The sequence below is a fragment of the Nonomuraea sp. NPDC050663 genome (assembly GCF_044456985.1).
Taxonomy (GTDB): Bacteria; Actinomycetota; Actinomycetes; order Streptosporangiales; family Streptosporangiaceae; genus Nonomuraea.
On sequence record NZ_JBITGL010000003.1, the window covers coordinates 652,723 to 764,765 of the forward strand.

The window sequence follows — 112,043 nt, forward strand, 5'->3', positions numbered from 1 at the left end:
TGATGCCCTCGGGCGGCGGGGATCCGAGGCGTCGGCGTTCGCGGGCGATGGCCTTGACCATGTGCTCTCCTCCGCGCAATTACGGGCCTTAGGCGCTAGAAGGTAGTTCTAAAATCTTGTTCTAGTGGGGAGTGTCGTGCATCACACCGGATTCCGCCAGTATTCGACGGCGCCGTTTTAGATCTGGGATGACTCCGTGCGAAACGCCGCTTCCCGGTTACCGATCTGCGCCATACCGTCCAGGTATCCGCTGATCGTTTCCCTGAAGGGATGCAGGATGACGCACCCCCCAGCCCCTCGCACCAGCGCCTTACCCCCGGACACCGGCCTGGCCCGTGACGACTACGCCCTGGAGCGCGTCCCGGCCTCGGCCCGCTACGGCTGGCCCACCGTGGCGATCCAGCGCTTCGGCCTGCTGTCGGCACTCTCGCAGTTCCTGCTCGGCGCCACTCTCGGCATGGGCATGACCTTCTGGCAGGCGGTCCTGGCCGTCACCCTCGGCGCCGTGATCCTCGAGATCGTCGCCATCGCGATCGGCATCGCCGGCATGCGCGAGGGCCTGTCCACCAGTTTGCTGGCCCGCTGGACCGGATTCGGCACCTACGGCTCCGGCCTGGTCGGCCTGGTGCTCGCGGTGTGCCTGCTCGGCTGGTTCGGCGTGCAGAGCGCCGTGCTCGGCTCCGGGGTCGCGGCGCTGCTCGGCGGGCCCGCCTGGCTGTGGGCGATCATCGGCGGCCTTGCCATCACCGCCATCGTGGTGCCCGGCTTCGCCGGCATGGCCTGGACCGCGTGGATCACCGTCCCGGCCTTCCTCCTGCTCGCGGGCTGGGCGATCGTCGTCGAGCTCGGCAAGCACCCCCTCGGCGAGCTGGTCGCCTCGGCCCCCGCCGGCCCCGTGCTGAGCCTCGCCCAGGGCGCGACCCTGGTGGCGGGCGGGTTCATCGTGGGCGCTGTCATCTCGCCCGACATGTGCCGCTTCAACAAGAACGCCGCCGATGTGGTCAAGCAGACCGTCGTCGGCATCTCGCTCGGGGAGTACGTGCTCGCCCTGGTCGGAGTGCTGCTGGCGCACGCGCTGCGCACCGGCGACGTGGTGACCATCGTCACCACCACCTCCGGCGTGATCGGCACCGTCATCCTGATCGCGGCGACCCTCAAGACGAACGACTGGAACCTGTACGCCGCCGGGCTCGGCGTGACCAACGCCCTGCACACCGCCTTCGGCATGCGCGCCGGCCGCGCCGCCGTCACGGTGGTGCTCGGCGTCATCGGCACCGCGCTGGCCGCCCTGGGCATCGCCGACCACCTGATCGACTTCCTCATCCTGCTCGGCGTGGCCGTCCCTCCGATCGCCGGCATCATGGTGGCCGAATACTTCGTGGTCCGTACCTGGCGCGCCGACCTGGACGCCTCCCGCGAGCGCGGCGAACTTCCCGCCCGCACCCCCGGGCTGGTGCCCGCCGCGATCGTGGTCTGGGTGGCGGCCGCGCTGATCGGCCACTTCGTCACCTGGGGCATCCCCGCACTCAACGCGCTCCTGGCCGCGTTCGTGCTGTACGTCGCCGCAGGCAAGGCCGGGCTCACCGGCCGCGCCGACGCCTCCTGACCTCCTGTCCCACCGTCGTCCTCGCCGCCTGAGCTGTCTCCGCAGCCTGGCGGCGCCCGACCCGGCCATCCTCCGCGCAGCTTCCCCACCACGGACGCCGACCGCACCCGGCGTCTTTTCCACCACGGACGCCGGGTGCGGTCGGCGTCCCATGGCCCCACACCCGAAGGAGCACACAACCGTGCGCATAGGGATCGACGTGGGCGGCACCCACACCGACGCCGTCCTGCTCGACCAGGCCCTGACCGTCACCGCCGAGATCAAGACCGCGACCACCCGCGACGTCACCACCGGGATCGTCAACGCGCTCACCGGGCTGCTGGAGACCAGCGGCCTGCAGCGCGACCGGGTGACCGCCGTCATGATCGGCACGACTCACTTCACCAACGCGCTGGTCACCCGCCGGCGGCTGGCCCGCACCGGCGTGGTACGGCTGGCGTTACCCGCCACCGCCGCGACGCCGCCTGTCATCGACTGGCCGGCTGATCTCGTCTCGGCCATCCGGCCGAGCGTGCACCTGTGTCACGGCGGCCACGAGTTCGACGGCCGCCCCATCTCCCCGCTGCGGCCCGACGAGCTCAAGCGGGTGGCCGCCGACCTGGCCGCCCACGACATCTCCACGGTCGCGATCAGCTCGGTCTTCTCGCCCGTCACCGCCGAAGCGGAGCTGGAGGCGGCCGACATCCTGCTGGCCGAGCTGCCGCACCTGCGGGTGAGCCTGTCGCACCAGATCGGCCGCATCCGCATGCTGGAGCGGGAGAACGCCACCATCATCAACGCCTGCCTGCTGGATCTGGCCGACGAGATCGTCGACGCCTTCACCGGCGCGCTGCACGAGGTGGGCGTGCACGCGCCGCTGTTCCTGTCGCAGAACGACGGCACCCTGATGGACGCCGAATACACCCGCCGCTACCCCGTCCGTACCTTCGCCTCCGGCCCCACCAACAGCATGCGCGGGGCGGCGTTCCTGGCCGGGCTGAGCGACGCGGCCGTCGTCGACATCGGCGGCACCACCACCGACGTCGGCGTCCTGGCCGGCGGCTACCCCCGCCAAGCCGGCACCGACGTCGACATCGAGGGAGTGCGCACCAACTTCCGCATGCCCGACGTCGTCTCCGTCGGCCTGGGCGGCGGCAGCCGCGTGCAGACCGACCCGCTGCGCGTCGGCCCCGACTCGGTCGGCTACCGGCTCACCGGAGAGGCGCTGGTGTTCGGCGGCTCCACCCTGACCGCCACCGACCTCGCCGTGGCCGCCGGCCTGGCCGACATCGGCGATCCGTCCCTGGTCCGCCACCTTGGCCGCGACCTGGTCCGGCGCGGCACCACACTCATGGCCGAACGCGTCGCGCACCTGATCGACCGGATGCGCCTGTCCGCCGAACCGCTACCGGTGGTCGTGGTCGGCGGCGGCAGCATCCTGATGCCCTCCTCGCTGCCTGACGTCCCCGAGGTGCGCATCCCCAAGCACCACGGCGTCGCCAACGCCATCGGCGCCGCCATCGGCCAGATCGGCGGCGAGGTCGACCGGCTGTTCGTCACCAGCCCGCAGATGACCCGCGACGACGTGCTGGACCTGGCCCGCGCCGAGGCGACCGACCTGGCGATCTCGGCCGGCGCCGTCCCCGCCACCGTCCAGATCGTCCACGTGGACGAGATCCACGTGAACTACCTGCCCGGCAACGCCGTACGCGTCATCGCCCGCGCCGTCGGAGACCTGGACCTGGCACGCGCCCAGGCCGGAGAGGAGCCCGGCCAGTGGGCTACGAACTGACCCCGCCCGTTCCCGCCCTCGGCGCCGCTCAGGGCTCTACCCGCCGCACGCGCGGCAGGAAGGAGCTCTACTCATGGGCTACGACCTGACCACCCGGATGCTGCACGACCTCGCCGAGGGAGCCGCGGTGCTCGGCACCGGCGGCGGCGGAGACCCCTACATCGGCAGGTTGCTGGTCGAGCAGGAGATGGCCGCGGGCCGCGGCGTGCACATCATCGGCGCCGACGAACTGCCCGACGACGCGCTCGTACTGCCCTCCTCCATGATGGGCGCGCCGACGGTGTTCGTGGAGAAGCTGCCCTCGGGCGGCGGCAACATCGCCGCCTTCCGCGCCCTGGAGAAGCACCTCGGCCGTACGGCTTACGCAGTGATGCCGACCGAGTGCGGCGGGCTCAACAGCATGATCCCGCTCATGCTCGGCGCCCAGCTCGGGCTGCCCGTGGTCGACGCCGACGGCATGGGCCGCGCCTTCCCCGAACTGCAGATGCAGACCTTCGGCGTGCTGGGGGTGCCCGGCTCGCCGATGGCCATCGCCTCCGATCACGGCGACGTGTGCATCATCGACGCCGGCCGCGACAACAAACGCATGGAACAGCTGGCCCGCGTCCTGACCATCGAGATGGGCGGCGCCTCCTACATCAGCGACTACCCGATGGACACCGGCCAGGTGCGCGCCACCTCCGTGCACGGCACCCTCACCCTGTGCCGTCGCATCGGCGAGACGCTGCGCCGGGCCAGGGCCGAGCATGCCGACCCGTTCGACGCCCTGACCAGCATGCTCGCCTCCACCCTCTACAAGCTCGGAGCGGTGCTGTTCCAGGGCAAGGTGGTCGACGTCGAACGCCGCACCGTCGACGGGTTCGCCCGCGGCCGCGCCCGCCTGGAAGCCACCGGAGGCTCCCCCGGAAACCAGCTGGAGCTCACCTTCCAGAACGAGCACCTGGTGGCCCGCCTCGACGGCCGGGTCATCGCGATCGTCCCCGACCTCATCTGCACCCTGAGCACGGAGACCGGCGCGCCGGTCCCGACCGAGTCGCTTGCGTACGGCCAGCGACTGACCGTCTACGGCATCTCCACCCCGCCGATCATGCGCACCCCCGACGCGCTGGCTTGCTTCGGCCCCGCCGGATTCGGCCTCACCGAGACCTACACCCCGCTGGAGGACCTGCTGTCACACACCTGACCAGCACCACCCCCGGAGCCGATCCGCCGGGCCTTGCCATGCTCATCATTCGTGACCACGTCGACACCCCGCCGGGATCGGGCGGTGGGGAGCACCACCGTCGTCACCGGCATGCGACGACCCGTGCTCACCCACCGCCGACCAGCTGCCCGATGCCCGCGATGACGCGTCCGCCGGATCGGTGGTCTGCCGCTGGCGGGGCTGCTGGTGGTGGGCACTCTGCTGCACCTGTGCTGGGTCGCGCTGACGGCCCGTGCCATCCGCAGGCCGCCGCGCCGGGCCACGCCACGTCGGCCTGCCGTACCGGTCGGCAGATCGCTCATCGCACCGGCGCTCACCGAACGCCTGCTCCGCCGGCGCGGCGCCGGTCTCCTGGACGCGATGGCCGCCTCCCGCGATGCTGCCGTTCTGCGCTCGACCACACATGAGGCAGTGCACTAGCGCTGCTTCACAGGAGAAGATCCCCGAAAAACGCAATCAACGGTCGGACGTGCGAAAGCCGGACTCCACGAGGCCAACGACCGTCCGCGGGAGCGCAGCCGCGCACGACTCGCCTTGCCCAATCGTGGCGTCCCCTCGCTGCCCCCTTTACCCAAATGGCCTCAAAATGGAGGTGTCCCCCCGGATTCGTATCAGAGTCGCAGGGGGGACGCCACGACTCCGCATTGTGGATGTGAGCGTCTCCCAGAACAGTGAGAGGACGTCCACATGAACGGCTACCCTCTTCTCGACCTCTTCTGGACCATGTTCGTCTTCTTCATGTGGGTCCTCTGGTTCATGCTGCTCTTCCGCATCATCGGGGACCTCTTCCGTGACGACACCGTCAGCGGGTGGGGCAAGACCGGCTGGGTCATCCTCCTCATCCTGCTGCCCTTCATCGGCGTCCTCATCTACCTGATCGCGCGCGGCAAGGGCATGGGCGAGCGTGAGATGAACAGATTGCATGCCAACCAGCAGGCGTTCCGCACCTACGTCCGCGAGACCGCCGATTCGGGCACCGCCAGCGAGCTGGCGAAGCTCGCCGATCTGAAGCGGCAGGGCGACATCACCGGCGAGGAGTACGAGCAGGTCAAGGCCAAGATCCTCGCCGGGACCTGACGGTGTGCAGGACGTATGCGGCCGAAAGCCTGTCGGTCCGGCCGGTTCACCCGCTCATCGCGCGGGGTCCGAACGCCCGGCTCGGGGAGGCCACCACGAACGGCGACGGCTTCGGCCTCGGTGTCGGCCTTGGTGTCGGCGGGTACGGCGAGCGTCCGGAACCGGTCGTCTTCAACAGCGCCGAGCGGCGTCGAGCGATCAGCATCCGCGTGAGGTGGCACGGCAGGTGCACAGGCGCCTGCCGTACGCCCATGTCCGGGCCGCGACGAGGACCACGGCACCCCGCCGCCCGTGCAGACGACCGGTGACCACCGACGGCGAATCCACCCGGGTCTACCGATCCGCCGGAGCGGCGACGACGAGGCCACTGTGCTCCCTCACCGACATCGCCTGGGTGCGACGGCTCCGCCCGGATCTGGAGATCCTGCGGGAACTGAGGGCGGGGACCACTCAGCGAGGGGGGAACGAGAGCCCCGAGAGCTCCTCTGGGTGATCCGTGACAGCGCAGTCCAGCTCCATCGGTACTCCCCATCGGGGAGATGGCGAAAGCGGGGTTCGAGATGAGCTCAGCAACGAAGGCGATGAACGTACGGCAAGCGGCGTTCATCGGCGTGGGAGCCATGGTGGGAGCCGGGATCTTCGCCCTGCTGGGCGCGGCCGGAGAGGTGGCCGGGTCCGCCGTCTGGATCTCCTTTCTGCTCGCCGGAGCGATCGCCGCGCTTCAGGGTTACTCCTTCGCCAAACTTGGCGCGCGCTACCCCTCCGCGGGCGGCCTGCTGGAGTACGTGGCGAAGGGCATGGGCAACGGCCACATCACCGGAATCACCGCGTGGCTGATCTACGTGGCCAACGGCATCGTGACGGCCATGGTGGCGGTCTCGTTCGGGAACTACGCCAGCTCCGCGTTCGCGGGAGAGAGCAAAGGCTGGGCTACGGCCTTCGCGGCGCTGATCATCATCGTGATGACCCTCGTCAACATCGTCGGATCCCGGCTGGTGGTGAAGGCGCAGACCGTCATCGTCTACGTCGTCCTGGCGATCCTTGTCGTGTTCGCGGTGGTCACCATCGCCAGCGGGAGCTTCTCGCTGCTGGCGCCGTCGGGGTACCCGTCGGTGCGCGACATCGTCTCCAGCGTCGCGCTCACGTTCTTCGCCTTCCTGGGTTTCGGCATCATCACGTTCACCGCGAAGGACCTTCCGAACCCGTCCCGGCAGCTTCCGCGGGCGATGTTCCTGGCGTTGGGCGTCGCTACCGTGATCTACGTGGCGATCGCCATCGGCGTCTTCAGCACCCTGACCGTCGACGAGGTCATCGCCTCCGGCGGGACGGCCCTCGCTGTGGCCGCCGAACCGACGCTGGGCGCCGCGGGGTACTGGCTGATGACCGTGACGGCGCTGTTCTCCACCGCCGGCGCGACGAACGCCGGCCTGTATCCGGCGGTCGGCCTGTCCGAACGCCTGGCGGAGACCCAGCAGTTCCCGCCGGTCATGGCACGCAAGCTGGGCGGCCGCGCCTCGGTCGGGCTGCTGGTCGCAGCGGCCGTGTGCCTGGTTCTGGCGTTGTTCTTCAATTTGGACGCCATCGCCTCGATCGGCAGCGCCGTCGCCCTGCTGATCTTCACGTTCATCACGGTCGCCCACTTCCGGGTCCGGCACGAGACGGGCGCGAGCCCGCTGATCCTCAGTCTCGCGGTGGGATCGGCGGGCCTGGTCCTTCTCACCTTCATCTTCACCACACTCGTGCACGAGCCCGCCGCGATCGTGGCGATCATCGTCATCCTCATCATCAGCGTCGTCCTGGACTACGGCTGGAAGCGACGCCACCGCATCTGATCGGGGACCTATCACGTGCTGCGTCTCACGCAGGTACCGCAGCAAGTCGCGACATTGCGCCGCCACCAGCGCCACGGCGTCGGCCAGCAGGCCCGCGGACGCCGCTGAAACGTCAGCACTGAGGTGACGCGCACTTCCCGGGTTGCTACTTGTGAATAGTCACTTAATTGTGCTGAATAATAGTCATCGACTGTCAACCGCCTGGTGGGAGGGTCCATATTGCCACTTTCGGAATGCTGATCAGGGGAAAGCCGTCAGGGCGGCAGTGCTATTTAACTGCCAACGAAATGACCATCTTGGCGTGTGTCCTGACTGTTGCCCGCGTGAGCAGGGATTTCGCCAGGCGATAAAGACCTGCGTTGGTCACCGCGGCCGTGAGTGCGGACAAGCCCGGCGGGGGTGGACGGTTGTGAGTAACGCACTGACGGCCGATGCGAGCCGCTTGCCCGTCCTCGTTTCGAGGTGACCGATGAAGTGCGGGTACGACTGGCGTATTGGCGGGGAAATGTGTCGGCGTTCCATCGGGAGCTCGTCGAACAGGCCGCCGAAGCAGGCTGTAATGCGCCGAGTTCGCCCACGGTCTTACGGGCCGTACGGCGGGATCTGACCCGTGGAGCGCGGGCGGGCCTGCTCGGGGTCCACGACCTTCGCGCCGACGGCCCGACCGTGAGCCTGCAGATCGACTCGGCTCATCTGGACGACCTGCTCAAGCAGCTCGCCGCTGCCGGCGTGCGCAGCCTCAGCAGCCACTCGCCTCGCCGTACGAACTCCCGAAGGGTGGGTGCGAGGTCCGGCCGACCCGCTCGTGGTCGCCGACCAGCTCGGCGTGCCCGACATCGTCGCGGAAATCATGGCCCGCTACCGTAAGGCCCGCGAGCGCTACCGGACCTTCCTCAAGATCGTCGAGCACTCGAACCGACGCTCGACGCCGAGGACTACTCCATCCCGAAACAGGTCCTCGCGGCGCTCAGGCCTCCCGTTTGGGAAGAAAACCACGCGCACGCCCCTCCCAACCCTGCCACGTTTGAGTTCCGCCAGGGCACCCTCCCATAGAAGGCGTGAAAGTCGGCAGGCGGCTGATGCCAAGACGCCGGCGGGCCCTCAGATCTCTCTGCGGGCCCGCCGGCGAATAGACAGGCGTTTTGCCTGACGAGTCGAAGTCGGCAGGTCGCAAGTGATTTCGTCGGTGAGTTCGGGGACCAAAGCGATCGGCCCCTTTTGGCTCCACTTGGTGATCGACCGCCCATGATTTGAAGGCGAGTTTTGGTACCAGTCTGGTTGGCCGGGTTCGTGCTGGCGCGAGCAGCAGCAGGATTGTCGGACGGAAACGAATCTCCCCCTGAGCTGATCAACGGGTCCATGACTGCGATCTGCGGTGGCGCGCGGGGAGACGGTGCGTTCAAGACCGTTCACGTCCCCGCCGTACGAAGCGGGGGACAAGGTGGACGGGCCACACCTGCCCGATGTGACACGCCCCGGGTATGCCCGGGGTATGTTCCCGGGTCCGCGGCGCTATGTTTTGGTGCGCCCCCGTCGCGGTGCTGCGACTCTTTCCCTGCTGTTCCTCCCCAGAGAAAAGAGTCACCATGAAAAAGGCGCTGGCCCTGTCCGTCGCCGCCCTGGCGATGGGCACCATGCTATCTACCCCCGCGCAGGCGACCGCGCTCGACAAGACCCAGGCGCAGCGCCTGGCGATGGCGCTGACCCTCACGAAGAACACCAAGGCCAGCTACAACGCGTGGGCCCGGTTCAAAATCGACAGAAACACCGCTCAGGTCAAGGAGTACAAGTTCAACTGGAACACCGACGGCTGTTCGGTGCCCAAGGAGATCGGAAACTCTGAATACTGGAAGGGCGTCTTCAAGATTCCCTGCGATCGTCACGACTTCGGCTACCGCAACGTCAAGGCGCTGGTGAGCTCCAGCAAGTGGCGCAACACCTACAAGAAGCCCGTCGACGACGCGTTCCTCTTCGACATGGGGAACGTGTGTGTGAAGTTCTCCGGCACGAAGAAGGCGTCCTGCCGGGTGGCCGCGGCGGCCTTCTACGGCGCCGTCAGGGTAGCCACGTAGGAGGGCCACATGGCAGGCCGAGCTCCGTGGTGAGAAAGATCGAGGCCCCGACCCGCATCCAGGTGCCGGGCGGCAAGATCATCAACGAGCACACCGGCCAGGTGAACACCGGTGACAAGGCGATCTCCATCGCCCACATGATCGCACCGCGGTCTCGAGCAGCTTCTTCGTGATGTTCCTTCTATCGGGCGGGTTCTGGTGCCCGCAGAGAAGGAGCATGGATCAAGGGTTGAGTCAGGGCGACAGATCCCTCGGACACGGTGCGGTTCGGCCAGCAGCCGTGCGGACTATGGTCGTCGGCTGCTTGGTCGTGGAAAACCTAGCGTCCCACTAGCGCGCTCCGAGTGGTCTCATCAGGACATACCTCCGCTATACCGCGTCTCCGTATGGTCTCACCTCGACGGGAAACCAACGGAGGGAACCATATGAAGATCATGCGTAACGCGGTCGTCGTCGGGGCCATGGGGGCCGTGGCCATGATGGGCGCGCCTGCGTCGGCCTCGGCGTCCGCGCAGGCGGCGTCGGCGACCACGTCGGCAGACTCGGCCCTCGTCGCGACCTGTTCGAAGGGGTCCTACAAGCTGAAGGTGACCGTCACCTATGTCAACGGGTTGGGTGCGCACCGCTTCCGCAAGGTCTTCTGGACGGCCTCTGGCGGCCCCACCAACGTCAAGGTCAGCCTCGTCCAGGACCGGGGCGGCCTTCCGGACGTCTCGTTCACGTCGGTCGTGATCACCGGCAATACCGGCCACAAGGACATCCCGGCGACGCGGCCTATGGCGCATCGGGTCTTCGTGAAGCTGGATGGTAGGACGGGTGTCACGAGCTGCGCCGGGCAGAGCGGCGTCATCTGATCCGGACCGCTCGGCGCCCGCTGTCGCGAGAGACGGCGGACGCCGAGCGGTCAGGGCGAGGGGTGGGGGAGTTCGAGGCCGGCCGAGCTGGGGAAGTGGTCGGAGGCCTCGGTGCCGAAGAAGCAGCCCCCGCCAGCCCAGACAGCGTCATCGGCCGCCGCCCTGCAAATGCCCCTCGCTCGTGGCCCGTCCGGCAAGGGTGACTCCGGATGGTGGGCAGGCGCAGCATCTCGCAGGCCTGGTCCACGGCGGCGGCCTGTTCGGTCAGACCGCGATGACGGGGAACGGTCATGGTCAGGGCCTTCCGTCCTCACCGGAGGGCGAAGGGCTGCCTGCCGCGGGCCGGCGTAGCAGCTGGTCGTAGATGGCCACCGAGGGCAGCGGCCGGGTGTCAGGTGGCAGCGCGGACGTGCGGCGTTCGGTAACGACACCACCCCCGGTTTCTCCAGCCAGGCCAGCGCCCGCGAGCGTGCGGGCGGCGGCGAGCCGCGCTCGGAGTCGAGCTGGGCGACTTACGGGCCTCCAGAGCGACGGCGTCCGCGGTCCACGTGCCCACCCGCAGCGCCGCGGCGATCCACGGCCGCCACATGCTCGTAAGCCATGTGGCGGTGCGACAGCAGCACCTCGATCAGCGTGCGTGTGCCCTCGGCCTCGCCGTGCGCCCGGCGGGCAGCGGCCCACCACGCCTCGTGCTCACGGGTGAACTCGCCGAGCGGCGCGCCTGCTCCAACGCGGTGGAGCCGGGCGGGGCGCCGGGCTTCGTCAGCAGGATCTCCAGGTATGGTCCAGCTCCAGCCGCGAGCCGCCCTTGGCGATCAGTTCGGCCTTCCCCTTGTTGACGATCGGTGCCCCCTCGCTATGCGGAGCACCCCGATCGTCTCAGCAGCCGGACATTCGTGGTACCAAACACCGACACTATTTTCCGGCTCATATGGGTGGAGCCTCACCTGACCGATAGCTGGTACCCGCCCTCACCTACATAGTCATCGCAAGCGATGGGCGCCGACTTTCGGTGCCCGGGTGGCGGTGGCTTGGTCCCAAGCGCTCCAGCCGACTTCGGCGTTGGGCTGTGTCCTTGAGCTTGTCGTTTAAGTTTCGATCTTCGCTTTAGTGCAAGGCAGACTTCTGAGTGGTCGCTGAGGGTGATGTCTCAAGCTCGGCAGCGGGTTTGGTGCCCTTCTTGTGGTGCCCGGGTCGCGCGTAGGCCTCGCCGGTCGCCCTCGATAGCGAATCTACAGCGGCCGTGGCTACGTTGCTCCGGTGACCACTACCAAGATCAAGTCAGCTGCCGCTGTGGCCGCTGCGGCGCTCGGCGCCGCAGTGTTCGTGGCTCCGACCGTCCCCGCAGTGGCTGCCACCTACTACACGCTCAAGAACCTCGACTCCAAGCTCTGCCTCACAGGAGACACCAACGGCGGCGTCTTCACCACAGACTGCCGAGCCGGCAGGACAACGCAGCAATGGCAGCTGCTGACCGGCGCCACCAGCCGTGAGCGCCTTTATAAGAACCGCGGGACCGGGCTGTGCTTGTCAAACCCGACCGGCAACGGATCCGCCAGAGGTCGTTCCTGCGACAAGAGCGACTGGAAGCAGAACTGGGAAACCGGTGGGGCCGAATACCTCATGAGCTTCAAGAGTGACAGCCCGAACTACAAGTGGAGGCTGTACGACCAGCGAGGCACTAGCTTGGTGCCTGCGACGACTGGCTCGGTCAGTCCAAATACCGCAGCGCAGTGGAGGCGTCTCAACACTTGAGCCATGCCGTCCGGCGGGCCCCGCCAGAAGGCTGATGGACCTAGCGTTCGACACCCGAGCATCGGCGCGGGCACGGCGCCCAGGTGTTTGCCGGCGCACAGTTCGAACGCCGCCTGATCGATCGCCTCGCCCCCGGCCTGTCCCAGGCAGCACCGCCGACATCCCATACTGCCGTGTAGAAGGATCCCACCCTTGCTGGCCGCTCATCACCCTTCCCCGAGGTGGTCCTAACTCCGCCAGCCCCAATCGGACGCTGCCCGGGGGCGGCGGTTGTTGCGGCGCGAGCTTCCCCGGTCTCGCCCTCGGCAGCGCCCGACCGCCCTGCACCTTGGGATCGTGCCGCCGGGGTCTGCTCCGCCGACCGAGAGCTGGCGGGTCAGTCCATGCAGCGCGGCCCTGCGGCGCGTCGCAGGCGGTTGGCGAGGGCCAGCCTGAGTCCTTCTTCACCCGGCAGGCAAGCCATGATGAGGTCACACCCCCGCTCAACGAACTTGCGCATGAACACATGCAGGTTCTGCGCGTAGGCGGCCGGCCATCGAGTCGGAGACCGCACCACGGCGTGCGCTCGCACTGACGTCCCTGGAAGCGCAGGGTGCAGCAGCAGGACCTCCTGCGCCGGGAAGGGCGCCTCCTGGCCTGCGACGCCGTCTCGGGACGCCGTCCCCAGACGCCGGCGACCATGGTCGGCACGGCTTGCCGACCGACAACATCCACCCCCAGACGGGCACCTCCGGCTGGAACAGGTGGAGACGACGGTCATGTGCACCGCCGCCTGCCAGGCCCCTACGCCGCCTTGGAAAATGGGAGAAGCCCTGCCGGCCCTGCGCCAGTTCACGGAGCGGAGGACCGGATGGGGCCGCCAAGCCTTGCAACCCAGGACGTGACTCATCCCCTGGCGCCGGACGGACGGCAGACCGCGAACTCGCCGTGGCCCTGGAGATCATCGCCCAGCCGGATGACCTACACGGCACCATCACGACCTTCATCGACGCGGTGAGGACCAACGCGAAACGCTCCAGTCATACCTTCGTGTCGGCTGTAGCCGAACCTGCGGTACAAGCTCATCGAATCGCCGGCGGCGAAGAGGCCCACGAACGCCTTCGGCCCCGCTTGGACGGCGATCCATTCCTCCAGCCTCCTCAGCATCGCCGCGCCGATCCCGCACCGCTGATATGGCGGCATCACGGCAAGATCCTGCAGATAGAAGTAGATGGCTCCGTCGCCGACGAGCCTGCCGACGCCGATCACCTGACTGTCCACGACGGCCACGACTCCACGCAGCGACCCAGCCAGCGACGCAGCTACAGCGTCCCGGTCATATGCGTGCTCCCAGCCCACCGCGTCCGTGACGGTGAGGAACTCAGTCGGGGTCGGCATCCGGTCGATCAAACTCCAATTCACCATCGGGACAATAGCGTGCAGCGTGCACTTCGTCGTCACCGAAGTTCCCAGGTCAGCGAGGGCGGCCACCTGGGGAAACAGCAATCGACAGCCTGCGCAACGCCGTACGGTCGCGCTCGATGGCGTCCATCTCGGCGATGATGCAGCCCGCGCATGCGGCCCGCCACAGGCGGCGCCGCCGCTCACCGCGCGGTCACGCGGGAGCCCAGATAGATCTCCTCGATGCCGCGACTCGTGGCCCGCATGATGTCGGTTTACCGTGGTGTGGCTGGTCATGCTGGTTGACCAGGCCCAGGCTGTACACCTCGCCGGCGCCCGGGCGGAATCATCACCGCCTGGTCGTAGTAAAGAAACCATGCGAATCCGACGAACATGGCGCTCCTCACCTGCTCCTCGACGAGGCGCCGCGGTACTTCTCCCCGCGCTCGGCGATACTCGCCGTCGTGATCGAGGGGGTGAGAGGCTTCGGCCCCGTCGGGATGGCAGAAGGAGAACTCGATGTTCACGATCGGTTTGTCGCGAACCTCGTACTGCCCCAGGTACTCGGCACTGTTTCGCGGACCCGAGCGGTGGGCCTGTTCGTGCTGCACACCGGCATCGCCTGGAAGCACCTGCCTCAGGAGCTGGGCTACGGCTCGGGCATGACCTGCTGGCGGCGCCTGGCAGCGTGGAACAAGGCCGACGTCTGGCAGCGCCCGTACGAAAAGCTTCTCGATCGGCTCCGCGCCGCCGACATGCCCGACCTGTCCCGGGCCGCGGTGGACGCCTCGCAGATCAGGGCAATAAAAGGGGGCCGCAGACCGGCCCGTCCCCGGTCGATCGAGGACGGGCCGGCAGCAAGCACCATCTGATTACTGGCGCGGGCGGCCTCCCGCTTGCGGTCGACCTGACCGGCGCCCCCCGCAGGCGACGTGGCCCAGCTCCGCCCGCTGCTGGAGGCCATTCCGAAGAATCGCGGCAAGCGCGGTCGGCCTCGTCAACGCCCCGACGCTGTCATGGCCGATCGCGGCTACGACCACGACAAGTACCGCCGCATGGTCCGCGAGCTGCAGATCCGGCCGCTGATCGCCCGCCGCGGCACCGAACACGGCTCCGGCCTGGGCAAACAACGCTGGATCCTTCGCTCTGCTGCACGCGTTTCGTCGCCTGCGCATCCGCTGGGAGGCCCGCGCCGACATCCACGAAGCTTCCTGAAACTTGTCTGCGCACTCATCTGCTGGCGACGCCTGACGTCATTGCGTTAGGAGCTCTGCTACCGATGAGTGATCGTGACAAGGACGCCGAGATTCTCGCGCTACGCCACCAGGTCATGGTCTTGGAACGGCGACTCGGCACCGACGTGCGGGTGAGCTTCGCCCCCGAAGACCGCCTCTTCCTTGCGGCGCTCCTGATCTCACTGCCCCGAGCCGCCCTGCGTCGGCCGCGGCTTGTTGTCCGCCCAGCCACCGTCCTGCGCTGGACCTCGGGCACCGGACCACCTCATTCCGGTTCCTCATCCGTGACAGGGACGCCAAGTTCACCGCCGCCTTCGACGAGATCATCTCCAGCCAGGGCGTCACGGTGATGAGGACACCACCACGAACGCCCCGCGCCAACTGCTTCGCCGAACGCTGGATCCGAGCCTCCCGAACCAAATGCACCGACCGCATGCTGATCTACGACGAACGCCATCTTCGATCAATCCTGAACGAGTACACCGATCACTACAACAACCATCGACCGCGCCAGTCCCGTCAACAACGCCCACCCAATCAAGACGAGCACGTCGTGGTGCCGCTGGAAGGCCGGATTCCGTGCCGGAAGCTAACTCAGCCGTGCCATCAACGAGTACTGCCGTCCGCCTGACCACCCCGGAAGCGGTACAAGCTGGGTCAGTCCGGCATCGTGGCGACCAGGCCGCCATCGATGATGAGGTCCTGGCCGTTGATGTAGGCGGCCTCGGCGGAGCCGAGGAAGGCCACGGCATCGGCGATCTCTGCCGGCCGGCCGAAGCGGTGGGCCGGGACACGGGCGCGGCTGGCGGCGGCGACCTGCGGGGGGAGATCGGCCTCGGGGTACATCGGGGTGTCGATATAGCCGGGACTGATGGAGTTGACGCGGATGCCGCGCGGCGCCAGGTCGGCGGCCAGCGTACGGGCCAGGTTGTGTACCGCGGCCTTGGTGGCGGAGTAAAGGGAGAGGACGCTCCCGCCTCGATGAAGGGTCCAGGAGGCGTTGATGATCACATTCCCGCCTGGCGGCATCAGGGGGACGGCCCGCTGGATGGTGAAGAAGACGCCCTTGAAGTTGACAGCGACGGCCAGGTCGAAGTCCGCCTCGGTGATCTCGGCGCTTGGCTTGAAGACGCCCACCCCGGCGTTGGCGAAGACGACATCGAGGCTGCCGTAACGGCCACGGATCGTCTCCATCAGGACGTCCAGGGCGGTGAGGTCGGCGGTGTCGGCGGCGACTGCGAGGACGCGGTCGCCGCCCAACTCCTTGACAGCGGCGTCGAGCCGGCCCTGATCGCGGCCGGTGATGACCACCTGGGCACCCTCGTCGCTCAGCCGGCGCGCCGTCGCCAGGCCCATGCCGCTGGTGCCGCCTGTGATGAGTACGGTCTTGCCGGTGTACCGGGATGCGGTGGATTCGCTCATGACCCCGAGCTTGGGCCCGGACCGGCACGCGAGCCAGAGCGCAACGATCCTGGGTCTCCTACCACCAGGAACATGGCGAGTCAGGCCGCCTCGGCCATGGCCGCCAACTGCTCCATGCGCTCCAGGGTGCCCGTGCCCGGCACCGGATTGTGCAGGACCACCCGATGCCCGGGATGATCCGGGAGAGGCAGACTGCGGTACTCGAACACCAGCTCACCGCTACGGGGGTGGGTGAGAGTCTTGGTGCCGTGCACCGACTCGGTGACCTCGTGCCGGGCCCAGAGCTCGGCGAACTCGCGGCTGACCGTACTGAGATCAGCGGCGAGCCGGTCGAACTCCGGGTCGTTGGGGTGGCGGGCCGCGTCCGCGCGGAAGCGGGCCACGACATCCGGCGCCGCCTCCTCCCAATGGGAGTAGGCGGCGCGGTAGCGGGCGCTGGTGAAGAACGCCACCAGGCAGTTGTAGTCGCGCGCGCCGAGCCCGAACACCTCGCGGGCCACGCTGTTCACGGCCGCCAGCCCCCAGTGACGGTCCAGGATGTAGGCGGGGCGGGGCAGCCAGGCGTCCAGCAAGCGGTGGAGGTCCGCGTCGAGAGCCGTGCGCGGCGCGGGCTCGGCGGGCGGCGGGTTGAGCCCGGCCAGCCGGTAGAGATAGGCGCACTCGTCTGGGGAGAGCAGCAGAGTCTGGCTGATGGCGTCGAGCACCTGCGCCGACACCTTGATGTCCCTTCCCTGCTCCAGCCATGTGTACCAGGAAACCCCGACACCGGCGAGGACGGCCACCTCTTCTCGGCGCAGGCCGGGCGTCCGTCGGAGGCCGGCGTTGGGGAGGCCGACGTCGGCGGGGGTGAGCCGGGCCCGGCGGCCTCGGAGGAAGTCACGGAGCTGCTCTTGACGGTCCATGCCCCCAGCGTATTCAGGACCGCACGGAACCGGGCCGGGGACCGGACCGGTTCGAGCCGGTCACATCGAACTGGACCTGCGACCGCGGTCCGGCACAGGGATGCTGGAGATGGTGAACGGCAGGGATTGCGGGGGCAGCCCCTGGAGGAAGCGGTTGTACTGGGTGTTGACCACCAGCAGCCGCCCGTGTTCCGTGAGCGCGGCCTGGGCCGGGTGCAGCAGGCCGCCCGGCGGGATCAGGCTGTCGGTGATCTTGGCCCGGGTGAGGTCGCGGCTGAAGTCCACGACGGCGACGCGGGGTTCGCGGTTGCCCTCCGCGTAGAGGTTGCCTTGGGTGACGTAGACGCGGCGCCCGTCGTCGGAGACCAGCGCGTCGCCGCTGGGCAGCAGGTCCCCGCCGAGGTCCACCTCGGTGACCTTGCGGGTGTGGCGGTCGATGCGCCACAGCCGGCCGGTGTTGCTCTGCACCGTCAGCAGGTGGCGGTGGCCCACGGCGAGGATGCCGTTGAGGTTGTGCTGGCCGTAGCTCCACTCAATGGGTGAGTCCGTGAGTTCCAGCCAGGGCTCCATCGCCCACTGCCCACGCCGTTCGGTGATCCGGTAGATGACCGGGAGCATCGAGTCGGTGACAAAGGCCGAGCCGTCGTCGGCGATGGTGATCTCGTTGAGGAAGCCGCCGTCGCGGCCGGTGAGTTCGGCGAGCAGTTCACCGTTCTTGGGATCGTAGACGCGCACCACGCCGGTGGCGGCGCCGTTGACGTAGAGGCGGCCCACGAGGTCCATGGCCATCCCGGCGGTGACGGTACGGCCGTCGGTGCCGTCGGGGGACCAGACCTCGGCCGCCTCCTTGTTCACGTGCCCCCGGTAGAGGGTGCCGTCGGCGGCGCTGCCGGTGTAGTAGTGCCCGGTGCGCGGATCGTAGGCGAGGCCGACCGGGAAGGCGCGGTCCCCCGGGATGACGTAGTGGTCGAGGGGCTCCGGCGTGGGAGCGGCGGCCGGGGCCGTGCCGGGGATGCCGACAGTCAACGCGGCGGCCAGGCCAAGGAGCAGGGGAAGCATGCGAAGGCGCATGGCAAGTCAGTCCTTTTCGGGGAAGTGGGGGCGGATCTACGTATCCTCACCCACGTCTGATCACGTTGCCGACAGGTGCCGGTCCCAGGCCTCGGGATCCTGGGTCTGGGACACCCAGGAACGAGTGCGGGTGTCACACTGGCTTATTGGATCGGCAGGTCGGACGCCCGCTCTCAGGTGGAGGGCATGCGGCCGCGGATGCAGCGCTTGGTGCTGGAACGCCCCGGGATCGCGATCGGCGCCGAGCAAGTGCTTCACGGTTGATTCCTGACCGGCTCCAGCGTGCCCAGGAACCGGATCCCCGGCGGCGTTTCCGCAAACCGGTAGACTTCTGAATCTTCGTCGACGTTGGGAGCGCTCCCTTTGAGGCTGGAGATCAGGTGCCTGGGTCCCTGGGAGGTCGAGGTCGACGGCGTCCCTGTCGCGGTCGCCGGGCGGCGCAGGATCGGGGTGCTGGCCAGGCTCGCGCTCACCGGCGGCAAGGCCGTCTCGCAGGACCGGCTCGTCGCCGACGTGTGGGCGCACGGTTCCGCGGCGACCGCGTCCAAGCAGTTGCACATCGTGGTCTCCAAGCTCCGGGAGACCCTCAGCCCCCGGCTGATCGAGACCCTCCCCGGCGGGGGGTACCGGCTCGCGGTCGAACAGGTGGACGCGTGCGAATTCACCCGCCTGGCCGAGCGGGCGCGCGCGGCCCGCGCCGAGGGCGCGACGGCCTCCGCTGACGGGCTGTTCCGCCGGGCGCTTGGGCTGTGGCGAGGCGCAGCACTGACCGAGGTGGACACGCCCTGGGCGCGGCTCGAGGCCGACCGGCTGGAGCACGAGCGGCTGGCCGTCCTGGAGGACCACGCCGAGCTACGCCTGGCTGTCGGCGACGAGCGCGCCGTCGCCGACGAGCTGGCCGCGCATGTCCGCGCGCATCCGCACAGGGAGCGGCCCGCCGCGCAGCTCATGCTCGCGTTGTACCGCGACGGGCGGGCGCCCGAGGCGCTGGAGGTCTACCAGCGGCTGCGCCGGGCCATGGTCGAGGAGTTGGGCATCGAACCGGGCGCCGAGCTGCGCCGCGTGCACCAGGCCGTTCTCGTCAAGGACCCCGTGCTCGATCTGGCACCGTCGAGGCAGGTGGCGACAGGCATCAGCGCGCCTCCGGCCGAGTTGCCCGCCGACGTGCGATCCTTCACCGCGCGGGGCGCCGAGATCGAACGGCTGCGCGCCGAGCTGACGGACGGCGCCGCCGTCACCGTGCTCTCCGGACCCGGCGGCATCGGCAAGTCCGCGCTGGCCGTCCACGTCGCGCACGCGCTGGCGGGGCGCTTCAGCGACGGCGTCGTCTACGTCAACCTGCGCGGCTCCACCACCGGGCTGGCCCCGCTGGCACCACTCGAAGCGCTTCGCCACCTGCTGCGCTCGCTGGGGCTGGACGGCACAGCCGTGCCCGCGAACCTCGACGAGGCTGCGGCGCGCTACCGGTCGCTGACAGCGGCGAGCGACCTGTTGGTGCTACTCGACAACGCCCGCGATGTGCGCCAAGTGCGCCCGTTGATTCCCTCGGGACGCCGTTGCCGCGTGATGATCACCAGCCGCGATCTGCTCGCAACCCTCGACAATGCGCGCCACCTGCACGTCGGCGAGCTCGACGACGCCACCGCGATCACCCTCCTGACCAGGACCGTCGGACCGGGCCGGGTGGACGCCGAACCGGACGCGGCGCGGAAGCTGGTGCGCCACTGCGGCGGCTTCCCGCTCGCGCTACGCATCGTCGGCGCGCGCCTGGCGGCCCGCCCCGACTGGTCGCTGTCCGATCTGGCAGTACGGCTGGCTGACGCCACCCGGCGGCTGGACTTGCTGGAGTACGCCGATCTCGCGGTGCGTGCCAGCATCTCGGTCAGCCACCGTCAGTTGGGCGAGGAACCCGCCGGGCACGACGCGGCTCGGCTGCTTCCCCTCCTCGGCCTGCTCGACCTGGCCGAGCACACCCCGGCGACCACAGCTGCGCTGTCCGGCTGGTCCGAACACCGTGCAGAGATCGCGCTCGGCCAGTTGCTGGACGCCCACCTCCTCGAACCCACAGGACCCGGACGCTTCCAGTTCCACGACCTCGTCGGGCTGTACGCACGCGAGCAGGACGTCCCGTGCGGCGAAGCGACCGGAGCCGTCAGCCGCGTGCTGCACCACTACGCCGCCAGCTCGCGGCGGGCCTCCGAGCTGCTGCGAGGTGGCCGTGGCGTGACCGTGAAGGACTTCCATCCCGAGCAGCCAGGAGAGCCGATCGACACCGTGGAGGCGGCCAACGGCTGGCTCGACCGTGAACGGGACAACCTCCTGGCAGCAGTACGGCAGGCGGCGCGCACCGCGGACTCGGCCACGATGAGTCTCACGAACACCGTGCAATGGTTGTACGACCTCCGGGGCTGGTTCGCGGAGGTCGTCGAGGTGAGCGCGGAACCGCTGCGGCAAGCCAAGGAGACGGAGGACTGGCAGGGGGCGGCGTTCCTGCTGCAGGGGCTCGGTTTTGTGTACCAGCAGGCGGGACACTTCGAGCAGAGCGTGTCCCTCCTGCTGGAAAGTCTGGCCTGCTGGGACAAGGCCGGGCACCCGGAACGGAAGGCGGGGACCTTCAACGACCTCGGCATCACCTACACCCTGATCGGCCGCTACGACGACGCGCTCGACGCACTGGAGAACGCGCTCGACCTAGTCCAGCGAGCAGGACGCAGGGCGCCGGAGGCGTCCGTGCGCAACAACCTGGTGCACCTCCACTACCGCCAGGGATCGTGCGAGGAAGCCGTGGCCGAGGCGCGGCGCGCCCTGGAGATGACGAGGGAGCTGGACGACACCAGCAGCCTCGGCATCGCCCACGACACCCTCGCCGACGCTCTCCGCGCCCACGGCCTGCTTCAAGAGGCTGTTCCGGAGTTCCGTCGCGGGATCGAGCTCCAGCTCGAAAACGGCTACACCATGGGCGCCGCCGTATCCCGCTGGTGGCTCGGCCACACCCTGCACGACCTCGGACGGCACGAGCAGGCGCGGCGAGAGTGGCGTGAGTCGCTCGAGCTGCTGTGCGAGGCCCGCCTCCTCGCCCCCGTCGAGATGGCGGGCTATCTCGCGCAGCCGGTCCCGGACACGCCAGGCCCGATCAAGCACCAGCTGTGACGAGGCGAAATACTCGATAGCGGTGTAGAACTCGTAGGCCACGGCCTCGCAGCGGCCCTCTTCACGCTGATCGCCGACCTCCAGGGCGCACCTCTACGAGCTCGCCGCCCTCCGGCGGGCGGCCCGCACCTGGCTCAGGCCCGCCGGATGCTCAAGAAGTGCCGCGTGAGTCCGTAGCCGGTCCTACTCAGCGTCCTGTGCCTCGATCAGGTCGAGGTCGCGCACGCAGAAGCCGTGGTGCTCGAAGGTCTCGTTGAGCACCGTGCCGAGGCACTGCCGCACCGAGCGGCCCCGGGCGTACGGCGGCCAGACATCGTCGTCGGGCACCGGCGCTCGCCCGGCGAGCTGCTCAGCGGTGACCTTGTCGAGCCAGGCCTCGAGCTCGGCGGCCTGTGCGTCACGCACGCTCACGATCTCGTCTAGGGACGGATCGAGCGAGAGGTCAAGCCCGTGCGCTCCACGGTAGGGCTCGACGGTCGTCCCGATGCCCATAGGCGTGAACAGCTCCGTCGAGCCCAGGCAGCAGCGGCGGAACCACGAGTCGTGGACGAAGACCAGGTGGCGCATCGTCTGCACGGCCGACCACTCGTCGTTCACGCTGCGGCGCTCGATGCCGGGCATACGACGGATTCGCTCGATCGTGGCGGCCCAGCCGGCATGGAGCTGACGCGCTGCCTCGCGCAGATCGGCAGGGTCCTCGGAGCGGATCAGCGGCCGCACCGGATTACGCCGGTCGAGCTCTGCCTCGACGTACGCGGTGACCTCGACCCCGTTCACCACGAGGTTGGTGATAAGCCCGTCGATCACGGCGTCCTGCATGACGACGCCGATCAGGCGTGCCCCGGTCAGATCGCACTCGCGGAACTCTGCACCGTGCAGGTCCTCGTCGACATACCGCTTCATGTTCATGCTCCGCATGCTAGGGACGAGTACTGACAACCTGGCCGCCCTGACCCCGCGACATCCATCCCATGGTGCGGTCGGCTCTCCCGAACATTGATCATGGTTCCAGCCCTCAAGCGCGGTCAGAACTCACGAACGAAACCACCCGCGCCCGACCAATGGTTAGGACAGGGGTTCCGGTGCCGATGCCGACGTGGTTCAGGCTCCTGGCGGGCATCATGCACGAGAGCACCGACAATTTTGGGAGACGCGATGCCGGACAGCCCCGACGTGCCGTACGACGTCCTCGACCGCCTCCGCGCGCTGTGCCTCGCACTCCCCGGCGTCTACGAGGAACAGGCCTGGGTCGGCACGCGCTGGCTGGTCCGCAAGAAGACCTTCGCCCACGTCCTCGGTATCAGCAACGAGTACCCGCCCGCCCACACCCGCGACGCGCCGTTCGTCGGGGATGCCACCGTCCTGACCTTCCGCTCCAACGGTGCCGAGCTCGCCGCGCTCGTCGGCACCGGCCACCCGTTCTACAAACCGAGGTGGCACCCGCAAGTCGTGGGCATGGTGATCGAATCGGAGGCCGACTGGGACGAGATCGCCGAGCTGCTCATCGAGAGCTACTGCCTGCGGGCGCCGAAGAAGCTAGCGGCACAGGTTCCCCGGCCAGGTCCCGCAGTCGGCGGACCGGGCTGAACCACAGGCGTCAGCGAGCGTTGTGAGGGACATGTCGACGTACTTCCTCGCATGCGTGCTGGGTACGGCAAGACGCGACCAGGTGATCGACCTCAGCCGAACGCCGAGATCTCACGGACACGCTCTAGCGGGGGCACCGATATACGCCCCCTTGCACACGCAAAGACCCTGCCTATTGGGAACATCCGGTCAGCTAGAGTTCCGCGCCTGAGCCAGTCGGCCCTCAAGGACCGCTGCGGCTTGGATCCAGCCGAGGTCCTTCTGGTTGAAGCGTCCGTCGCAGAACCAGTCGCTGTCGGCCAGGGCCTGGTCCAGGGCGATCTGCCAGCTATTGATGTGGGCTTGGCGCAGGAGTTCCTCGCGTACCTGTGAGGCTCATTAATAGGATTTTGGGTCTGGCCTGCGGGCTCTTCGAGGGTTCAGTTGGCGATCTGGTACTCGTTGATGAGGCCCCGAGGATGGCCGTGCGGGTGGACGCTCGCGCGCCAAACCGCAGGTCACCTCACTGGCCGAGTTTCCGGCACCCAGAGGCTGCCGCTGTGAGAGGACGGTTTGCGAGTGCATGGTCGTGATGTCTGGCGGGGATCAGCGACGTCAGTGCGCCGATCGCCACGAGATCCGTTAGACGACCCGAACTGCCCTTTCTCCCGAGATGATCACCAGGTGACGCTACCGGCAAGATCGCTATCTAAACGGCATTGGAGGCCTGTCCGCCTAGCGACGTGGCACACATACCGAAAACATACCCATGCTTGCTTCACTGCTCGTATACGCTATTCGAGGAGTGATCATGAAAGCTCGACAGGCCTTCCGTAGTGCTACGGTCGTCGCGACCCTGGTCGGAGGCATGTTCTTCGCAGGAGTCGGTAGTGCGCACGCGGCCAGTAAACACTACGTAGGCACGTATAGCACTGAGGCCCAATGCAGGGCGCTGGGTAAGATTCAGAAGCTGAAGACGGGCTACCCGTGGACATGCGTGTTCTCATTCACGTCCGAGAAGTGGTCTCTGTACGTGTGGCGCTAAAGATTGGCCAGCCCCCTTTTCCGGCCAACAAAGAAGCCCTCTCTCATGATGGTCATCACCGCCGACGCCCCGCACACCCAAGGTGTGATGGGGCGTCGCTCCGCTCCCGATGATGAAACTGGCGGTGGGTGCGGGCCGTAGCGCGTTGGCGGTTCGCCGGACGGCGGGTAGCGATGGTTGAGATCGACGACCACGGTCGACCAGACCCCATCGTCGATCTCTACTTGCCACTCGGTGTAAGTCGCAGCGATTCTCCGCCCGTCCGGCGACCAGCCCAGACCGAAGCCGTCCCCTGTGCCGGTCTTCGCCCAGATCCTTCGGCGTCGGCCGTCGGCGAGGTCAATGAGCTCGATCACTGCCTGGACAGGAGGATCTCCGTCTTCGCTGTTCGGGTCATCGATGCTCATCACGGCAAGCAGATCTGATATCGGGCTCCGCAGTGGCCGGGTCAGGACGTGCCACAACAGTTCCATCTGGATTTCCACGCTGACGACCTCGATGCGATGGAGGAGTTGGCGCTGGAACTCGGAGCGGCCAAACCGGACCATCAGCCCGGCGACGGACGCTGGCGGGTACTCCTGGATCCGGCTGGCCACCCCTTCTGCCTGACGTCTTCCTGACATCACCGGCGTGACAGGCCGCCGGTCAGACGCCGTAGCGCTCAGGCTCGGTCGGGCGGTTCATCAGCCGCTGGCCTCCTCGGAGAGGGCATGGCGCGGATGTGCTGGTCACAGCCACTCGTTGATCGTCGCTACGAGGACGGTTGCCTCGTAGCGGACCGCTAGTTTGTCGTACCTCGTGGCCACAGCCCGATGCCTCTTGAGGCGGGTTGATGCCGCACTCGACCGCATGCCGAGCCTTGTAGTCCTGCGGGTTGAACTTCGGCGGACGGCCGCCGTGGGAGCCGCGTTTCTCGCTGCGGTGAGCGGTCAGCACGGCGGGGTGGCGGACGTGGGCGTTGTGCCAGCGTAGGCATGCAAAGCCCGGGCTTGGACGGTGTGGTTCGGATGGCCTTAGTTGGCCAAGGTGAACTGGCGCAATGGTCCGAAGTGCACCTCGATCGGGTTGGCCATAGAGGCCTAGGTCGGGGTGAAGAGCAGACTGACCTTCTTCTTCTGACCCAGGCAACGAATGCGACAGGTCTTATGCGCCGACACGCTGTCCAGGATGAGGTAGATCGGGGCGCCGACCGGACGAGCGGCCTGGATCGAGCTCAGGGCGGCCCAGGTGTGGTCAATGCTCTTGGCGGAAATCGAGCCGCCCGGAAAGTTTCCGGGCTACGCACCGTCGCTTGGGTCGGGCGGCTCGATTCCTACCCGCACCTTCTACATGGGGCCACAGTCCGATCCCAGGTAGATTCCTCGGCCCCGAGGCGCCCCGGCGCCGGCGTAGCGGAACGTCTTGTAGAGGTCTGAGCCGGAGATCGTGTAGGGCCCCTTGTCGGGCCAGTTGTTGATGTCCACGCAGAAGGTCTTTGATGTCGTGCAGGTGTTCTTCACTTCGACGTAGCGGCTGTTACTTTGCGTGAACCATCTCGCGACGGAAATCCCGCACGCGGCTGTGACATTGGTCGCCGATGAGACCTGGACAGTCGCCAGTGCGGGGGTGGTTCCGCCCATGAGGGCAGCGGCTGCGATGAGTCCCCCTGCCAAGGTGCCGATCTTACGTCTACGCAACGTGATTCCCCTTCTGAGACACCCAGTCCGTCCGACTGGGACGGGCCATGAACCTCACGCTAGGGATCGGCGGTATATAGCTGGTATGTCTGGGGTTGAGGGACCTGCGGACAGCCGTTGGCGGCACCCGCAAGTAACTTAACTGGACGTTCCGACAGAGCCCTCGGCCGGAGTGAGCGGGGGCTTCGGCCAGCCGGGCAGCGCGGTTCGGATGGCGGCACGGCTCACTCCATCTGCTTCACCGCGTGGGCGAGGGAGCGGTCAGGAGTCACCCGTCAGCGAGATGATCGCCGCCCACTCCTCAGTGAGCAGCAGCCGCTCGGTCCACACCGCCGCGTACCAGCCATTGGGTCGGAACTCCACCGCGTGGACGGAGCGGGTCGGGCCGAGCGTCTCGGCGATCAGCTCCAGCGCGTACTGAGCCAGGAACTCCGCCTCCGCACGTTCTGCGGCCTCGCCGATGTCGGACACGCCGTACTAGGAGCGTATCTGCGCCACGACCACCTGCGGGTCCTCGGGCGCCGCGACGGACTCGACCGTTCCCGCCCGTCCGTGCGCTCGGTAGAGGTCCCGGGCCAACTCGAACACCTCCCTGTCGCGCGGCACCGGCCCGTACAGCGCCAGCGATACCACGTGACGGGTGGGCATCGTCGCCTCCAGGGCATCGCTGACCCGTTCGATCTCACGGCCTAGCCCGGTCAGCACGTCTCCAAGGATTGCCCCACGCCATGCGCCCGACTGAAGCTTGGGTGTGTGCCTCCAGACTCCCAGGGGCTCGGCTGTTTGCCGCAACGGGGCCGGCATGAGCAGCAGATCCATCGCGGGCAGCAGGACCCGCGTGGCGGCGACCCGCAGGAGCGGGTTGGTCAGGCGGCGTTGCCACGTCAGTGCCGGGACTGCATCCTGGACGGCCTTCGGCGCGTAGCCCAGCAGGCGTTCCTGGTAGCGTGCCAGCGCCCGCGCCACCGACCCTCGCGACGGACCGGAGGCCAGGTCCTCAGCGAGGTGGACGGCGTCGATGATCGTGGCGAGGCGCCCGCTCCCGCGGTGGGAGGCATCGGGTGGATGGCACCCTCGAGCAGCGTCACCCGTTCGGCCTGCCAGGGGGCGAGGGCGGCGGGGAACCAGAATGGAAAGGCCGCCACAGCGGCGGCATCGGTCGCCTCGATCAGTCTGCCGTACAACGCCGACCAGCCCTCCAGCAGGTGATGCGCCTCCCGCAGCAGGCTGGGCGGGGACAGCGCCGAAGGGTCGATGGAGAACCGGCGCAGCTCCGCGGCCACCGACCACGCAGCGACGGTCCAGTCTGAAGCTTCTGGTGCGTTCAGCGATGGGAACGCGTGGGAGATGGAGCGACAGGAACAGGCCCACCCCGGGACGACCCGCGGGGCGACCGGTGAGTAGGGGTGTCAGACGCGAGCGTGTCCCGTCGGCGGCGGGGCGGTCGGCCAGCTCAACGCTCACGCCGTCGGGCTTGGCCTGGTAGCCGGTGACCGTGTGAGTCCACCGCACGAGGCCGGTGAGCTCACGGGTGAGGATCGGGCGTAGCGGGCCGCGCCCGATCCTCAGCAGGTCGCGGTGGTGGGCATCGGCAGCCGAAGCCGGGTCCGCCCGTGATGGTCCAGGATCGAGAACCGGGAGAAGGGCTCGAACCCGCGCCGTTGTCTCGCAGTGCTGCCAGCGTCGATGCGGGAAGCGCCCGCCCCACAACTGCCGGGCGAGCTGTCAGGGCGTCGGGTGGGAGGTGCAGGCAGTAGCCCACCGTGTGTTCCGGGCGGTGGTGACGTTCGAAGACGGCCGGCTGGATGCCGTGAGGGAGGAGGACGTTGGCCAGCGTCAGCCCGCCGATCCCGCCCCCCGGCGATTCCCACCCGCACGGTTCCCGTCTCCTAGCAAGATCACATCGTGAGGTTGGGCCGGAGGATCTGTGCCAGCGCGTCAGGGTCGCCGACGGTGATGGTCAGCCCCGGATGCCGCAGCAGACCGGTGGGCTCGCCACCGCGCACCGGCTGGTGGAAGGTGAGGCACAACCCACGCCGGGTGTTGGTGCCGAAGCTCAGCCCGCAGTCGGCGAGCGACAGATGCGGGCCGATGCCCCTGAGGGCGTGGTAGGGGCCGGTGACCTGGACAGAGCGCAGGTTGTCCAGGCCGGTCGCCACCTGCCACGGGCCGAACCGGACCTTCAGGCCCCGCTCGGTCACCAGCAGCACCTGCTCCGGCAGTGCGAGACACCACGGGCGTCCTGGGCCGCAGCCCTTCCCCGGACCTGCTCCGCCACGTTCCCGCACGACCCGTACCAGCCGCTCGAACCGGTTCATCCGCAGCCCAGTGAAGGTCTCCACCCACAAAGATCAGCTCGTAACACCCCACCCATATGCGAAAGATGCCCGCTCAACTACTTTCTGCAACAATCTTTTAAGGCTCTTGCAAATGTATTCCTTGCGACCCAACCGCTCGTGGACGGCGTTGCGCCCCACGGCGGCCAGGGGCAGCGCCGGCAGCCGCCGCTAGCCGGGACCGGTGTGCAGCGGAGAGAGTCTGCGCTGAGCTTGAAGCAGCCGGGCATAAGCACCGTCGCGGGCGGTGAGCGCTCCTGGGCTGCCGTACTCCACGATCCGTGCCTGATCCATCACCACCACCAGGTCGGTGGGCTCCAACCGAGGGATGCCGCGGTGACGGCGAGATAGGCATGAGCGAGCATGGCCAAGGTGATGTGCCGGTACCAGGCTTCGGCTGGGGACTCGATGGCTGCGTGGTCCGCAGCGGCGGCCAGGAATCGGTAGGCATAACGTGCATCGCATGCGTACACGGGTGTGCCCAGGGCACACCCGTGTACTCAAGGGTTACCCACGCCCCTGATAGAGCCTGGTCACATGATCGGCGCTGAGTTCGTAGGAGTACAGCCGGAAGTCGTCGATCAGCCCGTCGAAACGATCGTCACCCCAACTGGTGCCACCGATGTAGTTGGCCGTGGTGTTGCCGCCCACGCCCACTTCACCGATGGTGATCGTGAAGTCGTTACGGGTGGCCTGTAGTACGCCATTGAAGTAGATCTTCCCGGTGGACCCGTTCATGGTGAACACCACATGCGTCCACGCACCGAGCGGTAGATCTCGTCCCGAACCGAGCAGCAGCCGCTCCTGGGTGGCGACCCCCGGCTCCTTGAAGGTGGCGCCGAACCCGGTGGTGCCTCCGTTCGTAGCTGATTGGAGCAGGAAGAACGTGTCCGTGCTGCTGCCGATCTGAACCAGGGGCACCCAGTTGGGCAAGGTGTCCGGACGAGCCCAGAAGGACACCGTGAACTGGTTGGTCAAACCGGCCTCGATGTTGTCCGCCAGCCGGACCTGGTTGCTCGTGCTCGCCGCGCCACCTGGCAGGGAGAGCGCTCCGCCGTACTGGCCGGTTGGGCTCCACGACGTGGTTCCCTGCAACGTCGCCGCGCCGATCGTCGCCTTCGTTCCGGTGTTCGCGGCGGTGGTGCCCGACCCCTCGTCGAAGGTGTGGCGGATCGACACGCCTTGGCCGTACATCGCGGCGATGTCGGCGGTGGTCAGCGTGGATGTGTACAGGCGCACGTCGTCGATCAGTCCGTCGTAGGCCGCGTCCGGGTAGCCGTTGCGGCCCAGCCAGTTGTTGGTCGTCGGGCCGACTTCTGCCATGCCGACCGTGAAGTTCGTCCGGGTCGCGATCACTTCGCCGTTGAGGTACAGGGTGCCGATCGGACCTGTGCGGGTGAAGGCTATGTGGTTCCACTGGTTGGCGACCACGTCGCGCGTCGGAGCGGCGTAGACCCGCTCCTCGGGGCCGGTCTTGCCCTTGAAGGTGACGGCCAGCCCGGTGCTTCCGGAGGCCTGGGTCTGCATCTGGATCTGGTAGTAACTTCCCGCCGAACCCAGCCCGTCGCCGATGTGGAACAGACCTGTCCAGTTGTTCTTCGTGTCGGGGCGGACCCAGAGCGAGGTGGAGAAGTTGGCCGCGCCCAGGAGCAGGTTGTCAGGCAGGTCGACCGCGTTGGCGGTGGAGCCGCCGGGCAGGTTGACCGCCTTGCCGAGCACGCCGTTGGTGGACCAGCCGGTGGTCCCGGTCAGGACGGCCGGGCCGGCCGAGGAGAAAGTGCCGGTGTTGGCGGCGGCCGTGCCGGTGCCTTCCTCGAATTCGTACCGGATGGGGATGCCGGTCGTGGGCGGCGGCGGGTTGTCGCCCACGATCACCAGGTCGTCGATCATCGTGCCGGCGCCGGTCCCGGCGGCGGCCGCCAGGGTGAGCTGCTGCGAAGCGGATGCGGCGGTGAAGGTGCCGCTGTACGTGGCGTAAGCTGCGGTCGACGGCTGGGCCGTGGTGGAGGTGAGTGTCACGCTCAGCCCGCTGATCGACAAGGTCGCCGTCGCCGGGGCGGTGCCCGCCGACCGGGCGTCACGGGCGTGGCGCAGCGAGACCCGGTACGACGTCCCGGGGGTGAGATCGCTGATGGTGCGCTGGATGCTGCCCGACGTGCCCAGCGCGAGCTGGTAGCCGGTGAAGCCGAGACCACCTTGACCGGTCGCGTTGCCGCGCACCAGCTGGACCTGGCTCACGACGTTCCACGGCACCATCCGGGTGTTGCCGGCCGCGACGTCGACGGTGGCGGGCGGGTTGTTGGTACGCCACTCGGCGGGCAGCCGCGGGTACTCGAACTGGTCGACCACGCGCGGGTTCAGCTGCGTCATGACGACGGCGGGGTCGATCTGCAGGACCTTCGCCACCGACGGAGTGCCGGTGTTGTCCCAGAGGAACAACATGTACGAGCCGGGCGGCGCGTAGTTGCCGTTGAGCGGCGAGGTGATGTTCACCGTGCTGCCACTCTGGCTGAACGTCAGGTCCTGGAAGTTCTGGTCGTTGTTGAACCCGTGCGTCACCGAGCCGTTGCGGACCAGGGTCACGCGCGAGATGGTGCCGGTGGAGGTGACCTGGAAGGTCCCGTTGTAGCCGACCTTCTGCGGTGCGGCACTGATCACCGGGCGAGGGGCGTCGGCGTTGCCGTTGAACAGGTAGCCGGGGGAGTAGTACTCGACGTCGGTGTAGTTGCGCGGGCCGGGTGTGCCGCCGCCGCCGACCATCACACGGCCGTCGGGCAGCAGCAGAGCCGTGGAGTGGTAGAGCCGGGCGTGCTCGTGCGGCAGGACGACCTCGGTCCAGGCACCGGTGGCCGGGTCCCAGATCTCGGGGTTGGTGACGTAGCCGTCGTTGCCGTTGTTCACCCTGCTTCCGCCGGTGACCAGAACTCTGCCGTCGGGCAGGAGCGTGGAGGTCGCCCAGTGGCGCTGGTACTTCATCGGCTGCGTCGCGGTGATGACGGGGTTGGCGGTACCGCCGGTGATGTCGATGACGAAGCCGGCGCGAGCGCCGTCCGGGCCACCGCCGTTGCCCCACCAGCCGCCGCCGACCTGGAGGATCTTTCCGGGGCGGAACATCGTGGCGGTGGAGGTCGCGCCGACCGGGTTGCCGTTCGCGCCCTGGTTGGAGATGTTCGTGGGTAACGTGCCGCGGAGGGTCACCTGCCCGTTGCCCGCGGGGTTGAGCTCGTACATCTGTGTGCCGGTGAGGTTGAACAGGGTTCCGGTCGTGGGGGCGACGAACGCGCGCGGATACCACCAGCGGTTCTCGTCCGCGCCCGCGTGGTCGGCTCCGCCGTCGCCGTACGCGGCCGGGCTCCTGGCGCCGTCGAGCTTCTTCCAGCCCGAGCCCGCCATCGGCGTGTAGATCTCCGGGGTGAGAACACCGCGTCCGCCGGGCCCGCCGGTCAAGCTGCCGCCCTGAACGACGACGGACCCGTCGGGCATGGTGGTCCCGGTCGGGTACCACCGCGGGAAGTTCATGGGCGCCTTGTTCTGCAGCCCGTTGTTCGTGGAGTAGCCGGTGACGCCGACCGACCCGTCGTTGGGCGCGTTCCCGCCCATGCCGTCGTCGCCGCCGACAGTCATGGTGGAGTGATCGTGCGGGTTCTGCACCTGCATGGCGCAGAACAGGTCGGTGTAGGTGGTGTTCGGGAGGATGCCGCTGTTCACGTTCGACAAGGTTCGGGGCTGGGCGGGGTTCCAGACGTCGATCTCCATCTGTCCGCCCTGGGTGACCGTGTCGTTCCCGGTCCAGTCGTACGGCGTCGCGTCGGTCGACCAACCGCCCACGCTACCGAAGGACTGCACCCGGCCGTCCGAAGTCAACGACATGTTGATCGGGACCAGCGGCCACGGCGTGACTCCGCTCCAGGCTCCGGCCTGGTCCTTCACCGGCGGCGTGCAGTCGGCGGCCAGCAGCTTGGTGGCGTAGGCCAGACCGTTCTTCATCTGGGCGAGCATGTACGGCTCGGCGTAGGCAGTGCCCTCGTGGCCCATCGCGGTGTACCAGGAGCGACCGGAGTCGATCTGCTGGCACCAGGTGATCGGGTGTGAGGAACCCTGCCTGCCCATGCCGTACGAGGACTCGTCCGCTTGAATCAACGTGCGCACCGAGGGCGCCGGGTTCACGACCCAGTCGTACCACTCGTCGCTGCGGGTGATGCTGGCGGCCACGCCTTGCACCAGGGGGTGACCGGAGTTCGTCACGAACACCCGGCCCGGCCGGACCCCGGGATTCTCGGGGTGTCCTTCGGAGACCGCGCCGACCAGGCGGGCGTAGAACGGGTTGACGTCGTGCTCGCTCTGGCCGACCGACCAGCCGGTGTAGTGCAGGCCCATGAAGCCACCGCCCCCGCGGATGTAGGACTCCAGGGCGGCGCGTTGCGCGGTGTCGAAGAGCACACCGCCTGTCTGGGCGAAGACCACGGCGTCGCGGACGGCGAGGTTCGCGGTGGTGAAAGCCCCGGGGTCGTCGGTCTCCTGGATGTCCACCGGCTGGTTGTACTGCGCGCCGAGCTGGGTGGCCAGATCGCGTACGGCTTGCCGGGCCTGCACGTTGGAGGCGTGGAAGTTGGGTTTGTAGAACAGGAGGATCCGCAGCTGCCCGTCGGTGTCGGGGGCGGCGAAGGCCGGAGCCGGGACTGCCGTCAAACCCGCGACGACCAGCAGCAACGCAACCAGTCTCGCGATGGATCGAAGAGGAAAGGGGATTGACCTGCGGGGCACTTCCATACAGAGCTCCCATGAGGGTTCGGACAGACCCCCCGACGCCCAGAACGTATGACGGTGGTAAAAACACTGTCAAGAATGTGTTTCATATATATGAACCAAAGTGACAACAGGTTCGCATATGTGAACTCGAGTCGCACCGTGTGTAATCGTTAGTGCGCGGCCAGTCAGGTCGATCCATCCATGTGAACGTGGTTTAGTCTGGTATAAGAGCTCGACACCATGACAGACGGATGAGGAAGCCCTGTGGAAGCAGACAAGAAGGTCGACGGCAGCTTTCCCGGCCCTCTTGTCAAGTCCGCTGGGCGCGTTCTTGACATCCTGGACGACATCGCAGCCAACGGCCCCAGCACCCAGCTGCAGCTGGCCACCCGATTGGGCATCCCGAAGAGCAGCCTGCACTCGCTGTTGCGCACCATGTGCGCCAGTAACTGGCTAGATACGGACCAGACGGGCACCACCTACAGGCTCGGAGTGCACACGCTGACGGTCAGCTCGGCCTTCATCGACGGCGACCCCGTCCTCATGCGTGCAAGCACGATCCTGGACGAGATTTCGGCCGCCACCGAGGAAACGGTGCACCTGGGACGCCTGGACGGCACGGAGATCATCTACACCGCCAAACGTGAGTCGAAGTACCCGCTCCGCATGTTCTCGGCCATCGGCCGCAGACTCCCCGCCTACAGCACCGCACTGGGCCGGGCGATGCTCGCGGAGATGCCGGAGGAAGCCCGCGAGGCGTTCGTGCCCGAGCAGATCAAGGCGATCACCCCCCTCACGATCACTGACCGTGGCGACCTGCTGACGATCATCGACAAGGCCGCCCAGCTCGGCTACTCAGAGGAGAGCGAAGAGTCCTGTATGGGTGTGCGCTGCTTCGGCGTTGCGCTCCCCTTCTCCCACCGGCCGGTGGACGCGCTGAGCGTCTCAGTGCCGATCAGCCGGCTCAAGCGTGGCCGGGAGGACATCATCATCGAGACCCTGCTGAGCGTGAAGTCCCGCCTATCGGCCATGCGCAACAACAGCCCAGCGCGCTGACGACCGGGACCGGCTGCACTGCGCCTGACGCTTGTCTGGCCAGGTCATGGCCTTGTGAAGCTCTGCACGGCGTGGGCGGTCTCCACTCGTTCCGTGGAGGAAGACCGGTGCGGCAGGAAGGCCGTTCGTGCCTCTTCGTCTGGCCTATGACCGCAGCGCTACAGCCATTGCTGATGAGCGATCGGGACAAGGATGCCGAGATTCTCGCTCTGCGTCATCAGATCATGGTCTTGGAATGGCATTCGGTGCCGATGTGCAGGTGAGGTAAGGCGGTCGATGCTGCCTGGCTCTGCTGGATCTGCTGGTCACTATCGAGTTGCTGGGCAACGCCGAGACCGCCGCGGGCAAGGAGCGGGCAGGCAGGCAGCCCAACCTGGCCAGGCACTCGGCTACCTCGCCGCGGCCGCCAAGATGCTGCTGAAGGTGACCGAATTCGGCGAGGAGCTGCGCCTGGATCAGATGTAGGAGGCAATCGACGCCATGGTGCCGCAGCGGGATCTGCGCGCGGCGGTCGCCACGGTGACCGAGATGTCAGCGCCCGCGTCTCGCCGTCGGCATCGCCGTGGGCAGCCGCGCAACACGTCGGGAGTGGCTCAGCGACGCTGCGGCTACTCGTTGTCGGACGTGCTGACACCAGCCGGGCGGCCCGACGTGAGGACCGATGAGGCACTCGGGGTTCGTGTTGAGTAGGGGTTACTCACGCCCTGACTCCCATGCGCGATCACGATGGGACATCAAGACGGCTTGGGCGGGGAGTCACGGGATCAAGGTCCGTGCTCCGCCCACGTCTGATGGCGAGGGGCAAACGCTCCCGCGCTACGCAGGGGAGGGGTTGAAGCGGTACAGGTTCTCCATAGCAGTCTGCTGGCGTGGGGTTGGAGGCCCTGGACGAGGGCATCGATGTCGGCCTGTTCGAGATGGTGACGGTCGAGTACCCGGCGCAGGCCGATGTCCCTGGGGATGGTGAACCAGCTGGCGGAGGGCGGCGAGCTCGGGCATGGTCGCCTGCGGGAGCATGTGCCGGGGTCGGTGACGCAGTTCCGGAAGGTGTTCGCCGCGCTGGGGCCCGCCCTTGGAGCGTTGGAGGACCGTCGAGGGGTGCTGATCACGGCTGCCGGGCATGGCTTCCCCGTCGAGCTCTCCTGGCGTGGTCTTGTCGCAGCGGTGGAGTTGGAGCCAGTGGCCCTTCCGGCCCGCGCGCCTACTCCGTGCCTGAGCTGGGCGAGTAACACATTTCGCGGCGGCGGCCACTCACCGGTGTCAAGCAAGATCGAGGGGAGTCGCCGATGGAGATCGCGGAGATCAGGTCGATCGGGACGGATCCGGCGGCCTTCGCCGGGTTCTACCGGGCTCACGTGGAGGAGGTGACGCGGTTCGTGGCCCGGCGGGTGGCCGATCCGTACCTTGCCGCCGATCTGGCCGCCGAGGTCTTCCTGGCCGTCATCGAGGGAGCCGCGGCATATCGTGGCTCGTTCGGCGGGCCGCGCACCTGGCTGTTCGGCATCGCGCGGAACGTGGTCGCCGCCGAACTCCGCAGGGCCGTCCGGGCACGCCGGGGCGAGAGCCTGTTCGCCGGACGGCGGCTGCTGGAGCCGGACGACATCGACCGGATGTCGTCGAAGATCGACGCGGCCCGGGCCGTGCGGAGACTGCACGAATCCCTGCGGGCCCTGCCGGACGGCGAGCTGGCCGTACTGGAGCTGGTCGCCGTCGACGATCTCACGGTCGCCGAGGCCGCCGCGGCGCTCGGCATCCGCCCGGTCACCGCCCGGGTCCGGCTGCATCGTGCTCGCCGGGCATTGCGGCTCCCCTTGTCCGCGCAGGATATGGAGGTTTTGGCATGAGCACCTTCGAAACAAGGCTCGAAGAAAAGCTGATCCGTGTGGTGGAGGCCCGCGCCGCGGACGCCCCGCCTGTGCACCCGCGGCGTCGGCGTCGGCAAGCGATCCGGATCGGCGCCATCGCCGCGGTAGCGGCCGGCGTGATCACCGTGCCGACGCTGCTCAGCGGTGGTACGGCTCCGGCGTACGCCGTGGCAGAGAACGCCGACGGCAGCCTCACCATCACCGTGAACGAGATCAAGGACCCGGCCACCCTGGAGGCCAAGTTGCGCAGCCACGGCGTGCGCAGCAAGGTCACCATCGGTCAGAGATGCGGCACGCCCGACACGGCAGCGCATTTCCGCACCGAGCCACACCAGGACGGCCAGCGCTCGGGAATGGACAAGGAGACGGGGAACCTCGTCGAAGTCCACGACAGGAACTTCCGCGTCGACCCGATCGCGATCCCGGCCGGCGCCACGATCGCGATCGGATTCGCTCAGTTCGACTCGGACCGTGTCCCCTTCGCGGTGTCGATCGCGCTGGTCCCCGCGGCGCAGAAGCTGACCTGCGTGCCCTGGCCCTAGTGAGAGCGTGGCCTGGCCGGTTATCGGCAGCTCAGGACTGCTGTTCGAGTGCCTGGATCGGTTCGAAGGTGATCTCGTACGGGGTGGAACCGAGGATGGTTTGAGGCGCGGGGAGCGAAGGGCCATCAGGTCACTCAGTGGATCAGGCCGACCAGCGGGGGCCGTGCCGGTTGATACTCGGGTGATCAGCCTGGCCGCTCCCTGGCCTTCAGACTGGTGCGTCGGCGGAACCTGTGGCAGATCAGCCGGAATCTGGCCAGCTCTCAGATCCCTGCCCTGAGCCGTCCGCGGCTGTCGCCTCCTGACCGCCCTGCCATGTCGGTCGTGGCGATCAGCCGCTCGGCTACGACCGGTGCGCACCACCGGCCGCGAGGACGTGCCGTTCATGCTCCCCCTGGCCGATGGCGCCGAGCTCCACGCCAAGGCGGTCATCGACGCCACACGCTTGCCCTCGTAGGCGTCGCGGTCGGCTCCCAGCACGTCGGCGGGCGTGGTCGATCAGGTCAGCGGCTTCGACCTCGTCGTACGGGTGTCGCCCCAGACGAGCAGCCGGCCGGTCCCGCTGCTGACCTCGTAGACGGTGTGACCAGCGGTGTGACCAGGGGTCGGGAGGGCGACGGCGCGATCGTTGAGCGCGATCTGGCTGGTGATGGGGACGACCCGGTCGCGCAGCGGCGCGAGCCGGCCGGAGAAGACAGACGCGTCAGCCGCACCGATCCATACGCGCTCAAGTTCGGGGAGGCTGCGGGCGCCAGGTGCCGTCGAGACGAACTCCGGCGGCCGCCGCGATCCGGTCGCGGGAGGCGATCAGCCGGGACTGCAGCGCGGGCAGGCCCACGCCCACCAGGGCTCCGTCGCGCTTGACCACGCGGCCGGCGACCAGGACGGTGTCGACCAAGCCGGGGTGGCCGGCCGAGACGAGGCTGCCGACAGGGTCGGTGACCGGGAAGATGGTCGGGTCGTCGGTGCGCACGATGATGATGTCGGCGTCCTTGCCGGGGGTGATGCTGCCAGTGCGGGCGTCAAGGCCGCATGAGCGGGCGGCGTCGATGGTGGCGAAGGCCAGCAGGTCCCGCGCGCGCAGGCCGCCGTCCAAGCCGCGCTGGGCGGCAAAGGCGGCGCGCATCGCGGAGAACATGTCGCCGGCGACCGAGGGGACGACGTCGATGGACAGGGTCGGGCGCAGGCCTGCGGCCAGGGCGCGGCCGGTCATCGGCGCGCCGAAGCCCATTTTCAGCTCCACGTCCGGGCTGATCGAAATCGAACTGCCGGCGTCAGCGAGCATCTGCAGCTCGTCATCGCCGATGCCGTTGGCGTGCACGAACGTCGTTGTGTTCCGCAGCAGGCCGTGCTCGTGCAGCTCGGCGACCGGGCGCGTGGTGCCGTCGGAGACGATGTGCAGACTGGTGCGCAGGCCGAGCTCGTCGGCCAGCATCACCTCCCCTGCGACGATGTCCACGCTAGTGTCCTCGACCCCGCGCAGTCCCCAGGCCATGGTGAGCAGGCCGGAGCGGTCCGCAGTGGTGTCGGCCAGGGCGGCGTGCACGCGACGGATGTCATCGTCGACTGGGCGGTGATCGGCCCAGCCGGCGCCGAGGCAGAAGATCGAGCGGCCGGGCGCCTCGCGCAGGGCGGCGATGGCCGCGTCTTCGTGTTCGGGGCCCTGGGCTACGTGGTACCAGTCCAGCATCGTGGTGATGCCCGAGTGCAGAGCCTCCAGCCGGCCGAGCAGGGTGGCGACGTGAACGTCCTCGGGTGTGTAGTGGGGTTTGACGGTGCCGTGCATGGCCAGCGCCCACTCAGGGAAGGTCCAGTCGGCGCCGACGCCCCGGTAAGCGCTTTGCCAGCTGTGGCGGTGGTTGTCGACGAAGCCGGGCATGACGATCTGACCGCCGGCGTCGATCACCTCCGCGTCGGGAGCGTCTATGCGCTCGTCTACTTGGGTGATCACGCCCTCCTCGATGAGCACGTCACCGCGGGGCAGATCGCCGACCGCTGGGTCCATGCTGATCACGATGCCACCAGCAATTAGGCTCTTCATGGGACAGCTCCTTCACGTACACGTCAGCAGTTCATGATCATGGATGGTGTGGCCGGAACGCTGCCTAAGCGAGCACCGCATCGGCTGCGGCGATCAGGTCGGCGACCAGGTCGGCGGTGTCCTCGATGCCGATGGCCAGCCGGACCAGGCCCAGGGGTAGTGCTGCGGCGATCTGCTCCTGGCTGAGCATGCCGCGCCACATCGACGCCGGATGGACCGCCAGCGACTCCACACCGCCGAGGCTGGCTGAGCGGCGCGGGTAGCGCAGCCGGCCGAGGAAGGCATCAGCCATCTCGTAGCCGCCGGTGAACTCCACACCAAGCACTCCGCCGAACCCGCTCATCTGCTCGCAGGCCAGCTTGTACTGCGGGTGTGACGCCAGGCCGGGGTAATGCACCTTGGCCACCGCTGGATGCTCGGCCAGGGCCTGTGCCAGGGCGAGGCCGTTGGCGTTGTGACGCGGTATCCGCAGCGGCAGCGTGCGCATACCGCGCAGCAGCAGCCAGGCGTCGATCGGGCCGAGCGTGGCGCCGGTGAGCAGCCCGGTCTCCCAGACGCAGTCCAAGAGCTGCGCCGGGCCGGCCAGCGCTCCGGCGGAAACGTCGGAGTGACCGTTGAGGTATTTGGTGGCGCTGTGCATGACCAGGTCGATACCGAAGTTCAGGGGCCGCTGGTTCAGCGGGGTGGCGAAGGTGTTGTCGGCCATGGTCAGCGCGCCGTGGTCGCGGGCCAGGTCGGCGACGGCCCGCAGGTCGGTGATCTGCAGCAGCGGGTTGGACGGTGTCTCCACCAGGATCAGACGGGTCTCATCCCTCAGTGCTTCGGCGAACGCCCCAGGGTCGCTCTGGTCGACCAGAGTGCTCGACACCCCCAGCCGCGGCAGTAGGTTCTGCAGCAGGGAGGCTGTCCCGCCGTAGGTGGACTTCTGCCCGATGACGTGGTCGCCAGCCGAGACCAGGGCCAGCACGGCGGTGGTGATCGCGGCCATCCCGGACGCCGTGACCATGGCCGCCTGAGCCCCCTCCAGCTCGGCGATGACGGCGGCGGCTTGCACGTGGTTCGGGTTGCCGAACCGGGTGTAGAAGTCTTTGCCGCGCGCTTCGACGGCGGCTTGGGCGAACACCCCCATCCTCGGCTGAGAACGTCGCCGTCTGAAAGATCGGCGGCGACACGGAAAGACTGGGGTGGACGTCGCGATCGGCGTGCACGGCGATGGTGCTCTCGCCAGGCATAGCTGCCCCTTCCGTGGACTGCGGCCTACACCTCCAGGATTACCGATGGACCGACTGACCCAACCGAGCCGGAGCAACATATGGCAGCAAATTGCGCTCTGTGACGCCATCCAGTTGTGCTAGCAAGGATCAGTGAGCAATATTATTGCTGGCATGGACAATGTGGACCGCGCGATTCTGGCCGTGCTCGAACACCACGGGCGGATCAGCAACAACGAGCTCGCCGCCCGGGTCGGACTGTCACCGTCGCCCTGCTTGCGCCGTGTCCGCCGCCTGGAGGAAGCCGGCGTGATTCGCGGATACCGGGCGCTTATCGACCCCACCGCGATTGGCCGCGGTCTGCGGGTGTTCGCCGCGATCCGGCTGATCCGGCACACCCGCACCGACGTTGCCGCCTTCGAACGCGCGATCATCCGGCTACCCGAAGTCGTCTACACCCACCACGTCACCGGCAACTACGACTACCTGCTCCAAGTCGACGTCGCCGACCTGCCCGCCTACGAGCACTTCCACGCCCACCGGCTCGCCGAGCTGCCCAACGTCGGCACCGTCAGCAGCTACGTCACCATGAAGACCCTTCCGCACGAGATCACCTGAGAACGGCCGGGATCGGCCAGCGGAGAAGATCGGAGCGGCCGGCGTACCACGCTCGTGGATCTTCGCCTCGGTTGATCACGCCGGGCCGTCGTGCTCACTGGCCATGCCCGTCAACCCTGACATGGCGGTCGGTAGCAGCGGTACCCATGAAGCGATACGAAGGCGCCACTCCCGGCGCGTCGAGGTGTCAGGAAGACGATCGCTATGCGAACCCTTCCTCGTGGTGCTTTGTTAGGTGCAAGGGCGGCCGAAGCTGGCAGGTCGGGACATCGACCGGTCCAGGCGACCAGCATGGCCTGCAGTTACTTTGACGATCATGTGTAGAGCGTCAGGCTGCCCCGCTGCTTTTGGGTGGCTCAACCGCAGCTCTGTCCGGCGCCAGAGACCGTGGACGAGCTCGCCGACGGCCTGGCCGAGACCTACGAGCACCACCCCTGACCGAGCTCGGCGACCGCGATCAGGCCGCACGCGCCACGATCGCCGAGTTCGGCGACGCCGACACGATCACCGGAGCGACAGGACTTGTGGCGCTTCTGAGACGTGGTGCTGGCACGGATGCCTGATCGGGTGCGGCGTGTCACGATCGGGAGGTGACCCGCAGGGTGCTGATCGTCGACGATCACGCAGGCTTCCGGTCGTCGGCGCGTGCGCTGCTCGAGGCCGATGGTTTCGACGTGGTCGGGGAGGCAGCGACCGCTGAGGAGGCCCTTGACGAGGTCGCCCGGGTACGTCCCGGTGTGGTTCTGCTCGACATCCACCTACCTGACGCGGACGGCTTCGCCGTCGCCTGCGCGCTGGCCGGTACCGCGCAGCCGCCCGATGTGGTCCTGATCTCCAGCCGGGAGGCTGTCACGTTCGGCCCGCGCCTGCCGGAGGCGACGACGCGTGGCTTCCTCCCCAAACACCGGCTCTCCGGTGCGGCCATACGCGCCCTGCTGGACTGAGCCGTGGGCAGCACGCTGAATCTCGTAGTCGGCCCGGTCCTGATCAGCTCCGGTCTGGTCATGTGGCCCGTGGGCCGCGGCACGGCCATCCTGGCGGTCGCGGCGGGCCTGGCCTGGTTCGCCGGCGATCTCGGAGCCCCGCTGGCGTCCTGGCACCGTGGACCGCTGACGCATCTCCTCATCGCCTTCCCCGGGTGGAGACCAGCGTCCATGGCGATGCGGGTGGTGATCGCGGCCGGCTATCTCGCCGCTGTCCTCCCGTCTGACTGGGTAAGCCCGGTGCTGAACGTGGCGCTGGTGACCGTGCTCCTCGCGCTGCGCTTCCGGGCCGGCGGCGGGCGGCGCGAGCAGGTCGCCGCATGGGCCACCGCCGCCTTTGCGGCTGTCGTGTACGCCGCCGCGGTCAGCCGTCTGGCTTTCCCCGCGGGCGAGGTGGCCAGTGCCGTCAACCAGGCATACCAGGTCGTGGTGGCCGGCCTGGCCGTGGCCCTGGCCAGTACGGCACGGCGCAGGCACGACGAGGCGGTCACCGACCTGGTTGTCGAGCTCAGTCAGCAAGGGGCAGGGACCATCCGTGCGGCGCTGGCCGCCACGCTCGGCGACCCCGGCCTGCGTGTGGGCTACTGGCGCGACGGGCGTTACCTGGACCAGGCCGGCGCTCCGGTGGACGGCGAGGTCGCCACCTTCGTCGCGCAGGAGGACGGCCCGCTCGCGGTCATCGTCCACGATCGTTCGGTGCTGACCGACCCGGCCCTCGTGGCGGCCGTGGGCGCCGCCATACGGCTCACCGCGGCCAACGCCGCACTCCAGGCCGCCCTCCAGGAGAATCTGGCCGAATTGGCGGCCTCGCGGCGCCGGCTGCTGGTGACCGCCGACGATGAGCGCCGCCGCCTGCGGGAGCGTATGCACGAAGGGCCGATCCGCCGCCTGGAGTCCCTGCTCGCGGTGACGCCTTGCTCTCCTCATCTGAGGCAGGCCGTCGAGGAGCTCTCTGATCTCGCGCGCGGGCTGCACCCGCGCGACCTGTCGGCGGGCCTGGCCCCCGCGCTGGCGGTGCTGGCCGACCGGTCCACTGTGCCAGTTCGGTTACGGGTCGACGGCGATCGGCAGCCCGCGGACTGGAGGCCGCCGTCTACTATGTGTGCGCCGAGGCGCTGGCCAACGTGGCCAAACACGGCCGTGCCTCGGCTGCGGCGATCGAGGCTGGGCCGTACGGCCTGGGCTGGCGGGTCGTGATCACCGACGACGGTGTGGGAGGCGCGGACCCCTCTGCGGGCAGCGGCCTGCGTGGCCTGGCCGATCGCGTCGAGACGTTCGGCGGCTGGCTCACCATCACCTCGGAGCCTGGCCTGGGCACGCGTCTGATGGCCGAGTTCCCTTCCCCCTAGCCGATCTTCTCGAAAGGGCGGGAGGTCCACAGCGTCCAGCCGAACGGGTCCTCCGCAGCAGTTTTCCGTCGCCCTGCTCGTAGTCGAGGAAATGCAGGGCGGTTCCGTCCAGGCGCCAGGCCGCACTGAAGATCCACCAATCCGTGGGACCGCAGGCGGCGTCGAGCTTCAGTTTGATCCTGCCGTTCGTGACGGGCGCGGCCCGCCGCAGGTGCGCTCCCCGCTCGGCAGGCGCCACTCCCAGGAGCCGCGCTCGACGATCAGCGTGTTGACCCCGCCGTGCATCCGTGCGTCGTGCGCCTTGGCGCCCGCCCTGAGGAATTCCTCCTCGGAGATCTCGACCCGGTAGACGCCTTCGGGGAAGGCGTCCGGCGTTTGACCCGGCGAGCCGGTCTTCGGCGTCCGAGTGACCCCGCAGGCAGTTGTCCGCGACGCGATGGGCAGGCCCGATCCCAGATGCCGGATCAGGCCGATAAGCTCCCTGGTCTCGGCATCTCGCCCCAGGTCGGCATAGACAGGTAGCGCAGCTCGCTCCAGGGCCCGCAGATCGGAGTCAGTGGCCAGCTGCACGCTGCCGCCTTTGGCACAGAACCGCTCGGCCTCCTTCGCCTCGTCAGGAAGTCGTCCCAGCGACCAGGCGGAGACGGCGGCGGCCGCCTCCATCAGCGCTGTGCGCTGTTCGCCGGGCAGCCCTTCCAGCACATCGTCTCCGATCACCAGCGAGTTCACCTTGGGGAAGAAGGTGACGTTGCCCGACGCAACCATCCACCCGTGATCGGCGGCGAGCCAGTAAGCGGATTCCATCCCTCGTAGGGACTTGTCGGCCAGTGCCTTGTCCGCGGCCGTGCTGTCGCCGGCGTAGTCTTCCGGCGACAGCAGCGGCCGATGGTAACCGAACGGCCGCCGCATGCCTTCTGGGAGCAACGCCAGCCCGGTGAGCCCGACACCGTCCAGGCCCTTCATCATGCGCCGAGGAAGGCCGCCGGACAGGACGCGGCGCAGGTGTTCCTCAGTGGTGATCAGGAATGGGGCGTTCAGCGCGCGCAGGCTGGTGACGCCCTCGGTGTCCCAGGCTCGCGCGGGGATGACCCCCATGTCCAACCGGCCATCGATGACCTGGCGCGCGACCTGCTGGTCCCAGTCGTCGGCGATCTCTCCTGCCGCCTTCCAACGCGGCTCGATGCGCAGGCGGCCATCGGTCCTCGTGCTGACCTGCCGGGCGAACTCCTCGACGGCGTCGGCGGCCGGACGTCCCGGTACGTCATCGGTGCCGATCGTCAGCGTCCTGACGCTCGTCCCCGCCCCGGCCTTGTCCAACTCACCCTGCGGCGCTGCGCACCCGGCGAGCGCGATGATCAGGCCGAACGCCGCTGCTCTGATCTTCATGCCGGCCCTTCCCCTTCTCCTACCGATGACCGTACGGGTGCGGGTGCCGGCGCGCATCGCCGCCAGCCCCCAGCGTGGCCGGGGCTTATCACCGTGCTGGCACGATGGTGGCCGGGCGTCGGTGGTGTGACAATCGGCGGGTGCGAGCTGGGTTCGTGCTCCCGATCGTGGCGTTCGTGTACGCGGGCGCGACTATCGTCGTGTTCGCCGACCTGCACGGCTCGCACACGACCTATGCAGCGCAGTCGCAGGTGGCCACGGTCGCCGCCTTCGCGGCGGGAGGGGGGCTACTGGCCTCCGGCACGATGCTCCGGAGCGGCTCGGCGGGAGTGGCCGCGATCGTCGCGGGCTTGGCGTGGCTGGCCCAGATCTGGGCGGGCTGGTTTGAAGGGCTGCCGCTGGTCAGGATCCTGGGTGCGGCGGCGTCCGCGTTCGTCCTTCCCGCGATCGCGCAGGTGGCGCTGCGCGGACGTGCCGTGCTCGCCGGCTACGCGGTGACCGCCGTCCTCGTCGTCGCGCGGACCCTGATCTACGATCCATTCCTGGATCTGTACTGCTGGCGGACCTGTTCACGCGAGAACCCGCTGCTGTTGCACCCGTGGCCGCACGCCGCTGCGGCGCTCGATCTGGCGCTGGCGGCCTTCGCGGTCGTGTTCGGGCTAGCGGCCGCCGGGCTGGCCGCCGTCGCCGTCGCACGGATGAGCCCCGTTGCCCGCCGTACAGGAGGGGTGGTTCCGCTGTGGTGCGCAGTGGCGCTGGCCGCGTGGGCGGTTGCCGAAGGGGTACGGCTGGCGGGGCCGCCGCAGAGCGCTGGCGCCCCGCTCCATCAGGCGGCCTTCTTCGTGTAGTCGGGCGCACTGATGCTGGTATCCGGCGCGATCGGCTGGTCGCTGGCCCAAGCATGGTTGCGCCGCCGCGCCGTGATGCGCCTGGCACATGAGCTGGGCACCGCACCCCCGCCGGGCGCGTTGGAGGCGGCGCTGCGCAGGATGACCGGAGACCCCGCACTGACCGTCGCCTACTGGCTGCCGGTCTCGGGCCGTTACGTCGACTCCGCGGGCGCCTCGGTGAGCGCCGAGCCGCGTCCTGACCAAGTGGCCACCTCAGTCGTTCGGGACGGCGCCCCTGTCGCGGTGGTTTGCCACGATCCGGGTGGAAAAGAGCTGACGGCACGCATCGGCGCCGCCGCCCGTCTGGCGATCGAGAACGAACGGCTGCGCGCGGAGGTTCTGGCCCAGGTGGCGGACCTGCGCCTGTCGCGCAAACGGGTGGTCGAGGCCGGTGACGAGGCACGCAGGCGGATCGAGCGCGACCTCCACGACGGCGCGCAGCAACACCTGCTCGCCCTCACCTACGACCTGCGGCTGAGCTCGGCCGGCACCCCGGACGATACCGCCGTGACGCACGCTCTACAGGAGATCACCACGGCGATGCGGGAGCTGCGCGAGCTGGCGCACGGCATCTTCCCCGCCATCCTGCACGAGGCAGGGCTCGGCCCGGCGCTGTGGTCGCTGGCGGACCAGGCGCCCGTACCGGTTGAGATCTCCGAGGTCGTGCAGGAGCGGTTCGCACCGGCCACGGAACAGGCGGTCTACCTGCTTGCCGCGTGGGCCTGCGAATCGGCGACGGGGCCGCTGGGCGTCTCGGTGACGCTGGACGGCGACCTGTTCGCCCTGCGGATCCAAGGCCGGATCCCGGCCGTCCCCGCTCACCTGTCCGATCGGGTGGGGGCACTGGGCGGGCGGCTGGAGCCTACCGCGGAAGGGCTGGAAATTCGGCTTGGCCGGTGACCTCCAACCAACTACGTTGGACCCCATGCGTGTCGTGGTGGCCGACGATTCCCTGCTCACTCGGGAGGGCATCTGCCACCTACTGAGCCGCGCCGGGTGGACCGTGGCGGGGCAGGCCGACAACGGCGACGCGCTGCTGGCGCTCGTCAACGCCGAGCAGCCCGACCTGGCGGTGGTCGACATCAAGATGCCGCCCACCCACACCGACGAGGGCCTGGTCGCGGCCGAGCGGATCAGAGCCGCCCATCCCACGGTAGGCGTGCTCGTCCTGTCCCAGTACGTCGAACCCGGCTACGCGCTGCGACTGCTGCAGGACTACCCCGAGCGGGTCGGCTACCTGCTGAAGGAACGCGTCTTCGACCCGGCTGTGCTGGTCGACGCGTTGCGCCGGCTGGCTGACGGCGAGACCGTGATCGACCCGACGATTGTGGCCAGGATCATGGCACGCCGCAGGGTGCAGGATCCGCTGGAGCGGCTGACCGAGCGCGAACGGCAGGTGCTTGGCTTGATCGCGGAGGGCTTGTCGAACAAGGGCGTCGCGGCCCGGCTGACCATTACCGAGCGCACCGTCGAGGCGCACGTCGCCCAGGTCTTCGCCAAGCTCGGGTTGAGCGACGACACCGCCTCCCACCGTCGTGTCCTGGCTGCCCTGGCCTTCCTCCGCTCGGCGGGCACCGGCTGAGCTGACGTGGTGGCACGGGGTCGGCCCGGGCCAAGGTCGGTGCTAGCTCTGATGTGGCGTGCCGGGGCGCGTTCTAGCTTCTGAGCAGGCATTTACCTCGGAACAAGGACATGATGATGAAGCTCCGCAACGGCCTGCTCGGCGCGACGGTCGCGACCCTGGTCCTCACCGGCGGCGGTGCCGCTCACGCCGCGGCCGACTACTACCAGTTCAGCGCCACACACAGCGGTAAGTGCCTGGACGTCGAGGGCGGCGCCGGGCACAGCGGCGCCCGCACCCACCAGTGGCAGTGCCTGAACGGGGTCAAGAGCCAGCTCTGGCAGCCCAGGAAGCTCCACAGCGGTTACCTGATCGTCGCCAAGCACAGCGGCAAGTGCCTGACGGTGTTCGGCGGCAGCAGCAAGGATGCGGCCTCGGTGATCCAGGCCACCTGCAACTACGGTGACCACCAGCGCTGGTCGTTCAAGAAGAACGCCGACGGCACCTACCGCGTCGTCGCCAAGCACAGTGGCAAGTGCCTCGACGTGGCCTGGGCTGGCCAGGAGGACGGCACCAGGATCGTCCAGGCGCGCTGCTGGGGCGGAGAGAACCAGAGCTGGCACCTGTCCTGAACACCGGTAACTGGTCCCGTCATGCGGTATCGGCGCGACCCGGCGGCCGAGGCGGCCCGCGGCTACTTGTACGGCTGCCTCTACACCGGCACCATCGCCCGCCTCGCCTACGCCTACACGAGCGGACTGGTTCTCCGGTGACCATCGTGGAGGAGATCCCTCGTGCCCGCGACATCTTCCCCTGGCTGCCTAGCTTGATGAGGCGGCGCACATCAGCGGGTTCGTTCAGCACGTACGGATTGTGGATATGGCGTCCGCGGTCTGGTTCGTGCGGCGGCGGAAGTTCAGCGCGGCGAGCTGGGGTGCAGGACCTTCGCCCTGCCTGCATCCCACCGCCGGGATCCGGTTTGTCACCGGCTTCGGACCCGATCAGGACTGGGCGCACCGTACCTGGATCTCGGCCGCGTCACACCGGGTTGACGCGCATGGGAAGAACGTCGTGTCGGTGCGCGATGACTAGGCAGCCGACCTGCCGAATGCCAAGATCAGACATCATGGACGTGGACGGCTTCTGGGACTTGGTCGAGCGCTCTGCCCAGGAGAGCAGCAATCGCGAGGACCGCGTCGCGTGGCTCGAAGATCAGCTTTCCCGCCTGCCTGCTGAGGAGATCGTCGACTTCAAGGCGTGGTTCACCCTCAGCGCCAACCGCGCCTGCACCTGGGAGCTGTACGCCGCCTGCTGGATGATCACCAATTCGGGTTCCTCCGACGGATTCGAGTACTTCGTCGACTGGCTGATCAGCCTCGGTCGCGACGCCTTCGACGCTGTCATGGACTGCCCCGACCACATCATTGACCTCCCGGAAGTCCAACGGCTGTTCGAGCTGTCACGCACCTATACCCGCCGGCAGGTATCGCTGTCCAAGGACGGCGGCATCCGCCTCATCCGACTGACCCGGATGCGGCGGGTCTGCTGGCCCGACGAGGACTGGCCCGGGTTCGAACGGTTCTCCAACGCCGCCACCCGCGCCTACCGGCAGGCCATGGGCAGCGACCGTGCACATCCCGCCGAAGCCCTCCGGGCACGGGGAATCACCAGCGCCTTCCCTTTCCTCAGCTTCATCGCCCAGCCCAACGGCGAAGAATGGGACTTCAGCGACTCGGTGGAGCTCATGCGTCGCCTTCCCCGACTCGCCCGCCACTACGGCATCGCCGACGAAGCCGTCGCCGAACTTCCCGCCAAGGCTGATACGCCCACGGACGGTCGCCGCTACACGCCCTGGCCACACCAGGTGCGGCTATATGACGAGGGCCCACGCGCCTGGTCATTCCGCCGTCCTCGCGCAGGAGGGCGCCCGGTGGCCAGAGCGCTCAAACCATAGGGCTGCTCCGCCCTCGGCACGTCGATCAGCACTCCTATGGTGACGAAGGCTTCAGCCAGGTCAGGGCGGGCTCCGGCTGAACGCGCCTTGCGTCTGGATCTGGACCAATGTGTCCGAGACCTCGGTGGACACTCCGCCGCGGGTTGGCCGGCTCCCATAACTCGATCCGCATGTGGCTGCGTGACGACTCATGGCGTCGAATCCAGGCTGAAATGGCGGCTGTCGGCCCGGCGGTGATCTCTCGCGTTGAAGATGGACCACTCTCCTGTCGCTCTGGGCCCTACTTGGTGATCTTCGTCTGTGTCAGGTCGCGTGAGGGGCCACACATGGGCGCCTTAATCACGCATGAGCATTGGTCCCATCAGAGTCAGATATCAACGCGCCTTCTTGGGCTGTTGAGCGTCTTGGTAGGTCAGCCTGTTGACGCTCTGACAGGCCTGTCAGGCAAGCAGGCCGGTGGATTCGGGGGTCGAGGTGTAGCGGAACGAAAACGTACGCCAAGCCTGTTCTCGCAGGTCACCTGTGACGGTTGAAGGCGGGATCTACCGGACATGACGATCACCCGCTCGCTGCTGTTGTTCGCCCTGGCCGCGATCGGCGGCGCGTGGCTGGTCTGGCACGGGTTCGCGAAGACTGCGGCGTGCCGGGGTGATCACGCTGGGTCTGTACGGGTCCGTTTGCCGCCCTGCAGCCGGACGACAACTTCGGCCGCATCGTGGCCGCCTACGGCGGCGTCTTCGTCGCCGGCTCCTTGGCCTGGGACATGGTCGTCGACGGGTTTCGGGCCCGACCGGTGGACGTCATCGGCGCGCTGGCTTTGCCTGGCCGGCGTCGCCGTGATCATGTACGCGCCTCGCGGGTGAACCCGTGGTCACATTCTCAAAAACGCTCGTTTGTGAGAGGAGTGTGCGACTGCCGCGAACGCCGACCCCCTGCGTACGCGCACAGGCAGAACACCTAGTGAGTGCTGGGACCGAGATCCTCAGCAGTGGCGGCGAAGGCGCGGATGAGGTTTGTCTCGGCGGCGGTGCGCCAGACGAGCGCCCAGCGGCAGGCAGGGGCGTCATGGATGGGGACGGTGGCGATGTCGGGGCGCGCCAGGAAACGGGTGGCTTGAGCCTGGAGCGGCGACACCGCCTCGCCGCTGGCGAGGATGGGAATCATCTGCTGCGTGTTGCTGACCTGCGGCCCAACGTGGATCGGCCGTCCGCTGGGGGTGCGGGCAGGAACGAGTGCCTCGCGCCAGTAGTCGGGGCGAGCACCACCCATGACCGTCACGTCTCCGAGGTCTTCGAGGGACACCGACTCCTTGTTCGCCAGGGGATGGGCAGGTGAGAGCGCGAGCACGATGGGCTCGGTGGCGACGATGGGGCCGACAGTAAGGTCGGGTTCCTCGACCGGGAGCCAGATCACCGCAATGTCGATCTCTCCGCTGCGCAGGGCGCCGAACGGGTCGCCGAACTCAAGACTACGGATCCGCACGTCAGATGCGGGATAGCGGTCCTCAAAGGCGTCCAAGAGGGGACGGAGAGCTTCGTAGTCCCAGCTGAGCATACCCAGGTGCACGATGTCGGTCTTGCCGCGGGCGGCCTGAGCGGCCCGTTCGATGCCCCTGTGCAGCCCTCGGTACATCGGCCGGAGGTCGTTGAAGAGTTGCTGCCCGATCGGTGTCAGCACCACCTTGCGGTTGTTGCGCTCGAACAGGGCGGCGCCAATTCGGCGCTCCTGCTTCTTGATCGCCTGACTGACGCGCGCCGATGTCACATGCAGTCGCTCGGCTGCCCTACCAAAGTGCAACTCCTCGGCCAGCGCCAGAAAGATCTCGATGTCCCGAAGCTCCACGCCATACCTCTCTTCGTGGTTAAGCGACAGGTTAAGGCATGTTGTCCGATTCGCCGTTGTTTTGAGGGGGATCCGCAACCAGACTTAGAGGCCATCCGGAAAAGTGCTATTCGTACTCGAATCGAGTCGATCGACTCACCTCTCGTAGATTGGAACGGCTTATGGCTACCGTGATCGTCCACGCGACCATCACTCTTGACGGGTTCCTTGCAACCGAGGACGGCGGCGTCGACTGGATGTTCGGCCGACCTTCCGCACCCGAGGATGACGCCGTCGTCCAGACAGTGATCAGCCGGATCGGCGCGGTGGTCGGCGGCGCGAACAAGACCCAGACCATCGAGGACGGCGAGATCCCGTATGGCGGCATGCTGAAGGTCCCGGTCTACCTGATGACCCACAGCGCTCATGAGCCGATCGAGCGCGACGGCACCACGTACAACTTCGTCGTCGACGACATCACCGAGGCCGTCAGGCTGGCCACGCAAGCGGCCGGGGACGGCTGGGTCAGCCTGCTCGGAGGAACCATCTCGCGACAGTGCCTGCAGCTCGGTCTCGTCGACGAACTCCACCTGCACGTTGCGCCGGTCCTACTTGGCGATGGCATCTCGCTGTTCGCAGGCCTTGGGCGGCACATCGAGCTTGAGCGCCTCGATACATCAGCCTTCGCGAGTGAAGCTCATCTTCACTACCGAGTCCTCCGTTAGCCAGAGTCGCAGGTCCTCTGAGCTATCGGGTCCGCCACGAGCCCCTCGTCACTCGTCCGAGCCCCGCCCGCCCCGACCCTAAGCGGGTTCCGGCCCCCGCGTCCCGCGTGTGCCCGAACAGCCGGTGCACCAATCCCTCCAGGCCCGGCACCGGATGCCCACCAGGCATCCCCAACCGTCGGTCAGGACCCCGCTTCGACGTCGGCAAGCCGACAACGTGTTCGTCCCAGCCCATCCAGATGAACAGGTTGGGATCCCAGCTTCGGGCATGGTCGCCGTCTGCATGTGGCTGTGTTTGCCGGCAACGGTCATGTTGAAGCCGGTGACGAACCCCGTCACGGGGTAGACGCTCAGGTGTCCGTCCAGCTGTCACGGCTGACCTGCGCAAACGGGCTTAGCGTACGTTTCGTTCCGCTGCACTTCGACCCCCGATTCGATGGCCCGGACAGGGATGCTCGGGCATGCTGAAATTATGACTGATGATCAAATGGCGCCTGTCGAGCAGGGCAGGCGATGCTCACGCACCGGACGACGAACCGAGCGTGGCCAGCCGTGAAGGGCATGCTGGGCCTCGGTCTGAGCGAGCCGGTAGGAACGGCGTGCCGGTGTCGATGATGGCGGCGTTGAAGGTGAGACAGTCGACGATCGCGGCGCAGTGAAGGTCTTGGTCCAGCCGCCTGGGCTGGCACATGTTCGATTTCAGGATCGGCCCCTGTTGTCTGTTCGGGGCAGGTGGGCTCATGAGTGATCGGGCTGGTGACCTGTCAATGCCGCGGTGAGTTTGGCGAGGTCGTCACGCAGTCGCTCCGACTCCGCCGCGGCAAGGGCCGCAGCACGCTCGGCGTCGGTGCGGGCCTGCTCGGCAACGGCAACGGCAACGGCCGCGTCGGTGATGGCCTGCTCGCGCCGTTGTTGTTCGGCGGCCAGGTCGTGGCGAAGCTGGTCGGCTTCGTGCGCGTGGGCGGCCGCTGCGCCGCGGGCCTGTTCCCGCTCGTGCTCGGCTACCGCCACGGTGGTGACGGCCTGCTCGCGGCGCTGTTGTTCGGCGGCCAGAGCCTGACGGAGCCGGTCGGCTTCGTGCGCGTGGGCGGCCGCTGCGCCGCGCGCCTGTTCCCGCTCGCGCTCGGCCTCGCGGATCTGGCTCTCCTGCTCGGCAAGCCTGCCTCCAAGCTCGGCAAGCTCACGGAGACGTGCTTCGGCCTGCTGCTCCAGCTCGGCGACGCGGGCGGTGGCGGTGGCGTTCAGGGTCGCCAGCTGGGTGCTGTGTTCTTGGGCGGCGGCACACGCGGACTCGGCGTGACGTTGGCGGGACTCGGCCTCAGCGGCGGCCCGTTCGGCCTGAATGCGGGCGCCCTCGTGCTCGCCGACCTGGCGCCAGGCTTCCTGCTCGCGCTCTTCGGCGCGGTCGCGGGCCGCCTCGGCCTGCTGCCGGGTGTGGTCAGCGGTGGCGATCCGTGCGGCGGCTGTGTTGGCCGCGGCGATCGCTTCCTGTTCGGCGGCCGCGGCCGCCGCGCGTGCTTCTTCCGCGGCCTGTTCGGCCGCCTCGACCTGGGCGAGGGCACCGGTGCTCAGTGCGGCCAGCTGGGCGCGGAGCGCATCCTGCGTGCTCTGCCAATGGGCGCCTGCGGCCAGCAGCGGGGCCAGCAGATCCTCAACGCGCAGCAGCGCGTTGGCGACCGGGGCGGCATGGGCGGTGGTGCGCGCCCGGTAAGCGGCAGCTCGGCAGGCGTCGCTGCAGTACTTGGCGCGGCTGCTGCGGCCGGGCAGGGTCTGTGCGCACCCAGGGCCGGCGCACCGCGGCTCCACCGATGATGAGGCCGCTGGTGAGGCTGCTGCTGATGGCTCTCCGCCGGGGGCGGAGGGGAGTGCGGGATCGGCAGCCTGCACGGTCGCGCGCGATCTGTCGTCAATTCCAGCCCGGTCGGTTGTGCCGTGCGGTGGGGTAGTGCGCTGATCTCTCACACGGCTGATCTTAGCGTTCGCTTCGTTCGAACGTTGCTGGTTCGTGCGATCGCAAACGCAATGTGTTGCTTGGCTAACCCGTGATAACCTTCCTTATCGCAGGTTAGAATCGGCGTGATCGCCATCCGCCGAGAAGGGACGGAACGGACATGGGGGAGCGGGTTCGACCTCCGGCCACGGGGGAGTGGCCACAGCGTTCCCGCGAGCCACAGGCAACCGAGCTACGACCAGCCGCACCAGCGCCCGGCTTCCTGCCCACGACCACCCCTGCAGCGGGGCTTCCGGGTGGAGACGGAACGGGTCATACGAATACTGACTTTGCGCTCAGCGCCGAGACGCGGCGTCTCATCGCCGAAGGCGTGCCCGCCAACACCCGCCGTGCCTACGCCCGCCAATGGAGCGCCTTCGTCGCCTGGTGCACCGCCCAGGACCGGCAGGCCCTGCCCGCCACCGGGGAGAGCCTGGCCGAATATGTCGCCCAGCTGTGCGCCGCCGGCCGGGCCCCCGCCAGCATCGAGCAGGCGCTGGCCGCGGTGCGGACCATGCACCGCCTGTCCGGACACACCGGCCAGCCCGCCACCGAGGCCGCTCGCCTGGTGCTGCGCGCCTACAAGCGCCAACGCGCCGAAAGCGGCCATCGGGCCCAGCGGGAAGCCCCGCCGATCACCATCGACGCCCTGCGCGCCATGATCGCCGCCTGCGACCTGACCACTGTGATCGGGACGCGCGACCGGCTCCTGCTGGTCCTCGGGCTGGCCCTGATGGGCCGCCGCAGCGAACTCGTCGCCCTGAATCGCGATGACGTGCGCGAAGTCGCTGACGGTCTGGAGGTGTCGATTCGCACCTCCAAGACCGACAAAGACTCTCGCGGCGAGACCATCGCTCTGCCGCGTGGCACCCACCCGCTCACCGACCCGGTCGCCGCCTGGCGCGACTGGCTCGCCGTCTTGGACCAGGCTGCATTGACTGACGGGCGGCTGCTGCGACGGGTCAACCGGCACGGCGGCCTCGGCCCTTCCCTGGGAGCCGACGCCGTCAACGTCATCGTGCGCGACCTGGCCCTGCGCGCCGACGTCCCGTCAGCCGAGACGGTCACCGCCCACAGCCTGCGCGCCGGCGGCGCCACCGTCGCTTACGCCGCCGGTGTGCCGGTGGCCGTGATCGCCAAGCACGGCCGTTGGGCGCCCACCTCGCCGGTGGTGCTGCGCTACATCCGCGCCGTCGACCGCTGGCGCGACAACGCCATGCGCAACGTCGGCCTGTGACGCGCTCAACGCCACACTCCATGACCACTCAACATGCCGGTCACACGTACCATGCCAGCCTGGCCAGACGGGCTCCTGCTGGGCCCCTACGTCGGCTCGGCGTCGAGATTCCGGTAAATGGTGGCGCGGCCAACACTATGCCGATCCGCGATCTGCTTGACGGTGTCCTGCGCTTTCCTTCTTGCCCCTTCATCTCATACAGCGCTCGGGCCATCTCGATTCCATCTGCGCCCAGCGTTCGCGGCAAGCCACCGACACGGCCGTGAGCTCATGCAGATGCCGGCCCTTCGAGCACGCCCTCGACGATGAGCTCACGCAGGAACTCATCGAACACCCCGAACGAGTGAAGCTGCAGCCGCCAGGTCGGGATGGAGGTATCGATGCCTGATTGAGCACCATCAGGTCGACCTCGCGCCTGCGCAAGTCGGCCGCCGGTCCAGCAGAGGGCGACGTCCAGCGTCTCCGTTGCACTCCGTCCTTCGGCGGGACTCATGTCTTCTGCGCGCCCAGTTTCGCCACCCTCGCCCTGGCCCAGGCCAGCCGCGCCACATGGGGTGCCGTGAACGGACGTGTCACCAGCCCCAAACGAGCGGCCTTTTACGAGGTTAACCATCTCTGAGTAGAACTGAGACGAGGCCTCAGCCCGCCACGACCTCCGCCCGATCAGCGAGGCTGCATCTCCCTGAGCACCGCGAAGTCGACGTGCGCCTGCTCCACAGCCTCGGGATAGGCGCTCGTCTTCTCGTGCTCGGCCAGGGCCCGGTAGACGCTGGCCAGCGAAGGGTTCTGCCCTCTGTTCTTACCGGTCGGGATGATCAGGTCCTTGCGGTTGTCCTCCACCTTCTCGCCGGCGGCTTTGCGGCGCAGCACGGTGTGCAGCATGTCGCTGGTGATCACCGGGCGACGGCCACCTTGGTTGCCCTTGCGTGCGGCGGCATCAAGGCCCTCCAGAGTGGCTTCGCGGATGGCTTCGCGTTCGGTCTCGGCCATAGCGGCGAAGAACGAGAACAGCATCCGACCCGGATGCTTGCACGATTGCGCCGACCGTCATCGGCGTCCGGCGCCGGGCAAGCAGCGACACGATCTGGATGCGGGTGGCGTCGGCGAGCGCCTTGAACCAGCTCGCGTACTCCTCGACCTCGGCCCGGCCCAACGGCTCCTTCTCATTCATCGTTAATCGGCGATAGTCGATGATCTGAGAACGGGAAAGAGGTGTGCGCCTCCTGGGCGTCGATCCGCAGGCGAGCGAGAGCGAGCACGATCATCTATTGATGGGCGGTCGGACCGGACGGTGAAGACCGTGCGGGGGCGAGACCTCCACCCTGGCGCCGGTCCTGACCGCGTTCCTGGACGGGCGTGGTTTCCGATGCCGGCACCGCCCGGCCCGGATCGGCGGGCTCGGGCGGTTCCGGTTGGTTGCAGCCGGGTGAGTGCCGGCAACGCCGTACTAGAAGTTTCCTCTCGGACAGAAGCCGGTCCGGGTGGCGCTGGCGCGCCGGCCGGCGGCATCGGTGACAGTGGCGGTGACCGAAGTGATCTGGTACGGGAAGCACGAACCGGTGACACGGGCGTAGTTCTGGTCAGGGTAGGCAGTCACCGGGCCCTGCCCGCCATTGGTGCTGACCGTGACCTGCTCGGGGCCGGTGCCTCCGCTCCAGGTCAGGTCGCAGCGGAAGGGCGCGGTGACCGTGCCGTACGCGGAACAGTTGAACGCGGTGACCGCCGGCGGTGGGCTGGGGCACGTGATCGGCGTGTCTCCCACCGCGGGAATGAGGTCGTCGGCGAGGCTGAGCGTCAACCCGATCACCAACGTCTGGCCTGGTTCGCAACTCAGCAGGATCTGCCGGATGTCATCGAACTGGGGAAGGGGCTCGTTGTCCTTCGTCCATTCGATGGACACCACCGGCCGGTTGTCGAATTCCGCAGGGACGGCGCACACGATGTCGGGTGTGTTGGTGAACGCCGGTCTGCACACAGGGTCGGCCGCGGCGGCGTGGGCGGTGCCTGCTGTGACCAGCAAGCCTGCGAGCACTGCAGTCAGTAGCACGACTACAGCACCCAATCGTTGTCGCATCTGATCTCCTCAGTAGACGCTGATCGATGAGTCGCCCGCGCGGACTCAGGTGATTCGCGCACGGGGGTCACTCAGATGACCGGTTCGGCCTCGGAGGAGGATCGGAGCGGATTCTCCCCGGACGAGCCGACATGACATCGAAGATCACGCCCGGCGGCTTGCGCTGATGAGCGGCAGGTGGCGGGACGTGGCGGTGGAGCCGGCGAGAGATCTCCGCAGACGTTTCACAAGCGACCACCTATGAAACACCGCTTCCAGCTCTGGATCGAGCTGCCCCGCCCGGCCGCGGGCGGCCCCGGGCCCGCAGGGCGGGTGCGGATCGGCTACGCCCGCGCCTCCACCATCCGCCAATCCTTCGACGCCCAGCTCGACACCCTCCAGGCCGCCGGCGTCACCCGGGTCTTCTCCGAGAAGATCTCCACCCGCGCCCTCGTCCGCCCCGAGATCGAGCGGGCCGTCGCCCTGGCTCGTGAGCTGCGCTCGGCGGGAGTGGCGGTCACGCTCGTGGTGCACGAGCATAAACCGCTCGGCCGCGGCCTCGATCTGGCCCCCTGGCCGAGCAACTGCGCGCCGCCGGCATCGGCCTGGAGTTCCTGTCGGGCGAACTGCAAGGTAGCCACGACCCGTCCGGGGTGGTGTTCACCGTGCTGGCCGCGCTGTCGGGGATGGAACGCGAGTACATCCGCGACCGCACCCTGGAAGGACACGAATCGGCCCGCGCCCGCGGCAAGGCCATGCACCCACGCGGCCAGAACCTCAGCCTGCGCGACATCGCCGCCCGCCTGGTCATCACCCACGGCAAGAAGAAGGACCAGCACCCCTCACCAGCGCCGCCGCCCTCGCCCAGCACGACCCCAGCCCACGCCGCCCGTAATCCTCAGCCGCCCGTAATCCTCAGCCGCCCGCATCGGACCCGCCAGTGGCGGTAACGAGGGCCCGGACGACTCGCTAACGCCACTGGCCGCAGGGTTTGGCGTTTTTCTATGCCGGGCCTGCCGATGAGGATCACGCCGACGCCGGTGCGGTCGTGGTGGTCGCGGAGCTGTTCCAGTGATCGTGTTTTGAGGCGTTCTGCCTCGTCGACGACGATCAGCTCGGCGTATCGTCCGAACTCGGTGAAGTTGTTGTCGTTCTGGCCGCGGGTGGGGTTGAGCATGAGCTCGACGCTCCAGTCGAGCCGGTCGTGCAGGTAGGAGAGTTCCTTGGCGACACGGGCGGGGGTGTCGTCGACGGCAGGGGTGTAGATGATGGCGCGGGCGGACAGGGCGTTGGGGGAGGGGTGCTCGTTGCCGGACGGGGTGTTGCCTGCGCCGCCGTTGAGATGCGGCTGGAGGGCGTCCCAGTGGGTGTACTTCTTGGCGGACTCGGACTTCCCGACTCCGGGCTGCCGTAGCACAGGCCGATGTAGCGTTCGCGGCGGACGGCGTCGGCGAACTCCTTGAACAGTTTGTGTTCTTTGGTTTCGAAGTGCCCGGTTCTGGGAGGGTCAGGATCGTCGCCCTGATCGTCCGCGGGCGGGGCCGGGTCGGAGCGGCGGGCCGGTTCTGCCGACAGTTCTGCGGGACATGGGGAGTTGGGTTCGGCCTTGCCGGGCTCATCTGGGGAGGAAGGTTCAGCCACGAGCAAGGTCCTATCCCGGCGCGGTGATCGCTACTCGTTGAGATAGCCCTTGAGCTGGGAGGATGCCGGTTTTGGTGCCTTTTCTCCGAGATCTCCTCCGCTGGGCTGGGCTGGGTCGAGAGGATATGGGGACTCCAGCGCCAGTCCGGGCGGTTCAGGAGTGTGGGCGGCGATGAGGCGGTCGACGACGGCGGTGCGGCCCTTGAGCGTTCCGCGCTGTTCCTTCCGGCGGGCGTTGCGGGCGGCGGTGATGTCTTTGAGGCTGACGGTCTGATCGGACAGCTCTGGGCAGATCGCCCGGCAGAGGTATTCCTCGTCGCCGGTGGAGCCGCGCAGGTAGACGCGGATTTCTGCGATGTCGCGTGGGTCGTAGCGGATGGTGGTCTGCGCGCTACATAGTGGGCCAGGACGGGGTAGAGGAAGCGCACCGACTCGAACTGAATTCCGTCGGTGTGGATCTTGCGGGATTTCGCAACGGTGAGCAGCAACAGGTCGAGTTGTTCGAGGGACTCGGGCATCCATGGGCAAGAACCCGCCTGCCTCCCAGCGGGCCTGGGGTGCCAAGCTGGTCTCGCCGTGGACGCGGTTGTTGTAGGTGCCGGTGAGGAACGCGCCGATCGCGGCGTCGAGTTCGGTGAGGGTGAGCTTGGCCGACTTCTTGCGGTGCCGGATCGCCGAGGTCCACGCGCTGCTGGAGGAACTCGCTATCCACCTGAGCCCGCAGGTCCTCGCCCGGCTTCGGGAATGATCAGCGGTACACTCCAATCTGACCAAGGACATCGGTCGGCGCTTCTTCTCTAGCGTCCTCAGCGCGGGTACTCTGCACACAATCTGATCGCTCTTGGCGCATCCAGACTCATGAGGTGGCCCGAACCCACCTTCAGATCATGGTCAGTTGATCACCGAGTGGAGCCGAGGAGAGCGACGGTTTGTCCCCGAAGCTCGCCGACGTCCTCCACGCACCGTCCCCGGTCGACCCAGCAGATCTACGAAGGCGTGGACAAACTTCGCCGTCCAGCCGGTCTGACCTCCCCGAAGAACAGATGAAACGAGAACGGGGAGGTTTCAATGAACGCCGGTTTTTTTGTGATCCTCGTGTTCGGCGCGTTCATCGTGGCCGGCATGGGGATTCTGCTTGTCGACGTGGTTGTACGCCAGCTCAAAGACGGCGAACTGCACAACCTGCACGGCCGACACCGCTGAGGTGCATCCACCGGGCACTTTCAGAACGGAGACCATCGTGGGAGGGCCTACGGGAGGAAACCATGGTGGACTTCGCGGTGGTCGGGGGTGGCCCGGGCGGCATGATGCTCGCCTACTTGCTCGCCCGCGGCGGGGCATCGGTGGCGGTGCTGGAGTCACACGGCGGCTTCGATCGACGCTTCCGCGGCGACTCGATCGCCCCAGCCGTCCTGGACTACCTGAACACGCTCGGACTGGCCGATTACCGCCGTGCCAGTTGTCGGTACCCCTACTACGCGTTGATCCCCAAGCTGCCTTCCTGCCCTACCTCGCGCGCAAGGCCTCCGCTTACTCCGGCTTCGAGCTGCGCCTACGCTGCCTGGTCAACGCGCTGTTGCGCGATGGGGATGGGCGCGTCATCGGCGTCTCCTACGGCCAAGGCGATGAGCGCAGGCTGCTGAAGGCACGCCTGGTCGTCGCGGCCGACGGGCGCAACTCCAGGCTTCGAGAGTGTGCTGCCCTCGCGCCGTGGGGCGCGAAGGGGAAGTCTTTCCGCGATCGAGCTGTTCCAGCACGGCTGGGTCGGGCGAACGAGATCGGACGGTATACGAGACGCTCTTCCTCGTATTGCAGCTGGACCAGCTCCAGGTGGCTCACCTGCTCGGTGGAGGCCGCCACCATGGTGAGCGTGAGTGCGTGCCGCCGGGGTCACAGGAGCGCCGCGAGCTCGGTACGGCCTTCGGTTTGGGCGACCGGGGAGCAGGAGAAGGGTGCAGGCGCGTTCGAAGCGGGCGCCGACGCGTTCCCAACAGGTGACGGGCTCCCGCAGTGCGTCAAGGTCAGCGTGGAGGCGGCCGTGGGCTCGGGCGAGGCAGGCGGCCGCCCAGTCGTTCTCCCGCGCGGCCGTTGCCGCCTCTTCCAGGCGCTCCTGGGCGCTGGGCAGGCCGGCGACGACCGCCAGTTCCGCTCCGGCGGCACGGGCATAGGCGAGGTAGCGGCCTCTGGGCAACTCGGCGAACGCTCTGCCCACCTGCTCCTCAACCTCACCCCCTTGGCCGGGAAGATGGTGGTGGATGGCCGTTCTGGCCTCGACGAAGGCGGTGATCGAGGCGTAGCGGGACCCATCGGTACCGTCGTGGACGGCGGCGACCTCCGCCAGGCGAGAGCGCCACTTCCGGTATTCGTGCGGCTCAGCGCGCAGGCCGTGCACCAGAGCGACCCCGGCCACCGCGGGCAGCAGCCACCACGCGGCGGGCCGACCCGCCCGCTCCCATCCCGCCCACATCGGCCCCGCCTGCGCCAGCGCACCTCGGAAGTCACCCGTCAGGACCAGCACCTGCACGAGCCTGCTCGCCGACACGTAGGAGTGCGTTCGGGTCAGGTCGTCGGCATCGATCAGAGCGGTCACGGCGGCCGCGGTGGGCAGGTCGCCCGCTTCGACGGCATCGACGTATGCCGCCCCGAGCGTGTCCACGATCTCCACAGCGGCGGCCGGGTCGTGGCGATTCATCGCCGAGAGCAGTGCGATCCGCTCGCCGCTCAGCCGGTTGGCCGCACGCCAGCGACCTGCCCTGGCCTCGGCGCCGGTCAGCGCGTCAAGGCTGGCGCTGAGGAGCACCGGGTCACCGGTGACGCGCGCGGCGGCGACGGCCTTTTCGGCCAGTATCGGGTCGGGGGTGAGCTTGTGGGCGTTCGCGTTCCAGGCGGCGGCGCGGGACAGGTGTGCCCCTACCAGCGGATCGTCCGGGTCGCCCGCCTCTAGGGCGCGGTCCAGCAGGGCGCCGAGGCGCTCATGGGGGATATCGCCGGGGAATCCGGCGGGGAATCGAGTGGCCATCTCCACCGCACGCGCCAGCGCGATCGCCTCGGCATCCCTGTCGGCGGCGGCGCGGGCCTGGTCAGCGGAAGCCAGGAGCAGATCGAAGGCCGGGTATCCGGAGAAGGTGGACACCAGCGCGCAGTCGGCGGCGCTGCTCAGGTCGCTGGCCGCTTCCCCTGGGGTGGGCGCCTGCGCGGCTGCCCGCTCGAACCACTCGCGCGCCTCGGTCAGGAAACGCCGTGCGTAGGTGAGGCGGCCGAAGGAGCGAGCCAGCCGGTGGGCGGGCACAGCAGGGGCGGGGCAGGCGGAGTGGGCCGTGCGCAGGTCGGCGGCGACGAGGTCGAAGTCGTCGCGCCAACCGCTGTGCTCGAAGTCTTCCACGCTCGTCCCGATACTGCCCAGGCGGGATTCCAAAGCCGTGGCGGTGACGAGTGCCCAGCCGAGGTGGCGGCGCCGTACCTCTGTGTGCTCTCCTTCGGCCTCGAGCCGGTCGGCGGCGAAGGCGCGAATGGTCTCCAGCAGCCGCCAGGTGCTCCGCTCCCCCTGCCGGTGCACGACCAGGTTCTTGTCGACGAGGCGGCCAAGGACGTCAGCCACGACGGCGCGGTCCCCGACTGCGCTCACCGCAACCGCGGCGTCCAGCGTGAACCCGCCGGCGAACACGCTCAACCTGCGAAACAGCGTCTGCTCCTCCCCGTCCAGCAGCTCATGGCTCCAGTCGATGACCGCTCGTAGCGAGCGATGCCGTACGGCGGCGCCCCGGCCACCGGCGAGCAGCCGCAGGTAGTCGCCCAGCCCGGTGAGCAGCCCCGCGGCCCCGAGCGAGGCGCATCGCGCGGCGGCCAGCTCGATCGCCAGCGGCAACCCGTCCAGCCTGGCGCACAGATCGGTCACGACCTGCGGCGCTGCGGCGAAGTCCGGCGCGACCGCCAGCGCCCGATCGCGGAAGAGGCGCTCAGCGTCCGAAACTCCTGCACTGCGGCCGGAGGAGAGCGCGTCGGGGTCGGTGCTCAGAGGTAGGGGACCGACGGAGACGACGCGTTCGCCCGCAACACCGAGACGTTCGCGGCTGGTGGCCAGGATGGTGGCGGCGGGGCAGGCCACCAGGGTCGTCTCGACGAATTCGGCGACGGCGTCGAGCAGGTGTTCGCAGTTGTCCAGGACCAGGAGCGAACGGCCCCGGCCGAGCCGCTCCGCGATAGCGTCGGCCAGCGGTTGCCTCGGCTTCTCCGTCACCCCCAGCGCCGCTGCCACGCTCTGGCCGATGGTCGCGGCACCGACCGGGACCAGATCGACGAAGGCGCCGCCGAAAGGGAAGGCCGGCCCGGCCGCTTCCGCGACTGCCGCTGCCAGCCGGGTCTTGCCGGCTCCGCCGGGTCCCAGCAGGGTGACAAGGCTCTCCTTGTCCAGCGCGGCCTCGATCGCCGCGTGTTCCGCCGCCCTGCCGACGAAGCTGGTGCGCGCCCGTGGCAGGCCGCTCAGCCGGCCGACCGAGGGCGGGGAGCCGTCGCTGACAGTGGCGGCCAGTTCGGCCAGCGCCTTGCGGTCCGCGACGCCGTACTTGCGCAGAAGGGAGGAGACGTGGCCTTCCACCGTGCGTACGGAGACGTGCAGGCGGCCTGCCATCTGCGCATTCGACAGCCGCAGGCCGAGCAGGGCCAGGACCTCCGCCTCGCGAGCGGACACCTCGACGGAATCCATCGCTCCATGATGGCCGACATCTTCCTGCCCGGCACGTGGTGAGCGCGTGGTGGCCAAGTGGTCACCACCGATGCGACCAAGTGGCCCGGAGCGGGAGGCTTGAGCCATCACAACAGAGCAGAAGGAGCAGCACATGTCCGAGAACTTCGAGATGCCGGTCCCCGACCCCGCCCTGCGCCGCCTGGACTTCCTCCTCGGCACCTGGAACCTGACCGGCTCCACCGTCGAGGGGCCGATGGGCCCATCCGTGCCGATCACCGGCAGCGAGACGTTCGAATGGATGGAGGGCGGCTTCTTCCTGGTGCACCGCTGGCAGAGCACGTTCGAGGCGGGCGGCGTCAGCGTGGTCGACACCGGCTACGAGTTCCTTGACTACGAGCCCGGCACCGCCCGCTACCGCACGCATTTCTTCAACAGCCTGGGCCCCTACGACCACGACGCCAGCAAGTATCACGGCGGCTTCGAGGGTGAGGCGCTGGTGGTGACCGGGCCCGCCCGCATCGTCAGGACCCCAGGCCAGGACGGCAGCATCACCGTCGAGTCGCTCGTGCAGATCGGCGACGACGAGTGGGCACCGATCATGACCTACATCCTCACCAGGGCCTGACGGTTCCGGGTGGCGTCAGCGGGTCAGTACGGCCCGGGTAACCGCCATCCAGTGTTCTGACGCTGGTGAGGCGCAACGAAACGCCGTGCGAGGCTCCCGAAGGCGCGGCGAGCGGCGCGACCCTGAGAAGATCAGAGCTCAAGATCATCATTCTTAGTCTGTGCCATCAGTCCGGCGCCCACCTGTGGTTCACGTTCTTCCACGAGATCGCCCACCTCCTCCTCCACACAGACCGTGTCCGCATCGACATGGCCACACCGGACTGGGCTTGATCCGGTTTGACTGACATCCGAGATCAGGGGCTTGTCCCCGAAAGGATGTCCATCATGGAGAGCATGGGGAAGAAGCCTCGTCCTCGCCGCTCGTTCACGCCGGAGTTCAAAGCCGAGCTTGTCGAGTTGTGCCAGCGCGGTGACCGCTCGGTCGGGCAGGTGGCCAAGGACTTCGACCTGACCGAGACCGCGGTGCGACTGTGGGTGCGTCAGGCCGAAGTGGATGTCGGCCAGCGGGACGGGCTCACCAGCGGCGAGCGGCAGGAACTGGAGGCGCTGCGGCGAGAGAACCAGCGTCTTCGCCAGGACGTCGACGTGCTCAAGCGAGCGACGGCTTTCTTCGCACAGGAGACCCGGTGAGCGCGCATCCGTTCATCGAGGCGGAGAAGCAGGGCGGCCCTCTCCAGCTTCGGCTGGATCGCCAGCCGCTCGCCCGTCGACTTGCGCCGCGCCGGCGAGATCAACCGGATGGAGATCAGTAGTGCGAACAGGTCCAGCGCGTCGTCGATCGCCTCGGCCTCCAACGACCGGGTCACCCCAGCATCGTGGCCATTTTACGCGGCTCGTTCAGGCGGGCCAGCAGCGGCGCCTTGGTGCCCGCCCCGTACTTGGCCAGCGTCTTCATCCGCCGCACCGGCACCTTGTCCACTCGCACCCGCCCCATCCGGAACGCCGCGATGTCGTCGACCCGCTTGAGCGCCTTGGCCATCTCCGTGCCCGACTGCCGCTTGGGCGCCTGCCGCAGCAGCTCCAGCTCGAGATCCGCGCCCCGTCAGGAACGGCTCACCAGCGACCCGACCACCAGGCGGATGCGGTCCCGGGGCCGATCGACGCCAGACGCAGTTTCACGCCGCCAGATTTAGGCATCGTCCGCCTTCCCCTGCGCCTACGAGATCCTGTCGCTGGACATCGACGATCTCGACCTGGCAGGGTCGCTGGCACTGGTAGTGGGGCTCGCATCGGGGCCTTCGCTGGCTACCTGCACGTGGAGTGTGGCCAGTTCCCCAGTGGAGGCATCGGGTGGCCGGGGAGTCACTCGGGTCAGAGCGGGCAGCCCTGCTCGTGCCGTGCAGGACTTGACGACCAGGCCGATGCCTTGGGCGGACATCGGCAGGTCGGGCGAGGGCTGCTCACCGGCAGGAGGCACGGTGCAGAAGCTGGGCCCGGCGGGGAGCTGGAAGGCTGGGATGTTCTGCCGCGCGGCCCGTAGCCGAAAGTAGGTGCGTAGGGGCAGAGCGACAGCATCTGGCAGGTCGGTGAGTGTGTGGGCTGGTCTTAGCTCACCTGTCCAGATACTGATGGTGCCGAGGCCGCGCAGGCCGACTACGTCGGTGAAGCAGAGCCGTGCCAGGGTGGCGGCAGGTAACGAGGTGTGGAAGAGCCGGCGAGGAGGCAGTGGTCGCGCCAGGCTCGCTCGGAGCCGAAATGTTCGGCCTCTTCCCGCGACAACTCGACCAGGACCGCGCTGGCAGCGCAGGGCAGGGCCGCTGGGCGTGATGAGGGTGGGCGGCCGGGGGCACGGACGCGGACTGTGGGGTTGACCTGGCAGGCCCCGTGCCGGACCAGGTGTGTGTACCACGACCGGAGAATCCTGAGGTTGCGGGTGAGGGCCTGTGGCGGCGGTAGGAGTTCGTGTAGTGAGTGCGGGGTCGTGTGGTCAAGCCATATCTCCACCCATTGCGCGTCGACGTCGAGGGCGTCGTCGATGTCTTTGCCGATGAATTTTAGCCAGGACGCGAGTACGGCCAGACAGGCTGGGCGGCTGTTGGGGCGATGTCTGCTCAGCCACGCGATGGTGAGGCTCCTCCGGTCGGAGACTGGTGTGATCTCCACGCCTCCTGGCGTGTTGGGCTCGGGCTCGCGGGCGGGCCAGGCGCTGGGTGAACGCGCTCGGAGGATGCGGTCGAGGAGTTCGGCGGATGCGGGGCCGAGGTCTAGGGCCGTGAGGTGATCAGGTGCGACGGATGGGGCGTCGTGCGAGTGGGGCATCATGGCGCTTCGCAGCGGTTGATGGTGGAGCGGCGGCGGGGGAGATGGCCGAGGCCGAGCGCGTACAGCAGGTCCGGGTGGGGGATCAGCTGGGCCCGTCCGTCTGGCTCGTCGCATGGGGGCAACGCGGCTCGTTTGATGGCGAGAGCTTCCACAACCTGCCGGGGAGCGCGGGGCATGTCCGAGAGGGGCAGCGCATGAGTGCGGAGGGCGACGGTGAGGAACAGGGTTTCGTGCGGATACCAAACGTCAGCTTCTGAAGCACGTCTCACACCGCGATCACCGACTGAGCGTCCCCGGCTTCTGGGGGCGCCCGTGGGAGTCGAGGCTGGTCGGCAGGCCGAAGGTCGCGAAGACCTCGGGGTCTTGGAACACGGAGTTTCTGGCGATGCCCGCGCAGGTGACGGTGAAGATCTGCAGCGTGTGCAGCACGTACCCCTCCCCGGATCGCACGTAGGCGGCGAACCCGGGCTGGCCGCCGTTGGCCGTGACCTCCTGGAGGTGCCAGTCCTTCCCTGCCGCCGCGAAGACCCACTCCATGAACCGTCCGTAGTTGCCGCGACCTGCGAACCAGTTGAGCATCGGCGGCATCTCCATGATGACGTCCTCGGTCAGCAGCCTCTTGAGGCCCTCGACGTCGGACAGCTCGAAGGCCTGCATGTAGCGCTCGACCCAGGCGCGCTGCTCGGCCGCGGCCGGCTCGCTGACCCACTCCTGCCGGGCGCCGACCTCCTTCATCCTGCTACGCGCCCGCTGCAAGGAACTGTTGACCGACGCCACGGATGTGCCGAGTACCTGCGCCGTCTCGGCACTGGAGAAGCCGAGCACCTCACGCAGGATCAGCGCGCCGCGCTGCCGCGCCGACAGGTGCTGGAGCGCGGCGGCGAAGGCGAGGCGCAGGCTGCTGCGCTCGATCACGGTCCCGGCCGGATCGCCGGCGGCCAGCGCGGAGTCGGGAAAAGGCTGGAGCCAAGCGGCGTGCTCCCCCCGGACGAGGGGACCGAGCGGGTCGGCCGCGGCCACCGTGCCTGCGGGCAGCGGCCTGCGCCCCCGGGCCTCCAGGGCGGTCAGGCAGACGTTCGTCGCGATCCGGTACAGCCAGGTGCGCAGAGAACTGCGGGTTTCGTCGTACTGCTCGCGCGCCCGCCATGCCCGCAGGTAAGTGTCCTGGACCAGGTCCTCCGCGTCGTGGGCCGAGCCGAGCATCCGGTAGCAGTACGCCAGCAGTTCCGTACGGAACGGTTCGACCAAACGGTCGAAGCCCTCTTCACCCGTCGTCACGCCATGCCCTTTATCCGCTGTTGGTGGACCGGAAAGCTTAGTGCCTGGGTTCGGCGAGAGGCCCCCGGCGGGGCCCCTCGTCCTATTGGGCCAGCACCGGGCTGTTGTGATAGGCCGCGATCAGCCACCGGCCATCGCGTTTCTCCAGGACCCAAGTCGCGTTCACCTTGCGGCCGTCCTCAGGAATCCCGCTCTCGCCGGCGAACAGGATGCCCGACTCGCTGATGACGATCGCGCCGTCCCTACCGACAAAGCGGATGCTGAGCTGCTTGTTGTAGGTGGAACTGCCCTTGAGCGGCCCCGCGAAGCCCTGGGCCATCTGCTGGCGGATCACCTCACGGCCGTCACGCAACGAGCCGGTCATGATGGCGGTCGCGTCGGCGGTGTAGCCGGCGACCATGCCCTCGGCGTCGCCCTCCGCCCACGCCTTGTAGGAGTCGGTCAGCACGGCTTGGATGGCGGCCACGTCGTCGGTACGGATATCTGACATCGGGACTCTCCCTTGTGATCGGCTCGTCATTCGTCGAGCTCGGCCGTACATACCGGCGGGGAGGTGCGGACTCATCGCGGCGCGGGAGAAATTCTCGCCCCGCGCGTCAGCGGTGCGACAGACACGGCGCAGACACGGCAGGTTGAACCCGGCCAGTCCCCGCGACCCGCAGTTCGCCGAAAACATCCGCCGCATCTACAGGCCGGGGAAGGAGGCCCTGGGTGTCCTGGCATCGAGACCGATCTGGTCGGGCAGCCCATCGCCTGATTTACACCACGACAGAGCGGCGACGACACGGCCCCGTCGGGTACCGCCGCTCTGCCTGCATATGTAGGTCACGGTGGGGGCTTAAGCGGCGAGGCCGAGACGGCGGTCCATGGCGATGTCGGTCCGTCCGTAGAGGGTGGCGTTGGGCCAGAACAGAGGTGACAGGCTGCGCCCAGGCGGGGTTGAGGGGCGCTGGCGCGGGGTGCCGGCGCGGCCGTAGAACGGGTCGGTGTTGGCCGAGTTCCAGTTCTCCACGATCTGCGGGCCATCGTGGATCTCCCGGCGCAGCTCCGGGGCGGCGACGTCCTCGGCGACGAAGATGCTCTTGGCCGCCTTGCCGAGTTCTTCGATGGCCCTGCAGGTGTGCCGAACCGCAGTCCCCGCACACTTCCCTCCAGGCGCGCATCGCCACCTTCGAGGTCTCGATGAACACCGTGGCGTCCAGCGGCCGGCGCAGGTCTTCTCAGTGGTTGTCCTCGAAATCGGCCGGGAGGTCTTCCTCGGGATTGCGCCGGCTGCGGGCGCCGGCGACGTAGATCTCACGGCGGCGCAGCGCGTCCTGCAGTGACACGATCACGCACAGCTCGTAGGAAGCCCGCTCCGTTTCCAGCCGGCTTCGGGAGACGAAGCCCCTGCGAGCTGTCGATCCCCTCAGGCGTGGTCGGGAAGGCCGGTCGAGCGTGGGGTGACCAGTCCGACCTCGTAGGCGAGCACCACCGCCTGGACGCGGTCGCGGAGGTTCAGCTTGCCCAGGATGCGGGCGACGTGGGTCTTGACCGTGGCCGGGCTGAGGACCAGCCGGTCGGCGAGTTCGGCGTTGCTCAGCCCGGTGGCCATCAGGCGCAGCACCTCCAGCTCGCGAGGGGTCAGGTCGGACAGGTCGCGGTGGATCGCCTCGTCGGGGCGGGCGAAGCGTTCGACCAGGCGGCGGGTGACGGTGGGGGAGAGCAGGGCGTTGCCTGCGCGTACCACCCGGACGGCCGCCACGAGTTGCTCGGGGGTGACGTCCTTGAGCAGGAAGCCGCTGGCGCCTGCGGTCAGGGCGGCGTAGACGTACTGGTCGAGGTCGTAGGTGGTCAGGATGAGGACGCGCGTGTTGGGCGCGTCGGCCGCGACGATCCGCCGGGTGGCCTCGATTCCGTCCATTTCGGGCATGCGGATGTCCATCAGGACCACGTCGGGGGCGGTTCGCCGGACGGCGGCGACGGCTTGGGCGCCGTTGGCCGCCTCGGCCGTCACCTCGATGCCGTCGGCGGTGAGGATCATGCCGAATCCGCTGCGTACGAGGGCCTGGTCGTCGGCGATGACCACGCGCAGGGGCTCGCTCACGTCGTGCTCCATGGCAGGCGCGCCGCGACTAGATAGCCGTCCCCGGCGGGCCCGGCGCGCAGGCTGCCGCCGTAGATGGCCAGTCTTTCCCGTAGTCCGGCCAGGCCCCGGCCCTGTCCGGCTGCTGCTCGCGGTGTGGGTGTTCCGCCGGTGTCGGCGATCTCGATCTCCATCCACTGCCCGGGGTAGCGGATGGCGACGGATGCCGTCGCGCCGTTCCCGTGCTTCATGGTGTTGGTCAGGGCCTCCTGCACCACGCGATAGGCGGCCATTTCCACCCCTGGCGGCAGTGCGCAGGGGGGCTGCGCCACGTCTGCCTGGATCGGTACGCCGGTCGCGCGCACCCGGTCGATCAGTGAGTCGAGTTGGTCGAGCCCGGGTTGCGGCTGCAGCCCGTCGTCGGGACTCTCCGCAGGTTCGCCGGCGAGCAGGCCCATGACGTGTCGAAGCTCCGCCATGGCCGCCCGGCCGCTGGCCTCGACCGCGAGCATGGCCTGCTTCGACCGTTCCGGCGCCGCGTCCATCACTTTGCGTGCGGCTCCGGCCTGGATCACCATCACGTTCACGTTGTGGGTGACGATGTCGTGCAACTCGCGCGCGATCCGGGAGCGCTCCCGTTCTACGGCCCGGCGCGTGGCCTCTTCCTGGGCGCGGCCGGCTTCGTCCAGCCGTCGCCGCCACAGGCGGACCGTGCCGGCCACGACGCCGGCGCTCAGCAGGACGGTGAAGGGGCCCAGCCAGTTCGGCAGGCTGCCGACGGAGTCGTGGAAGGCCACGCCCGCCAGCACGGCCGCCATCGCGAGCCCGGCTGTCGCCCAGGTCACGTGCCGGCTGTGCGCCATCGCGCTGTAGGCGGCGATCGCACATGCCAGCACGGTGATCCAGGTCGCGTCGTCGTGCGTGGCCAGTGCGGCGAGCAGCACCACCCAGAAGGCGCCGAGCGGGCTGAGCCGCCTCGCCGCCAGCGGCAGGGTGGTCGCGATCACCAGCAACACGAGCAGGACCTGCGACGGTTCCGGCGTGGGCACGACAGGGTGCGCGTCGACGGCAGGCGAAGGGATCACGGGTTGCAGCTGCAAGGACTCGGCCAGCGGGACCTTGTGCGCGCCGTCCGGGGTGGAGGCGGTCGCCGTCACCGCCAGGGCGGTCAGGGCGAGCGCCACCAGCAGGTCGGCCACGAGCGCCCGCTTGGACGGAGGAGGACGCCGCTGGTCGGGACGCGCGAGAGTCAGCCATCGTGCTACCACCCGAGCATTGTCCTGTATGTCCCATAAGGGGCGCGTCGGCCTGCGTGACTACATCGCCATGATGACCCGGCCCGCGCAGATCGGCACGGCGGCCGACGCGGCGGAGAGCCGCCCGCGCCTAGCGTCGCCGTCGTGGAACTTCGAAAGATGGTTATCGCGGCCGGAGTGCTTGCTTCGGCGATCACCGCGTGCGCGCCGGTGTCCGGTCCCGAGGCCGGGAGCGGCTCCGTGGATCGGCCGTCGCGCAATCCCTCTCCGGGCGTCTCCGCCGAGCCTCCCAAGACGGCGCGAGACACCGTGCTCTCGCTCCCGGAGCCGACCGGTTCCCAGCCGGTCGGCACCACCTCGCTGCACCTCACCGACACCTCGCGCCCCGATCCCTGGGACGCTGGATCGACGTCCAGGGAGCTCATGGTCTCCTTGTGGTACCCGGCCGCGAGGGCGGGTGGGCAGGCGGCGCCGTACATGAGCGCGGTGGAGTCGGAGCTCACCTTGAAGGACGCGGGTGTGACCGGTGTGCCGGCCGACCTGCTGACCCGGACGCGCACGCATGCCTTCAGCGACGCCCCGGCGGCGGGCAAGGCACGCGAGCTGCCCCTGGTCGTGCTTTCCCCTGGCTTCGAGAAGACGCGCAGCTCGCTCACCGGCCTCGCCGAGGATCTGGCGAGCAGGGGCTACGTCGTGGCCTCCATCAGTCACACCCACGAGAACATCGCCACCGTCTTCCCCGGCGGCCGGGTGGTCACCTGTACGGCCTGCCAGGTCCAGCCGCACGACCAGGCCTTCTGGGACAAGGTGGGCGCCACCCGCGCCGACGACGTCTCGTTCGTCGTCGACCAGCTGACCGGGCCGCGGCCCGGGTGGAAGGGGGCGGGGCTCATCGACCCTGCCAGGATCGCCATGGCCGGGCACTCCGTGGGCGGTGCCAGCTCGGTGGCGGCGCTGCTGAAAGACTCCCGGATCAAGGCCGGGGTGAACGTCGACGGACTGGCCGTCGTGCCCGTGCCGGCGAGCGGGCTGCGCAAGCCGTACCTGCTGCTCGGGTCGCAGGCGACGCGCACGCCGGGAGGCCGGGAAGCCGCCTCGTGGCAGGCCGCCTGGCAGCACCTCACCGGGTGGAAGCGCTGGCTGGTGGTCGCCGGCGCCGGGCATGCCTCGTTCACCGACATCTCGGTGCTGGGGGAGCAGGCCGGTCTGGATACCGGCGCGACGCTGCCTGCCGCCCGGTCGATGGAGATCACCCGCGCGTACGTGGCCGCCTTCCTCGACCTGCACCTGCGCGGCACGCCGCAGCCGCTGTTCGATCAGACGTCGCAGACGTATCCCGAGGTCACGGTGTGCATGACGACGCCTGCCTAGGTCCGGGCGTCGATGCTGCCCGCGGTGAAGTCGGTCAGCGCCTCCACGGCCTCGGCGACGGTGGTCCGCCCCCGGTTCAGCTCCGCGGCGATCGCCTCCGCCGCGCCCAGTGCGCCCACGCAGCGCAGCCGGAGGGCTTGCCGGGTGAGCCGGGAGTACGGTCGCAGAGCGGTGGCCATCAGGTCGGTGTAGCCGTCGAGCAGTTCGTGCTCGATCGCCTCCATCTCCTGGTTGCCCTTGAGGGCGGCCGAGATGGCGGTCCACTCGGGCATGTCGGTGGCGCAGGCGAAGTAGGCGGCGCTCAGGACGCGGGCGATCTCGCGGGGGGCGGGCGGGGCGTCACGCAGGGCCTCCTCCGAGGCGGCCCGGTGTCGCTGCTCGAGTCTGCGGTAGAGGGCGATCAGCAGGCCGGGGCGGGTGCCGAAGTGGTCGTAGACGATCGGCCTGCTCACCCCCGCGGCCTCGGCCAGGGTGAGCAGCGTGAGGCCCTCGGTGCCGTGGGCGCGCACGATCGCCAGGGCGGTGTCGAGTAGTTGTTCCCGCCTGGCCGGCTTGGACAGACGAGTCGATCCCGTGGTCATCGGCCTCCCCTTGTGTTGCCTGCCATCATAAGCTACAAAATGTAAGTTACATAATGAAGCTTAGTGGGAGGGCATCACCGTGGAGCACTCCGTACTGATCATGGGCGGGTCCGGCCAGGCGGGCGCGGCAACCGCCGCGCTCCTGCGCCGGTGGTATCCGGAGCTGCCGCTGACGATCGCGGGCCGGGATCTCGGCCGCGCCCGGCGGGTCGCCGACGAGCTCGGCGGGGCGACCGCCGCGACCATCGATCTGCGGCGAGGCGACCTCGGCCTGCAGCAGGGCGGCAGCTACTCGGCGGTCGTGGCCATGGTGCGAGACAGTCACCTGAACGGACTGCGTTACGCGCAGGACCGCGGCCTGCCGTACGTCAGCATCTCCAGCGGCCTGGTCGACATCGGCCCCGAGGTCGTCGCCGCGGGACTGCGGGCCGGCGCGGCGCCGATCCTGCTGGCCAGCCACTGGTACGCCGGGCTCGTCGTCCTGGCGGTACTCGACCTCGCCAGGGAGTTCGACCGGCTCGACGCCATCGAGGTCAGCGGGGTGCTGGACGAGCAGGACAGCGGCGGGCCCGCGGCGGCGGAGGACATGACACGCCTGCTGGCCGCCACCTCCAGCGGGCACGTGCGCCGCGACGGAGTCTTCGACTGGGTCAGCGGTCCTGACGCGCAGGTCATGGTCACCAGCGTCGATGGAGCCGTGCTGCCCGGACAGATCGTGCCCATCCTCGACGTGCCGAGCCTGGCCGTCGCGACCGGCGCGCCCAACGTGCGTTTCGCGTTCGCGGTCGGTGAGTCGGCGGGCAGGCGGGCAGGCGGGCCCGCGTCCACGGAGATCAGGATCGACCTCGAGGGCGTGGACCGCGCGGGCGCCCCGCTCAGGACCAGCCGCTACCTTCTTCACCCGGAGGGGCAGCGTCCCTTGACGGCGCTCGGCGTCGCCCTCGGCCTCGAGCGGCTGCTCGGCCTGCGCGGCGACCCCGTGATGCCTGGGCTTCACACTCCCGAGGCGTTGATCGACCCCGGCTACGCGGCCGAACGGATGGCCGAGATCGGCGCCACCCTGATGTGATCCGCGGCGACGACGTGGCGTCCCCTCGCCTCGAGGGGACGCCACCGTGGAGCTACTTCAGGTACGGCCCCGCCGTACCGATCTTGACCGGCGCGGGCCTGCCCGGAACCGCGCGCACGTAGACGCGGGCGTTGCCCTTGCCGGGCGCGGCGACCGTCAGCGTGCCGTTGGTGACCGTGACGCTCTGACCGGTGACCACGTCCACGTAGGTGCCGTTGGGCACGCCGGTGAAGGTGGCGCCGTCGGTGACGGTGACCAGCGCGAAGCTGTCCACGTCGCCGCTGGTGTAGCGGCGCTTGAACGCCATGTTGCCGCTGACCCCGGCCGTGGAGTACTGGCCCTTCTGCAGGGCCGGCACCGCGCGCCGGATCTGGTTGAGCCGCTGGACGTGCTGGGCGAGCGGCTTCCTGAGCGTGTCCGCCACCGCCCCCGAGGACTCGGTGACGACGCCGAAGTCACCGGCCCGCACCGTGCCGGCGAGGTGGTCGCCGTAGTAGGCGCGGCCGGTGGTGGCCAGCGGGCACGTCGGACCGCAGTCGATGGGCCTGCCCTTCTGGAACTCGATCTCCGAGCCGTAGTAGAGCGTCGGGATGCCGCGGAAGGTCCACATCAGCGCCATGTTCTCCGCCCACGCCTCGGTGCCTTCCGCGTAGCGGACGGTGGACTTGTTCGGGCCGTAGTCGTGGGAGTCGACGTAGACGGTGTTGTAGGTGGCGTCGTTGTAGCTGTCGTCGCTGTCCTTGCCGTTGTGGAAGGCGTTGGAGGCCTGGCCGAAGTTCATGTGCATGCGCATGTCGATGACGTTCATGCCGGAGAACCTCGAATGGTCGGGCGCGTGGTAGTCGTTGCCGCGAAGGAAGGCGTTGTCGGTGGTGGGCTGCTGTGCCGTACCCATCAGGTTCTCGTAGTCGTACTGCTCGACCACCGCCTTGGCGTCGTCGGCGTCGTAGTCTCTCCGTTCCTTCCAGGTGTAGAACTGCGGGCTGTGGTTGACCGAGCCGCGGTTCCACTTGTCGTGCACGAAGGCGGCGACCTCGCCGAAGACGTAGAAGTCCTTGGCCTTGTCGCCGTGTACGGCCTGGGCGTGCTGCTGGATGGCGGGCAGGAAGTGCCGGTTCCACATGAGCCTGGAGATGTGCACGGCGGTGTCGATGCGGAAGCCGTCCACGCCCATGTCGATGTAGGTGTTGTAGACGTCGATCAGGTAGTCCTGGACCGCCTTGCTCTCGGTGTTGAGGTCGGCCAGGTCGTCGTGCAGCCAGCAGCTCTTGGAGTCCGAACCCTCCCAGTTGCCGATCCAGCACTGGTGGTAGTACTGCGCGGGGAACATGCCGGTCGTGGGGCTGGGCCACTGGCAGTGGCGGATGAGGTAACCCTCGGGGGAGCGCTGACCGTTGGGCGTGCCGAAGTTCGGGCAGGTGTTGCCGGCGGGCGCGGAGGTGTGCCAGAGGTCGCCGTTGTACGGCCGGCCCTTGGCCCTGGCGTTCTCCGCCGCGCTCATCGCCGGGTCGTCGCCCTGGTGCTCGTCGAGCGGGTTGTACTCCTTGCCCGCCACCTTCTCGCTGTACATCCACCGCCACTCGGCGTCGCGCGCGCCCCACACGGGCGGGACGAACAGGCCCTTGGCTCCCCAGCGGGAGCTGTGGTTGTAGACCACGTCCTGGTAGATCTTGATGCCCTTGGCGTGCGCCTGGTTGATGAGGTCCTGGTAGGTGGCCTGCGGCGACTCCAGGCGCGGGTCCACGCGGTAGAAGTCCCAGCCGTGATAGCCGTGGAAGTCGTAGTCGGAGCGGTTCAGCACGACCGGCGTGATCCAGAGGGCGGAGAAGCCGAGGCCCTTGATGTAGTCGAGCTTGTCGATCAGGCCCTTGAAGTCGCCGCGGAACATGGGGTCGTCGTTGGCGGCGTTGCCGGACTTGACGTGCTGGCTGCCGCCGCGGTTGTTGGAGGAGTCGCCGTCGTTGAAGCGGGCGGTCATGACGAAGTAGATGCTGTCCTCGCGGGGGTCGCCGCCGAGCGGTGTGCCGGGGACGGGTTGCGGGGCCGAGCCCGTCTCGGCGCTGGCCGGGGCGCTGGCGGGTGAGGCGTTGGCGGCCGCGTCCACGGCCCTGACCGTGTAGGTGTAGGTCGTGTCGGGGTCCAGCCCGGCGTCGGTGTAGACCGTGCCGGTCCCGGTGGTCAGGGTCTGCGGGGCGCCGGAGCCCTTCGTGCGCGAGATCCGGTAGCCGGTGACGGCGACGTCGTCGGTGGACTCGGTCCAGCTCAGCTTGATCGTGGTGCCCTGGGCGGTGGCGGTCAGGGAGGCGGGCGTGCTGGGCGGCGTGGTGTCGGGGGTCTGCGGGGCGCAGGGGTCGGCGGCGCCGGCGGTGACGGCGCCGTCCTTGACGGTGGTCGTGCCGAGGCCGAGGGTGTAGTCGCCTCCGCCGTTGTTGTCCCAGGTGCCGGAGCCGTTGTTGAAGGCGGCCTTGAGTCCGGTGGCGGTGCCGAGGTCGATGGTCTTCTTCTTCCAGCCCGCGCAGGCCGTTTCGCCCATGGGCAGGCCGGGGGCGGTGGTCCAGGTTCCGCCGGTGGGGGCGTAGTGGATGTTGGCCGTGGTCCAGGTCGTGGCGTAGAAGACGGTGACGGAGGTGGCCGCCGAGGCGGTCGGGGGAGGGGAGAGGGTCGCCACCAGGCTCGCGGCGGCGAGCGTGGCCAGGCGCGCGGTCACACGCATGTCTGATCCCTTGGGCAGCAAATCGGGGGTGTTGCCCGGAAATTACTCAGAGGTTGCGGCGATTGCAATGATCTGCTGAAAATTGCTGAAATTTCTTGCGAGCCGGGTGCAGGCGCGGAGGTGCTGGCCGAGGCGTCCCCCGGCCAGCACCCGTGGTCACGCGCCGAACCACCGGCAGAGGTGCTCGTCCAGCTCCCCCTGGTCGTCCCCGACCCAGGCGACGTGACCGTCGGGCCGCAGCAGCACCCCGGGACCGTCCAGCGCGACCGTCGGATCGGCGAGATAGTCGACCCGGTCCGACCAGGTGCCCACGTCCAGGCGCTCCGTGCGGTCCAGCACCAGGCCGCGCCCGCCACGCAGCACGTCGTACAACCGCCCCTGCTTCAGCTCCAGGTCGGGCAGGCGGCGGCCGACCAGGTCAGGGCCCGGGCCGAAGTCGTAGCGGATGCCGGTAGCGGTGATCTTCTCCAGCAGGTGGCGGTTGACCTCGTCGAAGTCCATGAGCTCGGTGAGCAGCCGCCGTACGGCCTGCGGGCCCGGTTCGGTGGACAGCAGTTCCGTCTGGGCGCGCGTGTTGTCGAGTACGGCCTCGGCGACCGGATGGCATTCGGCCTCGTAGGTGTCGAGCAGGGTGTCCGGCGCCCAGCCGCGCACCTGGGCGGCCAGCTTCCAGCCGAGGTTGAACGCGTCCTGGAGGCCCAGGTTGAGCCCCTGCCCGCCGATGGGCGGATGGATGTGCGCGGCGTCTCCCGCCAGCAGCACCCGCCCGACCCGGTAGTGCTCGGCCAGCCGGGTGGCGTCCCCGAAGCGCGACAGCCAGCGCGGTGAGTGCACGCCGAAGTCGGTCCCGGCGACGGCGCGCAGGTGGTGGCGGAAGTCCTCCAGGGCTGGCGGTTGCGTGCGATCGGCCACACCCGCGACGGGGACCACGACGCTGTAGACGCCCGCGCCGAAGGGCCTGAGCCAGAACCGCTGGTGCGTCGCGCTGACCTCGGCCACCTTGGCGGCGATCTCCTCCTGCGGCGCGGCCGCCTCCATCTCGCCCATCAGCGTGTCGTTGCGCGAGGGCTCGCCGGGGAAGCCGACGCCGAGCAGCTTGCGCACCGTGCTGCGCCCGCCGTCGCAGCCGACGAGGAAACGGGTCCGCAGCCGTTCGCCGGAGTCCAACTCGATAGTCACGCCGTCGTCGTCCTGCTCGAGCCCGGCCACGGCGCGACCGCGCCTGACCTGCGCGCCCAACGCGAGCGCGTGCTCTTCGAGCAGGCGGACGATGACCGGTTGCGGGATGCCCAGCAGGTAGTTGTGCGCCGAGTCGATGCCCTTGGGCGCGGGCTTGTTGATGGCGGCGAAGAATCCGGCGGCCGGGCGCCGCCGTCCGTGCTCGAGCAGCCGCTCCAGCAGGCCGCGCATCGCCATCAGCTCCAGGCTGCGGATGTGCAGGGCGACGATGCGGACGAACGACGCGGGCTCGGTGTCCTTCTCCAGGACCAGGACCCGCACCTCGTGCAGTCGCAGCTCGGCGGCGAGCATCGCGCCGGTCGGGCCGCAGCCGGCGATGATCACGTCGTACGGCTCGGCGGTAGAAGGCGAAAAGTTCATCGGTGTTGCCTTTCGGGAGTGCCTTGTCAGGAAGGCGCCCCCGGCGACACCTACGTCAGTCGCCCGGCCGTGATCCCAGAGGGGAGCACCCACGTCGGTCCAGCGTTCATGGGTCCCACCTCCTCGGGCGATGTCACGGTCTGCTTCAACGCTACAAGCCCTGACCTGGTCGCGTCCAACTAATATCCGATCATGAACGAGTCACCGAGGCGTACCGTGGCCCGTGCCCTGCTGGCCGTACAGACGCAGGACCTGTCGGTGCTCGTGGCCGACGCGGCCGACGGGGCGCTCGTCGCTCTCGACGGGCTCCCGGCGATGCCCGATCCGCGGCTGCTGGGCCTGCCTCTCCTGCACGGTGGACTCCGACCAGGTGCTCGACGTCGAGACGGGGGTCATGACGGACGGCGGCATCCGCCCGCTCCTCACCTCGCACGAGTCGTTCGTGGCGATGTTCACCGCAGCCAGCCCGCTCTGGCAGGGTGCCAGCGGATGACGCCTGCCATGGCCTTCCTGTCCTCCGTCGACGTTTCGTCCGTCACCGGCCGGGACCTGGGCCCGGGTCTCAGCGTTTGAGCCGGGCTCGCAGCCACTCGACTCCCGCTCCCAGCAGGGGCGGGATGGTGATCAGCAGGGTGAGTGCTTCGCTGCGGCTGCCGGCGTCCAGCACCAGCCACGCCAGGGGCGGCGTGAGCACGGCCCAGGTGCGCAGGTTGGAGCGCAGCAGCCATCGCAGCCACCGCCCCAGCGCCGCGCGCGGCGCCGACAGCGGGGTGCGAAGGGCGGCTGCCAGGCGGGGCATGCTCGCCAGCAGCTGCAGCGTGTAGAGCAGCCGTTCGCGCCGCCCGGGCAGCCGGTGCAGGTCGCTCTGCCACTCCTCCACGTACCTGTCGCGGGCGTGCGCGGGCAGCAGCACGGCGCCGGTGCTGACCGCCTGGAAGGCCAGCCCGCCGTCACCCTGGCGCGCCGTGGCGAGGGCGTCGAGCTCGTCGCGTAGCCGCCCCAGGCCCAGCTGCTGCGCCATGGGCACGAACACCTCGAGTGTCTCGCGCGCCTTGAGACGCGCCTTCTCGGCGGGCAGGAAGTCGGCGGTGCGCATGTTGTGCAGCCGGTCGGCCAGCTTGAGCGTGCGGCAGCGCTCGCTGACCGGTTGCGAGGTGTCGTAGGCGAAGCCCTGCACCTCCAGGACCAGGTCCGTGATCTCGTCGCCGAACTCGGCGCGCAGCTGCTCCTGGGGGCAGGCGGTGTCGTCGAGGACGTCGTGCAGGAGGGCCGCGCAGATCAGCACGGTGTCGTCGCCGGCGCCGAGCTCGGTGAGGATTCGTGCGACGGCCTCCGGGTGGGTGATGTACGGTTCACCGCTCTTGCGCAGCTGCCCCCGATGCCAGTAGGCGGCGACTGTGTGGGCTCGTCGGACCAGGTCGTTCATGCCGGCACCCAGGAGGGCGGGGGCTGGCGGCGCTTGCCGTACGCCCGGTTGACGGCCGCCGGGGCGGCGGCGCGGCCCTTGTCGGTGATCGTGTAGTAGCGGCGCCTGGGGCGGCCGGACCCGTCGTAGTCGGCGCTCGGCTCCCAGGCGCTCTCGACCCAGCCGCAGCCTTCGAGCCGGGCGAGGATCACGTAGATCGTGCCGGAGGGCAGCGCGGTCGCGTTGCACAGTTCCAGCCCGTAGCGGACCCGTGCGGGGTCGGCGAAGAACACCTCCAGGACCGCCTGGAGCTGGAGTGTCATCCGGGGTTCACCCATGCTCGAACTCTACATAGCCCCGGGCTTGCCGCGGGGCCACAGTTGTCAGCCCTCGCGAGCGCGCAGGTAGGCGTCGAGGGCGGCCGCCCCGCTGAGCATGGCGCGGCCCCGCGAGGACAGGCGGGCCTGCCAGTCGCGCAGCGCCGACTCCAGCGGGCCGACGCCTCCGGCCGCGCGGACCTGGGCGATCAGCGGGGCGATCTGCTCCAGCAGGTAGCCGCCGCGCCGGAGCTGGTGGGCCAGCCGGGCGTCCCGTACGTCGGTGGCGCTGTAGACGCGGTAGCCGGTCTGCGGGTCGCGGCGTGGCCGGATGAGCCCGGCCTGCTCCCACTTGCGCAAGGTCGCGGGGCGCAGGCCCAGCCGCCGCGACAGCGGGCCGATGAAGGTCTCCCCGCGTTCCTGCGGCAGCGGCGCCAGGTCGCGCAGGGCCGCCTCGACGGCCTGGAGGGTTCGGCGGTCGTCGAGGAGCAGGCCGTGGCTGTCGTCGATGACGCGCAGCGCCTCGTCGACGGCGCCGCGGTGGACCGCCCGCATGATCGCGGCGGCTGTCTGATGGCCGTGCCCTGGGGCCAGGGCGAGGAAGGCGCGCAGGGCGTGGGCGTGCGTGGGGGTGTAGCTGCGATAGCCGCTGGCGGTGCGCGCGGCGGCGGGCAGGATGCCGGCCTCCTCGTAGTTTCTGATGGCCTGGGTGGACAGGCCGTGTTCGCGCGCCAGGTCCACGGGTCTCACAGGTGCACCACCGATGGAGGGTTCATGCCGATAAATCAGGCCAAACGGTGGTCCAAGTTTACACCGAATGTTCAACGATAGCGTTGAAGGCATGGATATCAAGGACATCGCCTGGCAGCTCGACGGCGCGGGCATCTCGGCGTTCCTGCGCTCGCTGGCCTCCCGTCCCCAGCTGCTCGGCCTCGGCGAGGCCAGGCACTTCGTGGGCGAACTGGGCGAGCTGCGCAACGAGATCTTCCGTCACCTGGTCGAGCACGAGGGCTACCGCGTGTTCGCCATCGAGAGCGACTGCCTCAAGGGCCGCCTGGTCGACGCCTACGTCACCACCGGCGAGGGCAGCCTCGACGACGTCATGGAGCGCGGCTTCAGCCACGACTTCGGCACCGTCGCCGCAAACCGCGAGCTCGTGCGCTGGATGCGGTCCTACAACCAGGACCACGACGACAAGGTGCGCTTCCACGGCTTCGACGGCCCCCTGGAGTACTGGGCGGCGAGCCCGCGCGAGGCGCTCACCGGCCTGTACGCCCTGCTCGACGGCCCGCTGCGCGAGGGGATCGTCACCGCCGAGGCCCTGGAGGAACTGCTGGGGGCCGACGAGCGGTGGTCGAACCAGGCCGCCGCCATGGACTCCTCCCAGTCGATCGGCAGGACCGCCGAGGCCCAGCGGCTGCGCCTGATCGCCGACGACCTGGCGGCCCTGCTCGAACTGCAGGCGCCGCAGCTGACGGCCGGGGACAGGGAGCTGGCGGCCCTGTACGCGCGCACCGCCACCGGCCTGCTGCGCTACCACTACTGGATGGCCGACGACTCCCCGCTGCGCTGGAGCCGCCTGTCGGCCCTGCGCGACGCGATGATGGCCGCCAACCTGCGCGCCACAGCGGAGCACGGCCCCGCCCTGGTCTTCGCCTCCAACCTGCACCTGCAGCGCCACCTGACCGTGATGTCCTTCGGCGACCACCAGCTGCGGTGGTGGAGCGCGGGAGCGATCATCTCGGCGGGCCTGGGCGAGCGCTACGCCTTCCTGGCCTCGGCTTTCGGCGCGGTCGCCGACGACGTCCCCGCGCCCGACACCGTCGAGGGCGCCCTGTCCACGCTGCCTTGGGAGCACGCGCTCGTCGACGCCCGCCGCCTGCCCGAGGTGGCCGAGACGCCCTCGCGGCGCACCACCGGGGATTTCGCCTACTTCCCGCTGGATGCCGCCCATCTCGACCAGGTCGACGCGGTCGTCTTCCTGCGGCGGGTGAGCGACGTCCGCAAGGTCGGCTGACGCTTCTGCGCTGGGACTCGCCAGTTCGTTGATTGTTGAAGTAAGGGCTGTCCAGCTGGCGGACGCCTTCTTACGATCAAGGAACTTCCCCCCTTCGAAGGAGAGTCCATGCGAGCAGTCGTGGTGCGCGGCTACGGTGGCCCCGAGGCGCTGGAGGTCGCCGACCTCCCGTTACCCGAGCCGGGCCCCGGCCAGGTCCGGGTCCGGATCGAGGCCGCGTCGGTCAACCCGCTCGACGTGTTCGTCCGCACCGGCGGCATGCAGGCCGCAGGGATGGCCGAGCCGCGCGAGTCCACCGGCCTCGGCGTCGACCTCGCCGGGGTCGTCGACGCGGCCGGGCCGGAGGCGGGCGGCCTGCGGCCCGGCGACCGCGTGATCGGCCTGTCGCTCAACCTCGCCCACGACAGCGGCACCTACGCCGAATACTGCGTCGCCGACCCGGCCGTGCTCGCCGCCGCGCCGCAGCGGGCGAGCGCTCAGGAAGCGGCCGGGCTGCCGCTGGGCGGCATGACCGCGCTGGTCTGCCTCGACCACCTGGCGCTGCAGCCCGGATCGACGCTGCTGGTGACCGGCGCGGCCGGGAACGTCGGCGGCTTCCTCACCCAGCTGGCCTCCCGGCGCGGCATCCGGGTCGTCGCCGCGGCCAGGCCATCCGACGAGGACCTGGTGCGCGGGTTCGGCGCCGCCTACTTCGTCGAGGGCGGCGACGGCCTGGCCGATGCCGTACGGGATGTCGTGCCCGGCGGCGTCGACGCCGCCGTCGACCCGGCCGTCGTGGTCGGCCTGGCGCACGCCGCGGTCAGGGACGGCGGGCAGTTCCTGTCGCTGGTCATGCACGGCATGCCCGAGGAGGGGCGCGACATCAAGAGCACCGTCGTCTGGGCGCACCCGGACCCGGCGCGCCTGGCCGAGCTGTCCGCCCTCGTGGACGAGGGAGCGCTGCGGCTGCGGGTCGCGCGCACGTTCCCGCTGGAGGAGGCCGGTACGGCTCACGCGCTGCTGGAGCAGGGAGGGGTGCGCGGCAAGCTCGTCATCGTGCCCTGAGCCCGGCCAGCAGGCCGTCCAGCGCATCGGTCAGGGCGCTCGCGTTGGCGGCGTCGAACCAGGTGGTGCGGATCCGCTCGTTGCTCCCGTTCGGGGTCTCGTGGTCGGCCGCGAGCTGCTGCAACGATCGGGTCCCGTCGCCGAGGGAGCGGCCGACGCCCTGGAACAGGCCGCGCACGTAGCCGTCGGCGACATCGGGGGCGATGCCGTGCCCGGCCGCCCACGACGCGAGCGTGGCGAGGTAGGCGTAGTGGGTGGTCAGCGTCCCGGTCAGCGCCGACAGCACGTCGAAGGCCGCCTCGTCGGCGACCGGCAGCGCCCCTCCCAGCCTGTCGAACAGGGCGTCGGCGACCGGGTGCGAGGGGTGGGTCACGGTGACGGAGCGGCGTTCCCGTACGGCGGGCAGCGGGATGGCCCGCACCAGCGCGGCCTTGGTGCCCAGGATCTGGCGCAGCTCGCCTAGGGAGACGCCGGCCATCACGTTGATCACGGTCTTGTCGTCGGCCACGTGCAGGCCGTCCAGCGCCTGGTGCAGGTCCGGGCGGCGGACGGCGATGATCACCACGTCCGAGGCGTCGGCGACCGCCTGGTTGCTGTCGCAGACGCGCACGGTGGCGTAGCGCCCGGCCAGCCGCGCGACCGTGGCGGCGCCGCGCGGCGACAGCTGGATCGCCGGCGCTCCGCCACCGTGCGCGTCTAGGCCCTCGTGTGGGCCCTCGTGTGGGCCCTCGCACAGGCCCTCGACGATGGCCCGGCCGATCTCGCCGACGCCGATGATCCCGATGCCCGGCATGATGTCTCCCTTGTCGTCCGGCGCTGTCAGGACGAGCATGCCGGTCCGCCCCGCGCGCCCAAGATCCGGGTCGCCGGTCCCGTCGAAGCTCAGGTGCCGAGCACGAAGCGAGTCAGCAGCGGTCCCAGGACTTCCGGTGCGGCGACGTGATGCTGGCCCGGCATGACGTGATGACGCCCGTCGGGCATGGCGGCGGCGAGCTGGGCGGCGCTCTCGATCATCCAGGGAAAGCTGTCACCGCCGCACAGCAGGAGCGTGGGGATGGACACGGCGGCCGCCTGCTCGGCCGGTGTGGCACCACCTCTGCTGGCGGCGCTGACCACCTCGTACGGGTCGTGCGGCAATGTGTGGGCGACGGCCTGGACGGCGGGGTCGTTGCTCATGTGCTCGACCATCTCCTGCGGCATGCCGGTGGGCGCCAGGAACGCCGCGATGGCCTCGGCCTTCCGGCCCTGGGCGAGCAGGGCTCGAATGGTTTCGGCCTCCTCCCGTCCGGCCCGCTCCTCAGCGGCCTGGCTCTCGTGCGGGTCCTGACCCTCCTGAGCGGGAGTGAAGGGCGGCTCGTGCAGGATGAGCTTGGTGATCGGCAGCCCGGCGGCGGCCGCGTGCAAGGCCAGGGCCGCCCCGGAGGAGTGGCCGTACACCGCGGCGTTGCCACCGGCCTCCTCGATGAGGGCGGCGAGATCCTCGATCTCACGCTGGAGAGTCCAGTCGCCGAGGCCGCCGCTGCCGCCGCGTCCGCGCCGGTCGTAGGTGATCGCGGAAAGCTCGGGCGCCAGTTGCTCGGCCAGCTCGGTGGACGCGGTGCGGTCGCTCAGAGCCGCCGTGATCAGGATGAGCGGTGGGCCGTCGCCGCCGAAGCGCTGGTAGGCGACGAGTGTGCCGTCTGCCGAGGTCACCTTGGACATCATGATCCTCCGGTGGTGATGGACTTCGGGACATGCGGGGATTCTGCTCAGGGACGTCAGCGCTGCGGTCGGTCGCTGCCGTAGGCGGCCAGGAACACCCTGATTCCCTCGTCGGCGTAGTACTCGAGGTCGGCGGGGGAGTGGTGGTCGTCGTCGGTGCGGAACATGGCCTGGTTCAGCGGGATCGACAGGATCAGCCAGTTGAAGTGCTGGGCCGCCAGCTCCGGGTCGGCCGCTCTCAGCAGGCCGCGCTCGGCCAGTGCGGTGAAGACCCGCGCCAGGGTGGCGTGACCGCGGCCGGGGCCTTCGGCCTGCCAGACACTCGCCAGGTCGGGGAAACGCTCGGCCTCGCCGATGATCAGCCGGCGCAGCCTCATGAGGTGGGGCTGGATGACGTCCACGATGTGCCTTCGGGCGAAGGCACGCAGGTCGGTGGCGAGGTCCTGACTGGTCGCCAGCGCCTCGACGCTGTCGTGCGAGCGGTGTTCGGCGGCGTCGATCGCCTCGGTGATCACCGCGGTGAACAGCCCCTTCTTGTCGCGGAAGAGCCCGTAGACGGTGCGCTTCGAGGTGGAGGCGAGTGCGGCCACCTCGTCCACGCTGGCTCCGGCGAAGCCCTTGTCGAGGAACACCGACTGGGCGGCGTCGATGATCTCCTGCCGTTTGCGGACCGATCTCAGTTGCGCCGGGCTGCTCATGGGCACCTCTTTCGCCGCCTCCTGGAACGGTACCGTACCGTACCGCCCATGGGAAGTCCCCGTACCTGCGCCATCAGGGCCTGTCGTTAACGAAGCTGTCACCAGGTACCGGGATGGTATTTCCCTGGTCGCCGAGGCGTTGAGAAGAGCCTTCCCAGGATCTTCGGAGATTGCGGGACGTGCCGGACCGTGTGCAGTATGTATTGGCCCGGATCTCCGGGGATCGGTCTGTGGCAAGCGGGCGCGTCGCCCTGACTTCCCTGGCCCCGCCTGGCTTGGGCGGGCGTCACCCATCGCCCCGGGCCGGACTACGACACACATACCCGGGATGTCACAACTGTGCGTGCTGGATCGTCCTTGTGGCATGTATGTCGCCATTACGCTGCTGACGGCTGCGGTCGTCGGCATGGCCGCCGTCGCCAATCTCGCCCGGCACCCCTACGGGCGGGCGCAGGCCGAAAGGCAAGGTGTTCCGGTCTCCTGGCAGGTCCCGCTCGGGTTCGTGCTCGGGGCGGGGGCCGTCGGGCTGCTGGTGGGGCTGGCCGTGCCAGTACTCGGGACGGTGGCCGCCGCCTGCCTCGTCGCCTATTTCGTGGTTGCGTTCGTCCCTGAGGTGCGGGCGCGCCCCCTGCGGATCGGCCCGTGGGCCGTGTACTTCGTGCTGGCCGTGGCCTCGCTCGTCACGAGCCTGACCGCGCGGTGAACCAACCCCGGCCACGGCATCGCTCTTGAGCGGCACGTCTCGCACATGACGAACGTGCCTGACGACACCCCTAGATAACGGGTGAGGCACGTTCCTTGCGCGCCCACTTGCCTCACATGCCTGACGCTTTCCCGGCACCCCTGATCATCCCCCCGGCGCCCCGCATGCCGTACTGGCCGACGGGACGATCCATCGCGGCGACCTGGTCGTGGGGGCCGACGGCACCCACTCCTTGGTCGCCCGCCACCTGGCTGGGGGCCCGACGAGCTCCTCCGCTGGAATCGTCGGCTTCTCCGGCCGTACGGCTGCCGCCGACCTCGGCCCGCGCGAGCGGCGGCGGCTCGGGCCCCGCTCGGGAATGGTCATCGCTCCCCATGGCGCGGCGCTTTACGTAGGCTTCCTCGACCCCGTGGGCAACGCCGTACTTGACGCTCCCGAGGGACGCTGCGCGGTCACCACCGGACCCACCTACATCTGGGGCGCGATGTTTCCCGAAAGCGCCGAGACCGACGCGTTCCGTGCGCTGCGAGAGGAGCACCTGCGTGACGCGCTGCTGGCCAGGTTCCGCCGCCACGGGTGGACGGAACGCCCGCTCGAGGTCATCGCCGCGGCCGATCCGGGCAGCGTCGCCGCCTTCCGCTTCAACGCCGCGCCCTCACGGGTGCGGGATCTCGCCCCTTGGCCCGCCGGTCGCATCACCGCCCTCGGAGACGCCGTGCACGCCACTCCGCCGACCGCCGGGATGGGAGCGGGTGCGGCCATCCGTGATGCCGCCGGCCTGCTGAGCCACCTGTGTGACGTCACCGACGGCTCCTGCACTGTCCCCGTGGCGGTCAGCCGGTTCGAGGCGGACATGCGGGTGCGCGGAAGCGAGGTTCTCATCCTGGCCATGCGGACCGTCCGCTGGATCCTGGCCACCGGCACACCGGTGGGCGCGGCCGTCGTCACCGCGGCGGTGCCTGTGCTCGCGGCGGCCAACCGGCTCAGGCGTCGCCGTTGATCGCGTCGCACCGGGTGGTCGATGGAGACCACCCGCGCGTCCGTGGCCGCTTTTCTCGGCTCTCTACCAGCTGACCGACAGGTGCGGGCTCAGGGCCCGCAGGAAGTCGGCCGCGTCGAACATCGCCCCGGCCGAGGCCACGCCGGTGGTGCGGCCCCGGCCGGTCAGCAGGCGCTCGACCGCCTCCACCGCGAGCGGGGCGCTGATGGCGTAGATGTCCTGCCCGCGCGCGACGGCCCGGCGCTCGCGGCCCGCGACGCGGACGCGCACGTCGACGACGAACGTCTGGTCCGAGCGGCCCTGATCGTCGGCGGCCCGCGGCGCGGGGGTGCCCTGGTCGGCCAGGTCGCGGGCGGCCTGCACGATCATGGAGGTGCGCACCTCGGGGACGTCGACGTGGCTGGGAACGGTGACGATGTCGGCCATGCTGAACTCGGCGATCACCGGGCGCCGCCCCAGCGGCTGGGGGAAGTCCCAGTCCTGCTGGACGGGGGCGTCGTCGTGGTACTGCAGGGCGCCGCCGGTGTAGCGCACCCGGCGGCCAGCGCGGCGCTCGTGGGAGACCTGGCCCGCGGTCCGGGTGCCGGGGGTGGGGTGCCAGCTGCTCAGGCCGTAGGCGACGTGGACCTCCTCGGCCGACGTCGCGCCGTCCAGGGCCGCGGTGGCCAGCAGGTCGCCCAGGCCGCCGTAGAAGGCCATGGCGGGCACGACCTCGACGCCCGCCTGGCGGGCGGCTTCGGCGTGGGTGGCGAAGGCGGCGGCGTTGGCCTCGATCTCGGCGGCGACGTCGACGTACGGGATGCCGGCGCGCAGGGCCGCCTCGATGAGCGGGCCGCCGGTGACGGCGAACGGCCCGGCGCAGTTGATCACCGCTGCCGCTCCCGCCAGCGCCGCGTCCAGGGCCGCCGGGTCGTCGGCGGAGGCCGCGGCTACGGCGGGAAGGCCGTCCTGGCCGCCCAGTTCGGCCGCCAGCTTGTCCAGCCGCGCCTCGTCACGGCCGGACAGGACGGTCGCGATACCGCGCCGCCGCAGTTCGGCCACGACGAAGCGGCCGGTGTGACCCGTCGCCCCGTACACCACCACCGGGCCAGTCGTGCTCATCGTTCAATCCGTTCATCGAAGGTCTGAAGTCACCCCAGTCTGGCGGGCGGCCCGGCTCGGCCGTGATGGTCCGAAACGCCATCATGCGTACACTTTCGGACATGCCGGTTGTCGCCATCGTCGCCGCGGGCGACCTGCTGCACTTCGAGCTCGGGGTCGCCTGCGAGATCTTCGGCAACCCCCCGCGCGAAGCCACCCAGGGCTGGTACGAGGTGCTGCTGTGCGGGCCCGCCCCGGTGCGGGTGGGGCCGTTCCTGGTCGAACCCGATCACGGGCTGGACCGGGTGGCCTCGGCCGACCTGGTGATCGTGCCCGCCAGCGCCGACGTCGACGTGCCGCCGCCGGCCGAGGTCGTCGAGGCGGTGCGGGCGGCGCATCGGGCGGGGGCGCGGGTGGCTTCGCTGTGCACGGGGGCGTTCGTGCTCGGCGCGGCCGGGCTGCTGGACGGGCGGCGGGCCACGACGCACTGGGCGCACGCCGAGGAGCTGCGGGCGCGCCATCCCCTGGCCGACGTCGACCCGGACGTTCTCTACACCGACAACGGCAGCGTGCTCACGGCAGCGGGCAAGGCGGCGGCGGTGGACCTGTGCCTGCATGTGGTGCACCTCGACCACGGGGCGGCGATCGCCAACTCGGTGGCGCGGCGGCTGGTCATGCCGCCGCACCGGCCGGGCGGGCAGGCGCAGTTCGTGGCGGCGCCGGTGCAGGTCGAGGGCGAGCACGTGCTGGCTGAGCTGATGGCCTGGGCACTGGGCCGGCTGGAGCGGCCGTTGAGCGTGGCCGACCTGGCGCGCAGGGCGAACATGAGCCCGCGCCATCTGGGACGGCGGTTCCGGTCGGTGTCAGGGCAGACGCCGTTGCAGTGGTTGCTGGCCCAGCGGGTGCGCCGGGCGCAGGAACTGCTGGAGAGCAGCGAGGAGAGCGTCGAGTCGGTGGCGCGGGCGACCGGCATGGGCACGGCCACGACGCTGCGGCGGCAGTTCAAGCGCGTGGTGGGGGTCACGCCCGACGCCTACCGGCGCTCGTTTCGCGGCGTGCTCTGATCCAGCGCGCCCCGCACGATGGCCTCGGCGATCGCCTGCGCCCCGTCGCGGCTGACGTGCTCGGGCGGCATCGTCACCAGCGTGAACAGCGCCCCGCCGTACAAGGTGACCAGCGTGGGCACCGCCGTGGCGGGGACGGCCAGCCCCAGCTGGGCGTGGTGGTCGGCGGTGAAGCGCAGCGACACCTCCTGCAGCCCGGCCAGCGCCTGCGCCAGGGCCGGGCGCCTGCCGGCTTCGAGCTGCAGCTCGAAGATCGCCAGATAGCGGCCGCGCAACCTGGTGGCCGCGCCGTGCAACGACCCGGCGATCAGGTCGGCGAGCTGTTGTTCGAGGCTGGTACGGCCGGCGGCGTCGTGGTGTTCCGCCGCCTGATCCATGTCGGCACGGTGCAGCTCGACGATGCGTTCGGCCGCCGCCAACAGCAGCGCCTCGCGGCTGCGGAAGTAGTTGGAGGCCGTCCCCGTCGGCAGGCCGGCGGCCTTCTCGACGGCCCGGTGGGTCACCCCGTGCACGCCGGATGCGGCCAGCAGCTCGATGGCGGCGTCGGCGAGGGCCCTGCGACGGGCGGGGTTGGTCGGCGGCACCCTTCCATGATATAGCAGTAAGCGTACTAGTACCAGCGTAGTGAATGGAGGTGGTGACCATGCGCGTCGCAGTGGTGGGCGCCGGGCTCGGCGGCGTGGCGGCCGCGGTGGGACTGCACCGGCACGGCCACGAGGTGACCCTGTTCGAGCGTGCCCCCGAGCTGCGTGAGGCGGGCACCGCGATCGTGGTCCTGCCCACCGGCGTCCGCGCGCTCGACGAGCTGGGCCTGGCCGGCCACCTGCGATCGTTGCCGACGGCCACTGGCCACGGCGGGCTGCGCGACTGGCGTGGCCGCCCGCTGCTGGTCACCGACCTGAGCGCGGCCCAGCGGCAGGTGGGCGCGGCCGTCACGGTGAGCAGGACCGACCTGCACCGGGCCCTGCGCGCCCCGCTGCCACCCGACCTGCTGCGCACCGCCACCGCCATCGACGACCTCCATGACGATCCCGGCATCGTGCGGCTGGTCAGCGGCGGCCGGGACGTCGCCCTCGCCGACGCGGTCGTGGTGGCCGACGGCATCGGCAGCGTGCTGCGCGCCCGCCTGTTCCCCGCGCATCCCGGTCTCAGGCGGGCCGGGCGGCTGGACCTGCGCGGCACGACACGCCTGCCGCCCGGCCTGGAGGCGGACGGCCTGATGACCAACATCCTGGTCGACCGGCGCACCGGAGCGATGTTCGGCCTGTTCCCGCTCGGCGGGCGCGAGGTCTACTGGTTCACCGACTGCGCGCTGAGCGGCCCGCCTCCCGCCCCCGAGCAGGCGCGTGAGCAGATGCTGGCGCTGATGGCCGACTGGCACCCGGCCGTTCCGGCGATCATCGCCGCCACCGCGCCCTCCGACGTGTACGTGGACGCGATCGCCCGCCTGGCCGTGCCGCTGCCGACGTTCGCCGTCGGGCGGATCGCGCTGCTGGGCGATGCCGCCCACGCCATGACTCCCGACCTGGGGCAGGGCGCCAGCCAGGCTTTCGAGGACGCCGCCGCCCTGACCCGGCACCTGGCCGGCGCCGAGGCGGGCGAGGTGGCGGGGCGGCTGCTGCGCTACGACGCCGAGCGGCGCCCGCCCACCAGCCGCATGATGGAGGCCTCCTCGCGCCAGGGGTGGCTCATGTCCCGCACCGGTGTCATGGCGTGGGCGCGCGACACCCTGCTGCGCGCGGTGCCGCGCCGCCTGGCCACCCGGCGACTGGCCACCATGTGGCAGATCCCCACATGACGGAGCTCGCCCGGCCCCGCCCTGCCCCCGCCCTGCCCACCGCGCCGCCCCCCCCGCTCACGACCCGACGGCATGCCGTACCCCCGGCACCACCTCGCGGGCCCAGGCCGCGACGGTGTCCTTGGCCGCCGCCTCGTCCGGGGCGAAGTAGATGAACCCCGAGGCGCCGTGCTCCAGCACCGCGCCGGTGAGCTCCTCGATCCACTGCTCGGCCGAGCCGCCGATCCAGCGGCCGTCGTGGTCGCGGGTGGCGGCCAGCGGCCGGGGCGTTATCACGCCGGGCAGGTTGTAGACGGTGCGGACCTGGCCCGGCTCACGCCCGGCCTCCTGGGCGGCGCGGTCGATGATCGGGCGCGAGGTGCGGTAGCGCTCGCTGAGCCAGTCGGCGGCGTGCCCGGGGATCCAGCCGTCGGCGACGCGGCCGGTGGCGGCCAGCGAGCGCGGCCCGTTGGAGCCGGTCCACACCGGCGCGGCGGGCGCGGCGGCCGGTCGCAGCCCGTCGACCCGGTAGAACTCGCCGTCGAAGGTGACCGGGCCGCCCCCGCCGGACAGCAGGCGGACCAGGCGGATGCCCTCCTCGAAGGCGCGCACCGCCGCGGCCGGTTCCAGGCGGGGCACGCCCAGGCGCACGATCTCGTCCCAGGCGCCGCCCGCGCCCATGCCCAGCACCAGCCGGCCCTGGCTGAGCGCCGTCAGCGAGGTGACGGTGCGTGCCAGCATCGGCGCGGGCCGCAGCGGCAGATTGGTGACGTTGACCAGCCCCGCGATCCTGCCGGTACGGCCCAGCGCCATGGCGACCAGCGCGTAGGCGTCCAGCCGCGAGGCGACGTAGGGGTGGTCGGAGACGGAGAACAGGTCGAGCCCGTCGCGGTCGGCCTGCGCGGTCAGCTCAAGGGTCTGCTGGGCGAGCGCGACCGCGGAGGACACGCCGGCGCCGAAGGTGATCGTCATGTCAACCCCACAATAGAAGTTCGTGCCACGAACCATATTAGTTCGTGGCACGAACCGCAACCTCAGGTGCCGAGGACCTGCCCCACCGGGCGGCGCGCGCCCATCCGGGCCGGCAGCGCCGTCAGCGCGGCCAGCGCCACCACGCACCCGGCCACCACCAGCGCCAGCTGCCACCACGGCGGCACGCTGACCGGGTCGTCGTCGAGCGCCTCGGCCAGCCCGATCCCCATCCCCGCCCCCAGCAGCGCCCCCGCCAGCGCCGGCAGCACCTGCGCCGCGGCAAGGGCGGCGCTCACCTGCCCGGGACCGGCTCCCAGCGCGCGGGCCAGCGCCGCCGAGGCCCGCACGTCCAGCGCGGTCGCCCACACGATGCACACCGCGTTGACCGCCGCCTGCACGACCAGCAGCACGACCACCACGCCCAGCACCTGGTTGAGCACGATGCGCGGATCGTCGCCCGGCGCCTTCTCGGCCAGCCGGTGCGCCTGCGTCGACAACACCGCCACGATCCCGCCCACCGTGACCGCGACCGCCGCCATGCCCAGCAGCGCGCGGCGCGGCCGGCGCGCGGCCAGCCGCAGCCCCAGCAGCAGCGGCACCGGCAGCCGCGCCGACAGCGCGATCAGCCGCGAGGAGCGGCGCGGCGGCGGCGGGGCGTCGGCCAGCGCGCGCACGGTGCTGGTGCGCGCGGCCCGCACGGCGGGCACCAGCGTGGCCAGCGCCGCCATCACCAGCGCCGCGCCCACCACCACGGCGGCCGTCAGCGGGCTCACCGACAACTGCGCGGGGCCCGCCACCAGGCCGGGACCCGGATCCACCAGCAGCGGCGCGGCCAGCCGCCCGGCCACGAGCCCCGCCGCCGCGGCCGCCAGCCCGATCGCCAGATGCTCGGCCAGCAGCACCGCCGCCACCAGCCCCGGGGTGCCGCCGACGGCCTTGAGCAGCCCCACCCGGCGCATCTGGTCGGCCATCCTGCCTCCCGCCAGCACCGCGATGCTCGCCAGCGCGATCATGCCGAGCAGCCATCCGGCCACGAACATGGCGTTCTGCTTCCACTCGGCGACCCTGGCATGGCCGTACAGGATGTCCTGCGAGGTCACCACCGACAGCTCCGAGGCGCCCACTCCCACGTGCGCCGCGGCCAGCGCGAGGGCGGCCGACGGGTCGGCCAGCCGCAGGTGTGCCACCTGCCCGACCGCCTCCCGGCTTCCGGCGACCCGCCACAGGTCGTCCTCGGTCAGCCACACCAGCCCGCCCATGCCCGGCAGCGGCGCGAACGCCGGCTCGGCCTCGTCGGCGGACGGCGGCCCCAGCCGGGCCTGCTCCAGGGCCTCGCCGTAGCGGCACGGCGCGAAACACGTCTTGGGGTAGGGGTCGACGGAGGCGCTGAGCGCGATGCCGCTGACGGTGAAGGCGCGCCCGGCCAGCGTGACCTGCCCGCCGACGCGCACGCCCAGCGCCTGCGCGAAGCCGGACTCCAGCACCGCGCCGCCCGGCCGCGCCCAGCCGCCCTGCGTCACCAGGGGCCGCTCGACCTGCGCCTCGGGCGTGTCGCGGCCGTGGACCCACGCGGGGACCGTGGTGCCGCCCGCCGTCAGCCTCGTCTGCGTGTACGGGAAGGGCCCGCCGCGGGCGGTGACCGCGGGATCCTTCAGCAGCGCCTCGAGCGCGGGGGAGCGCGGCTGCGCCACGCTGGCCACCACGTCCGGTCCCGCCGTGGCCCGCCGGGTGGCCGCGTACGGCTGGGCGGTCACGCCCTGCAGCACCAGGGCGATGGTCAGCGTGGCGGTGGCGGTTCCCATCGCCACCAGCAGCAGCGCCGCCTCGGCGGGCCTGCGGCGCAGATCCCGTACGGCCAGGCGGCCCAGCAGCAGCACCCGCCCGAGCGCGGGTAATCCGTCGGCATTCACGAGCCCTACCTAACCGTTAGCCCCATAAGCTAACCGTTAGCCATCGCGGGGGCCGGAGAGTGACTCCCTGGCCCCCGCGCCCCTCATCCGGCCGGGGCGTAACCGGCGGGCCTGGTGGTGAAGGTGCCCCGGCCCTGGCTGCGGCTGCGCAACCGGGTGGCGTACCCGAACACCTCCGCCAGCGGCACCAGCGCGCTCACCACGACCGCGCCGGGACGGCTCGTGGTGCCCAGGATGCGGCCGCGCCGCGCCGCCAGGTCACCCAGCACGCCGCCCGCCCACTCCTCGGGCACCGCCACCGTCACCTCCGCCACCGGCTCCAGCAGCACCATGCGGCACTGTTCGAGCGCCTGACGCAGGCCCAGCCGCCCCGCCGTACGGAAAGCCAGCTCGGAGCTGTCCTTGACGTGGGTGGCGCCGTCGGTGAGCGTCACCCGCAGGCCCTGCACCGGGTGGCCGCCCAGCGGGCCCGCGCCCAGCGCGTCGCGGCAGCCGGCCTCCACCGCGCGCACGAACTCGCGCGGCACCCGGCCGCCAGTGACCGTCGAGGCGAACACGAAGTCCTCCTCGGCCGGTTCGACGTCCAGCACCACGTGGGCGAACTGGCCCGCGCCGCCGTCCTGCTTGACGTGCCGCACCACCAGCCCGCTGACGCCGGAGGCCGGCCTCTCGCGGTAGGCGACCTGGGGCCGCCCGACCGCCAGCTCCAGCCCGGCGCGGCGCATCGTCTCCACCGCGACCTGCAGGTGCAGCTCGCCCAGGCCCGACAGCAGCCGCTGCCCGGTCTCGGCGTCGGTGCGCACGGCCAGCGACGGATCCTGCTCCACCAGCCGGGCCAGCGCCGTGGCCAGCCGTTCCGACTCGCCCGCCCGCCTGGACTCCACCGCCACCGACACCAGCGGCTGGGCCGCCTGCGGCGGTTCGAGCAGGATCGGCGCCTCGGGCGCGCACAACGTCGTGCCCACCCGCACGCCGCGCAGCCCCGCGACCGCGACGATGTCGCCGGCCTCGGCCTGCTCGGCCTCGGTGTGCCGGTCGGCCTGCACGCGCAGGATCCGGCCGATGCGTTCGCGCCGGCCGGTGCCGGCGTCCAGCACCGTCTCGCCCCTGCGCAGCGTGCCGGTGTAGACGCGCACGAACGCCAGGCGTCCGGCCAGCTTGAACACCAGTGCCGACAGCGGCCGCCCCGCATCGCCCTCGGGGGCGGGCAGGAAGTCCGCCACGGCGTCGAGCAACGGCTCGATGCCGCGGTTGCGGTAGGCCGAACCGCACAGCACCACCACGGCCGTCCCGGACAGGGTCAGCTCGCGCAGCGCCGTGCGCAGTGTGGCCGCCGACAGCGCGCCGGCGGCGTAGAACTCCTCCAGCGCCTGCTCGTGCAGCCCGGCCACCGCCTCCTCCAGCGCCGCGCGGCGCCGTACGGCCTCGGCGACCAGCTCCGGCGGCACCGGGCCGTCGTCCAGGACGCCCGCATCGTCCCAGCGCAGCGCCCGCATCGTCAGCAGGTCGACGACGCCGGTGAAGCCGTCCTCGCGCCCGATCGGGAACTGCACCGGCAGGGGAGCCGGGTGCAGGCGTTCGCGGATCGAGGCGAGGGCGGCGTCCAGGTCGGCGCCGGCGCGGTCCATCTTGTTGACGAACGCGATGCGGGGCACGCCGTGCCGGTCGGCCCGCCGCCACACCGCCTCGCTCTGCGGTTCGACGCCGGCCACGGCGTCGAACACCGCCACCGCGCCGTCCAGGACGCGCAGGCTGCGCTCGACCTCGTCGGAGAAGTCGACGTGGCCGGGGGTGTCGATGAGGTTGACGCGCAGGTCGCGCCAGGTGCAGCTGACCGCGGCGGCGAAGATGGTGATGCCGCGTTCGCGTTCCTGGGCGTCGAAGTCGGTGACGGTGGTGCCGTCGTGCACCTCGCCGCGCCGGTGAGTGGCGCCGGTCAGGTACAGCACGCGTTCGGTGACGGTGGTCTTGCCGGCGTCGACGTGGGCGAGGATGCCGATATTTCGTACATGTTGGACAGCACGCATGGCTGTGACAGGTCCTCTCGAAAAGGATCTGGACAGGACAGCGCGATTGACGGCCCCCTCGAAACGGGGGCCGAGCCGGTGTCGGCCGCGCAGCCGCTACCGGGCTGCCGGAGAGATCAGGATCACCTCGTGGCGATGACGGGAAACGCGGACGATGCTCAGGTACGGCACGGCGTTCTCCCTCCCGCTCGGCCACGGATGATCAGGGGGCGAGCATAACCACACCCGCCCCGGCCGGGAAAGCGAATTTAGCGGGCGTCCAGGGCGTGCAGCGTGGAGGCCAGCAGGGCGGCGCGGTCGATCCCGGCCAGGCGCAGCGCCCGCGGCACCACGCCGGTCTCGGCGCGCACGATGCCCAGCAGCACGTGCACCGGCGTTCCCCGGCGGCCGGCGCGCGCGGAGAAGCCGCGATGCAGGGCCGTACGCGCCGTGGCGCCCAGGGCGGGGCGGCGCGGGGCGGCGGGTCTGGGCACGTGCAGGCCGCCCAGGGCGATCCCGGCCGCGGCCAGGCTCAGCTCGAACTCGCGGTCCAGCGCCTCGCGCAGCCGGTCGTGGTCCAGTTCGAAGCCGGCCAGCACCTCGGCGGCCGCCCCGCCGGGAAGCGCCGTCATGGCCAGGAGCAGGTGCTGGGCCTCGATGGTGGGCGCGGACTCGGCGCGCGCCTCGCTCTCGGCCTTGGCCAGCATCGCCCGCACGTAGATCCCGATCGCGCTCATGTCGTCAACCGTAGATGACGGACTCCACGCTCGTCAACTTTAGTTGACGTCAAGCGTTACGTACGATGTGGGTGATCCTCGCCCGTCATGGGGCAGGGGAGGACCGCACTGCGGTTTTCCTCAGGATGAAGACGGAAGTACGCCCCATTACCCCTGGATCACGGAATTTCTAACGTCATCACATGAGCAATTCAATCGCCGACTGGGCGACCGGACTGATGGAGAGCCTCGGCGCGCCCGGGGCCGGACTCGCGATCGCGCTGGAGAACCTCTTCCCGCCCCTGCCCAGCGAGGTGATCCTGCCCTTGGCGGGCTTCACCGCCGGGCGCGGCGGCATGAGCCTCGTCGAGGCCCTGGTGTGGACGACGCTCGGCTCGCTGGTCGGCGCGCTGGCCCTGTACGGCATCGGCGCCGCGCTGGGCCGCGAGCGCATGCTGCGCATCGCCGACAAGCTGCCCCTGATCAAACCCTCCGACATCGAACGCAGCGAGGCCTTCTTCAACCGCCACGGCGGCAAGGCCGTCTTCTTCGGCCGTATGATCCCCATTTTCCGCAGCATGATCTCCATCCCGGCCGGGCTGGAACGCATGCCGTTGCCCCGCTTCATCCTGTTGACCACCGCCGGCAGCGCCCTGTGGAACACCGCCTTCGTCATGGCCGGCTACCTGCTGGGCGAGAACTGGGCCCTCGTCGAGGGCTACGTGGGCATCGCCACCAACGTCATCATCGGCCTGGTCGTCCTGGCCATCCTGGTCTTCGTCGGCGTGCGCCTGTCCGAGCGCAGCAAGGGCGAGCATGCCCGCCGCGACTAGGCTGCTGGCCTCCGTCGCTCTGGGCGCCCTGACCACCCCCCTCGACCTGCTGCTGGTGCTGGCCGGCCTGCTCCGCCCCCGGGCCCTCGCCGGGCCCGCGGGCGCGCTGGCCGGCTGGCACCTGCGCCGCCTGCGCCTGGACGACGACCTCGGCACCGGCTCCGCCGGCCAGGTGCGCGAGCAGGTCCGCCGCTACCTGGCCATGCGCTGGCCGGTCGGCCTGCTGGGCGCGATCGTGCTGGCCCTGCTGCTCGTCGGCCTGGCCACCGCCGCCCAGCTCACCTGGGCCTGGGGCCGCGGCGAGGCCATCGACGGCATGCGCTTCAGCCCCGGCCTGGCCGCCTACGTCGCCGTCGGCGGGTTCGTCCTGCTCTTCCTCAACGTCTGCGGCCTCGTCGGCGTGCACGCCCTCGACACCGAGCTGGCCCGCCGCCGCCTGGGACCCTCCTCGACCGAGGCGCTGCAACGCCGCATCGCCGAGCTGGCCCACACCCGCGCCGCCATGCTGGCCGCCGTCGACTCCGAACGCCGCCGCATCGAACGCGACCTGCACGACGGCCTGCAGCAGCACCTGGTCGCCCTGGCCATGCTCATCGGGCGCAGCCGCCGCCCCTCCTCCGACCCCGCCCTGCTCGCCCAGGCCCACGAGCAGGCCCAGCAGGCCCTGGCCGAGCTGCGCGAGGTCGCCTGGCGCATCTACCCCAGCGGCCTGGACAGCCTCGGCCTGGCCGACGCGCTGCAGGGCATGGCCGAACGCACCCCGCTGCCGGTCACCGTCCGCTGCGACCTCGGCGCCCTCGACACCCTCGACACCCTCGACGCCCGCCCGCCCCGCGCCGTCGAGGCGGCCGCGTACTTCGTCGCCAGCGAAGCCATCACCAACGCCGTCAAACACGCCGGCGCCACCCACCTCACCATCGACGTCACCACCCCTTCGCAGAACGGGACCGCCAGCGTGCACGTGACCATCCGCGACGACGGCCGGGGCGGCGCCGACCCCTCAGGCACCGGCCTTTCCGGCCTGGCCGGACGCGTGGCCGCCCTCGACGGCGCCTTCCACCTGTCCAGCCCCGCCGGCGGGCCCACCACCATCACCGCGGTGCTGCCATGCGCGTGATCCTCGCCGAAGACTCCACGCTCCTGCGCGAAGGCCTGGTCCGCCTGCTGTCGGAGGAGGGCCACCAGGTCCTGGCCGCCGTCGGCGACGGCGAGCAGCTCCTGGCCGCCGTCGACTCCGAACAGCCCGACATCGTCGTCGCCGACGTGCGCATGCCCCCCGGCCACACCGACGAGGGCCTGCGCGCCGCCCTGCAGATCCGCTCGCGCTGGCCCGGGGTCAAGGTCCTGATGTTGTCGCAGTACGTCGAGAAACGCTACGCCGCCGAGCTCATGAGCTCCGACGTGTCCGGCGTCGGCTACGTGCTCAAGGACCGCGTCGCCCAGGTCTCCGACTTCCTCGACGCGCTGGAACGCGTCGGCGCCGGCGGCGCCGCCTTCGACCCCGAGGTGGTACGGCAGCTGCTGTCGCGCACCACCCAGACCGATCCCCTCTCGCGCCTGACGCCCCGCGAACGGCAGGTGCTGGAGCACATGGCGCAAGGCCTGACCAACGCCGCCATCGCCGAGGCGCTCACGGTGTCGCAGAGCGCCGTGGAAAAGCACGTCAACGCCGTCTTCGACAAGCTCGGCCTGGCCCACACCAGCGGCTACAGCCGCCGCGTCCTGGCGGTGCTGCGCTTCCTGGAGTCGTGACCGCCGCTGCGTGCGCCGGGGCGTGCGCCGCTGTGGTGCCGCTGTGGGTGCCGTTCCTGTCGGTGCCGCCTCCTAAGGTGGCAGCGTGACCTCCGCCATCGGCCTGCGCGCGCTCAACCGCGCCACCCTCGAGCGTCAGCTGCTGCTGCGCCGTCACCCCATGCCCGCCCTGCAGGCCATCGAACACCTCGTCGGCCTGCAGGCCCAGGCCCCCTTCCCGCCCTACTTCGGCCTGTGGTGCCGCCTGTCCGGCTTCGACCCCGACCACCTGTCGCAACTGCTGCTCCAGCGCCAGGCGGTCCGCATCGTCCTCATGCGCGGCACCGTCCACCTCGTCAGCGCCGACGACTGCCTGTTCCTGCGCCCGCTCATGCAGCCGCTGCTCACCCGCTACCTGCAGTCCGCCTACGCCACCCGCCTGGCCGGCGTGACCCACGAAGAGGTCCTGGCCGCGGGCGAGGAAATGCTCGCCACCGCCCCCGTGACCGCCGCCGCCCTGGGCGCCGCCCTGGCCGAACGTTTCCCCGCCGCCAAGGCCGCCGATCTGGCCCAGATCATGCGCAGCCTCGCCGCGCTGGTGCAGGTGCCGCCGCGCGCCGTGTGGGGCAAGGCCGGCCAGACCCGCTACGCCACCGCGCAGCACTGGATCGGCCGCCCCCTGCACGCCGACCCCACGCCCGAACAGCTCGTGCGCCGCTACCTGGCCGCCTTCGGCCCGGCGAGCGTGGCCGACATGCAGGCCTGGTCCGGGCTGAAAGGACTGCGCGAGATCTTCGAACGGCTGCGCCCGCAGCTCATCACCCTGACCGCACCCTCCGGCACCGAGCTGTTCGACCTGCCCGACGCGCCCCGGCCGGGCGACGACGTGCCTGCACCGGTGCGGCTGCTGGCGCCCTTCGACAACCTGCTGCTCAGCCATGCCGACCGCACCCGCGTCATCACCGACGCCCAGCGCCAGCGCGTCATCACCATCAACGGGCAGGTGCTGGGCACCGTCCTGGTCGACGGGTTCGTCGCCGGCACGTGGAAACGCGACAAGGGCGTGCTCACCGTCGAACTCGACGACACCCAGCCGCCTGCCGTCGTGGACGAGATCGCCGCCGAGGCCCGCGCCCTGCTGGCCTTCGCCGAGCCCAAGGCCGCCCACGAGATCCGCGGCCTGGCATGATGGTTGCCTCATGGAGGAGCAGGTGACCAACAGCGCGGTGGTGGCCGCCGCCGTCGAGACCGACGCCGGCGCCGAGCGGGTCTTCGACGTGCTCGTCGACTGGCCGCGTCACGCCGAGTGGATGTTCCTCACCTCCGCGCAGGCGTTGACCGGGGCCGGGCGCGGGGTGGGCTCGACCATCGAGGCCTTCACCGGCCTGGGGCCCGTCGGGTTCTCCGACCCGATGACCATCACCACGTGGCGGCCGCCCGAGCTGATCGTCATGGAGCACACCGGGCGCGTCGTGCGCGGCATCGGCGTCATCCGCGTGCTGGCCCTGCCGGGCGGAGGCTCGCGCATCATCTGGGCCGAACGCCTGCACCTGCCGTACGGCAGAGCGGGCCGGGCGGCCTTCTCCCTGGCCAAGCCCGTCATGCGCGCCCTGGCCGTGCACTCGTTGCGCAAGCTCGCCCGCCTGGCCTCCTGAGCCCCCCGGTCGCCCGCCTGGCCCGCCTCGCGTCCTGATCCCTGGTCGGGCGCCTGGCCTCGCCTGCCTGGCCTCGCCTGCCTGGCCTTGGCGGCGTGGCCTTGGCGGCTGGCCTTGGGCGCCTCGGTCGGGCGGCTGAGGCAGCGGCGCTCGGGTGGGTCTGGGACGGCAGGTCTGAAGTCGGGCTCGGTGGAGCGGGCTCGGTGGAGCGGGCTCGGGCGCGGCGGCTCATGCCAGCGCGGCGGCAGCTCAGGTCAGCAGCGCGGTGGCTCAGGCCGGCAGGGCGGCGCCGGCGTTGTGGCGTTCGGTGGCCGCGGCGGCGAAAGCGGCGATCAGCGGGTGCGCCCGGTGGCCGTCACCGGCCAGCTCGGGCTGGAACAACGTCAGCACGTAGAACGCATGCCCCGGCAGCTCCGCCGCCCGCACCTCGCCCTCGTCGTCGTGCCCGACGAACAGCAGCCCGTGCTCCTGCAGCACCGGCAGGTAGTCGGCGTTGAGCCCGAACGCGCAGTGGTAGCGCTCCAGCGTCCGCTCCCCGCCCATCAGCCGCGCCAGCCGCGAGCCCGGCGCCAGCCGTACGGGGGCCTCGTGACCGACCAGCGAGCACGCCAGCGGCCGGATCAGCAGCCCGTCGTCGCCCTCCGGCGTGTTCTCGGCGTGGTCCACGCGCAGCCCGCACACGTTCCTGGCGAACTCCAGCACCGCGTGCTGGAAGCCGCCGCACGTGCCCAGCAGCGGGATGCCGAGCTCGCGCGCGGTCCGCGCGGCCTGCACGGCGCCCTGCTCGCTGCGGTACGGGCTGCCGGGCACGATCCACACCCCGTCGAAGCCGGACAGGTCGCCGACGGCGTCGGTGGGGATCCAGTACGCGTCCAGCGTCAGCCCTTCCTGCTCGCGCAGGGCTTCCAGCAGGACGGGGATGCGGACGTGGGCGCGCACGGCGGGGGAGCGGTCGCCCACCAGGGCGATGCGGGGCTGTGTCATGCCTCTATCCTGGCCACACCTGCCCGATCAACTCCAACGATGATTCGCCATCCGCCCATTAGGAGCACTGATGGAGACGCACCTGCTGCGCACCTTCGTGACGGTCGCCCGTCTCAGCTCCTTCTCCGCTGCGGCCGAGGAGCTGGGCTACACGCAGTCGGCCGTCTCCCAGCAGATCGCCGCGCTGGAGCACGATCTGGGCGTGGTGCTGCTGACCCGCAGGCCTGTCGCGCCGACCGCGGCGGGGGAGCGGCTGCTGGAGCACGCCGGGCCGCTGCTGTTGCGGGTGCAGGCGGCTCGCGCCGACGTCACCCGCGCCACCCGGCCGCACGGGCCGGTCCGGCTGGCCCTGACGCCGCTCGCGCTACCCCAGCCCACCGCCTCTCAGGCCCTCGTGCCCCGCGGTGTCGCGATCAGTGTGCACGTCACCGACGCCGACCACGCCGCCCGCCTGGTCGCCTCCGCCGAGGCCGATCTGGCCCTCGTCGACGGCATCGCCGCTCCCACCGACCCGCTCCCCGCCCCCGCCACCGCGCCCCTGCACGCCCAGGGTGTCGCCGAGCACCCCCTGGTCATCGCCCTGCCCGCCGCCCACCCCCTGGCCGGACGCTCGGCCCTCGACCTGGCCGGCCTCATCGACGCGCTGTGGATCGACGCCCCGCAGATCTGCGGCCCGCTCACCCGCCTGCGTGCCGCCTCAGGTTTGGAGGGCTTCCGCACCGGCCTGCACTACAGCGGCTGCGACACGCGGACGCTGCTCACCCTCATCGCCGCCGGCCACGGCCTGGCCGTCCTGCCCGCCCACCTGGCCCCGCACCTGCCGCGTGCCGTACCTCTGGCGGGACCGCGCCTGGTCCACCGCGTCGAGCTCCTGCACGGCCACCTGCCGCCCGGCCCGGCCGCCACGCTCGCCCGGCACCTGTCGTCCGCCTTCGGCTGAGATCAGCGCGCCGGGGAGGCGTCGAAGGCGTCCAGCAGCAGCGTGTTGGCCGCCAGGTCGGCGGTGACGCCCAGGCGCGGCACCGCCTGGGCGCCGGGCCAGGTGTGCCCGGCTCCGCGCAGCGTGAACAGCTTCACGCTCACCCCGCCCCGGCAGCCCGACCACCCCGAACCCGCCTTGCGGCAGCCCATGGCCTTGGCCCAGTCCGCGACGGTGTCGTTCACCGGCCGCAGGTTGATCATCTTGCCGAGCTCGCGCAGCCGCCCGGTCCGCTCCGAGAACGGATGGCCGCCCTTGAACGGCACGATCGTGTCGTCGGTGCCGTGGAAGGCCACGATGGTCGTCGGCCGCGCCGTCGCGCACGGCGGGATGATGTTGACGCCCGCCACCGGCGCCACCCCCGCCAGCCGCCCGTCCAGCCCGCAGATCAGCCCCATCGACATGCCGGCGCCCATGGACATGCCCGCGGCGAACTCCCGCCGCCCGTCGACGCACAACCGGCGCTCCAGCAGGTCCAGCACCGCGCCGAGGAAGCCGCTGTCGTCGGGGCCGAACAGTCCGGGCAGCCCCCAGCCGAGCCGGTCGGGCGCGGCGTCGGGGGTGGCGACGATGTAGCCGCGGGCGGTGGCTTCGGCGGCCAGGCGGCTATAGCCGTTCTGCTGCTGGGCGTTGCTGCCCAGGCCGTGCAGGTTGAGGATCACCGGACGGGGGCCGTCGTGACGGGGCAGGGCCAGCAGGAAGGTGCGCTTGACGCCGTCGTGCTGGATCGTGTGCCGCCCGGCCTTCAGCCCCTGCCCGCCGTCGCACCCGCCAGGGGAACTCTGGGGCATGACCACAGCAGACGGCTGCTCTTTCGGCTGTGCTGTCACCTCGCTCGCGGTGCATCCGCTCAGCATCACCAGCGCCACGACCGGACCCAGCAGCATGCCGTACCGCACGTCCCGACCTCCCCATCGTCTGCTTGCAGTGTGCACCGTCCCGGCGAAGATCGCGCCGCTCGCCCTATCCTGGAGCGCGTGCAGCCCGAGCGTCCGCGTCCCGTCCAGCTCAACGCGATCCTGGAACGCATCACCTTCCAGAGCGAGGAGACGGGCTACACCATCGCCCGCGTGGCCACCGAGCGGTCGGGCGCCGACCTGCTCACCGTGGTGGGTCCGCTGCTGGGCGCGCAGGTGGGCGAGTCGCTGCGGCTGGAGGGCCGCTGGGGCTCGCACCCCAAGTACGGCCGGCAGTTCGAGGTGTGGGCCTACCAGACGGTGCTGCCCGCCACCATCCAGGGCATCCAGCGGTATCTCGGCTCCGGCCTGATCAAGGGCATCGGCCCCAAGATGGCCGAGCGCATCGTCGCCCACTTCGGCACCGACACCCTCGACGTCATCGAGAAGACCCCCGAGAAGCTGGTCGAGGTGCCCGGCCTGGGCCCCAAACGCACCAAGATGATCGCCAAAGCGTGGGACGAACAGAAGATCATCAAAGAGGTGATGATCTTCCTGCAGGGTGTCGGCGTCTCCACCTCCATCGCCGTGCGCATCTTCAAGCAGTACGGCGAGGCCTCCATCACCATCGTCAAGGGCCAGCCGTACCGTCTCGCCGACGACGTGTGGGGCATCGGCTTCAAGACCGCCGACACCATCGCCCAGGCCGTCGGCATCCCCCACGACAGCCCCGAGCGCGTCAAGGCGGGCCTGCGCTACACGCTGTCGCAGGCCGCCGACGACGGCCACTGCTACCTGCCGGCCCCCAACCTCGTCGCCGACGCCGTCAAGATCCTCGACGTGCCCGCCGACCTGGTCTCCGCCTGCCTGGAGGAGTCGGTCACCGCCGAGGAGGTCGTGCGCGAGAGCGTCCCGGCCGGCGACGGCAACGTCCCCGCCATCTACCTGGTGCCCTTCCACCGCGCCGAGCAGAGCCTGGCCTCCACCCTGCTGGCCCTGCTGCACAACCGCCACGACCGGCTCAAGGCCTTCCACGACGTCGACTGGGCCAGGGCCGAACAGTGGCTGCACGGCCAGACCGGCGCCGACCTGGCCCCCGAGCAGCGCCAGGCCGTACGGCTGGCACTCACCGAGAAGCTCGCCGTCCTGACCGGCGGCCCCGGCTGCGGCAAGTCCTTCACCGTGCGCTCCATCGTGCTCATGGCCCGCGCCCGCAAGGCCAAAGTCATCCTGGCCGCCCCCACCGGCCGCGCGGCCAAGCGCCTGTCGGAGCTGACCGGCCACGAGGCGACCACCGTCCACCGCCTGCTGCAGCTGCGCCCCGGCGGCGGCGCCACCTTCGACCGCGACAACCCGCTGCAGGCCGACCTGATCGTCGTCGACGAGGCGTCCATGCTCGACCTGCTGCTGGCCAACAAGCTCGTCAAGGCCGTGCCGCCCGGCGCGCACCTGTTGTTCGTCGGCGACGTCGACCAGCTGCCCTCGGTCGGCGCGGGCGAGGTCCTCAAGGACCTGCTCGCCGCGCCCGACATCCCCCGCGTGCGGCTCACGCAGGTCTTCCGCCAGGCCGCGCAGTCGGGCGTGGTCACCAACGCCCACCGCGTCAACGACGGCCGTCACCCCGTCCTGGAGGGCATGACCGACTTCTTCCTCTTCCCGTGCGACGAACCCGAGGACATCGCCGCCCTCACCGTCGACGTCGTCGCCCGCCGCATCCCGCGCAAGTTCGGCCTCGACCCGCGCCGCGACGTGCAGGTCCTGGCGCCCATGCACCGCGGCGCCGCCGGGGCGGGCGCGCTCAACCTGGCCCTGCAGGAGGCCCTGACCCCCGCCCGCGACAACCAGCCCGAACGCCGCTACGGCGGCCGCGTCTACCGCATCGGCGACAAGGTCACCCAGCTGCGCAACAACTACGACAAGGGCGCGGCGGGAGTCTTCAACGGCACCGTCGGCGTCGTGGTCGACATCCGCCCGGAGGAGTCGAAGCTGACCGTCCTGACCGACGAGGACGAGAACGTCGACTACTCCTTCGACGAGCTCGACGAGCTCACCCACGCCTACGCCGTCTCCATCCACCGCTCCCAGGGCAGCGAGTATCCGGCCGTCGTGGTGCCGCTGGCCACCAGCGCGTGGATGATGCTGCAGCGCAACCTGCTCTACACCGCCATCACCCGGGCCAAGAAGCTCGTCGTCATCGTCGGCTCACGCCGCGCCCTGGGCCAGGCGATCCGCACCCGCGGCGCCGGCCGCCGCCACACCGGCCTCACCCACCGCCTGTCGCCCGGCTGACCTCCCGCTCGCCCTCCCGGCTCACCTGCCGGCTCACCCATCGCCGGCCCAGGCGTTGCGCGGGCGCCTCCACCCACCGCCACGTCAGCGCGCTCAACCCCAGCAGCGCCGCCACCACCGCCGCCAGCACCGCCAGCCGTACGGCCAGCGGCCCGTCCTCGGCCACCACCTGGCGCGAGGCCTGCAGCAGCAGCGGGTGCAGCAGGTACAGCGAGTACGACACCACGCCCAGCCACGCCGTCCAGGCCGGCACCACGCGCCGGCGCAGCCCCATCGCCGCCGCGAACGTCACCCACGCCGCGGCCACCGCCAGCGCCTCGGCCATCCGCTCCCGCCCCGGCGGCATCAGCCCCCACCCGAGCGCCAGCGTCACGCCCGCGACCGGCACCAGCAGCGTCCACGCCGCCCGCCGCCACGGGATCTGCCCCGACTCCGCGCGCCACAACGCCGTGCCCGCGAACATCGTCGCCAAGATCAGCAGCCCCGTGTGCGGGTAGGGATACTCCTGGTTGACCCCCAGCACCACCACCAGCGCCCCGATCAGCACCAGCGCCCCCGCCTGCCGTACCCTCGCCCCTCCGGCCAGCACCGCGGCCAGGCCCGCACCCAGCACGCCCACCACCGCCAGCGTCGTCACCAGCATCCGGCCGGAACCGCCCGCCGACAACGCCGCCCACGGCAGCCCCGCCGCCGCGCCCGCCAGCGCCGCCCCGCCCAGCGCCAGCGCCCACGTCACGCTGCGCCCCTGCAGCCCGAGCGTGAACAGCGCCGTCACCAGCAGGTAGAACACCATCTCGAACGACAGCGTCCACAGCACGTTGACCAGGTTGGCCCGGTTCAGCAGGTCCTGCAGCATCGTCACGTGGCCCACCGCCAGCGCCACCGGCCGCTGGCCCCACCACTCGTGCACGCCCACCCAGCCCAGCGCCCCCAGCAGCACGCTGCCGGCCACGCACACCGCCCACAGCGGGTACAGCCGCATCCCCCGCGAGATCCAGAACCCGCGCACGCTGCCGCGCCGCTCCAGCGACGCCGGCACGATGTAGCCGCTCACCAGGAAGAACACCATCACCCCGAAGGTGCCGAACGCGAAGCGGTCCTTGGGCACCTCGCCCAGCAGCGGGTCGATGGCGTGCTCGAAGACCACCACCAGCGCCGCCATCCCGCGCAGCGCGTCGAGCCACGCCAGCCGGCTGGTGCGGGCCGGGGCCGAAGGGGGAGCGGCAGTCAGCATCCGGTCATCGTAATTGACCTTGCCCTGACTGCGGCGGGTGATCGAAATGTGACTGAACTCTCCAGAAGCTTGCAGCGTCACACAAATAGGAGCATTAAGGTTTGGCATGCACATGGCATGCCTGGGGGAGAGGGTGGCAGTGAAGTTTGCGCACGGTTGGCGGAAAGGCGTCGCTCTGATGCTGCTCGCGGCAGCGACAGCGGCGTGCTCAGGCACCAACGCGGCCACCGGGAACGGTCCCGGAGCCGCGGGCCAGGCCGCAACCTCGACCCCCACCCCGCAGGGCCCCGTCATCAAAATCAGCCCCGCCGAAGGTAAAGCCAACGTCAACCCCGAGAAAAAGGTTGTCGTCGCCGCCACCGGCGGCCCGCTCGACGACGTGAGCGTCCAGGCCGACGGCCAGAGCCTCGAAGGCGCCTTCAACACCGACCGCACCAAGTGGGTCTCCAAGACGCCGCTCAAGCCGTCCACCAGCTACACCGTGGCCGCCACCGCCGGCCCCACCACGCAGCAGGCGACGTTCACCACCGCCAAGCCGGCCCGGTCGCTGACCGTGATCGACGTGACCCCGGCGGTCAAGGGCGAGAAGGTCGGCGTGGGGGCGCCGATCATCGTGCGCTTCAACACCGCCGTCACCGACAAGAAGGCCGTCGAGCAGGCCCTGCAGGTCGAGGCCGAAAAGCCCGCCGACGGCGCCTGGCGCTGGGTCGCCGACGACCAGGTCATCTACCGCACCGCCAAGTACTGGCCCGCCCACCAGACGGTCACCTTCACCGCCGCCATCACCGGCGTGCGCGGCGGCAAGGGCCTGTACGGCACCGCGGACATGACCAAGACCATCGAGATCGGCGCCAAGCGCATCTCCACCCTCGACGTCCGCAAGAAGGTCATGTACGTCCGCGAGGACGGCAAGCTCGTCCAGACGATGAAGGTCTCGGCCGGCAACGCCACCACCCGCGAATACACCACCACCTCCGGCGTCCACCTGACCATGGAGGCGGTCAACCCGGTCTGGATGGAGTCGCCCGGCCGCAAGAAGGGCGACCCCGGCTACTACAAGGTGCTCATCAACCACGCCGTGCGCATCTCCAACAGCGGCGAGTACGTGCACGCCAAGGACAACGTGTGGGCCCAGGGCGTGCGCAACGTCAGCCACGGCTGCGTCAACGCCCGCCCGGACCAGGCCAAGTGGTTCTACTCCAACAACCAGCGCGGCGACGTCGTCGACATCAAGGGCACCAACCGCAAGCTGGAGTGGAACAACGGCTGGGGATTCTGGCAGCTGTCGTTCAAGGAGTGGAAGAAGGGCAGCGCCCTCGACTAGCGGTCATTACAGCTAGCTGGCGAAGAAGCCCGCCAGCAGCGTGTTGACCTGCTGCGGGGCGTCCTCGTGCACGTTGTGCCCCGCTCCTGGCACGACGTGCACCGTGGCGCCGGGGATGCGCCGGCCGTAGTCGCGGGCGTAGGAGGCGGGCAGCCACTGGTCCTGCTCGCCCCAGATCACCAGGACGCGGGCGCGCAGCCGGGCCAGACCGGCGTCGGTGGCGGTGTAGTCCTGGGTGCGGGCGAGCCGCACGAACGCCTCGCGCTTGTCGGGGCGAGACAGCCAGTGCCAGGTCTCGTCCACGACCTCGGCGGTGACGCGCTCCTGGCGGGCGAAGGCGCTGCGCAGGCTCTTCTCGAAGTCGGAGCGGCCCATCAGCTTGACCGCGAGCTCGCCGACGACCGGGACGGAGAACAGCCGCGTCTGCGAGGCCAGCGGCTTGTCCAGGCCGGGGGAGTCGAGCAGGGCCAGCCGGTCGACGCGGCCGGGGTTGTGCTCGGCGTAGTAGAGCGACCAGGCGCCGCCCCAGGAGTGCCCGACCAGGGAGACCGACGGCAGCCGCGCCGCGTCCAGGAACGTGCCGAGGGCGCGCGCCATCGAGGGGATGTCGTAGGCGAAGTCCCCCTTCACCGTGGTGTAGCCCTGCCCGGGAAGGTCGACGGCGTACACGGTGTGCTCGCGGGCCAGCGCCGGGATCGTGTCGCGGTAGGAGTAGAGCCACTGCGCGCCGCCCGCCACCAGCACCACCGGCGAGCCGCTGCCGGTCTTGCTGTAGTGGAAGCGCGCCAGCGAGGTGTCGAGGTAGCTGCTTTCGTACGGCGAGCGGTACCCCTGCACGGCGGCCGGCTGCCAGCCGTACGCGCCGAACAACGCCACGGCCACCAGCGCCGCGACCACGACCGCCGCCCATCGCACCCAACGCCTCATGATCATCCTTAGGGGTGAGGAAAGTGTCACCTCGTCAGGACGGGCCGGGCCCCGCGATTGTGACAGCACTCCTCGCGCCGGCCGTCCACGGCCGCAGCTTGTCGGGGTTGCGCACCACCCAGATGTGCCTGATCCGCTCACCCGCCACGTCGAAGGCGTACACGGCCACCGTCGTGCCGCCGTGCTGGGCGACCAGGCCGGGCCGGCCGTTGACGGCGTGCTCCCGCATCGTCAGGCCCGGCGCCGCGGCGGCCAGGTCGATCAGCAGCCGCGCCACCCGCTCGCGCCCCTCGACCGGGCCGGGCACGGCGCTGACCAGGCCGCCGCCGTCGCCGGTCGCCGTGACGGCGGGGTCGAGGATGGCGATGAGGGCGGCGATGTCCTTGGCCTGCCAGGCCCGCTTGAAGGCCGCGACGAGGCCCGCCTGGTCGACGGCCGCGTGGACGCCCCTGGGGACGCCCTGGTGGACGCCCCGGTGGACGCCCCAGTGGACGCCAGCGTCGACACCGGCGGGTGCGGCCGGGCGTGCGTCGCGGACGCGGCGGCGGGCCGAGGAGGCCAGCTGGCGGCAGGCGGCCGGGGTCCGGCCGACGATCTCGGCCACCTCGGCGAAGCTGTAGCGGAAGACGTCGTGCAGGACGAACGCCACCCGCTCGGCCGGGGTCATCGCCTCGAGCACGACGAGGAAGGCCATGTTGACCGACTCGTCGAGGGTGACCTGGTCGGCCGGGTCGGCGACGGGCCGTTCGCCGGGTTCCGGCAGAGGTTCGGGGATCCACTGGCCCACGTAGCGCTCACGCCGGGAGCGGGCCGAGGCCAGCAGGTTCAGGCAGATGCGGCTGGCGACGGTCGTCATCCAGCCGCCGACCGACTCCACGGCCTCCTGCTGCGGCCGCGACAGGGCGTACCAGCGGACGTAGGTCTCCTGGACGACGTCCTCGGCCTCCGACAACGACCCGAGCAGCCGGTAGGCCAGGTTGATGAGCCGCCGCCGCTCGCTCATGATCGCGCTCAGGCTCGGATCGTTCGTGGGCATGGCTGTCCCGGCCTCCCGGACGTCGTGGTCGCTGACACCTCTACGACAAAACGGCCGCCGAGAATGTGAGCCCGCCGCCTGACATCGGGCCGGGCTGTCTTGTCGTAGAGGTCGCAAGCGTCCACACCACCGAACCCGGAAGGACCACGGCGACCATGGAACCCGTCAACGCCGCGATCATCTACTACAGCGCCACCGGCACCGTGCACACCCTGGCGCTGGCCGCCGCCGAGGGGGCGGAGAAGGCCGGCGCGCTGGTGCGCCTGCGCAAGGTCGCCGAGAGCGCCCCGCCGGAGGCGATCGCCGCCAACCCCGCCTGGGGCCGCCACCTGGACGACACCCGTGAGGTCGCCGTGGCCGGCCACGACGACCTCGACTGGGCCGACGTGGTGCTCTTCGGCACCCCCACCCGCTTCGGCAACCCGGCCAGCCAGCTGCGGGCCTTCATCGAGACCACCGGGCCGCTGTGGTTCCAGGGCAGGCTCGCGGGCAAGGTGTACTCCGCCTTCACCGCCTCCAACACCCCGCACGGCGGGCAGGAGTCCACCCTGCTGGCGCTCGGCAACACCTTCTACCACTGGGGCGGCGTCATCGTGCCTCCCGGCTACACCGATCCCGTCCAGTTCGTCTCGGGCAACCCGTACGGCACCTCCCACGTGTCCGGTGACGGCCCGCCCACCGACGTGATCCTCTCGGCGGCCCGCCACCAGGCCGGGCGCGCCGTCGGCATCGCCGCGGCGCTCAAGGCCGGCCGTCCAGTCTCATAAACAAATCTCGGTATCATTAGTTTTTGAGATGGCGGTACATGGTCGCCCTCGACACCTCGAACCGGGCGGCCACCTCCTCCACCCCCAGCCCGCCGTCGTGCAGCGCCCTGGCCTGCGCGATCTGCTCGGGCGACAGCCGCGCCGGCCGCCCGCCGTTGCGCCCCCGGGGGAGCCCGGCCACCCGAGGCACGGGCGGCGCCTCCAGCAGCGCCCTGGCGCCGTCCAGGATCAGAGCCCGCAGCCGCTCGGGCGGCTCGTCACGGAACAGCAGCACCGGATCGGCCAGCCCGGCCACCACCTGGCAGGCCCGCACCCGCTCCTCCAGCCCGCCCCCCGCCGCCACCAGCTCGTTGGCCAGGGCGATCGCGGTGCGGAACCGGTCGGCGATCGGCGCCTGCACCAGCAGTGTCATGTCCCTGACCAGCATGGTGAGCGTGTCACGGTGGCGCAGGTGCACATCGACGTAGCCCTCGATCGCCCGCCACCGCACCCGCTCGGCGTCCTGCCCGGACTCGGCCTCGGCCAGGACCTCCTCCAGCTCGTCCAGCAGCGGCACCGTCAGCCGCCGCAGGATCTCCTCCTTGGAGTCGAAGTGGTAGTACAGGGCCGCCTTGGTGATGCCGACCTGGTCGGCGATGGACTGCATGGACGTGGCGCGGTAGCCGCGGGCGGCGAACAGGGTGCGCGCCGCCTCCAGAATCCGCTGGGAGGTCATCGATCTCACTTACCTACGGTCAGTTCAGTCGCTAGAGTACTTACCGGCAGTCAGTCTATTTCGCCCGAGGATGATCTGTATGCCCTCCGACGTGTCCTTCACCGCCGACGGCGTGCGCTGCGCCGGCCGCCTCTACCTTCCCGCCCACCCCGACCCCGACCCCGCCCCGGTCGCGTGCGTCGTGCTGTGCCACGGATTCAGCGGCACCATGGACCGCCTCTACGACTACGGCGAACGCTTCGCCGCCGCCGGACTGGCCGCCCTGGTCTTCGACTACCGCAGCTTCGGCCAAAGCGACGGCCGGCCGCGCCAGCTTCCCGACATCGACGGCCAGCTCACCGACATCCGCGCCGCCATCGCCTTCGCCCGCGCCCACCCCCGCGTCGACCCCGCCAGGGTGCTGCTGTGGGGCAACTCCCTGGGCGGCGCGCACGCCATCACCGTCGCCGCCCACGACCCGCAGATCGCGGCCGTCGTCGCGCAGATCCCCTTCAACGGCTTCCCCAAGAAGGTCGAAGGCCGCTCCACCGGCCAGACCCTGCGCCTGCTGGCCGCCATCGCCTGGGACGCCCTACGCGGCAAGCTCGGCCTGAGCCCCCACTACATCCCGATGGTGGGACACCCGGGACAACTCGCCGTCACCGCCACCCCCGAGGCCGAACGCCACATCGACACCCTCACCGGCGGGCAGCAGAACACCCAGTGGCGCAACAGCGTCGCCCCCCGCGCCCTGCTGGCCATGATGCGCTACCGGCCCGCCGAATCCGCCGCCCGCCTGACCTGCCCGCTGCTGGTCTGCGTCGCCGCCGACGACCGGGAGACCCCGATCGAAACCACCCGCGAACTGGCCGAACGCGCCCCGCACGGCGAACTGCGCGCCTACCCCGGCACCCACTTCACCTTCTACACCGACCCCGCCTTCCGCGACCGCGTCGTCGCCGACCAGATCGACTTCTACCGCCACGCCACCGCGAAAGTGTGATCGCCATGGACCCCAGCACCACCCTCCTGGTCGGGCGCCAGGCCGAACTGACCGTCATCGACGACCTGCTCGCCCGCCGGACCGGCGTGCTGGTCGTCCGCGGCGAGGCCGGCATCGGCAAATCCGCCCTCCTGGCCCACGCGGCGGCCA

The 112,043-nt window shown here is 70.0% G+C and carries 106 protein-coding genes and 8 pseudogenes (2 of these 114 only partly in view); 60 read left to right on the plus strand and 54 right to left on the minus strand.

The genetic code is table 11. The features are described from left to right. A protein-coding gene (locus ACIBH1_RS11870; RefSeq protein ID WP_397313676.1) for an MFS transporter crosses the window boundary here: on the minus strand, positions 1-61 show its beginning. 1,298 nt of this gene lie to the left of the window's left edge; 61 of the gene's 1,359 nt are visible here — the first part of the coding sequence; the start codon lies at positions 59-61; its stop codon lies off the left edge, out of view. Between the two features lie 216 nt (positions 62-277). Between ACIBH1_RS11870 and ACIBH1_RS11875 the strand changes: the two genes are divergently transcribed. The 6 genes and pseudogenes from ACIBH1_RS11875 to ACIBH1_RS11900 all read left to right on the plus strand — a co-directional run. Then, a complete protein-coding gene (locus ACIBH1_RS11875) occupies positions 278-1,606 on the plus strand; it encodes a purine-cytosine permease family protein (protein ID WP_397313677.1) in 1,329 nt (442 codons plus the stop codon). 181 nt (positions 1,607-1,787) lie between these two features. After that, the gene (locus ACIBH1_RS11880) at positions 1,788-3,377 is read left to right on the plus strand and encodes a hydantoinase/oxoprolinase N-terminal domain-containing protein (RefSeq protein WP_397313678.1); all 1,590 of its coding nucleotides are present in this window, start codon (positions 1,788-1,790) and stop codon (positions 3,375-3,377) included. Positions 3,378-3,450: 73 nt separating this feature from the next. Continuing rightward, positions 3,451-4,560: a DUF917 domain-containing protein gene (locus tag ACIBH1_RS11885; RefSeq protein ID WP_397313679.1), complete on the plus strand. Its 1,110-nt coding sequence runs from the start codon at positions 3,451-3,453 to the stop codon at positions 4,558-4,560. Positions 4,561-5,268: 708 nt separating this feature from the next. After that, positions 5,269-5,658: an SHOCT domain-containing protein gene (locus tag ACIBH1_RS11890; RefSeq protein WP_397313680.1), complete on the plus strand. Its 390-nt coding sequence runs from the start codon at positions 5,269-5,271 to the stop codon at positions 5,656-5,658. Between the two features lie 560 nt (positions 5,659-6,218). Continuing rightward, positions 6,219-7,490: an APC family permease gene (locus tag ACIBH1_RS11895; RefSeq protein WP_397313681.1), complete on the plus strand. Its 1,272-nt coding sequence runs from the start codon at positions 6,219-6,221 to the stop codon at positions 7,488-7,490. Positions 7,491-7,907: 417 nt separating this feature from the next. Then, positions 7,908-8,126 (plus strand): annotated as a pseudogene (locus ACIBH1_RS11900) (ISNCY family transposase); the annotation flags it as partial. On the opposite strand, the gene ACIBH1_RS11905 reads toward ACIBH1_RS11900, so the two are convergent. Further along, complete coding sequence (locus ACIBH1_RS11905) at positions 8,073-8,240, minus strand: hypothetical protein (protein ID WP_397313682.1); 168 nt, start codon at positions 8,238-8,240, stop codon at positions 8,073-8,075. The pseudogene ACIBH1_RS11900 and the gene ACIBH1_RS11905 sit on opposite strands and share 54 nt — an antisense overlap. Before the next feature lie 836 nt (positions 8,241-9,076). On the opposite strand from ACIBH1_RS11905, the gene ACIBH1_RS11910 reads away from it, so the two are divergent. The 4 genes from ACIBH1_RS11910 (at position 9,077) to ACIBH1_RS11925 (ending at position 12,171) form a co-directional block, all read left to right on the plus strand. Next, positions 9,077-9,562 (plus strand): phospholipase A2, encoded by a 486-nt coding sequence (locus ACIBH1_RS11910; protein WP_397313683.1) that lies wholly within the window; start codon positions 9,077-9,079, stop codon positions 9,560-9,562. Between the two features lie 29 nt (positions 9,563-9,591). Next, positions 9,592-9,735: a hypothetical protein gene (locus ACIBH1_RS11915; RefSeq protein ID WP_397313684.1), complete on the plus strand. Its 144-nt coding sequence runs from the start codon at positions 9,592-9,594 to the stop codon at positions 9,733-9,735. A gap of 252 nt (positions 9,736-9,987) precedes the next feature. Beyond that, on the plus strand, positions 9,988-10,416 hold the full coding sequence (locus tag ACIBH1_RS11920) for a hypothetical protein (RefSeq protein ID WP_397313685.1): 429 nt from the start codon (positions 9,988-9,990) through the stop codon (positions 10,414-10,416). Between the two features lie 1,260 nt (positions 10,417-11,676). Continuing rightward, positions 11,677-12,171: a hypothetical protein gene (locus ACIBH1_RS11925; protein WP_397313686.1), complete on the plus strand. Its 495-nt coding sequence runs from the start codon at positions 11,677-11,679 to the stop codon at positions 12,169-12,171. A 376-nt stretch (positions 12,172-12,547) separates the two neighbouring features. On the opposite strand, the gene ACIBH1_RS11930 is transcribed toward ACIBH1_RS11925, so the two are convergent. Together ACIBH1_RS11930 and ACIBH1_RS11935 are read right to left on the minus strand one after the other, a co-directional pair. Beyond that, a complete protein-coding gene (locus tag ACIBH1_RS11930; RefSeq protein ID WP_397313687.1) occupies positions 12,548-13,060 on the minus strand; it encodes a Sua5 family C-terminal domain-containing protein in 513 nt (170 codons plus the stop codon). A 71-nt stretch (positions 13,061-13,131) separates the two neighbouring features. Next, positions 13,132-13,560, minus strand: coding sequence for a GNAT family N-acetyltransferase (locus tag ACIBH1_RS11935; protein ID WP_397313688.1), 429 nt, complete (start codon positions 13,558-13,560; stop codon positions 13,132-13,134). A gap of 587 nt (positions 13,561-14,147) precedes the next feature. Here ACIBH1_RS11935 and ACIBH1_RS11940 point away from each other — a divergent pair. Continuing rightward, positions 14,148-14,816: pseudogene (locus ACIBH1_RS11940) on the plus strand (IS5 family transposase); the annotation flags it as partial. A gap of 319 nt (positions 14,817-15,135) precedes the next feature. Next, complete coding sequence (locus tag ACIBH1_RS11945; RefSeq protein ID WP_397313689.1) at positions 15,136-15,417, plus strand: integrase core domain-containing protein; 282 nt, start codon at positions 15,136-15,138, stop codon at positions 15,415-15,417. Between the two features lie 26 nt (positions 15,418-15,443). Here the strand turns inward: ACIBH1_RS11945 and ACIBH1_RS11950 are convergent, their stop codons facing one another. The 3 genes from ACIBH1_RS11950 to ACIBH1_RS11960 form a co-directional block, all read right to left on the minus strand. Beyond that, positions 15,444-16,208, minus strand: coding sequence for an SDR family NAD(P)-dependent oxidoreductase (locus tag ACIBH1_RS11950; protein ID WP_397313690.1), 765 nt, complete (start codon positions 16,206-16,208; stop codon positions 15,444-15,446). 80 nt (positions 16,209-16,288) lie between these two features. Further along, positions 16,289-17,110, minus strand: coding sequence for a helix-turn-helix transcriptional regulator (locus ACIBH1_RS11955; protein ID WP_397313691.1), 822 nt, complete (start codon positions 17,108-17,110; stop codon positions 16,289-16,291). 60 nt (positions 17,111-17,170) lie between these two features. Then, on the minus strand, positions 17,171-18,181 hold the full coding sequence (locus tag ACIBH1_RS11960) for a hypothetical protein (protein WP_397313692.1): 1,011 nt from the start codon (positions 18,179-18,181) through the stop codon (positions 17,171-17,173). A gap of 363 nt (positions 18,182-18,544) precedes the next feature. On the opposite strand from ACIBH1_RS11960, the gene ACIBH1_RS11965 reads away from it, so the two are divergent. Next, positions 18,545-21,331, plus strand: a complete 2,787-nt coding sequence (locus ACIBH1_RS11965; RefSeq protein WP_397313693.1) for a BTAD domain-containing putative transcriptional regulator — start codon at positions 18,545-18,547, stop codon at positions 21,329-21,331. A 183-nt stretch (positions 21,332-21,514) separates the two neighbouring features. Here ACIBH1_RS11965 and ACIBH1_RS11970 read toward each other — a convergent pair whose 3' ends face one another. After that, a complete protein-coding gene (locus ACIBH1_RS11970; protein WP_397313694.1) occupies positions 21,515-22,240 on the minus strand; it encodes a DinB family protein in 726 nt (241 codons plus the stop codon). A 246-nt stretch (positions 22,241-22,486) separates the two neighbouring features. Between ACIBH1_RS11970 and ACIBH1_RS11975 the strand changes: the two genes are divergently transcribed. Then, complete coding sequence (locus ACIBH1_RS11975; protein WP_397313695.1) at positions 22,487-22,918, plus strand: MmcQ/YjbR family DNA-binding protein; 432 nt, start codon at positions 22,487-22,489, stop codon at positions 22,916-22,918. Between the two features lie 1,020 nt (positions 22,919-23,938). On the opposite strand, the gene ACIBH1_RS11980 is transcribed toward ACIBH1_RS11975, so the two are convergent. After that, positions 23,939-24,349, minus strand: a complete 411-nt coding sequence (locus ACIBH1_RS11980; RefSeq protein WP_397313696.1) for a hypothetical protein — start codon at positions 24,347-24,349, stop codon at positions 23,939-23,941. A 96-nt stretch (positions 24,350-24,445) separates the two neighbouring features. Here ACIBH1_RS11980 and ACIBH1_RS11985 point away from each other — a divergent pair, with 96 nt between their 5' ends. After that, positions 24,446-24,562 (plus strand): VOC family protein, encoded by a 117-nt coding sequence (locus tag ACIBH1_RS11985; protein WP_397313935.1) that lies wholly within the window; start codon positions 24,446-24,448, stop codon positions 24,560-24,562. 265 nt (positions 24,563-24,827) lie between these two features. On the opposite strand, the pseudogene ACIBH1_RS11990 reads toward ACIBH1_RS11985, so the two are convergent. From ACIBH1_RS11990 to ACIBH1_RS12015, 6 genes and pseudogenes are all read right to left on the minus strand, one after another. Next, positions 24,828-25,174 (minus strand): annotated as a pseudogene (locus ACIBH1_RS11990) (IS630 family transposase); the annotation flags it as partial. Positions 25,175-25,879: 705 nt separating this feature from the next. Then, positions 25,880-26,089, minus strand: coding sequence for a hypothetical protein (locus ACIBH1_RS11995; RefSeq protein WP_397313697.1), 210 nt, complete (start codon positions 26,087-26,089; stop codon positions 25,880-25,882). Between the two features lie 6 nt (positions 26,090-26,095). Then, entirely contained in the window at positions 26,096-26,584 is a 489-nt protein-coding gene (locus ACIBH1_RS12000; protein WP_397313698.1) for a hypothetical protein, read from the minus strand. A 932-nt stretch (positions 26,585-27,516) separates the two neighbouring features. After that, positions 27,517-27,960: a hypothetical protein gene (locus ACIBH1_RS12005; protein ID WP_397313699.1), complete on the minus strand. Its 444-nt coding sequence runs from the start codon at positions 27,958-27,960 to the stop codon at positions 27,517-27,519. A 165-nt stretch (positions 27,961-28,125) separates the two neighbouring features. Then, the gene (locus ACIBH1_RS12010) at positions 28,126-28,275 is read right to left on the minus strand and encodes a hypothetical protein (RefSeq protein ID WP_397313700.1); all 150 of its coding nucleotides are present in this window, start codon (positions 28,273-28,275) and stop codon (positions 28,126-28,128) included. Between the two features lie 186 nt (positions 28,276-28,461). After that, entirely contained in the window at positions 28,462-32,664 is a 4,203-nt protein-coding gene (locus ACIBH1_RS12015) for a LamG-like jellyroll fold domain-containing protein (protein ID WP_397313702.1), read from the minus strand. Positions 32,665-32,967: 303 nt separating this feature from the next. Here ACIBH1_RS12015 and ACIBH1_RS12020 point away from each other — a divergent pair, with 303 nt between their 5' ends. From ACIBH1_RS12020 to ACIBH1_RS12030, 3 genes are all read left to right on the plus strand, one after another. Next, the gene (locus ACIBH1_RS12020; RefSeq protein ID WP_397313703.1) at positions 32,968-33,759 is read left to right on the plus strand and encodes an IclR family transcriptional regulator; all 792 of its coding nucleotides are present in this window, start codon (positions 32,968-32,970) and stop codon (positions 33,757-33,759) included. A 1,286-nt stretch (positions 33,760-35,045) separates the two neighbouring features. Further along, complete coding sequence (locus ACIBH1_RS12025) at positions 35,046-35,603, plus strand: RNA polymerase sigma factor (RefSeq protein WP_397313704.1); 558 nt, start codon at positions 35,046-35,048, stop codon at positions 35,601-35,603. After that, a complete protein-coding gene (locus tag ACIBH1_RS12030) occupies positions 35,600-36,166 on the plus strand; it encodes a hypothetical protein (protein ID WP_397313705.1) in 567 nt (188 codons plus the stop codon). The genes ACIBH1_RS12025 and ACIBH1_RS12030 overlap by 4 nt, the downstream gene beginning before the upstream one ends. 727 nt (positions 36,167-36,893) lie before the next feature. Here the strand turns inward: ACIBH1_RS12030 and ACIBH1_RS12035 are convergent. Both ACIBH1_RS12035 and ACIBH1_RS12040 read right to left on the minus strand, forming a co-directional pair. Next, positions 36,894-38,207, minus strand: coding sequence for an amidohydrolase family protein (locus ACIBH1_RS12035; RefSeq protein WP_397313706.1), 1,314 nt, complete (start codon positions 38,205-38,207; stop codon positions 36,894-36,896). Between the two features lie 64 nt (positions 38,208-38,271). After that, positions 38,272-39,330 (minus strand): trans-sulfuration enzyme family protein, encoded by a 1,059-nt coding sequence (locus ACIBH1_RS12040; protein ID WP_397313707.1) that lies wholly within the window; start codon positions 39,328-39,330, stop codon positions 38,272-38,274. Positions 39,331-39,592: 262 nt separating this feature from the next. Here ACIBH1_RS12040 and ACIBH1_RS12045 point away from each other — a divergent pair, with 262 nt between their 5' ends. From ACIBH1_RS12045 to ACIBH1_RS12060, 4 genes are all read left to right on the plus strand, one after another. Further along, the gene (locus ACIBH1_RS12045) at positions 39,593-40,036 is read left to right on the plus strand and encodes an Lrp/AsnC family transcriptional regulator (protein WP_397313708.1); all 444 of its coding nucleotides are present in this window, start codon (positions 39,593-39,595) and stop codon (positions 40,034-40,036) included. A gap of 602 nt (positions 40,037-40,638) precedes the next feature. After that, positions 40,639-40,980: a response regulator transcription factor gene (locus ACIBH1_RS12050; protein ID WP_397313709.1), complete on the plus strand. Its 342-nt coding sequence runs from the start codon at positions 40,639-40,641 to the stop codon at positions 40,978-40,980. 3 nt (positions 40,981-40,983) lie between these two features. Beyond that, complete coding sequence (locus tag ACIBH1_RS12055; protein WP_397313710.1) at positions 40,984-42,216, plus strand: hypothetical protein; 1,233 nt, start codon at positions 40,984-40,986, stop codon at positions 42,214-42,216. Further along, positions 42,213-42,368: a hypothetical protein gene (locus tag ACIBH1_RS12060; protein ID WP_397313711.1), complete on the plus strand. Its 156-nt coding sequence runs from the start codon at positions 42,213-42,215 to the stop codon at positions 42,366-42,368. Before ACIBH1_RS12055 ends, ACIBH1_RS12060 begins: the two co-directional genes overlap by 4 nt. A 168-nt stretch (positions 42,369-42,536) precedes the next feature. Here the strand turns inward: ACIBH1_RS12060 and ACIBH1_RS12065 are convergent, their stop codons facing one another. Next, positions 42,537-43,754: a hypothetical protein gene (locus tag ACIBH1_RS12065; protein ID WP_397313712.1), complete on the minus strand. Its 1,218-nt coding sequence runs from the start codon at positions 43,752-43,754 to the stop codon at positions 42,537-42,539. A gap of 140 nt (positions 43,755-43,894) precedes the next feature. On the opposite strand from ACIBH1_RS12065, the gene ACIBH1_RS12070 reads away from it, so the two are divergent. The 6 genes from ACIBH1_RS12070 to ACIBH1_RS12095 all read left to right on the plus strand — a co-directional run bounded on the left by ACIBH1_RS12070 (position 43,895) and on the right by ACIBH1_RS12095 (position 49,120). After that, on the plus strand, positions 43,895-44,602 hold the full coding sequence (locus ACIBH1_RS12070; protein ID WP_397313713.1) for a hypothetical protein: 708 nt from the start codon (positions 43,895-43,897) through the stop codon (positions 44,600-44,602). A gap of 12 nt (positions 44,603-44,614) precedes the next feature. After that, positions 44,615-45,544: a histidine kinase gene (locus ACIBH1_RS12075; protein ID WP_397313714.1), complete on the plus strand. Its 930-nt coding sequence runs from the start codon at positions 44,615-44,617 to the stop codon at positions 45,542-45,544. A gap of 25 nt (positions 45,545-45,569) precedes the next feature. Beyond that, entirely contained in the window at positions 45,570-46,226 is a 657-nt protein-coding gene (locus tag ACIBH1_RS12080; RefSeq protein WP_397313715.1) for a response regulator transcription factor, read from the plus strand. 116 nt (positions 46,227-46,342) lie between these two features. Beyond that, positions 46,343-46,837: an RICIN domain-containing protein gene (locus tag ACIBH1_RS12085; RefSeq protein ID WP_397313716.1), complete on the plus strand. Its 495-nt coding sequence runs from the start codon at positions 46,343-46,345 to the stop codon at positions 46,835-46,837. A gap of 494 nt (positions 46,838-47,331) precedes the next feature. Then, positions 47,332-48,159, plus strand: a complete 828-nt coding sequence (locus ACIBH1_RS12090; RefSeq protein ID WP_397313717.1) for a DUF4240 domain-containing protein — start codon at positions 47,332-47,334, stop codon at positions 48,157-48,159. Positions 48,160-48,874: 715 nt separating this feature from the next. Then, positions 48,875-49,120: a hypothetical protein gene (locus ACIBH1_RS12095; RefSeq protein ID WP_397313718.1), complete on the plus strand. Its 246-nt coding sequence runs from the start codon at positions 48,875-48,877 to the stop codon at positions 49,118-49,120. Here ACIBH1_RS12095 and ACIBH1_RS12100 read toward each other — a convergent pair. Continuing rightward, positions 49,117-50,001, minus strand: a complete 885-nt coding sequence (locus ACIBH1_RS12100) for a LysR substrate-binding domain-containing protein (RefSeq protein WP_397313719.1) — start codon at positions 49,999-50,001, stop codon at positions 49,117-49,119. The genes ACIBH1_RS12095 and ACIBH1_RS12100 overlap by 4 nt on opposite strands. 161 nt (positions 50,002-50,162) lie before the next feature. Here ACIBH1_RS12100 and ACIBH1_RS12105 point away from each other — a divergent pair, with 161 nt between their 5' ends. The 3 genes from ACIBH1_RS12105 (at position 50,163) to ACIBH1_RS12115 (ending at position 53,932) form a co-directional block, all read left to right on the plus strand. Continuing rightward, a complete protein-coding gene (locus ACIBH1_RS12105) occupies positions 50,163-50,705 on the plus strand; it encodes a dihydrofolate reductase family protein (RefSeq protein ID WP_397313720.1) in 543 nt (180 codons plus the stop codon). 744 nt (positions 50,706-51,449) lie between these two features. Further along, positions 51,450-52,517 carry a hypothetical protein gene (locus tag ACIBH1_RS12110; protein WP_397313721.1) on the plus strand — a complete coding sequence of 356 codons (1,068 nt, stop codon included), beginning with the start codon at positions 51,450-51,452 and terminating at the stop codon, positions 52,515-52,517. 509 nt (positions 52,518-53,026) lie between these two features. Further along, the gene (locus ACIBH1_RS12115; RefSeq protein WP_397313722.1) at positions 53,027-53,932 is read left to right on the plus strand and encodes a tyrosine-type recombinase/integrase; all 906 of its coding nucleotides are present in this window, start codon (positions 53,027-53,029) and stop codon (positions 53,930-53,932) included. 86 nt (positions 53,933-54,018) lie between these two features. On the opposite strand, the pseudogene ACIBH1_RS12120 reads toward ACIBH1_RS12115, so the two are convergent. The 4 genes and pseudogenes from ACIBH1_RS12120 to ACIBH1_RS12135 form a co-directional block, all read right to left on the minus strand. Further along, a pseudogene (locus ACIBH1_RS12120) lies at positions 54,019-54,093 on the minus strand (hypothetical protein); the annotation flags it as partial. Between the two features lie 107 nt (positions 54,094-54,200). Further along, positions 54,201-54,425, minus strand: a complete 225-nt coding sequence (locus ACIBH1_RS12125) for a hypothetical protein (protein WP_397313723.1) — start codon at positions 54,423-54,425, stop codon at positions 54,201-54,203. 170 nt (positions 54,426-54,595) lie between these two features. Next, positions 54,596-54,946, minus strand: coding sequence for a hypothetical protein (locus tag ACIBH1_RS12130; RefSeq protein WP_397313724.1), 351 nt, complete (start codon positions 54,944-54,946; stop codon positions 54,596-54,598). A 433-nt stretch (positions 54,947-55,379) separates the two neighbouring features. After that, positions 55,380-56,006: a hypothetical protein gene (locus tag ACIBH1_RS12135; RefSeq protein WP_397313725.1), complete on the minus strand. Its 627-nt coding sequence runs from the start codon at positions 56,004-56,006 to the stop codon at positions 55,380-55,382. A 240-nt stretch (positions 56,007-56,246) separates the two neighbouring features. Here ACIBH1_RS12135 and ACIBH1_RS12140 point away from each other — a divergent pair. Next, a pseudogene (locus ACIBH1_RS12140) lies at positions 56,247-56,483 on the plus strand (recombinase family protein); the annotation flags it as partial. Between the two features lie 128 nt (positions 56,484-56,611). Continuing rightward, complete coding sequence (locus tag ACIBH1_RS12145; RefSeq protein ID WP_397313936.1) at positions 56,612-56,935, plus strand: hypothetical protein; 324 nt, start codon at positions 56,612-56,614, stop codon at positions 56,933-56,935. On the opposite strand, the gene ACIBH1_RS12150 is transcribed toward ACIBH1_RS12145, so the two are convergent. Together ACIBH1_RS12150 and ACIBH1_RS12155 are read right to left on the minus strand one after the other, a co-directional pair. Then, positions 56,884-57,402, minus strand: coding sequence for an AAA family ATPase (locus ACIBH1_RS12150; protein WP_397313726.1), 519 nt, complete (start codon positions 57,400-57,402; stop codon positions 56,884-56,886). The two genes, ACIBH1_RS12145 and ACIBH1_RS12150, sit on opposite strands and share 52 nt — an antisense overlap. 254 nt (positions 57,403-57,656) lie before the next feature. Beyond that, a complete protein-coding gene (locus ACIBH1_RS12155; protein WP_397313727.1) occupies positions 57,657-58,406 on the minus strand; it encodes a hypothetical protein in 750 nt (249 codons plus the stop codon). Between the two features lie 288 nt (positions 58,407-58,694). Between ACIBH1_RS12155 and ACIBH1_RS12160 the strand changes: the two genes are divergently transcribed. The 3 genes and pseudogenes from ACIBH1_RS12160 to ACIBH1_RS12170 all read left to right on the plus strand — a co-directional run bounded on the left by ACIBH1_RS12160 (position 58,695) and on the right by ACIBH1_RS12170 (position 60,570). Further along, positions 58,695-58,829: a hypothetical protein gene (locus tag ACIBH1_RS12160; protein WP_397313728.1), complete on the plus strand. Its 135-nt coding sequence runs from the start codon at positions 58,695-58,697 to the stop codon at positions 58,827-58,829. A gap of 62 nt (positions 58,830-58,891) precedes the next feature. Continuing rightward, positions 58,892-59,065: pseudogene (locus ACIBH1_RS12165) on the plus strand (FAD-dependent monooxygenase); the annotation flags it as partial. 20 nt (positions 59,066-59,085) lie between these two features. Continuing rightward, complete coding sequence (locus tag ACIBH1_RS12170) at positions 59,086-60,570, plus strand: FAD-dependent monooxygenase (protein WP_397313937.1); 1,485 nt, start codon at positions 59,086-59,088, stop codon at positions 60,568-60,570. A gap of 1,590 nt (positions 60,571-62,160) precedes the next feature. Here ACIBH1_RS12170 and ACIBH1_RS12175 read toward each other — a convergent pair. After that, a pseudogene (locus ACIBH1_RS12175) lies at positions 62,161-62,463 on the minus strand (response regulator transcription factor); the annotation flags it as partial. On the opposite strand from ACIBH1_RS12175, the gene ACIBH1_RS12180 reads away from it, so the two are divergent. The 3 genes from ACIBH1_RS12180 to ACIBH1_RS12190 all read left to right on the plus strand — a co-directional run bounded on the left by ACIBH1_RS12180 (position 62,462) and on the right by ACIBH1_RS12190 (position 63,567). Beyond that, positions 62,462-62,935, plus strand: coding sequence for a DUF1579 family protein (locus ACIBH1_RS12180; RefSeq protein WP_397313729.1), 474 nt, complete (start codon positions 62,462-62,464; stop codon positions 62,933-62,935). The pseudogene ACIBH1_RS12175 and the gene ACIBH1_RS12180 sit on opposite strands and share 2 nt — an antisense overlap. 65 nt (positions 62,936-63,000) lie before the next feature. After that, a complete protein-coding gene (locus ACIBH1_RS12185) occupies positions 63,001-63,207 on the plus strand; it encodes an ImmA/IrrE family metallo-endopeptidase (RefSeq protein ID WP_397313730.1) in 207 nt (68 codons plus the stop codon). A gap of 54 nt (positions 63,208-63,261) precedes the next feature. Next, positions 63,262-63,567 (plus strand): transposase, encoded by a 306-nt coding sequence (locus tag ACIBH1_RS12190; protein WP_397313731.1) that lies wholly within the window; start codon positions 63,262-63,264, stop codon positions 63,565-63,567. Between the two features lie 172 nt (positions 63,568-63,739). Here the strand turns inward: ACIBH1_RS12190 and ACIBH1_RS12195 are convergent, their stop codons facing one another. After that, positions 63,740-63,916 (minus strand): hypothetical protein, encoded by a 177-nt coding sequence (locus tag ACIBH1_RS12195; protein WP_397313732.1) that lies wholly within the window; start codon positions 63,914-63,916, stop codon positions 63,740-63,742. Between the two features lie 1,324 nt (positions 63,917-65,240). Here ACIBH1_RS12195 and ACIBH1_RS12200 point away from each other — a divergent pair. After that, the gene (locus ACIBH1_RS12200; RefSeq protein WP_397313733.1) at positions 65,241-65,456 is read left to right on the plus strand and encodes a hypothetical protein; all 216 of its coding nucleotides are present in this window, start codon (positions 65,241-65,243) and stop codon (positions 65,454-65,456) included. A gap of 19 nt (positions 65,457-65,475) precedes the next feature. Here the strand turns inward: ACIBH1_RS12200 and ACIBH1_RS12205 are convergent, their stop codons facing one another. The 5 genes from ACIBH1_RS12205 to ACIBH1_RS12225 form a co-directional block, all read right to left on the minus strand. Continuing rightward, a complete protein-coding gene (locus tag ACIBH1_RS12205) occupies positions 65,476-66,477 on the minus strand; it encodes a sigma-70 family RNA polymerase sigma factor (protein ID WP_397313734.1) in 1,002 nt (333 codons plus the stop codon). An 82-nt stretch (positions 66,478-66,559) separates the two neighbouring features. Continuing rightward, positions 66,560-66,967, minus strand: coding sequence for an SgcJ/EcaC family oxidoreductase (locus ACIBH1_RS12210; RefSeq protein ID WP_397313735.1), 408 nt, complete (start codon positions 66,965-66,967; stop codon positions 66,560-66,562). A 348-nt stretch (positions 66,968-67,315) separates the two neighbouring features. Continuing rightward, positions 67,316-67,741 (minus strand): Tn3 family transposase, encoded by a 426-nt coding sequence (locus tag ACIBH1_RS12215; RefSeq protein WP_397313938.1) that lies wholly within the window; start codon positions 67,739-67,741, stop codon positions 67,316-67,318. Between the two features lie 144 nt (positions 67,742-67,885). After that, positions 67,886-68,563, minus strand: coding sequence for a response regulator (locus tag ACIBH1_RS12220; RefSeq protein ID WP_397313736.1), 678 nt, complete (start codon positions 68,561-68,563; stop codon positions 67,886-67,888). Beyond that, complete coding sequence (locus tag ACIBH1_RS12225) at positions 68,560-69,810, minus strand: sensor histidine kinase (RefSeq protein WP_397313737.1); 1,251 nt, start codon at positions 69,808-69,810, stop codon at positions 68,560-68,562. The genes ACIBH1_RS12220 and ACIBH1_RS12225 overlap by 4 nt, the downstream gene beginning before the upstream one ends. A gap of 132 nt (positions 69,811-69,942) precedes the next feature. On the opposite strand from ACIBH1_RS12225, the gene ACIBH1_RS12230 reads away from it, so the two are divergent. After that, on the plus strand, positions 69,943-71,169 hold the full coding sequence (locus tag ACIBH1_RS12230) for an alpha/beta hydrolase family protein (RefSeq protein ID WP_397313738.1): 1,227 nt from the start codon (positions 69,943-69,945) through the stop codon (positions 71,167-71,169). On the opposite strand, the gene ACIBH1_RS12235 is transcribed toward ACIBH1_RS12230, so the two are convergent. After that, positions 71,166-71,750 (minus strand): TetR/AcrR family transcriptional regulator, encoded by a 585-nt coding sequence (locus tag ACIBH1_RS12235; RefSeq protein ID WP_397313739.1) that lies wholly within the window; start codon positions 71,748-71,750, stop codon positions 71,166-71,168. The two genes, ACIBH1_RS12230 and ACIBH1_RS12235, sit on opposite strands and share 4 nt — an antisense overlap. Before the next feature lie 79 nt (positions 71,751-71,829). Between ACIBH1_RS12235 and ACIBH1_RS12240 the strand changes: the two genes are divergently transcribed. After that, on the plus strand, positions 71,830-72,819 hold the full coding sequence (locus ACIBH1_RS12240) for a hypothetical protein (protein WP_397313740.1): 990 nt from the start codon (positions 71,830-71,832) through the stop codon (positions 72,817-72,819). Between the two features lie 52 nt (positions 72,820-72,871). Here the strand turns inward: ACIBH1_RS12240 and ACIBH1_RS12245 are convergent, their stop codons facing one another. The 3 genes from ACIBH1_RS12245 to ACIBH1_RS12255 form a co-directional block, all read right to left on the minus strand. Then, positions 72,872-75,532, minus strand: coding sequence for an alpha-amylase family glycosyl hydrolase (locus ACIBH1_RS12245; protein WP_397313741.1), 2,661 nt, complete (start codon positions 75,530-75,532; stop codon positions 72,872-72,874). 156 nt (positions 75,533-75,688) lie between these two features. Beyond that, a complete protein-coding gene (locus ACIBH1_RS12250; RefSeq protein WP_397313742.1) occupies positions 75,689-77,131 on the minus strand; it encodes an FAD-dependent monooxygenase in 1,443 nt (480 codons plus the stop codon). A 201-nt stretch (positions 77,132-77,332) separates the two neighbouring features. Continuing rightward, positions 77,333-77,485: a hypothetical protein gene (locus ACIBH1_RS12255; RefSeq protein WP_397313743.1), complete on the minus strand. Its 153-nt coding sequence runs from the start codon at positions 77,483-77,485 to the stop codon at positions 77,333-77,335. A gap of 1 nt (position 77,486) precedes the next feature. Here ACIBH1_RS12255 and ACIBH1_RS12260 point away from each other — a divergent pair, with 1 nt between their 5' ends. Further along, positions 77,487-77,624, plus strand: coding sequence for a hypothetical protein (locus ACIBH1_RS12260; protein ID WP_397313744.1), 138 nt, complete (start codon positions 77,487-77,489; stop codon positions 77,622-77,624). 69 nt (positions 77,625-77,693) lie between these two features. Here ACIBH1_RS12260 and ACIBH1_RS12265 read toward each other — a convergent pair whose 3' ends face one another. From ACIBH1_RS12265 to ACIBH1_RS12275, 3 genes are read right to left on the minus strand one after another with little or no spacing between them, the layout of a single operon-like run. Further along, the gene (locus ACIBH1_RS12265) at positions 77,694-78,557 is read right to left on the minus strand and encodes an HD domain-containing protein (RefSeq protein WP_397313745.1); all 864 of its coding nucleotides are present in this window, start codon (positions 78,555-78,557) and stop codon (positions 77,694-77,696) included. Further along, positions 78,554-78,874 (minus strand): PadR family transcriptional regulator, encoded by a 321-nt coding sequence (locus ACIBH1_RS12270; RefSeq protein WP_397313746.1) that lies wholly within the window; start codon positions 78,872-78,874, stop codon positions 78,554-78,556. Before ACIBH1_RS12270 ends, ACIBH1_RS12265 begins: the two co-directional genes overlap by 4 nt. A 45-nt stretch (positions 78,875-78,919) precedes the next feature. Beyond that, the gene (locus tag ACIBH1_RS12275) at positions 78,920-79,603 is read right to left on the minus strand and encodes a TioE family transcriptional regulator (protein ID WP_397313747.1); all 684 of its coding nucleotides are present in this window, start codon (positions 79,601-79,603) and stop codon (positions 78,920-78,922) included. 91 nt (positions 79,604-79,694) lie between these two features. On the opposite strand from ACIBH1_RS12275, the gene ACIBH1_RS12280 reads away from it, so the two are divergent. Next, entirely contained in the window at positions 79,695-80,870 is a 1,176-nt protein-coding gene (locus ACIBH1_RS12280) for an erythromycin esterase family protein (RefSeq protein WP_397313748.1), read from the plus strand. A 108-nt stretch (positions 80,871-80,978) separates the two neighbouring features. Beyond that, entirely contained in the window at positions 80,979-81,914 is a 936-nt protein-coding gene (locus ACIBH1_RS12285; RefSeq protein ID WP_397313749.1) for an NADP-dependent oxidoreductase, read from the plus strand. Here the strand turns inward: ACIBH1_RS12285 and ACIBH1_RS12290 are convergent. From ACIBH1_RS12290 to ACIBH1_RS12300, 3 genes are all read right to left on the minus strand, one after another. Next, positions 81,901-82,746 carry an NAD(P)-binding domain-containing protein gene (locus ACIBH1_RS12290; protein ID WP_397313750.1) on the minus strand — a complete coding sequence of 282 codons (846 nt, stop codon included), beginning with the start codon at positions 82,744-82,746 and terminating at the stop codon, positions 81,901-81,903. The genes ACIBH1_RS12285 and ACIBH1_RS12290 overlap by 14 nt on opposite strands. A gap of 50 nt (positions 82,747-82,796) precedes the next feature. Continuing rightward, positions 82,797-83,606, minus strand: a complete 810-nt coding sequence (locus ACIBH1_RS12295; protein WP_397313751.1) for an alpha/beta fold hydrolase — start codon at positions 83,604-83,606, stop codon at positions 82,797-82,799. 65 nt (positions 83,607-83,671) lie between these two features. Beyond that, the gene (locus ACIBH1_RS12300; RefSeq protein ID WP_397313752.1) at positions 83,672-84,313 is read right to left on the minus strand and encodes a TetR/AcrR family transcriptional regulator; all 642 of its coding nucleotides are present in this window, start codon (positions 84,311-84,313) and stop codon (positions 83,672-83,674) included. A 364-nt stretch (positions 84,314-84,677) separates the two neighbouring features. Between ACIBH1_RS12300 and ACIBH1_RS12305 the strand changes: the two genes are divergently transcribed. Both ACIBH1_RS12305 and ACIBH1_RS12310 read left to right on the plus strand, forming a co-directional pair. Then, positions 84,678-85,016, plus strand: a complete 339-nt coding sequence (locus tag ACIBH1_RS12305) for a DoxX family protein (RefSeq protein WP_049561989.1) — start codon at positions 84,678-84,680, stop codon at positions 85,014-85,016. Between the two features lie 208 nt (positions 85,017-85,224). Continuing rightward, the gene (locus ACIBH1_RS12310) at positions 85,225-86,016 is read left to right on the plus strand and encodes an FAD-dependent monooxygenase (RefSeq protein ID WP_397313753.1); all 792 of its coding nucleotides are present in this window, start codon (positions 85,225-85,227) and stop codon (positions 86,014-86,016) included. 63 nt (positions 86,017-86,079) lie between these two features. On the opposite strand, the gene ACIBH1_RS12315 is transcribed toward ACIBH1_RS12310, so the two are convergent. Beyond that, a complete protein-coding gene (locus ACIBH1_RS12315; RefSeq protein ID WP_397313754.1) occupies positions 86,080-87,117 on the minus strand; it encodes a saccharopine dehydrogenase NADP-binding domain-containing protein in 1,038 nt (345 codons plus the stop codon). A 101-nt stretch (positions 87,118-87,218) separates the two neighbouring features. Here ACIBH1_RS12315 and ACIBH1_RS12320 point away from each other — a divergent pair, with 101 nt between their 5' ends. Further along, the gene (locus ACIBH1_RS12320; RefSeq protein ID WP_397313755.1) at positions 87,219-88,160 is read left to right on the plus strand and encodes a helix-turn-helix domain-containing protein; all 942 of its coding nucleotides are present in this window, start codon (positions 87,219-87,221) and stop codon (positions 88,158-88,160) included. Here ACIBH1_RS12320 and ACIBH1_RS12325 read toward each other — a convergent pair. Then, positions 88,130-88,744: a TetR/AcrR family transcriptional regulator gene (locus ACIBH1_RS12325; protein WP_397313756.1), complete on the minus strand. Its 615-nt coding sequence runs from the start codon at positions 88,742-88,744 to the stop codon at positions 88,130-88,132. The genes ACIBH1_RS12320 and ACIBH1_RS12325 overlap by 31 nt on opposite strands. A 59-nt stretch (positions 88,745-88,803) precedes the next feature. On the opposite strand from ACIBH1_RS12325, the gene ACIBH1_RS12330 reads away from it, so the two are divergent. Then, positions 88,804-89,958, plus strand: coding sequence for an FAD-dependent monooxygenase (locus tag ACIBH1_RS12330; protein WP_397313757.1), 1,155 nt, complete (start codon positions 88,804-88,806; stop codon positions 89,956-89,958). 57 nt (positions 89,959-90,015) lie between these two features. On the opposite strand, the gene ACIBH1_RS12335 is transcribed toward ACIBH1_RS12330, so the two are convergent. From ACIBH1_RS12335 to ACIBH1_RS12350, 4 genes are all read right to left on the minus strand, one after another. Further along, a complete protein-coding gene (locus ACIBH1_RS12335) occupies positions 90,016-90,909 on the minus strand; it encodes an LLM class flavin-dependent oxidoreductase (RefSeq protein WP_397313758.1) in 894 nt (297 codons plus the stop codon). A gap of 62 nt (positions 90,910-90,971) precedes the next feature. Then, positions 90,972-92,819, minus strand: coding sequence for an FtsX-like permease family protein (locus ACIBH1_RS12340; RefSeq protein WP_397313759.1), 1,848 nt, complete (start codon positions 92,817-92,819; stop codon positions 90,972-90,974). A gap of 83 nt (positions 92,820-92,902) precedes the next feature. Next, positions 92,903-94,846, minus strand: a complete 1,944-nt coding sequence (gene fusA, locus ACIBH1_RS12345) for an elongation factor G (RefSeq protein WP_397313760.1) — start codon at positions 94,844-94,846, stop codon at positions 92,903-92,905. A 248-nt stretch (positions 94,847-95,094) separates the two neighbouring features. Continuing rightward, positions 95,095-95,562 carry a Clp protease N-terminal domain-containing protein gene (locus tag ACIBH1_RS12350; RefSeq protein ID WP_397313761.1) on the minus strand — a complete coding sequence of 156 codons (468 nt, stop codon included), beginning with the start codon at positions 95,560-95,562 and terminating at the stop codon, positions 95,095-95,097. 182 nt (positions 95,563-95,744) lie between these two features. Between ACIBH1_RS12350 and ACIBH1_RS12355 the strand changes: the two genes are divergently transcribed. The 5 genes from ACIBH1_RS12355 (at position 95,745) to ACIBH1_RS12375 (ending at position 99,760) form a co-directional block, all read left to right on the plus strand. Next, complete coding sequence (locus ACIBH1_RS12355) at positions 95,745-96,374, plus strand: DedA family protein (protein ID WP_397313762.1); 630 nt, start codon at positions 95,745-95,747, stop codon at positions 96,372-96,374. Further along, positions 96,358-97,491 carry a sensor histidine kinase gene (locus ACIBH1_RS12360; RefSeq protein WP_397313763.1) on the plus strand — a complete coding sequence of 378 codons (1,134 nt, stop codon included), beginning with the start codon at positions 96,358-96,360 and terminating at the stop codon, positions 97,489-97,491. Before ACIBH1_RS12355 ends, ACIBH1_RS12360 begins: the two co-directional genes overlap by 17 nt. Beyond that, positions 97,482-98,126, plus strand: a complete 645-nt coding sequence (locus tag ACIBH1_RS12365) for a response regulator (protein ID WP_397313764.1) — start codon at positions 97,482-97,484, stop codon at positions 98,124-98,126. The genes ACIBH1_RS12360 and ACIBH1_RS12365 overlap by 10 nt, the downstream gene beginning before the upstream one ends. Before the next feature lie 85 nt (positions 98,127-98,211). Then, on the plus strand, positions 98,212-99,294 hold the full coding sequence (locus ACIBH1_RS12370) for a winged helix DNA-binding domain-containing protein (RefSeq protein WP_397313765.1): 1,083 nt from the start codon (positions 98,212-98,214) through the stop codon (positions 99,292-99,294). A gap of 10 nt (positions 99,295-99,304) precedes the next feature. Continuing rightward, the gene (locus ACIBH1_RS12375) at positions 99,305-99,760 is read left to right on the plus strand and encodes an SRPBCC family protein (protein ID WP_397313766.1); all 456 of its coding nucleotides are present in this window, start codon (positions 99,305-99,307) and stop codon (positions 99,758-99,760) included. A 270-nt stretch (positions 99,761-100,030) separates the two neighbouring features. Here the strand turns inward: ACIBH1_RS12375 and ACIBH1_RS12380 are convergent, their stop codons facing one another. Continuing rightward, a complete protein-coding gene (locus ACIBH1_RS12380; protein WP_397313767.1) occupies positions 100,031-100,744 on the minus strand; it encodes a hypothetical protein in 714 nt (237 codons plus the stop codon). A 70-nt stretch (positions 100,745-100,814) separates the two neighbouring features. Between ACIBH1_RS12380 and ACIBH1_RS12385 the strand changes: the two genes are divergently transcribed. Next, entirely contained in the window at positions 100,815-101,684 is an 870-nt protein-coding gene (locus ACIBH1_RS12385) for a LysR family transcriptional regulator (RefSeq protein WP_397313768.1), read from the plus strand. A gap of 2 nt (positions 101,685-101,686) precedes the next feature. On the opposite strand, the gene ACIBH1_RS12390 is transcribed toward ACIBH1_RS12385, so the two are convergent. Beyond that, positions 101,687-102,622: an alpha/beta hydrolase family esterase gene (locus ACIBH1_RS12390; RefSeq protein ID WP_397313769.1), complete on the minus strand. Its 936-nt coding sequence runs from the start codon at positions 102,620-102,622 to the stop codon at positions 101,687-101,689. Between the two features lie 78 nt (positions 102,623-102,700). Here ACIBH1_RS12390 and ACIBH1_RS12395 point away from each other — a divergent pair, with 78 nt between their 5' ends. Continuing rightward, entirely contained in the window at positions 102,701-104,908 is a 2,208-nt protein-coding gene (locus tag ACIBH1_RS12395) for an ATP-dependent RecD-like DNA helicase (protein ID WP_397313770.1), read from the plus strand. Here ACIBH1_RS12395 and ACIBH1_RS12400 read toward each other — a convergent pair. Then, positions 104,883-106,142 (minus strand): acyltransferase family protein, encoded by a 1,260-nt coding sequence (locus ACIBH1_RS12400; protein WP_397313771.1) that lies wholly within the window; start codon positions 106,140-106,142, stop codon positions 104,883-104,885. The genes ACIBH1_RS12395 and ACIBH1_RS12400 overlap by 26 nt on opposite strands. A 178-nt stretch (positions 106,143-106,320) precedes the next feature. On the opposite strand from ACIBH1_RS12400, the gene ACIBH1_RS12405 reads away from it, so the two are divergent. Then, positions 106,321-107,466: an Ig-like domain-containing protein gene (locus ACIBH1_RS12405; protein WP_397313772.1), complete on the plus strand. Its 1,146-nt coding sequence runs from the start codon at positions 106,321-106,323 to the stop codon at positions 107,464-107,466. A gap of 12 nt (positions 107,467-107,478) precedes the next feature. On the opposite strand, the gene ACIBH1_RS12410 is transcribed toward ACIBH1_RS12405, so the two are convergent. Both ACIBH1_RS12410 and ACIBH1_RS12415 read right to left on the minus strand, forming a co-directional pair. Beyond that, positions 107,479-108,393 carry an alpha/beta fold hydrolase gene (locus tag ACIBH1_RS12410; protein ID WP_397313773.1) on the minus strand — a complete coding sequence of 305 codons (915 nt, stop codon included), beginning with the start codon at positions 108,391-108,393 and terminating at the stop codon, positions 107,479-107,481. A 34-nt stretch (positions 108,394-108,427) separates the two neighbouring features. Beyond that, positions 108,428-109,429, minus strand: coding sequence for a sigma-70 family RNA polymerase sigma factor (locus ACIBH1_RS12415; RefSeq protein ID WP_397313774.1), 1,002 nt, complete (start codon positions 109,427-109,429; stop codon positions 108,428-108,430). 155 nt (positions 109,430-109,584) lie between these two features. On the opposite strand from ACIBH1_RS12415, the gene wrbA reads away from it, so the two are divergent. Next, positions 109,585-110,196: an NAD(P)H:quinone oxidoreductase gene (gene wrbA, locus ACIBH1_RS12420; RefSeq protein WP_397313775.1), complete on the plus strand. Its 612-nt coding sequence runs from the start codon at positions 109,585-109,587 to the stop codon at positions 110,194-110,196. Between the two features lie 16 nt (positions 110,197-110,212). On the opposite strand, the gene ACIBH1_RS12425 is transcribed toward wrbA, so the two are convergent. Continuing rightward, entirely contained in the window at positions 110,213-110,911 is a 699-nt protein-coding gene (locus ACIBH1_RS12425) for a TetR family transcriptional regulator (protein WP_397313939.1), read from the minus strand. Between the two features lie 79 nt (positions 110,912-110,990). Between ACIBH1_RS12425 and ACIBH1_RS12430 the strand changes: the two genes are divergently transcribed. Further along, positions 110,991-111,893: an alpha/beta hydrolase gene (locus tag ACIBH1_RS12430; protein WP_397313776.1), complete on the plus strand. Its 903-nt coding sequence runs from the start codon at positions 110,991-110,993 to the stop codon at positions 111,891-111,893. Positions 111,894-111,898: 5 nt separating this feature from the next. Continuing rightward, a pseudogene (locus ACIBH1_RS12435) lies at positions 111,899-112,043 on the plus strand (AAA family ATPase) (its annotated part continues 2,627 nt past the right edge of the window); the annotation flags it as partial.

Excerpts from the sequence above, each read along its gene's own strand:
- ACIBH1_RS12080 (WP_397313715.1), top strand. The coding sequence starts at position 45,570 with ATGCGTGTCGTGGTGGCCGACGATTCCCTGCTCACTCGGGAGGGCATC.
- ACIBH1_RS12180 (WP_397313729.1), top strand. The coding sequence starts at position 62,462 with ATGTCCGAGAACTTCGAGATGCCGGTCCCCGACCCCGCCCTGCGCCGC.
- ACIBH1_RS11890 (WP_397313680.1), top strand. The coding sequence starts at position 5,269 with ATGAACGGCTACCCTCTTCTCGACCTCTTCTGGACCATGTTCGTCTTC.
- ACIBH1_RS12065 (WP_397313712.1), bottom strand. The coding sequence starts at position 43,754 with ATGAAGATCAGAGCAGCGGCGTTCGGCCTGATCATCGCGCTCGCCGGG.
- ACIBH1_RS12270 (WP_397313746.1), bottom strand. The coding sequence starts at position 78,874 with ATGGGTGAACCCCGGATGACACTCCAGCTCCAGGCGGTCCTGGAGGTG.
- ACIBH1_RS12375 (WP_397313766.1), top strand. The coding sequence starts at position 99,305 with ATGGAGGAGCAGGTGACCAACAGCGCGGTGGTGGCCGCCGCCGTCGAG.
- ACIBH1_RS12385 (WP_397313768.1), top strand. The coding sequence starts at position 100,815 with ATGGAGACGCACCTGCTGCGCACCTTCGTGACGGTCGCCCGTCTCAGC.
- ACIBH1_RS11980 (WP_397313696.1), bottom strand. The coding sequence starts at position 24,349 with ATGAGCATCGATGACCCGAACAGCGAAGACGGAGATCCTCCTGTCCAG.
- ACIBH1_RS12335 (WP_397313758.1), bottom strand. The coding sequence starts at position 90,909 with ATGACGATCACCTTCGGCGCCGGCGTGTCCTCCGCGGTCGCGCTCGCC.
- ACIBH1_RS12405 (WP_397313772.1), top strand. The coding sequence starts at position 106,321 with ATGCTGCTCGCGGCAGCGACAGCGGCGTGCTCAGGCACCAACGCGGCC.
- ACIBH1_RS12105 (WP_397313720.1), top strand. The coding sequence starts at position 50,163 with ATGGCTACCGTGATCGTCCACGCGACCATCACTCTTGACGGGTTCCTT.
- ACIBH1_RS11975 (WP_397313695.1), top strand. The coding sequence starts at position 22,487 with ATGCCGGACAGCCCCGACGTGCCGTACGACGTCCTCGACCGCCTCCGC.
- ACIBH1_RS12330 (WP_397313757.1), top strand. The coding sequence starts at position 88,804 with ATGCGCGTCGCAGTGGTGGGCGCCGGGCTCGGCGGCGTGGCGGCCGCG.
- ACIBH1_RS12285 (WP_397313749.1), top strand. The coding sequence starts at position 80,979 with ATGCGAGCAGTCGTGGTGCGCGGCTACGGTGGCCCCGAGGCGCTGGAG.
- ACIBH1_RS12290 (WP_397313750.1), bottom strand. The coding sequence starts at position 82,746 with ATGCTCGTCCTGACAGCGCCGGACGACAAGGGAGACATCATGCCGGGC.
- fusA (WP_397313760.1), bottom strand. The coding sequence starts at position 94,846 with ATGCGTGCTGTCCAACATGTACGAAATATCGGCATCCTCGCCCACGTC.
- ACIBH1_RS12075 (WP_397313714.1), top strand. The coding sequence starts at position 44,615 with ATGCTGGTATCCGGCGCGATCGGCTGGTCGCTGGCCCAAGCATGGTTG.
- ACIBH1_RS12125 (WP_397313723.1), bottom strand. The coding sequence starts at position 54,425 with ATGAGTCCCGCCGAAGGACGGAGTGCAACGGAGACGCTGGACGTCGCC.
- ACIBH1_RS12380 (WP_397313767.1), bottom strand. The coding sequence starts at position 100,744 with ATGACACAGCCCCGCATCGCCCTGGTGGGCGACCGCTCCCCCGCCGTG.
- ACIBH1_RS12130 (WP_397313724.1), bottom strand. The coding sequence starts at position 54,946 with ATGCTGTTCTCGTTCTTCGCCGCTATGGCCGAGACCGAACGCGAAGCC.
- wrbA (WP_397313775.1), top strand. The coding sequence starts at position 109,585 with ATGGAACCCGTCAACGCCGCGATCATCTACTACAGCGCCACCGGCACC.
- ACIBH1_RS12090 (WP_397313717.1), top strand. The coding sequence starts at position 47,332 with ATGGACGTGGACGGCTTCTGGGACTTGGTCGAGCGCTCTGCCCAGGAG.
- ACIBH1_RS12190 (WP_397313731.1), top strand. The coding sequence starts at position 63,262 with ATGGAGAGCATGGGGAAGAAGCCTCGTCCTCGCCGCTCGTTCACGCCG.
- ACIBH1_RS12160 (WP_397313728.1), top strand. The coding sequence starts at position 58,695 with ATGAACGCCGGTTTTTTTGTGATCCTCGTGTTCGGCGCGTTCATCGTG.
- ACIBH1_RS11930 (WP_397313687.1), bottom strand. The coding sequence starts at position 13,060 with ATGAGTCACGTCCTGGGTTGCAAGGCTTGGCGGCCCCATCCGGTCCTC.
- ACIBH1_RS12305 (WP_049561989.1), top strand. The coding sequence starts at position 84,678 with ATGTATGTCGCCATTACGCTGCTGACGGCTGCGGTCGTCGGCATGGCC.
- ACIBH1_RS12360 (WP_397313763.1), top strand. The coding sequence starts at position 96,358 with ATGCCCGCCGCGACTAGGCTGCTGGCCTCCGTCGCTCTGGGCGCCCTG.
- ACIBH1_RS11950 (WP_397313690.1), bottom strand. The coding sequence starts at position 16,208 with ATGAGCGAATCCACCGCATCCCGGTACACCGGCAAGACCGTACTCATC.
- ACIBH1_RS12200 (WP_397313733.1), top strand. The coding sequence starts at position 65,241 with ATGGCCGAGGCCGAGCGCGTACAGCAGGTCCGGGTGGGGGATCAGCTG.
- ACIBH1_RS12250 (WP_397313742.1), bottom strand. The coding sequence starts at position 77,131 with ATGAACTTTTCGCCTTCTACCGCCGAGCCGTACGACGTGATCATCGCC.
- ACIBH1_RS12035 (WP_397313706.1), bottom strand. The coding sequence starts at position 38,207 with ATGAAGAGCCTAATTGCTGGTGGCATCGTGATCAGCATGGACCCAGCG.
- ACIBH1_RS12400 (WP_397313771.1), bottom strand. The coding sequence starts at position 106,142 with ATGCTGACTGCCGCTCCCCCTTCGGCCCCGGCCCGCACCAGCCGGCTG.
- ACIBH1_RS11910 (WP_397313683.1), top strand. The coding sequence starts at position 9,077 with ATGAAAAAGGCGCTGGCCCTGTCCGTCGCCGCCCTGGCGATGGGCACC.
- ACIBH1_RS11875 (WP_397313677.1), top strand. The coding sequence starts at position 278 with ATGACGCACCCCCCAGCCCCTCGCACCAGCGCCTTACCCCCGGACACC.
- ACIBH1_RS11920 (WP_397313685.1), top strand. The coding sequence starts at position 9,988 with ATGAAGATCATGCGTAACGCGGTCGTCGTCGGGGCCATGGGGGCCGTG.
- ACIBH1_RS12045 (WP_397313708.1), top strand. The coding sequence starts at position 39,593 with ATGGACAATGTGGACCGCGCGATTCTGGCCGTGCTCGAACACCACGGG.
- ACIBH1_RS12195 (WP_397313732.1), bottom strand. The coding sequence starts at position 63,916 with ATGGCCAAGGCGCTCAAGCGGGTCGACGACATCGCGGCGTTCCGGATG.
- ACIBH1_RS11945 (WP_397313689.1), top strand. The coding sequence starts at position 15,136 with ATGAGGACACCACCACGAACGCCCCGCGCCAACTGCTTCGCCGAACGC.
- ACIBH1_RS12350 (WP_397313761.1), bottom strand. The coding sequence starts at position 95,562 with ATGAGCGCGATCGGGATCTACGTGCGGGCGATGCTGGCCAAGGCCGAG.
- ACIBH1_RS11960 (WP_397313692.1), bottom strand. The coding sequence starts at position 18,181 with ATGCGCCTTCGCATGCTTCCCCTGCTCCTTGGCCTGGCCGCCGCGTTG.
- ACIBH1_RS12320 (WP_397313755.1), top strand. The coding sequence starts at position 87,219 with ATGCCGGTTGTCGCCATCGTCGCCGCGGGCGACCTGCTGCACTTCGAG.
- ACIBH1_RS12030 (WP_397313705.1), top strand. The coding sequence starts at position 35,600 with ATGAGCACCTTCGAAACAAGGCTCGAAGAAAAGCTGATCCGTGTGGTG.
- ACIBH1_RS12365 (WP_397313764.1), top strand. The coding sequence starts at position 97,482 with ATGCGCGTGATCCTCGCCGAAGACTCCACGCTCCTGCGCGAAGGCCTG.
- ACIBH1_RS12315 (WP_397313754.1), bottom strand. The coding sequence starts at position 87,117 with ATGAGCACGACTGGCCCGGTGGTGGTGTACGGGGCGACGGGTCACACC.
- ACIBH1_RS12430 (WP_397313776.1), top strand. The coding sequence starts at position 110,991 with ATGCCCTCCGACGTGTCCTTCACCGCCGACGGCGTGCGCTGCGCCGGC.
- ACIBH1_RS11895 (WP_397313681.1), top strand. The coding sequence starts at position 6,219 with ATGAGCTCAGCAACGAAGGCGATGAACGTACGGCAAGCGGCGTTCATC.
- ACIBH1_RS11885 (WP_397313679.1), top strand. The coding sequence starts at position 3,451 with ATGGGCTACGACCTGACCACCCGGATGCTGCACGACCTCGCCGAGGGA.
- ACIBH1_RS12135 (WP_397313725.1), bottom strand. The coding sequence starts at position 56,006 with ATGCGACAACGATTGGGTGCTGTAGTCGTGCTACTGACTGCAGTGCTC.
- ACIBH1_RS12280 (WP_397313748.1), top strand. The coding sequence starts at position 79,695 with ATGGATATCAAGGACATCGCCTGGCAGCTCGACGGCGCGGGCATCTCG.
- ACIBH1_RS12245 (WP_397313741.1), bottom strand. The coding sequence starts at position 75,532 with ATGCGTGTGACCGCGCGCCTGGCCACGCTCGCCGCCGCGAGCCTGGTG.
- ACIBH1_RS12210 (WP_397313735.1), bottom strand. The coding sequence starts at position 66,967 with ATGTCAGATATCCGTACCGACGACGTGGCCGCCATCCAAGCCGTGCTG.
- ACIBH1_RS12265 (WP_397313745.1), bottom strand. The coding sequence starts at position 78,557 with ATGAACGACCTGGTCCGACGAGCCCACACAGTCGCCGCCTACTGGCAT.
- ACIBH1_RS12155 (WP_397313727.1), bottom strand. The coding sequence starts at position 58,406 with ATGTCCTTGGTCAGATTGGAGTGTACCGCTGATCATTCCCGAAGCCGG.
- ACIBH1_RS12235 (WP_397313739.1), bottom strand. The coding sequence starts at position 71,750 with ATGACCACGGGATCGACTCGTCTGTCCAAGCCGGCCAGGCGGGAACAA.
- ACIBH1_RS12410 (WP_397313773.1), bottom strand. The coding sequence starts at position 108,393 with ATGAGGCGTTGGGTGCGATGGGCGGCGGTCGTGGTCGCGGCGCTGGTG.
- ACIBH1_RS12025 (WP_397313704.1), top strand. The coding sequence starts at position 35,046 with ATGGAGATCGCGGAGATCAGGTCGATCGGGACGGATCCGGCGGCCTTC.
- ACIBH1_RS12355 (WP_397313762.1), top strand. The coding sequence starts at position 95,745 with ATGAGCAATTCAATCGCCGACTGGGCGACCGGACTGATGGAGAGCCTC.
- ACIBH1_RS12425 (WP_397313939.1), bottom strand. The coding sequence starts at position 110,911 with ATGACCTCCCAGCGGATTCTGGAGGCGGCGCGCACCCTGTTCGCCGCC.
- ACIBH1_RS12085 (WP_397313716.1), top strand. The coding sequence starts at position 46,343 with ATGAAGCTCCGCAACGGCCTGCTCGGCGCGACGGTCGCGACCCTGGTC.
- ACIBH1_RS11985 (WP_397313935.1), top strand. The coding sequence starts at position 24,446 with ATGGAGGAGTTGGCGCTGGAACTCGGAGCGGCCAAACCGGACCATCAG.
- ACIBH1_RS12300 (WP_397313752.1), bottom strand. The coding sequence starts at position 84,313 with ATGAGCAGCCCGGCGCAACTGAGATCGGTCCGCAAACGGCAGGAGATC.
- ACIBH1_RS11970 (WP_397313694.1), bottom strand. The coding sequence starts at position 22,240 with ATGAACATGAAGCGGTATGTCGACGAGGACCTGCACGGTGCAGAGTTC.
- ACIBH1_RS11955 (WP_397313691.1), bottom strand. The coding sequence starts at position 17,110 with ATGGACCGTCAAGAGCAGCTCCGTGACTTCCTCCGAGGCCGCCGGGCC.
- ACIBH1_RS12415 (WP_397313774.1), bottom strand. The coding sequence starts at position 109,429 with ATGCCCACGAACGATCCGAGCCTGAGCGCGATCATGAGCGAGCGGCGG.